Source organism: Eubacterium limosum (genome assembly GCF_000807675.2).
Taxonomy (GTDB): Bacteria; Bacillota; Clostridia; order Eubacteriales; family Eubacteriaceae; genus Eubacterium; species Eubacterium limosum.
In genome coordinates this window covers 2,472,109-2,587,451 of record NZ_CP019962.1, presented here as the reverse complement: position 1 = coordinate 2,587,451, position 115,343 = coordinate 2,472,109, and the positions used below count along the sequence as shown (strand labels likewise).

Sequence of the window (115,343 nt, the reverse complement as noted above, 5' to 3'; positions counted from 1 at the left end):
GAGAACTGCACAGGCAGTTCTCCCTTTTCTAATCCTCCATCAGCGCCCTGAGACGCCGCAGGCCACGGTGTATCCGCATTTTAACCGCCGAGGCGCTGAGCTGGCAGTCTGCCGCGATGGCCTTCTGGCTCTGGCCTTTCAGGTAATAGGCCGTGATGGCCCTGCGCTGGTCGCCGGGCAGCTGTTTAAGCGCCCAGTCCAGTTTTTCAAGCCGCCTTTTCCGGTCGTTCTCCTCGTGGTAGGCCTGGACGGGCTGGTTGGGGTCGGGCACCAGCTGCCCCAGAGGGCTGCCATTCTCGTCCGCCGGGGCGTCCAGCGATACCACCGCGCTCACCGACCGGTCAAAGCGGCCCTCCCGCCGTTTCCTGAAATAAAAATCCAGACAGCTCCGGATATAGCCCGGAAACAGGTGGTTCTTCTCCGGATCGTAGCGCCGCACGGCCTCCAGAAAGGCGGCTGTGCCGTCCTGGTAAGCGTCCTCAAATCCGCCGTCCTCAGAACAGCTGCCAGCCATCTTCAGGATAAGGGGCCGGAAGCTCTGGAGCAGCAGCTCCGCAGCACGCTTGTCCCCCCTTTTGGCCTCTGCGGCCCAGGTGTTGATCAACTCGTAATTTTGGCCCTCCAATCACAGCTCCTTTCTCAGTCCTCACGGATACTGCGCAGGGTGAGCACCAGCTCGGGGTGATGGTACTGGACTGCCTCGCAGTATTCGTTAAACGCGTCCTCTGCCTCCTCGTCGTCTCTTGCCCAGAGCTCCAGCTCCAGCGTACCGTCTGCCTGGACAGTATAGGGGCGCTTTCTTCGCAGGATTGCCCTGCCGCTGCCTAAACGGTTCATACCAGCCCTCCTTTCTTTTCTCTCAAGGCCCACTCAGCGTTAAAGCGGGCCACGTCGTTATCGGGATATTCTGCCCGGACAGCTGCCTTCTCCTCATCGGTCAGCGGGGGCAGGAGATTGAAGCCCATGATGTTATCGCTGCCGCCCCCCTGAGTAGAACCATATAGAGAAGACGGTTTATGATTTACAGTATTTATGAATGGTGCAGCCTCTGGTGCGCCCCCGGTGCGGGTCTGCGTCCACACCATGGTGCGGACGCCACTCTTTTCCGCCCTCACCCAGATCTGGGCAAGGCCCGGATCAAAGGGGATCAGGCGGTAATCACCAGCCTCCTGCCCCGTGTGCGGGGTATAGTCGATGCGGCTGTGCTTAACCAGGTGCTTGCGCTGGTGATTGATTTTGAACCGGTCTTTAAGGCCCAGGGCCTGGCCCACCACCGAGTTGGCCACCCGGAAGGTCACAGGCCAGTACCAGTGTCCGTCCTCTGCCAGAATGGCGGCCTTGTTGTTGTAATACATGAGCAGATGCCAGTAGGCCTGGAGGAGCGGGGTGAGCCGGTGCTCCCCCATCCACCGGTAAAAGGCCAGAAGCTCGGTCAGGTAGTTCATCATTCATTCTCCCTGTCTGCCGAACACAGCTGCTCCGCGAAATAGCGCTGTCCCTTCGGGGTCACCATGGGCTTCTGGTAAAGATGCCAGCGCCCATGCCTGTCCCGGATGCTGTTTTCCCGCAGGACGAGCACGCCCAGCTCCATTGCTTTCTGGGTGGGCTGGTTCCAGAAACAGGAGTGGCGGCACAGGTAGCCCTGCTCCCTCAGCCAGGCGTACAGACGGTTCTGCCCCATGCTCTTCTTGTGCCCCCGAAAAATGAGCTTGGCCATGGCCCCCACGCTGATACAGTCCTCAGACACCTGTATGGTCTGGCCGAACAGGGCGTCGGGCAGAATTCTCTGGTAATCGGTCTGGGCTTTTTTCATCTGGTATTCCATGACGTCACAGCGGCGGAACATGCGCTCAAGGTTTTGGGCCAGAATCTCGATGCCCCGGGGATCCTTTTTCAGGGCTTCCAGCTGCCCGGGGTCAATATAGGCGCCGTAGTGGAGGATGGCGGGCAGGATCACGCTGGTCACATAGTGGCGGAAACGGCGGGCCTTGTCCTGTCGGCTGGCCAGAATGAGGGCAAAGAGGCCGCTCTCGTTGATCACCAGCGTCCTGCGTCGGCGGCCGTATTTGTCAGTAACCCCGCGGCTCAGCACGTCCTCGGGCTCCACATGGCGCTTGACGGCCTGTCGGTGGTTCTGGTAGTCCATGGCGTCGCAGACGTCCTTGGCCACAAAATAGACCGTCGGCGAAAGTTCCTGATCTTCGCCCGGGCTCACCAGGGTGCGCACGCGCGCAAATTCCTCACTCTCAAAAACCTTCTGAATCAGGCGGCTTTCGGCGGTTTGGGTTCTGTTTGTATTCTGCATTGTAAAGTTCCTTTCGGAACACCGGTGTTCGTTTGTTTTTTAAGCTTGACCTTATGATACCGCATCCAAAATAATCCTGCTTTTTGCAAAACTGCCATCCAATGCCAAAAACAGGCTCTTTTAAGTAAAATAAACTTCCAAAAAGCTAAAAAAGCCCCTGAAAGGAAAATTTTGTGCTTAATTTAATCTTTTCAGAATCGCGGGCAAACGCATCAGTGATTTGAAGCATCAAAAAAACGCCTCTGGGGCGTCATTGCTTCTGAGTATGAATGATGATGTACTGACCGAACAGGGATACCAACCTTGTGGCACTGGCACGGCCAATCTTGGCCCGGGAATGGGGTGCTCTTCATTCCACGAACACTAGCGGTCAAATCTAATTAACCTATTGAGAAGAAACGAACAGCACCCAACCCGTATCGCCACGATACGGGTTGGATTTTTATAGCTTCTTCTCTATACTTCCTCTGGTGCAGGGACAGGAACCGCTTTCCGGGCTTCAGGCAGTTTCTCGGGGCGGAACAGCTTATCCACATCCACGGCACGCTTGTCAACGGCTGTGCACAGGCCCATGGTGGCCAGGGTGGCGGGCAGGCACAGGTAAATCATATCCGGCACAATGTGCACTGCCGGGAACAGCAGCCACAGCACCATAATGAGCAGATTCACTACCACAGTGGCGGTGCAGGTGCTCTTTCTCAGCAGCCTGGGACAGTAGATGGCCGACAGGAGAATAAAGCAGTAAGGCGTGTAGACCACAATAAGCTGCATCATAAAGCCCAGAATGGAGCGGATATTCAGCGCCGCAAAGGCCCCCAGCACGCCAAAAATCACAATGATGGCCTTGGACATCAGCAGCTGGGTGCGGTCGTCCATATCCGGCCTGATCTGGCGCACGATAATATCCTTGGTCGCCACGGTCGCCAGCCCCATCATGCAGGAGGTGGCTGTGGAGACATCAGCTGCCCAGAGGCCGGCAAGGGTAAATCCCGCGACCCAGGGGTTCAGGTTAGACATGAGCATGGGAAAGGCAAGGCTTGCGCTTTCCAGCTCCGGGAGCGTGGCCGCAGCCATGATCCCGATAAAGGCGCACAGGAAACCAATGGGGACGATCAGGACAGCAGCGATGATGGTTCCATACCTGGCGGCCTTCTCACTTCTGCCTGCCGCCGTGGCCTGGATCAGGCCCTGGTTGGGCGGGGACTGGATGACCATCGAGACCACCCATCCCACGATGATCACCGGGCCCACACCCTCAAACAGGCTGAACCACTGGCTGCCCTGGGGAAGGCTCAGGGTAATGTGCTCCCAGCCGCCACCGCTGTTCAGTGCCGCGATAAAGCCTGCGATCACTCCCAGATAAATCATGACTACATTGATGACATTGGTCAGCGTTGCGCCCATATAGCCCCCAAAGAGGGCAATGGCTGTAAACACCAGGGCCGAGATAATGACCCCGTTTGTCATGTTAAAGTACTGGGGCAGCAGCGCCGTCAGAATCGCGCCGCCTGCAATGGCCTGCAGGGCGTTGATACCAAAGGCTACCACCACCTGAATGACGCTGGACACAATGCCGTCAAAGCGGTTAAACAGGCGGATGAATATCTGGCTGGTGGTGCTGACGCCAGTGCGGCGCAGCTTTTTACACATGAGAAAGGCAAAAGCCAGAATTCCAATGGTCCAGGCAATATTGTACCAGACGGCTGAAAGGCCATTGGTGTAAGCACTTTCGGCGATGCCAATGGTACCAGTGCCGCCGATGGCGGTACCTGCCACCATGGCAGCTACCAAAAGGGTGGGCAGACGATTGCCTGCCAGCAGAAAGCTGCTGGAACCGCCCTTGGCCGACGACAATCTGCCGGACAGCAGGGAAATCCCAATCAGCAGGGCCATATAAACGATAATGATCGCAAAGGAAATATTCATCATGCCTTCCTCTATGCATATGAGCTGTATGCAGCACTTCTATTGAAGCTGCGGCGCGTCGGATTTTTTCTTGCTGGCGGCAAAAATAACAATGGCTGAGATAACGCTGCCGGCAATCAGGCAGACAGCCGCAATCTGCCAGTCGGCCCGGGCCGAGGTCATTCCGAAAAGACCGCGGATAAACTTCAGGATATAGGGTGACAGGAACTGGCCGATGCCTGTGCCGCAGGTGTAAACCGAGATGGCCAGGGCGGCGTATTTGGGACTGGCTGCCGACCCGGCAACCGCCATGGTAATGGCCGGGTTAAAGGTTCCGAAGCCAATGCCGAAGATCACCGCGGCCACCAGCATCACCGGGTAGCTGGGCGCCATGATCAGAATCACAAAGGCGACGCCCACACACAGTGCGCCAAAGGATGCGGCATACTGCTTCAGGAATTTGGACATGGAGCCATAAAGCATTCCAATGACAAAGGAGCCCGCTGTAAAGGTGCTGAGCACAAAGGAGGCCTGCCCGGCGTCACCGAGCTTGTCCGCGCTCATGACCATGGCCACATTGGTCATAAAGCTGAACTGCATAATGTTCAGCAGCGCACAGAGCAGTGCCAGCACATAGGTCATGGTGGTCAGCTTCTTCTCCTGGACCGTTGAGCCGTCAGCAGCTTTCTCCGCTTTCTTAACACCGGTATCCGGCAGTTTAAACCAGATTAAAACCGCGATGGGGATAACCAGGAAAAAACCGAAAAAGGAAAAGCGCCAGTTGTAGGCCGCCAAAAACCCGCCGAGGGACTGAAATACCACTCCGGCAGCAGCGCCGACAGCGCTCTTAAAGCCCATGAGCTTGTTGGCCTGCGTACCCGTAAACAAATCGGTGATAACCGCAGAGGCCATGGGAAATACCATTCCGTAGCCTGCGCCAAAGACCACACGCATGGCAATCATAAAATTCAGATCGCCCACAAAGGCAGAGGGAATCCCGCCCACAAAAATCAGAACCATGGAAATGGTAATGACCTTCTTAATACTCATGACCTGGGTCAGCTTACCGGCTACCAGGGCAAAGATTACCATCATTAAGGACGGTATGGTGGACAGCAGCTTGACTGTTTCCGGCGCAGCAGACGGAAAAGCTTTGGCAATCTCGGCCAGGGCCGGGGTGGTCATGCTGGTGGTATACATCAGCAGGGCGACAGACAGGGCGGCTATTTGCACGCCGGCACCATATTTTTTTTCACTCATTTTAAGTCTCCTCAATTCATTTCTTTTTAATTTCCGGATAAGCTTGAATTATCCATGTTTAATAATAACCGCGTTTAAATTTATTTTAATAATATATTGTTTTCGTAAATCTGTCAACTTTTATTTTCTCTTTCTTTAGTAAATTTTTTATAATTTTATTTAAATTCGCCATTTTTAGCCATTTTAAAAACTTTTATTTCGTAAATCAAAAAATATTTTTCTGAAAACCGTTGACAAATTTCCTGAAAGCGATTATACTTCTCAATAAATCAACCGCGTTTAATTTTTGAAAGTGAGGAAAATTATGACTGAAGCCATTAAGAGATTACAGGAAGAACGTACCGGACTGTTTTCAGACCTGTACCGGGGAAAAACCCCCAGACGCGTCCCCATCCGGGGCGGGCTGACCACCGAAGCCGCCATCGAGTATGCGGGCATGGATATCAAGGAAGCCCAGTGGCACTCCGAAAAAATGATCGACGTGATGCGCTACGCCGCCGAGCGGATCCCTACCGATGTGGCGCCGGTACGGCCCCATACCCTGCGCAATCCCTACAAATACCAGCTGCTGGGCGGCAAGACCATTGTCATGAACGAGGAGGGCTATGCGCAGCACCCCGAAATCTACGGTCTTGAGCCCGGGGAATACCCCCAGTTTATCGAGGACCCTTACAAATGTATGCTGGAAACCATCCTGCCCAGGCTGTACGACGGCCTGAACCAGTCCCCGGTGCAGAATGCGCTGAACCTTGCCAAGGCCTACAAGATGCACAGCGACCAGGCGGCCCAGGGGATTGCCCAGGCCGCCCAGGTCAACGAGGAATTTGGCTTTGCCATTGCCCCTCCCGGCGGCTTTACCGAAGCGCCCTATGATTTTATGGCAGATTTTATCCGATCCTTCAGCGGCACCTCCAAGGATATCCGCAGGCACCCAAGAGAGCTCCTGGCCGCCTGCGAGGCCGTTACCCCCATTATGATCAACCAGGGGCTGGGGCCAGTGCGCACCGTTGACGCCCGCTGCTTCCTGCCCCTGCACATGGCGCCGTTTCTGAATATGAAGCAGTTTGAAAAATTCTACTGGCCTACCTTTAAGAAAACAATCGAAGCCCTCACCGATGCCGGCATGGGCATAGACCTCTTCGTCGAGCAGGACTGGACGCGCTATCTGGACTTCCTGAGAGAACTGCCCGGGCGCATTGTCATGCGCTTTGAATTCGGCGATCCCAAACAAATTAAGGAAAAGCTCGGAGACCGGCACATCATCGCCGGCCTCTACCCCATCGGCCTTTTAAAGACCGAAAGCAAAGAAAAATGTATTGATAAGGCCAAGGAGCTGCTGGACATCTGCGCGCCCGGCGGCGGTTTTATCTTTGACCTGGACAAGGATATCCTGTCCATGAGCAGCGCCAACATCGACAACCTCATCGCCGTGCAGGAGTACGTCCGTGAGCATGGCGCCTACTAAAAATCAGGAGGAAATTATGGAATCACAAGCTTACTACACCACCTGGGAGGACTACGTCAGGGAACATCCCGAAGTCGCCAACGAAAACTACCACGCCGATATCATGCAGGCCTACGAGGAGGGCCTGTATAAGTTTATCATCGGCCTGTTGATTTAAGAAAAGGAGAAATGAATATGAGTGAAGCAATGAAAAAACTACAGGAAGAACGCACCCAGCTGTTTACGGATTTATACACAGGCACTATCCCCAAAAGGATTCCCATCAGCGCCGCCCTGCCCCTCGAGCTGCGGATCGAGTATGCTGGCAAGGATCTGGGACGCACCCAATGGACCCGGGAGGACATGCTCGACATCTATGAAAAATCCTTTGAGCTGACCGCCAGCGACGCCTACCCCTCCAGCTTTGCCACCTACCCGGCCCACCACCACCTGCTGGGTTCCAGATCCTTTATGATGGGCTCCAAGGGCATTATCCAGCACCCCGAAGTCTCAGCCATGCAGCCCGAGGATTATGATGATTTTATCGCCAACCCCTACGACTGTCTGATGGAAAAAATCTTCCCGCGCATTTACCCTGTGCTGGATACCGACCCGGTCAGCCGTTCACTGGCCCTGGCCAAAGCCACAAAGGCCTACTTTGAATACGCCGATTTTTACGCCGGTCTGGACGCACAGCTCATTGACAAATACGGCTTTTTTGCACCGCCTGCCGGCTCCGGCAGCGGCGGCACCACGCCCTTTGACCTTCTGTCCGACATTCTCAGAGGCTTTAAAGGCATTACCATGGACATCAAACGCTGTCCCGAAAAAATCCAGGCCGCCTGCGACGCCATTCTGCCCCTGTCCATTAAAAAAGGCACGCCGGCCAGGCCGTCCCCGCTGGGCGCCAACTTCATCGCCCTGCACATGGCTACCTACCTGCGTACCAAGGATTTTGAAAAATATTACTGGCCCACCTTTTACAAGCTGGTCCACGGCCTGGCCGAAAAGGGACAGACCTGCCTCATCTTCTGCGAGGACAACTGGATGCGCTACCTGGATTACCTCTATGAGCTGCCCCAGGGCACACGTTTCTACTTTGAGTACGGCGATCCCAAGCTCGTCAAGGAAAAGCTCGGCAAAAAACACATTATCTCGGGCTTCTACCCCATTACTTACCTTAAGACAGCCACCAAGGAGCAGTGCATCGACAAGGCCAAAGAGCTCATCGACATTCTGGCGCCAGGCGGCAACTACTTCTTCAATTTTGACAAAAGCCCCTACTCCCTGAACACCATCAACCCGGAAAACTACAAAGCCGTACTGGAATACGTCCGCGATAACGGCACCTACGAAAACGCCGGGCAGCGGGTCTGGGATAAACCCAAAGAAGACACCATCGACCACGTGCTGGCAGACATACCTGAGTTCAGGAGCAAGTACTACACCCCCTATGACACCTTTAAGGAGGACCACCCCGCCCCCAGGGCCGACCTGGACGATGTGGTGGGCCAGAAAATGCAGCAGTACGAAGACATGCTCTTCCACATGCTTATGATGATGTGCTGATAAAAAAAGCAGAGACGGCTCCAGCCGCTCTGCTTTTTTGTTTACAGTACCTTAAAATTTTTCCCGACCGAGATTTCGATCCTATCCACAATCTCCCGTGACCGCTCGATATAGCCCTCGATCACATCATTGCCGATCTTCAGGCTCTGAAGCAGCAGCCGGATTTCTGTTTCCGCCAGATACTCGGATGAGCAGTCCAAAAAGCCCTCGTTTCTGGCCACATGCAGGCCGTGCACAGCTGACAGATTTGCCAGAGCCAGCGCCTTGACATCCACCCTGCTCAGGCCAAGCTTGTGGGCTTTGTTGATATTTTCGATAAAGCCCACAGAGGCGCTCTCTGTTTTCATAAAAATATTGGAATCGCACAGCTCGTGATAAAAACGGTTAAGCCCCTTATTGCGGTTGCAGTTCCGGTTCTGGAGCCGATATTCGATGGCCGTGCGCAAAAACAGATCGCTGTCCGGGAACTGGCTGGCAATGATGTTCTGGGTCTTCACTTTCATGGCCACCATGTACTCATTATAGACCTCAAGGGCCAGGTTGTTCTTGTTGCCAAAATAGTAGGAAACCATGGCCTTATTGGCGCCGGATTCCCTGGCGATCTCCGCCAGCGTAGTTTTTACAAAACCTTTTTCATAAAAAAGCTTTTTGGCGGTCGCGTATATTTTTTCTTTTGTCTCTAAGCCTGTTTTATAATTCGCCACAGATTTTTCCCCTTTTGCAGTTTCTTACCCTATTTTAGCATAAGCGGCTTTAGTTTTGCAGGGATTTTTTAAAACAACCCGTATCGTGGCGATACGGGTTGTTTTTCTCAGCAGGCTCAGCCGCGCTGCTTTCTCCAGACAGCCAGACCCGCAAGGGCGGCCAGCGTCAATACCACTGCCGCGGCTGGTCCCGGTGAAGCTTCAAGGATACCGGTGCTGGCGTTTTTACCAGTCTTATCGGCTGCCTTTTCTCCTGCCGCCAGCTGTGGGCCGTCACTCTTCTGGTCTTCAGAACCGCCCGCAGCTTTAATGGTATACTGAAGGGTCAGCGTATCGCCCGGGGCATAGTCCTGGTCACTATCCCCCAAAAATGCCGCAGCCTTCAGTGTCATGGCTTCATTTATGGCAATGGGGCTTTCATAAAGGGGGCTTTCCCGGGTGGGTTCGCTGCCGTCAGTCGTATAGTAAATCCGCGCGTCCCCGGTAGCACAGCTCAGGCTGACTTTGGTGCCAGCCGCCACCGCGCCAGATTCAACGCTGGCGGTAACTGGGTCTGGCGCTACGGTGTAGGTGCGTGTTTCCTCTTCAGATTTTGTTTCTTCGTCTTCGCCAGCCTGTGTATAGAAGGACAGGGTGGTATTTTTGCTGATAATGATGGGCTGTGTGTACTTTTCATATTCAGCCCGGGCACCCGGTGTCAGGCTGTAATAAATATCCAGCCCCTCTGCCGCGCTCAGGGTGATGGCCGTTCCGGGCCGGACCCTGCCGGTTCCGGTACTGGCCTTGGGGCTGTCTGCCGCGCTGAATCCTGTAAATACCATATCAGCCCCCGGGTTCTCCGGTGTGATGGCATTGTCCTCTGTCTTGGCCCATACAGCCGCGCCGCCGCCGGGCAGCTCCCGGGCTGTGGTGATGGCCGAGCTGTTCTTTAGACTGATTCCATAGTATTTTGCTAGTGAATCCAGGATGATCTGTCCGTCATTCCCCAGGCTGTATAGCCCATCGGACTCCTGAAGGTACAGGGCCATGTTATAATTCTGTATCAGGGCGTTCATATCCGGCACCGCTTTTCCAGCGCCAAGATAACCAATCTTTTCCAGACCCCGCTCCAGTGATTCCCAGGTGCATTCCTTCTGTTCTCCGTCTCCAGAGCTTAAAATGGTCTTGAACACAGCGTCGCCGCCGCCTTCAAGCCCCTGGGTCTGGAAGGACAGGTATCGGCCGAAAAGGTACCACTGGCCGTAGACAGAGCTTGTCTCTTCGGCCAGACCATTGGGGACAAAGTCACCAGCGTAGATAAAGGGAACCGTATATCCATGTGCAGAAATGCCATACTCATCTGCCCCCGTCACATACATTAAAGACGTGTAAACCTGCCCAATCGTTTTGGTTCCATAACCAGCGATGGCTTTAGCGCTCTGGGAAAAAGTCTCATTGAGCCAGGTCTCGCTGTTGCCGCCAGTCTGGGCAAAGTTGATGGCGTGCTGGAGCTCATGGGCCAAAGTGCCGTAAATACTGTTCCAGAGCTCCTCATCATCTCCACCATTGTTAATGTGAACCATATCCATGTCCGCTGTTTCGCCGTTCAGGTCACTCTGTGTAAAATATCCCGCGACACCGCCGGAGATGTCCTGGCAGACAATGGCTGTCTTACCGTCATTGTCCACGTCAATGTTTTCCCAGCTTCCAAAAGCCTCCAGTATCTTATCGTGAATACTGGGGTAACCGCTGTCTCCGGTATCAAAGCGCAATGCAATGGCTTCAGCTGTTTTGGGCGTAATATTTTCTGTTTCTTCCCCAACAACACCCCAGACCGTGCAGGTACTGCCAATGTGCAGGGCTTTGATCGTAATTTCCTCCACCATCTGTTCTCCGGTTTCAGGATCTATCCCTGTCATCGCAATGATTTTCTGAGTATCCCCTACCCGATATTCTTTTTTCTCATTCTGTGAAGTTGCTGCCTCAGCCGCCGCCAGATCGGCCTGGTTAGCGTCCTCATACAGGCGCACCTCTGTCGGTGTTTCCGACAACGCGCCGTTCTCAGAAAAAGGCATGATCCCATTCTCTGCCGCCGCCAGCACAGGGGCTGCGGGCAGGCCGGTGGCCTGCTTGATTCCAAGCTCACTGTTATCGCTGATGGTCCGGTTCATGTTGGTCGCCATGACCACATTGCCCGTGTAAGGAGCTTCCCGGTCTGCTCTGGTGCTGTCTGCCGCCAAAGCCGGCGCCGTAGTGCCAAAAACCAACAGCAGGGACAACAGCATACTTATCCATTTCTTTTTCATTTTTTCCTCCATTAATATTTATTAAGTCGCTATATATTATTATAACCGATCTCGCCGCCTGAAACACGACCGTTTAAATCATCGGGAATAAAAATTGAACGGTCCTATAAAAAAAGGATACTGTATCACCAGTATCCTTCATTCACGTTCACAATGCCATTCAAAGCGTATCGCCGCGATACGGTTCGGACAAGCCTCTCAGACCGGTCCCCAGTATTTTTCTTCAAAGGCCTCCGGTGAGATGGGCCTTGAGATATAATAGCCCTGGATGCTGTCTGCGTTTAAGGCGCAGACAGCCCTCAGCTCGTCCTGCTCCTCAACGCCCTCCACACATACGGTAATGCCCACACTGTGGCACAGCTTGATAACCGATGCGATAAAGGAACGATTAAACACATTCTCATCCCTGTCGATGGCCTCGATAAACAGCCGGTCAATCTTGACAATATCCGCTGGTGACTGGGACAGCATCCCCAGCGAGGAGTAGCCTGTGCCAAAGTCGTCCATGGCGATCTGGATGCGCATGCCGCGCAGATGCCTGAAGATTTCCTTGAGGCCGCCCATATCCGTTACAAAGCAGCTCTCCGTAAGCTCAAGCACAACATGCCGGGAATCCAGCCCGTTTTCTTTCAGGGTCCTTTCCACGTGCCCGGCAAAGGATTCGTCCAGCATCTGGAGGTAGGAAATATTGACGTTCATGATAAAATCCGGCTCTCGGGCCGACCACTTTTTACAGGTTTTGACTGCCTGCTCCAGCACCCATTTGCCCACAGGCACAATGAGCCCGCTGGATTCTAAAAGCGGGATGAACTCATCCGGCGTCACCTCGCCAAAGGGCTCGCCGGACCACCGCAGCAGCGCCTCGGCGCCCGCCAGGCCCAGATCCTTTGAGTGGGCAAAGGGCTGGTAAACCAGGCGAAAACCCTCCATGCCGTTCACCACACTCAGCTGCAGCCGGCTGGTCAGCTCCATTGCCCGCAGCTTTGAGCGCATCAGCGCCGGCGTGTAAGCCGTCATGATATTTTTCCCCTTGGTCTTGGAGGCTTCAAGGGCACTGGACGCGCACTTGATCAGATCCGGGTAGTTCTGGCTGTCCCGCCCCAGCAGGGTCATGCCCGCAGACACCGTGCAAAAATATTCCCGGCCATCCAGAGTGTGTACCCGGTTGCTGTAGGCGTGCAGCCGTTTATAAACAGCCTCCAGCTCCTCCTCACCTGCACCGGGGCAGACCACGGCAAACTCGTCCCCGTCAAACCGGTACATGCTGGCGCCCGGTGGCAACAGCTGCTGGACTGTCTGAGCAAACTGCCGCAACACTCCGTCACCGAAAAGATGGCTGTTAAGGTCGTTAATCCGCATAAAATCATCCAGCCCCAGCAGCATCAGGCCGCCGGGCTTTTCTGTTTCCTTGTCCAGCAGTTCGCTGATCTCCTTCTCACATTCCCTGTAGGTAAAAAGGCCGGTGGTGTAGTCAATTTTACCCATTTTCCCAAGGTCTGTCACCACCCCCGCAAACATGGCCGGCTGGTTTTTATCGTCCTTCTGCAGAACGCCCCGGCAGAGCACCCATATATACTCGCCTTTGCGGTTGCGCACCTGGTATTCCACATGGTGAATGTCTGTATCGCCCCTCAGCATTTCATCAATGCTCTCGTTGTAGCGGGGACGGTCCTTTTCATGGACCAGCTCTCCCCACAAGGGCACCAGTCCCTTAAACTGCCGGCCGGGCAGTTCAAAGTCCCTTTCCATGTTCGGAGAAACCAGGGCCATGTCGGTATTCATGTCCACAATATAGACGTAATCATCCGTACTTCGGATGATCGCGCTGTAAAAAAGGGCAGGATCAACCGTAAATGTTTCAAAAAAATTGTCTGACTGTGCCATAATCATTTGATCCCCTCTAAAAAATGTACTGCTTCTGCAACTATTTTTCCAAGCCTGTCGGGCGTTCCCATATAACGCTCACAGGACTTTCCCCAGCCCACCTGACTTTTCTAAATCTCATTTAATCTATTATATCAGACGTGATCAAGATTCGCAATAAAAGCCTTACAATTCAAAGGGTATCGCGGCGATACGGGTTGAAACCCCACCCCATATCATTAACCACCGGAAAATCCGGTGGTATGAACCGGCCCTGAAAGGGGATTTTGCTGTGGTGCCCTTCCGGGCTCTGAAGATTTGACAACCATAGCGCTTTTACAGGCGGCCCCTCAAAGGGGCTTTTTTCTATTTGCCTATTTCACCGATTCACCCGTAAACGGGTCAGTATATTCCTTCATGCTTATTTGGTCGCTTAATTTATCTTCCGATAATTGTTGCTGTATGTACTCTTTGATTCTTTTCTCATTTTTTCCAACAGTGTCCACAGAATATCCTCTCGCCCAAAACTTGCGATTTCCGTATTTGTATTTCAAATGCGCATGTCGATCAAATATCATTAAGGTTCATTTGCTTTTTAAATATCCCATAAAGTTCGATACGCTGTATTTCGGTGGAATTTCTACTAACATATGGATATGATCCGGACATGCTTCGGCTTCAATGATTTCGATCCCTGGCTTTCTTTCGATTAAAGTTCTCAATATTTGCCCAATAACTCTTTTTAATTTGTTGTAGATTATCATTCTCTTATATTTGGGGATCATAATGATGTGATATTTGCAATGATATACTGTATGTGATAAACTATTTTTGTCTTTCATAAAGACTTACCTCCTATTTGGATTTTAAGTATGGCTGCCAAACCTTACCTTATTTTCCCCTTCATAGGAGGTTTTTTGAACCCTCGCTTTAAGCTTTTCCGGACCACTTGCATAGCAAGTGGTTTTCTTTACAATAAAAACAACCCGTATCGCCACGATACGGGTTGTTTTTTTATGTTAAATATTTTACCATTTCTGAGCCGCCCAGCCTTTACGTCCAAAATGCCTGAATGGTCTGTTATCTCAGCTTAAACCGGCCGGCAAGCCCTCTGAGCAGCTGTGACTGCGCTGATAATTCTTCACTGGCGGCAGCACTTTCTTCCGCTGTGGCAGAGTTTGACTGCACCACTTCTGAGATTTGGGCGATGCTCTCATTTATCTGGATAATTGATTCTGTCTGCATTGTAGACGCCTCTGAAATCTCATTGACCCTGCAAGCGACATTATTAACATTCTCTACTGATATCACAAGGGCTTTGGCCGTTTCATCGGCAATCAGGGTTCCTTTTTCCACTGCCGCCACCGCATTCTGAATTAACTGCGCTGTGCTCTTTGACGCTTCCGCAGACTTAGCGGCAAGATTTCGAACTTCATCGGCAACTGCACCAAATCCTTTTCCGGCTTCCCCGGCACGCGCCGCTTCAACGGCGGCATTCAAGGAAAGAATATTGGTTTGAAAGGCAATATTCTCAATTGTTTTAATGATTTTTCTGATCGCGCCGGATGTTTCATTTATATCCTTCATCGCACTGATCATATCCAGCATTTTCTGATTGCTCGCTGTCATTTCTTCCTCAACACGCCTTGCTTCCAGCCTTGCCTGCATGGCGTTATCCTCATTATTTTTTACCTGGCAGGAAACCATGGCAATTGCATCCCCCACTTCCTCGATGGAAGCCGCCTGCTCCGACGCGCCCCGGGACAGCTCCTGCGCTCCGAAGGAAACCTGCTCAGAGCCTGACGCAACCTGCTCAGCACTTTCATTGAGCCGCCTCAATGTATCATTGAGCGCTTCTGTCAATGTCATAATGCTGTGCTGCAAATCCGCAAAATTCCCCTGATATTCAGCCTTTGTATTGACTGTCAGGTTCCCCTTAGACAACTCTGCCATAACATACCCAAAGTCCTGAATATAAAATCTCAGATCATTGATGGTTGCGCGCATACTGTCTGCAAGGCGGCCCAGCTCATCGCCTGACTGATAAGATATGTCCGTATCCAGCTTGCCAGCCGAGATGTCCGCAGCTGCTTTCTCAAGCTCAGTTACAGGCTTACAGATACCATCAGCAATATAAACTCCCAGAGCAACCGCCAAAACAATACTGACCCCCGCGACCACACACACTACAGCAATGGCTGTAAACACAAAGGTATTTCCCTGCTCCACCATCGTTTTTGCATTCTTTCCTGCTGTCTCTGATATTTGTGATAAAAGATCCCCCATTTTATCAAGCAGTGGCACATATTTTTCATTTACGAGCTTTGCGGCTTCGGTCTTTTTATTTTCCCTTGTGAGTTCAAATATCTGGTCACGATAAGGAATTGCCTCTTCCAATACATTTTCAACCTGGCTTACCAGCTCAATATCTCCGCGGAATCTTTCCCGGATGATTGGAAAAGTACCTCGCATTAACGCGAGTTCCTGCTCGGCCTGCTCAATCAGCTGTTCGGTCGCCGCCTGGTCTGTCTCCAGAATCGACTGCATAATGTCTGCCCGGGCTGCCTGCATTGACCGGCGGGCCTTCCACGCCTCGACGGTCACAGTATAGTTGTTGTGATAGAAATTCGTGAGATTCGTCCCCACCTTTTGCAGCATAAACAGAGCAATAACGCTGGCAATTAACAAAAGAATGATGATTATGCCATATGAAATTAACATTCTCGCCCTGATTTTTATATTCCTAAACATATCTTCCCCCCTGTTTCTTATTGTATGGTTTTAATTGTTTCGCTCAACGCAGGATTGTAACCGCCGAGATCACAACTCATACCTATACCATAACGCTAATATATAGACATGGAAATATCCTCTGCCTGTTTTGAGTCTCTGAGGCAGCCTGATAACAAACCTTTTTACATTATGCTACATTTCTAAAAAATCATCGTTTCAGAACAGACTATCGTTTCAGATTATTTTAAAAGGAACTTAAATAATGGTTTTAAATTCAATGACCCATTAGTATTGACCACATATTGACCACATAATTTTTCTTATGTAGTATTTTTAAAAAAATTTCTGGAAATATATTTTTTAATTATACATGTTTTTATCCAAACGTGCAAGTATATCAGTATTCAAATACTAAAACTTTTATTTTTTAATAGGTTAAAGGTACAAGCAGAATCAATTTCACCCTTTTTACTATAATTATTTTCGCTTAATCTATTTTGCTTTCTTTAAATTTTTTCCTGTAATTTTAATGACTACATAAGAAAAATTATGTAATAATCAACTCAAGTCGCCCGATTTGTTTTGCATGCGTTTCACCGCTTTCTACCGTATATATTCGAGTTGTATTAACATTTGTATGCCCCAAAATATCCGCAAGACGGGACAGGTCCTTTTCCATCGAATAGTATCTTCTGGCAAATAAATGGCGCAGATTATGCGGGAAAACCTTTCCAGGTTTAACGCCTGCTCTTTTACACAAGGCTTTCATGTCCCTCCAAATATTAGAACGGTTCAGCGCTCTTCCATTTTTAGTAATAAAAACAGACCCCGTCCTTATTTTCTGTTTTCGGATATACTTTTTCAGGAGACGGCACAGCTTGTCTGTTATAAAAACCATACGCCGCTTTCCTTTACAGTTTACCTCTGCCCAACCTGTATAAACAGCCTCTACCGTAATATACTGAAGCTCTGATACACGTATCCCCGTCGCGCAAATCGTTTGGAGCAAGAGTGACAGACGCTCGTTTCCCTTCTTACTCGCTTCTTTCACCAATTTAGCATATTCACTCTGTGTCAACTCTTTCTCAGGCTTTGAAAAAACACCGCGCTGGATTTTCAAGAATCTCACTTTATATTCCGGGTAACCTGCCCAGTTTAAAAAGCTGTTTGCAGCGGCTAACATAGAATTGACACTGGAAGCAGCATACCCTACCACCAAACTTTCCTTCCAAGCCAACACCCGCTCTTTCGTAACCGCTCTGTCACCCACAAAGTAAAAGAATGCTCGCAGATCGCGCGCATATTTTTCGATGGTGTTAATGCTTCGTTCTTCCTGCCGAAGATACTCTTCAAATTCCCGAAGAATACCGGCGGATAAACAAAGTGGTGTAATATCCTGTATTAATTTCATTTAATATCCCTCATCTTTCAGTTTCTATCTCATATTGTACTCGAAAAAAGATCGGGATGGTAAATTATTTTACATCTCCCAAATCTCACGCAGCCCCGACAGCACCCTTTTGGCCCGCTCGTAGTTCAGCTCATTCTGGCTGCCGCTCTGGTAGGTTTTAATCACAAAATCACCTGCGAGATAAATACTGCCTTTGCCAGTCTGCAGGTCCATATCTTCATCAAAAAAATGGAAATTATAAAAACTGTAGGCGTCGTCATAATTTCGTCGGTTGTTTGTAAACTTGACGCTCACGCGTGTTTTTACCGGCACCATCAATGCGCCTGCACCTGCCAGATAAGGGTAGTCCTTCTCCATACTCAGCCACTCTGCCATATACTGGCGGTACATGGTTTCGCTCAGACACCGTGTCCGCATCATTCTCTTAATGTAATCCCGGGGGCCGACCCCGTCGGCCAGACAGCTGATTGCGCGCCCTTCATCCAGATAGTGGATACGGCTGTTATTGCCATAATCATCATAAACCGCTTCTATAAAAAGTATGTTCTTACTTCTCAAAGCTTTGCCAGCAGCTTCACTTGTCCTCTTCATGATTTTTCTCCCTTAAATTTTGATAATAAAAAAACAGAAAGCATTTAAGCCTTCTGTTCCAGTGGGTGACAGCAATTCCCCATTCGACAGCACGTCTATTAAATTTTAGATTTTTTCTATTTTGGGGTTTATATGGAACTTGTTTCCCCCTTATAAAATATAAAATATTTTATTTTTACTAAATTTTCTTAAGTATATCGTATACAGGAAGAATTGTCAACAAGTTTTTTTATAAAAATAATATTTATCTTTTCTTCTTTTAGTAAATTACATAAAAACAACCCGTATCGCGGCGATACGGGTTGTCCTATAATTATGCGGCAATGCCTTTTTCTTCTGCATCAGCCTTCTGGGCCACCTTGTACTCAGCCAGGCGGTCCCGCCAGACACTGCCGGCGTTCTGGATACCCAGGAGATCCGGATCAAAGACAGGTTCCAGCCCCAGTTTTTTCTGGCGCTCGTAATCCTTGAAGATTGCCAGACCCTGATTACTTAAAATCAGCACTGCAATCACATTAAGCCAGGTCATGAGTCCACAGCCGATGTCCCCCATGGTCCACACTACAGACACAGCCTGCAGACAGCCCTGAAACGCCGCCAGGATAAAGATCCCCCGGAACACATACAGGAAGGGCTTGTTGCTCTTCATCCAGGCTTTGGTTTCATGAAAAACGTACACCAGGTTGCTTTCGGCATAATAGTAATAGGCCAGGAGGGCAATGAAAGCAAAAAGCAGGATGGAGACAGCGATAAAAGGTGCTCCGAAGCCTGGAAAGATGGTGTCAATGGCCCCATGCACATAAGCGACGCCGTATTCCTTGCCGGGCATGCCCTCAAACAGGAAGCCGCCGGCCGGGCCGACCACATTGTAACAGCCCGTCAGCAGGATCATAAAAGCCGAGGTGGTGCAGACCAGGATGGTGCCCGCGTAAACGCTCAGGCAGGAGGCCAGCCCCTGTTTTACCGGGTGTGATACATCGGCAGAGCCTGCCATGATGGCCGAGGTTCCCTGCCCCGCCTCGTTGGCAAATACGCCGCGCATGACCCCCTTGGAAAGGGCCACGCCGGCCAGCGCGCCAAAAACCGGCTGGACACTGAAGGCAGACTGGACAATCATCATAAACACGCCAGGCACCTTGCTGATGTTCGCCCCGATGATGATAAAGGAGACCAGCAGATAGGCACAGGCCATAAAGGGCGAAACCTTTTCCGCGACAGCCGAGATGCGTTTCACACCGCCGAAGATACAAATTCCGACCACCACCGCCAGCACAATGGCAATGATAAGGGTATTCCAGCCAAAGGCCTGGTTCAGGCTTGAGGTAATGTTGTAGGACTGGACGCCCGGCATCAGGATGCCTGGCGCCAGAATGGTGACCAGGGCAAAGGCCTTGGCGTACCATTTTTTACCGATTCCCTTTTCGATATAGTAGGCCGGGCCGCCTCTGAACTCGCCATTGACCGTAATCTTATAAGCCTGGGCCAGGGTAGACTCGATGAGGGCGATGGCCGTTCCAAACAGCGCCACTACCCAGAGCCAGAAAATGGCGCCGGGGCCGCCCAGGGCAATGGCGGTGGCCATGCCAGCGATGTTGCCCACGCCCACACGGCCAGCGGCGGTCATGATAAAGGCGCGGAGACCGGAGACCCCCTCATCGGTGCCCTTGCCCTTGTTGTCACCCAGCAGCCGGAACATCTCCTTGATGAGCCGCAGCTGAGGAAATTTCATCCGCACCGAAAAATAGATGCCGGCGCCCAGAATCAGGATAATCAGCGGAATACTCCAGACCACATCGTTGACACTTGTTACAATACTCTCTAACATAATTTTCCCTCTCGTTTACTGGCAAAGCCGCTGTCATTTTTCCATACAGCGGCTGTCAGCTCTTCTCTACTGATTAATCCTCAAAATAGCCGGCCGGGTACAGCGGGTATCTGGAAATCAATGCCCGGGCCTGTGCCTTACAGGCGTCCAGATTCGCCCTGTTTTCAGGGTCCTTTGCGACCTTGTCCATAATCTCAGCAATTTCTTTGATGGCGTCCTCCTCCAGGCCGCGCTGGGCGGTGGAGGTCAGCCCGATTCTTACGCCGCTGCACACAAAGGGGCTTTCCTCGTCAAAGGGAATCATGTTCTTATTCACCGTAATGCCCACGTATTCCAGCGCCTGCTCAAAACTCTTTCCTGTCAGGCTTTTTGGTCTTAAATCAACCATGACGATATGGTTGTCAGTGCCGCCGCTGATGATGCGGAAGCCGTAGCTCTGAAGCTCCTCAGCCAGGGTTTTGGCGTTGCGGACAACACGTTCCATGATTTCCCTGAACGCTGGTGTGCCGATATATTTGAAGGAATAGGCCTTGGCGGCAATGGTGTTCAGATGGATGGAGCCCAGAGTCCCCGGGAATACGGATTTGTTCAGAGCCTTTTCGTATTCCTTCTTGCAGAAGACCATACCGGCGCGCGGGCCGCAGAAGGTTTTGGTGGTGGAGGAGGAGACAAAATCGCAGTGCGGGATCGGGCTTGGGATAACCTTGGCCCCGACCAGGCCCGCGATGTGAGCCATGTCGTTCATCAAAATCGCGCCGCAGTTCTTGGCGATCTTGGCCATGCGCTCATAGTCGATGAGTCTCGGGTAAGAGCTGGCGCCGGTGATTAAAAGCTTTGGCTTATAGGCCATGGCCTGATCCTCCAGAGCGTCATAGTCGATGATCTCGGTCTCCTTATCAACCCCGTAAAAGTCATATTCATAAACCTTTCGCAGGAAATTTACCGGGGAGCCATGGGTCAGATGGCCGCCCTGGTCCAGGCGCATGCTCAAGATTTTATCGCCTGGGTTCAGCACTGCGTTAAATACGCAGTAGTTAGCGGTTGATCCGGAGTAGGGCTGTAAATTAACATACTCGGCGCCGTAAAGCTCCAGCGCGCGGCGGCAGGCCAGGCTTTCAATGGCGTCCGCCTGTTCGGAGCCAGCCTGGAAGCGGTTTCCCGGCTGCCCTTCTTCAGTCTTGTTGGTGAAGACACAGCCACTCAGCTCCATAACTGGCGTGGGCGCGGTGCTCTCAGACGCGATCATTTCGATGTTGTGCTCCTGACGGTCAAGCTCTGCCTCTACGATGGAATAGACTTCCGGGTCCAGTACCCTTGTTGTTTTTAACATTTCAATACCTCACTTTGTTCTCTGTGTTTGTTTTCGATGATCTCATTCTAACACGATTACAAAGTACGATCTATGAAGAGAATTGTCGGTTTCCTGATCATTTTTATCCAGTTGATATAAAAATAGCTGTCACCATAATATTGTGACAGCTTATGTTTTTTATTTTTTCAGATAATCTGACGGCATGTGCCCGGTCTGCTCCTTGAACTTTTTATAAAAATAATTTACATTCTCATAGCCTGCCTGTTTGGCCACCTCCTGTATACTGTAGGATCCGTTCTTCAGCAGGTCGACCGCATGCTCAATCCGGATTTTATTCACATAGCTGATGAGGTTGGTATCCACATAGCGCTTAAACTGTTTGGACAGGTAGCTGGCCGTTACGTGAAACTGCTCCGACAGCAGCTGTAGCTCAATCTTATCGCTGAAATGGGTGTGGATGTACTCCAGCACCTGATTGACCAGATCATTGCCTGTAAAATTCCATCCCACAGACCGGAGCAGGGCCTGGGTAAACTGCTCGTACTCGATGGGCTTGAGGATGATGTCCCTGGCGCCCATGCGCAGGGCCCGCTGGGCATACTCGAAGGACTCGTAAGCGGTGATGACCACAATCTTTACATCCATCTGAAGGGCCTCCAGAGCTTCCATGACCTCAAAGCCGTCCATGAGGGGCATCTTGATGTCCAGAAAAACCAGATCCGGCTCCTTTTTGCGGATCATCTGCAGAGCGCTCTCTCCGTCAAGGGCAATGCCCTCAACCTGAAGCGGCAGCTTCTCCCGCTCAATAAAATGCTGTATAATCTTTGAAACGGCCTTTTCATCGTCCGCGATAACCACTTTAATCATCGTTCTCCACTTCTTTCTGATATGAGTAGGGTAATTCCAGAATAATCCATGTCCCAATGCGCTCATCGGAATACACATTCATTGAAAAATCCGGGCCGAAGCGCATTTTCAGCTTGGCGTAGATCAGCGACAGGCCATGCTCGCTGCCCGAGGGCAGGCTGTCGTTTATACGGTTCAGGGTGCCGTAATCAATGACCGCGCCGTTGTTATAAATGGAAATCAGCACCTTGCTGCCGCTGGGCTGCGCGGTGATGGACAGCCGTCTTTTCAGGTTGTTGGTGTCAAAGCCGTGGGTGAAGGCATTCTCGGCGATGGGCTGCAGAAAGTTAAAGGGCACCAGCCAGTCGTCGAGCTGGGCATTGATTTTGATGTCAACCTGAAGGCTGTCCTCGTAGCGCAGCTTCTGGAGCTTCAGGTAGGTTTTCAGGTAGGCCGCCTCATGGCTGAAGGGCACAAACTGCTCCTTGGTCTTGGTGGTGTAGCGGAACATCTTGGACAGGTCGATGATGGCATCGTACAGCTCCTCGGCGTCCTTATCCAGCGCCATGCCCGCCATGCAGTTCAGGGTGTTGAACAGGAAATGGTGGTTGATGCGCAGGTCGGTCACGATATTCTGGGCGGCCTTGAGGTTTTTCTCCAGGCGTTTGCTGTATTGCTGGGCGTCGTCAATATCCCGCTCCTTGGCCTCCAGCACCCTGCGGGCATCACTGAACACGCAGAAACTCACAATATGCTCGGCAATCCTCCTGAGCAGCATGCGGATGCTCAGGGCTGTGCTCTCCGGCGTATCGTACAGCTCCTCGGTGCGGTCGCTGGTCTTGCCCTCGCTTTTCATGGTGGACAGCAGGATATAACCGCCCTGAATCACACCGATGCACCGGTTTTCATGCACGATGGGCTGCTGGTACAGGGTCAGGCCGTAGGGGCAGACAAACTGGCGGTATTCCCAGGGCTCGCTCAGGTTTGACTGCCCCATGCCGCGGCAGGGACAGCCACTGTTGGCCAGCGGGTTGCAGTGCTCTGTGCAATAATCCGGAAAACAGCTGGTCTGCAGCACCGTCTTGCCCGCAGTGTCGTAGATGGTCAGGGGCAGGTTGAGCGGGTCGATGGACTGCTGGCGCACGCCCTCCACAGCCGCGTACAGGGTATCGTCTGACGGCGCTCCCAGGTTTACCAGGGTATCGATGGAGATCTCCTCTGCGCCGTATACGGGGTTGGAGACCAGCAGCTCCCTTATCTGCCCGTCGGTGGGGTTGTAAACCTCATGGGAGCTTCCGGCCTCCATATAGAAGATCTGCCCGGGCTCAGGCTCGATGCGCTCACCGTTGATGTAGTAAATGCCCCTGCCCTGCAGCACGTAAAGCAGCTGCTCCTGCCCGTAATGCACATGCTCGGCCAGATGTCTGCCGGGCTCGATCACCACAATGCCAATATTCATATTTTGTCTTGGGTTATTCTCTGTCTTGACATGTTTCCAGTCTATATAACCCCACTCCATTACCTGAACCGCCATACCAATCCCTCCTTTGCTGAAGATTATATCATATCTGTTCTCCCTTATTTTTGTCCTTTTCTTTAACAAATTTGCCCAATCAAAAAAAGCCGCCCGCAGGCAGCCCTTTTTTACCGCTCCATCATCTCACCGCAGGTAGTGGCGTACCTTAAGCGATGCGCCGGATTCCTCCGCGATCCGCAGGCAGGCGGTCTGGCCCTCCTCGCTCATGGTGTCGATAATGGTCATATAGACCTTGGCAAAACGCGCGGCGTTTTTCGCGAAGCGGAGCATGTGCTCAAAGGCGTCCTCTGCCTGGGGGCGGCACAGGGCGTTGTATTCCTCTGCGTCTGGCGCATTCAGGCTCACAGATACCACGTCCACCAGGCCGGCCAGCCAGGGGGTGACATCCTCACCGTACAGGGTGTCGGCCAGGCCGTTGGTGTTCAGCCGGACTGCCACGCCGTATTCCTGCTTCAGCACCCGCGCGATCGCAAGAATGTCCTTCAGGCGGCAGGTCGGCTCTCCGTAGCCGCAAAAGACGACCTCGTCATACTTTGCCATATCCCGCGCGCGGATATCGGATAGAATTTCCTCCACTGTCGGCTCCCGCTCAAGCCACAGCTCGTCCATACGGCTGGCCTCCTCCTCCCGGTTAAACCGGTGGCAGAACACGCAGCGGTTATTGCAGCGGTTGGTGGCGTTCACGTACAGTGCATTTTTATCTTTATAGGCCGTACTCTCTGTTTCATAGGTAATGACCATGTAAGCTTCACTCCTGTCTTTGATGTTAAAATTATACCATTTTACGGCTAAGGTTCCTATGATCAAATATGTCAGAACATGGATCATTTTTGACATTTTTTAACCATACCCTATAGCATGTACCCTGAATTTCGGCCGCAACGCAAAAATCAACCCGTATCGCCGCGATACGGGTTGATTGATAAAACCGCTTACTGCTGTCCGAAATCCAGACGAATATCGCCGTTGTTATTGTTGATGACAAAGCGGCTGGTACCGCTCTGGTTTTCATCCCGGACTGCCTCTTCATATTTTGCGCCGTCGACCTCAACCTTGCCCAGGCTGGTGCTCAGCTGGTAGCCGGCTGTCTCCCGGGGGATACTGGTCTTGATGTTCACGTCGCCCAGATGGGCCGTCACGTTGATCGCTCCCTCAATGGCGCCGCTCAGGCTGATCTTGCCGTTGTCGTTTTTAAACTGGCCGCCCTTGATGTTTAACCCCTCGCCGATAATATCGCCAAGGTGGTCTTCCGCGGTCAGCATGGTATAGGTGCTGTCTGTCAGGGTGATTTTTCCATTGTCGTTTTTAATGCTTCCCTCATCGGCGCGGATATTGGCCGCCTTTATTTTCCCGAGATGGTTCTCTACTGTAAAGCTTTTGGACTCAACATCACTCACGTCCAGATCACCATTGTCCAGCTTTATATACACGCTGTCTGCTTTGACAGAGGCCATGTCCACACTGCCCAGATGGTTCTGAAGCGACAGTGCCTTAAAGGCCCTGGGGCCGTTAAACTGGATCTTGCCATTATCCACCTTGGCGTCCAGAGACTGGCCTGTTTCCTTTTTGTCCAGGTAAACCTTGATTTTTGAATTGCCGTAAAGGTTGCCGACGCCCATAAAAACCACGCGGTTTTCTTCCTGGCTCTTGCTGGTGATGGTGGTGGTGTTCCCGTCCTGATGGATCTCAGGCTTTGCAGAGTCCTCATAGTAGACGGCCTCAATGGCGTTTTCATCGGCCAGGATTATTTCCAGGTCTGCCAGTGAAAAATCAATGTCAAGGTTCTCTATTTTACCGGGGATCTTCTGGTATTCCAGCTTTTTCTCCTCATATTTCATCACATGGATTCCCTTGCCGTCGATATAGGTGGAGGTCATGCCGCCGAGGAGCATGCCGACCCCAGCGAGCAAAAGTCCGCCGGCTGTCAGAATCCCGCCAATTTTCAAGAGCTTTTTCGAATCGAATTTCATGCGTTTTTCCTCCATTCCAAAATAGCTTCCGCCATCCGTTTAAAGCCATTGATGACCCAGGGGATGAGCCGGTACATGCCCACGCCCAGCAAAATGCCGAGCCCGAGGGCAAAGGCGCCGCTGCCCACATAAAACACGGTGGCTTCCGGGCTCTGGAAGATCAGAACCAGCCCGATCACCATCCAGAGAAAGCCGCCTAAAACCAGAGCCGCCGCTGTCACCACAAAGGCGAACAGGAAACTGAAAACCACGACCATCAGCACAAATACCAAAGCCGCGGCCACAATGACCAGCGGCAGGGCAATGGGGGCCGCGAAGATGGATAAGATCACAACCAGCACCACAGGCATTTTCTTTTTCTCCTGCTCATTTCCCTTCAGGGCATACTCGCTGCGCAGCTGCGCGGCCAGCTTGGCCGGCGAGCCCAGCTCTCCGATGACCCTGTCCTCATTTTCCGGTCCGGCGTCATCAAAATATTCATTATAATACACCAGGGCGTTTTCCATTTCATCCCTTGGCAGCTTTCTCAAGTGCTTTTCCAGCGCTGCCATATACTCTTCACGATTCATTCTCGCCACCTCCTATCAGAAGCGAATCTATTTTTTCCTTGTAAATATCCCACTCTTCCCGGTATTCTTCCAACTTGGCCCTTCCGCTTTCCGTAATGGCGTAATAGCGGCGATTACGCCCCTGAAAGGGCTTATCGTAGGTGGCCAGGTGCTTTTCCTTTTGCAGACGCCTGAGCACCGGGTAAAGGGTGGATTCTGAAATATCCAGCACACTCTTAACCCGCTGTGTCAGGCTGTAGCCGTAAGCGTCCTCCTCTGAGAGCACAGCCAGCACACAGGCGTCCAGAAGTGCGGAGCCTAATTGAAAAATCATCCTCGCATCTCCTTTCTTTATATCGTTAATGATATTATACAACGTATAATATCATTTTGTAAAGTATATTATTTAATTTTTATTATTACATATCTTTATTCTGTGTTCAGCAGCCCTTAACATTCAGAAAAAGCTTTTTAAAACGCTTGACAAAAAGATTTTAATCCCTGTATACTCAACGTGGAGGAATAAAAAATGAAAATAATTCTGTTCACATTTATTGCCCTGGTCATTCTGCTCACATTGACAATCATAATCGGAAAAATTATCAATACTCAAAAATACAAAATCCGCTCGGAGACAAGTGTGCAAAAATCCACCTTTGTACCCATCGGCGGAATTGAGCAGTATCTGCAAATACGCGGTCAGGATCGCGCCAATCCGGTTATCCTTGTACTTCATGGCGGCCCGGGCAGTAATATGGCCTATTACTCCTATGGCTGGCAAGCCGCTCTGGAGCAGACGTACACAATCGTCCACTGGGACCAGCGGGGCTGCGGGAACACCTATTACCGCAATCAGGCCGCCGAAAAGCCGACTCTGGATTTATTGCTTTCAGACCTGGACGAGCTGGTGGACTATATCCGGTCAGACTTTAACCAAGAAAAAATCATTCTTATGGGACATTCCTGGGGAACCTTTCTCGGCGCGATCTACTCAGGCGAGCACCCGGAAAAAACAGCCGCCTACCTGTCTGTAAGCCAGATGCTGGATTTCAGGAAATCTGAGCAGGTATCCGCTCAGGAGGCCATACGTCTGGCCGATTTTACGGGCAGAGCCCAGGATGCGCAGAAAATAAACGAGATGCTCGAGAACATTCTAGTCTGTCAGAAATTCGGTCTGCCAGAGGCTACTGTCTTCCTGAAGCTCCGGCAGCTTAAGGAAAAGTATCTGCCGCCCCAGTACAGCGGCAGGATGGGTTCACTGCGTTTGTTTTCCCCCTATATGACCTTTAGCGATTTAAAATGGATGGTCAGCTTTAAAAGGCTTATCGAGACAAACAGTGCGCTCTACAGCGCACTGCTGTCTGAGGGGCAGGTCTCATTGTATGACCGCACACTAAAATATAAGATCCCGGTGATAATGGTAGCGGGGAACCTTGACTGGACGACGCCGTACAGTATGACAGCCGATTACTACAACGCAGTCTCCGCGCCGGCTAAGGAATTGATCACCATTGAGAACACAGGGCATATTCCATTTGCTGACAGGCCCGAAGAATTTTCGGAGGCCGTATTAAAAGCGCTGGGCCGTGTGTTATAAGCCAACCAAAAAGAACCCGTATCGCCGCGATACGGGTTCTTTTTTCGGTCCTTCTAAAAAAACTTGACAGCACATTCGCCGGAGATCACTTTTTCCTGAATTTCATGGGTCTTCTCCACTGTGATGTACTGGCAGAGGAGCTTTTTAAAGCCGTAATTTTCACGGTTGACCAAAATCACCGGGGTGGTCACTTCCTCCAGGGGATAGCCGGGCAGCTCCACAACCCGCTGGTTGAGGTCAGGCTGAAAATTGTTGTACCAGCCGTCCCGCCGGTAGATAAAGCAGTCCACATTTTTCTTGACAAGCAGCTCGCTGAAGCTGGCATAAGGCGTCTGGACAAACGCCACATCCTTTCCCTCACACAGCTTCTGGGAAATGGTGTACTGGTCAATGCTGTTACAATCCACCGCCATGCGCATGCCGTCCTCAATCTCTGTTTTCTGGTCATCCAGAAAGTACAGCACATAGGGCTCGGAATAGACACAGCCGGTCAGCTCGATGGCCCTTTCCAGAAAATCATTTTCGCTCAGGTAGCGCTCTGCCGAGCTCTTGGACACAATGATAAAGTCATAAATCATCTCCTTAAGGGCTGCCAGACGCTTTTCGGAGCCTGTGACATAGGCAAAGGAGAAGGGAAAGGGGCTCTTCTCCATCTCCTCACAGATGGCTGTGGTCAGGCTTGAAAAAGAGATGGTCATGGGCACAGGCATGGTACCGGTCAGCGATCCCCAGTTGGTATAAGGGTAGAGCTTTTCATAGTCAATTCCGGTCACGAAGGTGCCCTTGACCCCGTTCTTCTGCGTTTGGATACACGCGTCCTCTTCCAGAGTGGCAATGGCTTTCTGGACAATACCGCGGGACACCTCAAAGCGCTGGGTGTACTCCGCGATGGTCGGCACCCGGTCGCCGGCCTGCATGGTGTAAAAATCCCGCGCGATGTTAATGGTGGCGAGTCCTGTTTTTTTATAAAAGGTTGGCTTCATTGGTTTTTCCTCATGCTTTCAATATCATTTTACAATAGCACGGCATCCCGCTTTTGTCAATCGCCCGCTGCCGCAAGCATGGCCCGGGCCACACCGTACAGGTCGCCCAGCACCGGATAATCCGCGTTTTTCATGATCTCAGCCTCCCGATCCTCATTGACCGCGCAAAGGCGCTTAACGCCCTTAACACCCGATAAAAACTGGACGGAGCCGGATATGCCAAAGCACAGCAGCAGCTCTGCCGAGATGGCGCTGCCGCTGAGTCCGATCTGTCTTCCCTGGGGCAGAAAGCCCCGCTCCACCAGCACTCGGGAGCACATCAGGTCCGCGTCCAGCTTTTGGGCCAGCTGTTCAAACAGCGCAAGGTCGGCCTTGTCCTTCAGGCCGCCGCCCACCGCCACCACCACGGGGCGTCTGCCCTGTTCTAAAACCGGCGCGGCGCCATCGTCCCCGGTCTGCAGCCGGGGCCGCAGCTCCCCGGGCAGCTGGCAGAGGATGATCTCGCAGTCCCCGGCCGCTTGGGGCTGCGCCCTGAACACGCCCTGGCGCACTGTGGCGATCTGGGGGCGCGCGGTTCTGGTCAGAATACTGGCCATGATGCGGCCGCCAAAGGCCGGACGGGTCTGTATCAGCTGGCCCTCGCTGTTTAGCGAAAGCTCTGTACAGTCTGCCGTCACCCCTGTCTTAAAGGCCGCCCCGATCATGGGGGCAAGGGAACGCCCCTCAAGGGTCGCTCCAAAGAGCAGGATTTCAGGCTTCAGCCTTCGTACACAGTCTGTTACAGCCGCCCTGTGCGCCTCCTGCCGAAATACGGAAACGGCCGGAAGCGTGTAAAGGTAAACCCGGCTCAGGCCGCTACTCTGCAGCGCCGCCATAAGCTCCCCGGTCAGTTCCCTGCAGATAAGCACACCAGCGGTATCATCTGCCAGCTCTGCGGCCTTTGCCGCCAGCTCCGCACATACCGGGTGCAGTCCGCCGGGGTTCTCCTGTAAATAGATTAACGCTGTCCTCACTCGTCCGCCTCCTTCACGCTTTTCCACACATCCAGCAAGAGCGCCGCACCCTGGCTGTCTGTCAGCTCCAGAACCGGATTTTTGGCCGTTGTCTCCGGCTGAAACAGGCGTACCACCCGGGTGGGTGAGCCTGAGAGCCCATAGGTTTCACTGTCCTGCTGCTCCAAATCCCCCAGAACCAGCCTTTGTATTTCCTGCCTGCCTGCTTTCAGCTTAGCCCGCAGCCCTGTCACCCGCGCTTCACAGATAGTCGGGTTGACAGCCAGCACCAGGGGCAGCCCACCGGACACCCGGCAGGTCCTTCCGGTCAGCTCCTGGCGGACCTCCAGCCAATCCTCTGAAGCGCTCACGATCTCACGCACCCAGCCAATGACCGGAATATTCAGCTGCTCCGCCAGCGAAAAGGGCACCTGGGCCGTATCGCCGTCGGTGGTCTGCTGTCCGCAGATGATCAGGTCTGCCCCGCCCAGGGCCTTAATCCCCTGGGCCAGCGTCCGGGCTGTCATGAGCACGTCGGCCCCCGCAAAGGCCCGGTCGCTCATGAGGCAGGCGTGGTCCGCAGTCATGGCCAGAGCGGTGCGCAGCGCCTGTTCAGCCGACTCCGGCCCCATGGTCAGCGCTGTTACCGCTCCGCCCAGGGCCTCTCTCAGCCGGAGGGCCGTCTCGATGGCCGGCAGGTCATAGGGATTGAGCTTATTTTCGCCGGTCCGCACCAGCACGCCCTTTTCTTTGTCCATGCTGGCTTCTGACAGCGCCGGAACCTGTTTGATACACACGATTATTTTCATTTAAAAACGCCCTCCGGGTCAAATGCTTCCTTCGCTGCTTTTATCTGGCGCTTCACCGCCTCCGGTGCAAAGCGCAGGGCCAGCTCCCGCTTCAGCAGGCCCGCGCCGTTTTCGGTGATAATCTGGCCACCGTCCGCGGCTGCCCGGGCTGCCCATTCTGCCATCAGGGCCTCGCATTCTGCTCTTTCCTCCGGTGTCTCCGGCAGAAAATTAACATGGAAACGGTTCTGTGCCGCCGTGCCGTATATCACAGCGTGTACGCCACTCTGGGCAATGCCCCCGCGGTACATTTCCAGATAGTCCTCTGCCTTTTCCGCCGGCCCCTTCAGGTCTGAGGACAGGCGGGTAAGCCCGGGCACAGCCTGGCTGAGGGAATCGGTCTTTGCGTTGGCCAGCTCTGGCACCACATGCCGCAGCTTTCTGAAGCGATCGATCTCATAGCGCTCGCTGGCTGCCCAGGTCTGTTCCTCACTGCCGCCCAGCCCTTCAAAAATATCCAGCTGCTCAAACAGCGCGCCCTCCAGGGCATCGGGATCGTCCCCGGCCAGCTCGACATAGACCGCGGCACAGGCGCCCTGGGGGAATTCCGGAAGCTCCTGCAGCGCCGCAGTGCTGTGCCGCCCCTCGGAGAGCAGGGCGAGGGCTGCCCTGTCATAGTATTCCATCACCGTCACACTGCCGCTGTTCTCAGCCTGAGCCACTGCCCGGCAGAGCGCCATAGCCGCCGGGTCTGTGGGCAGAAAATACAGCACGCCCCAGGCACAGTCCGGCTTCTTCGCAAGCTCCAGCTCAAAGGCCAGAGCCATGCCCAGCTGACCCTCGGTCCCTGCCAGAAAGTCGATCAGATCCATCTGTTTGACAGCCACCAGTCCGCCCAGCACACCGGGACTGTCAAAGGTCTCACAGCTCAGGCGGCCGCCGTCCGGCAGCGCACAGCCGCTGTCATCAAAGGCATAGCTGCCCCGGCCGATTTCCCAGACCTCACCTGTGGCTGTGAGCCACCAGAGCTTTCGGACCCAGGGCGCTGTCCTCTGCCCGTCGATCCCCATGGCGTTGCAGCCGAACAGTCCGCCGAGGGTTGCGCTCTCCTCGGTTGGGTTCGGCGGGAATACCCAGGGTTCCTTCCTTAAAAAGGCGTGGAGTTCCTCCAGCGTAACGCCTGCCCCGGCGTAAAGAACCGGCCCTTCCCTCAGCTCCAGGCCCTTCAGTCCCTGGCAGTCCACAACCAGGCCGCCCTCCGGCACTGCTCCCCCGGTCAGCCCGGTACGGGCGCCCTGGGGCGTAATACGCAGCCCGGCCCTGCGGGCATGGCTGACCGCCTCCCGGGCCTCCTCAAAGCTTCCGGGAAAGCAGACTGCGTCTGCCCTGCCGCGGATTCGGGATTCGTCCCCGAGCCACCGCTCATATTTATCCGTCATCGCCTCAATTTTCATGTCTCTGCTCCTCTGCCTGCTTTTCCCAAGCCTCTAAAACCTCCAGGGCGTCGCCCGCCAGTCCATAGTCCGCGCCTTTAAAAACCGGTGCGTCAGAGTCACTGTTGACCGCCACCAGATTTTTGACGCTCTCAAGCCCAGCCATGAAAGGCGCCGCGCCCGACACGCCCAGTGTAATGCACAGCTCAGCCCTGATCACATGGCCGGACTGTCCGATAATATCCGCCACGTCGGCCCATCCATTGATGGCGGCTGCCCGTGTGCAGCCGCAGGCGCCGCCCCAGGCCCTTGCCAGCCGCTTCAGCCGCTCGTAGTTTTCCCTGGAGCCAAGGCCCCTGCCGCCTACCAGCACCAGCTTCGCCTCCTCCAGCGGGTTCTTTTCCCTGCTGGCCTTGAGCTTTCGGTCCAGGCAGTAGCCGTAATGCTTAAGCACAGGGCTCACCTCTGTTATGGCAGCCTGTTCAGACTCTCCAACAGAGCTCTCCGATACCGGCCCGGCTTTGGAAACCGACAATACAAGCGGCCGTCCCTGGGGCCGGCAGACCGCATCGGCATGTGAATTGTAAACCGGGCGCCTTACCCAGAGGCCGTCCGCATCCCTGCCCAGTGTCCGGCAGCCTGTCAGGCAGGTCCCGCCGATCCTTGCGGCCAGCCGCGCTGCCAGCGCTCCGGACCCGGCTGTAAAAATCAGCAGCTCTGGCTGCCGCTCCCGGTACAGGGCTTCCAGATTGTCCAGCCAATTTTCAGGCAGGGCCCCGCTGCCCACCGGGCAGCGCACCGCCGTACCAATGCCGGCCACACAGCGGGCTGTCTCCGCAACGCCCTCTTTTTCATCGCCAAGATACCAGGCCTCCAGCGGCGCGCTCTCTGCCACAAGGGCGCCGGTAAAGGCGTTAATGCGCCCGGCCGTTTTCAGGATATCGTCTTCTCTTGTAAAAACACAGGCTGTCCTCATGATATCATCCCCTCAATCCATTTTTCATACACCACGCCGGCCTTCACCGCGCCGCTCTCTCCCTCGATCATGACACACTCCTTCGCGCTGCTCTCCCGGCTGAAAGCTGGCAGAACCGTATCCTCCGCGGGCAGAGCGGACCACTCCTCAATATCCCGTTTGGACGCGGCCATTTTCTCCCGCAGCGTCGCCACTCTCAGGTAGGCGTACTCCGCGTCACCCACCGAGGCCGCTACCGGACCTTTAAGCTTGAGGACTTCCAGCCCTTCCGGAGTCTCATGCTCGAGCACAAGCTGTCCGCCTTCAAGCGATGCCGCTACGGTGTCTCCGACAAAGGGAAGCCCCAGCAGCTCAGCCGACAGCGGCGGCACCATGCCGCTGTCGGCCATGCCGGCCTGTTTTCCGAAAAGCACCAGATCAAAATCCCCGCTTTTTATAAAATCGGCCAGCAGCGCCGCCACAGTCTCCGGGCAGAACTCTCTGTGCTCAAGCGGAATATTGACCACCCGGTCATAGCCCACAGCGTACAGCCCCTTCATCAGGCTCGCCAGGCCGCCGCCAACCGTTACGGCAGTGCACGCCGCCCCGGTGTCTGCTGCTGTTTCCTTAAGCCGCAGGGCCATCTCCAGCGCTGTCTCATCAAAGCAATTGATCATTTTTTTTACATAGCTGGTGTCCAGTCCCTGGGAAAGATCCCTCCAGTCCGATTCCAGAACCTGATCGAGGTCTGGTACAATTTTAAAGCATACGCAAATTTTCATTTTGTCCCCTTTGGTGTTGTCATTATTCCTGCTTTCAGGCTCCTGCCCTAAAACCAGATCAAACCGCACCCTCTCTCCGGGTCTTTCTGGCCGTCTGTTGGAGGAGGGTGCAGTTCTGAATGCATTCTATTTAATTATAACAAATTCCGGCTCAGTTTTCCTCTATTAAAAGCACGCCTTTATTTAAAATATGGTTGGGGTCCATGGCTTCCTTGAGCCGGTACATGAGTTGATAAGATGAGCCGTGCTCCCGAGGCATAAACTGGGTGCGGTACTTGCCGGAGCCATGATGGTGGGCAATGCTGCCGCCGCGCTTCAGGGTTTCGTCCAGAATGATGCCAATCAGCTTCATATAGTCGCCTTCCACGCTTTGGGCTCCCTCTGTCACGGTAAAGGCGAACTGGAAGTAGATATTGGTACCCTGCATGTAGCTGTGGGAGGAATGGCCGCCCAGGAAAACCACGTTTTCCATTTCCCGCGGCAGGCGTTCAAGCACTGCGTCGTAGATGTTGCCAATCTCTGACCAGTTGCCGGAAATTTCACAGGTATCGGCCACAACGCCCATGTCGTAGAATTTTGGCTTATCCATATCGTCACAGACATCATTGCGGTGTACGAGCCAGTTTTCCACAGGCTTGGCGCCCATATCCACAGGATCGTATTTGGATGCCAGCTCCTCAATGCCTTCACCGGTAGCCCTGGTGATGCCTGCCGGCCCCTCAGCCAGCAGGAGCAGCATACAGTGTCCCTCAGGCGCAACGCCGCCCATCTGGTCGGCGACCTCTAATGGGTCGTGCAGCCTGACAACTGCAGGCTTGTAGCCAGCCACCATAATATCGCGGATAAGAGCCAGGCCGTTTTTCATGCCCTTTATGCCATAAGCCTTCATCCAGCGGTTTTCAGGCATATATTTGAAGATTTTCACAGAAGCCTCGGTGATAAAGCCCAGGAGCCCCTCGCTGCCGATGAACAGATGGCGCAGATCCGGCCCGACTGAACGTCTCGGCACATTTTTAATCCGGACCACACTGCCGTCGGCCAGCACAGCCTCCAGGCCCACAACCAGATCCTCAATGCCGCCGTAAAGTGTGGAAAACTGGCCGATGCTGCGCGTTGCCAGCAGGCCGCCCACCTGTGCCAGAGGCAGAGACTGCGGGAAATGCCCGGTGGTGTAGCCCATCTTATTCAGGTAGCCCTCAAGGTACTCCAGAGGCGTGCCGCATTTGGCCGTCACGTACATGTCTTTCTCATTGACCTCGATGATCTCATTCATGTCTGAGCCGTCCAGGATCACGCCGTCCTGCTGAGGCTCGATGCCGCGGGTAACGCTGGAGCCGCCAGTTCTCGGCACCACGTCGATTTTTTCATCGTTCAGGTACTTCAGCACCTCGGAGACCTGTTCGGTGCTCTGGGGGCGGACCACGCAGGCCGCGCGGGGCACCCAGTATTTTTTATCGTCGCGTTCATAGCGGCGGTAGCCGATATAATCCTTGGCGGCGTCCAGAACAGCCTGCTCGCTGTCTGAGACTCTGTCCGCTCCCACAATTTTTCCCAGTTCCTGTACAAGTGCTTCTTTATTCATAATTTAACCTCTCTCCTTCATTGATCGGGAGGCGACGATATCGACCCCTGTCCCGCAAATATTCTGTTCGATCACCTGCCCGCAGGCCACCGGCGCTTTAAGCGTCCGGCTGTAAAGCACCTTCAGGCAGTCCTCCATTTTATCCCTTGGCAGCTCGCGGTCACTGATGACCGGCAGCCGCCTGTGCGTGCCGCCTTCGATGTTCACTGTTGTGGTCAGCATCCGCTCTGGACTTTTATATTCCTTTTCACCGTGGGCAACGCCCAGCTTACAGCCCGCGCCCTCCACAGTCAGTCTTCCATGATCATCGGTGACCTCCAGACGGCAGCTGTTCGGGCAAACAATGCAGATGTATTCTTTTTTAACCATGCTCACGCCTCCTTCACATCAACCACCAGCGGCGCGTCGTGTTTTGGCGTCACTGAGCAGGCCACCATCTCCGGCGGCGCTACGGTTTTCAGTTTTTTGGATACCAGTGTCTTACCGCCGTTTTCGCAGGTGAGCCGCACGCTTTTTTCCGGCTTTTTCACCCGCATAAACAGGGTGGTTTCATCGCGGCTGCCCACACGCATGCGCTGGGGCACAATGAAATTCACATTCTCTCCCGGAACGGTTTCCACCGCCTCAGCCTCAGTGTCCAGAGTGCCGTTCAGGTAAGCGGCCGCTCCCCGCGCAGCGATCTCTCCGGATTCGGACACATAATCCACCAGATCAAAGACCACCGCCACGTTGCCCGCCGCGAAAATGCCGGGGACACTGGTCATAAAGTGGTTGTCCAGCACCGGGCCCCGCGTCCTGGGGTCCATCTCGATGCCGGCTTTAACGGACAGCTCGTTTTCCGGAATCAGGCCAACGGCCAGCACCAGCAGGTCACAGGAAATAAATTCCTCTGTCCCGGGAATCACCTTCCGGTTCTCGTCCACTTTTGCCACGGTCACACCCTCAAGGCGGTCCTTGCCATGAATCCAGGTGACTGTTGTGGCAAGGTGCAGCGGGATGTCATAGTCGTCCAGACACTGGACGATGTTCCGGGTCAGCCCGCCCGGGTCCTGCATGACCTCGTAAACGCCCTTGACCTTAATATGCTCAAGGGTCATGCGCCTGGCCATAATCAGGCCGATGTCGCCGGAGCCCAGGATAACGGCTTCTTTGCCCGGCAGGTAGCCCTCCATGTTAATGTAGCGCTGAACCGAACCGGCGGTCATGACCCCGGCCGGCCGGTAGCCGTAAAGCAGCACCTGGCTGGCGGTCCGTTCCCGGCATCCCATGGCCAGGATCACAGCACCGCAGCGGATTTTCATCATGCCGTCCCGGTTGTTACAGGCGTAAACCACCTTGTCCCTTGTGATCTCCAGCACCATGGTATCCAGAAGTACTTCAATATCGCTGGCCTCCACCTCGTCGATAAAGCGCTGGGCGTAATCCGTTCCGGACAGGCGTTTCTTAAACCGGTGCAGGCCAAAGCCATCGTGGATACACTGCTGGAGGATGCCCCCCGGCTCAATATCCCGCTCGATGATCATGACCTTTCCGGCCCCCTGACGCCTGGCCTCCAGTGCTGCCGCCATACCGGCGGGGCCGCCGCCGATCACGGCAATATCTGTTTTCATCTCTTTCATAATGCTTCACCCTCTTTCTGCGCGGCGGGACGGCTTGTGTCAACGAGAATATTGGTCCCCTCGTTTCTCAGATTGATCTCAGTCCACTCGCGGCCCAGCTCTCTGGCTAAAATTTCCAGTACCCTTGGCTGGCAGAAGCCACCCTGGCAGCGGCCCATTCCCGCCCGGGTCCTGCGCTTGATAGCGTCAATGGACTGGGGAATGACCGGCGAGTGGATGGCGTCCAGAATCTCGCCCTCGGTAATGGATTCGCAGCGGCAGATAATCCGGCCATAGCGCGGGTCCTGCTCGATCAGGGCGTCCTGTTCCTCACGGCTCAGATGGCGGAAGTTCCGGCGCTTTTTATGAATGGGATTATAGCTTTGGTTTTTCTGCACCGGGCTTTTGCAGGCGGCCATATCCTCAAGGAGGATATTTTCCACCAGCTCCGCAATGGCCGGAGCCGAGGCCAGCCCCGGTGACTGGATGGCCCCCACGTTGATAAATCCGTGGGTCACGTCGGACATTTCAATGACGAAATCTTCCTTATAATCCGCCGGACGGGTGCCCGCGAAAATCCGGATAATATCACCGTAGCCAGTGCGCTCGTTCTGGTTGATGCCCATGGCGTAGCGCAGGTCCGCTTCGGTGGTGGCGTTGTCCTCCTTGTCCGGAGTCTCGGTGGCCGAGGGCCCCAGCAGGATATTCCACTCCGGCGTCCGGCACATGCCGCCGCCTTTGGATTCCGCGTTCTTCTCGCGGTGGATGCGCTCCAAAGTCGTGATCTCTGTAATCACGTCAAACTCGGGCGCTTTGTTTTTATCCAGAATGGCGATGGTGCCCTTTCTGGGGTGGATGGTGTAGGATTTATCCCCGGCCATGGCAGACATCTCGTCCGCGTAGACTCCGGCACAGTTGATCACGTACCGCGCGCGGATAATGCCCCTGGAGCTCACCACCCCTTTAGCCTCGCCGTTTTCGGTGAGAATATCGGCCACGGTACAGTTAAAGAGGAACCGCACGCCGTTGTCCGCAGCGTTCTCGGCCAGGGCGACCGCCACCTCATAGGGCTCCACCAGCCCCATGCTCGGCAGCCAGAGCGCCTCAAGGGGCTCGGTCACACCGGCGTCCGCCAGCTTGGGCTCTATTTCGAGAGCACGGGCGCCGTCTACCAGCTCCACGCCGTCCACGCCATTGAGCACTGCCACATCGTAAGCGGCCTTCAACGCCGGCCTCAGGGCTTCCTCGGTGATGACCCCCATGGAGCCGCAGCGCTGGAGCTCAAAGCCCAGCTCCTCTGCCCACCTCGTATACATCCGGTTCCCCTTCACGTTCAGCCTGGCCTTCAAGGTGCCCGGCTTAGCCGCGTGCCCGGGATGGATATTGCCGTTGTTGGCCTTGGTCGCGCCTGTGGCCACATCGTCAGACATTTCGGCCACCAGTATACTCAGCTGATATTTGGAAAGCTCCCTGGCAATGCCGCAGCCGCTGATGCCCGCGCCGATGATCAGCACATCCACGTCGTCAATAACGCCGATGGCTTCTCCCTGCTCGCAATAGGCGGTATAGTCCTTTTTAGGGATATTCATGCCCTTAACGCTCAGCTCGTTGACCACATTCCGAACACCCTCCTGCTTTGCGATCAGATGCCCGATGTCCACCACCTGATCCCAGGTGTCACACTCGCCGGTGACGGTGACGATTTTACGCGCGTCCACCGACAGGGACACAGGGATGTCCGGAAAGGCTTTTTTCACTTCTTGTTCGATTGTCTCCTGCATTTTGTCTTCCTTTCAGCTGCGACCGGTCAGCAGTCCCAGTTCAAGGTCCGCTTCACAACCTTTTTCCAGTTCTGATAGGTCTCTTTCAGCTTTTCACTGTTTTCACCAGGTACAACGACCTGTTCAATTTCCAAATATTTTTCCACGTCGGCTGGCTTCATCCACCCCAGCTGGATGGCTGCGGCTTCCGCTGCTCCCAGGGCGGTGGCTTCCACCGATTTGGGCCTTACAACTCTGGCCCCGGTAACATCCGCCATGGTCTGGAGCACAGAGCAGCTCTTGGTCACGCCGCCGGACACCTTGATCTCATCAATGCCCACGCCCATTTTGGCAGCCTCCTCCATAAACAGCACACCCGCAAAGGCGATGCCCTCCAGCATGGCCCGCACAAAGTGCTGCCTGTCAGCGCCGGGCCCGATGCCCATAAAGGCGCCCTTGGCGGTCTCGTCATTGTAGGGCGCAAAGGCCATACCGGCCAGGGCGGGAATGAAATAGACACCGTTACTGTCCTCCACCGACTCGGCCAGAGCGTCCATCTCTGAAAAATCATCGAAGAATTTCAGCTTGTTCTTTGCCCATTCCAGGCAGGTTCCCGCTGTGGAGGACTGCCCCTCCAGCAGATAAAGCCGCTCGCCGCCCATATTCCAGCTGATCATGCTGTTCAGCCCCGGCACAGTCTTGATCTCGCTGCCCACGTTGATGTCCACAAAGGTTCCGGTACCCATGGTGCACTTGATGGTGTTAGGACTCAGGCACCCCTGGCTGAACATGGCAGACTGCTGGTCGGCAAAGGCCCCGCAGATGGGGATCTCCACCCCCAGGATATCTGCGCTCATATTGCCAAAGAAGCCGGTTTCCTCGCATACCTCTGGCAGCATCTCCTCACGGAACCCAAAATAGCCGACAAAGGGCAGATTGTAGCAGCAGTGTTCATTGTCGTAGATCATGCCGGCGCTGGTCATGCTGGCCGTGGTGGCATGAACCGCCCCGTTTGTGAGCTTCCAGATGAGCCAGGTGTCCATGTTGCCGAACAGGGTCGTCTCCTTTTTCATCTCCTCAGCAAATTCCGGCGAGTCGTCACAGATTTTATCCAGAACCAGCGGCACATAAAAGCCCGGCAGTGCCTCAGCCAGCCCGGGGAAGCTTCCGCTGAAAACCGGGTCGTCCATATATTTCTGCTTCTGGTGCCGTCCCCGGTTATCAAACCACAGCACCGCGTTGTGCAGCGGCTCCCCTGTCTCTTTGTTCCACATGGTCCAGGAAGCACGCTGGGTCGTAATGCCCACACCGGCAATGTCCTCAGCCGCAACGCCGCATTTTTCCACCACTGCCCGGCAGGCCTTCACGGTCTTATCGTAAATCTCATTGGCGTCCACCTCAGCCTCGTCCGGTCCGGGATAGATCAGCTCCAGGGCTTCATAGATAAAATCCAGCATACGCATATCGCGGTCATAAATCAGCGCGCGAACCCCAGTTGTCCCCTCATCAATTACCAAAATATAATTTTTCATATTTTCCCCCAAGTTCATTTCGTTCATTTTCTCTCCAAATCTCCATAAATCAACGATATTTAATTGTACATTTTTTTGTATATTTGATGAACCCTCCCCCTACTCCGCAGTTTTTGCGCCATACCCCTTATGCCAGTCCAGCGGAGTTAATGTATATTTTTTTGTACTCTTGATGGTTTTAAGTATAGACCCGTTTTTTACGGTTGTCAATCTTTTTTTATTCCAAAATTTTGCCATTCACTGAAAACGCTTGATTTTACGCTGTTTTTTCCTCAACATTTTTTCCTGAATTTTTCCCTTTTGCTCAAAAAATCTCTGGCGCGCCGGCTTCCACCAGTAATCAACCCGTATCGTCACGATACGGGTTGAATCCCCCTTAAGCCACTGCCTTTCACCTAAGCGGGAAAAAGACGGCCTGCGGTGCTTTTCTGACAGGCAGCTCTCCCTTTTCAAAAGCCAGCCACTGCTCTTTCCAGTGTCCGGCTCTTTTTGTCGATCCTCTGCCATTCCTGGCCGTTGCCCCATCGCCTGGCCTCTTTTCCACGTCTGGATGAACGGCTTTGGCGCGCTGGCCTCCATCCAAAATCAAGCCGTATCGTCGCGATACGGCTTGAATCCCCCTTAAGCCAATGCCCTTTCACCTAAGCGGGGAAAAGATGGCCTGCGGGGCTTTCCTGACAGGCAGCTCCCCCTTTTCCAAAGCCAGCCACTGCTCTTTCCAGTGTCCGGCTCTTTTTGTCGATCCTCTGCCATTCCTGGCCGTTGCCCCATCGCCTGGCCTCTTTTCCACGTCTGGATGAACGGCTTTGGCGCGCTGGCCTCCATCCAAAAAGAACCCGTATCGTCACGATACGGGTTGAATCCCCCTTAAGCCACTGCCTTTCACCTAAGCGGGAAAAAGACGGCCCGCGGTGCTTTTCTGACAGGCAGCTCTCCCTTTTCCAAAGCCAGCCACCGCTCTTTCCAGTGTCCGGCTCCTTTTGTCGATCCTCTGCCATTCCTGGCCGTTGCCCCATCGTCTGGTCTCTTTTCCACGTCTGGATGAACGGCTTTGGCGCGCTGGCCTCCATCCACCAAAGATCCCGTATCGTCACGATATGGGCTGGTCGGTTCTCTGTATTTCATTTTCGCTCTGCCAGCAGCGAAAATCCTCCAGGCGCTCCCTCAGCCACTGTTCATTGTCCCCGTAATCCCGCGTCGGGCCGCCCTGTCCGCGCCCCGATGAATCCGCCTTTGCCAGCAGCAGCAAATCCTCCGGGCATAACGACTTCTTAAACAGCCGCCTTGTAGCTTTTTCCGATGAGTTTTGCAGGTACAGGCCGTTGGGGCGCATGTGGTACTCCACATGGTTCAGCACCAGCTGGCTCGTCTCCCGGTCCAGGCCAAAGCGATCCATGAAGCTCCGGGCCAGGGGCAGCCCTCTCTTCTCATGTCCGTAGGACACGATCTTTCCGTCCTTCTCCGCTGTGCATACCGCCTTCCCGTAGTCATGGCAGAGGGCTGCCAGCATAAAGGCAAAGGGGCAGCGTGCCTGGGTCCGAAGCCTGGCCGCCTGGTTCATCACCAGAATGGTATGGGTAAAGGCATCTCCCTCGGGGTGATATTTGGGGTTCTGGGCAACGCCCCGCAGGGCCAGCAGTTCCCTGAAATCCTCGCTGTCAAACTCAATTTCCCTGAAGTCCTCGGTGGACAGCAGCAATGTTTTCAGCCTCTCGAGCATGGGGTTCACTTCCTTTCGTGAATGATCTCTGACAAACCGTATTTTAATCCGTTATACCCGAAAATATTAAAAATCCTTAACTTTTTTATTCAGCCTCTGCTGCCTCTCCCCTGCGCAGGAACCGCAGTGTCGGCAGGACAAGCGGAATAGCGATGACAAAGGTCAGGACATCGGCGATGGGCTGGCAGATTTGAACCCCCAGCAACCCGAACGTCATGGGCAGAAGCAGGATCAGCGGCAGGAAAAACAACCCCTGGCGCGCCACTGAGAGGATGCTGGCCTGGGTGACCTTTCCGATATTCTGGAGCAGCATATTGCACAGCGTCACCCATCCCAACAGCGGAAAGGTAATACACTGCAGGCGCAGAGCCTTTGCACCGATGGCGATGACCTGGGCGTCGTCCGCCCTGAAGAGGGCGATAAGCCCGGGGGCAAAAATCTCGCCAAGGCTGGAGAGCACCACCAGCACCACCGAGGCCACCACCACACAGAACCAGAAGCCCCGGCGCACACGGTCGTAGCGTCCTGCCCCATAGTTAAAGCCGCATACGGGTTGAAAGCCCTGGCCGAAGCCCAGTACCGCCGAGGCGGCAAACTGGGTCAGCCGCGTGACGATGGACATGGCCGCAATGGCCGCGTCGCCAAAGGGGCCGGCTGCGGTGTTCAGGCAGATGGTCGCTACACTGGCGAGTCCCTGCCGGCAGAGGCTCGGCAGGCCCCCGTTTACGATGGCGCGGTACCGGGCAACGCTTGGTGAAAAATGCCGGAAGCGGATGGGCAGATTGCCCGCTGTGCGGTTACACCCCAAGAGCAGGAGCGAAAAGCTCACGAGCTGGCTGAGAATTGTCGCCAGGGCAGCGCCGCTGATACCAAGCCCGAAGCCAAAGATAAACAGCGGGTCCAGCGCAATGTTCAAAAGCCCGCCGCTGACCAGGCCGATCATGGCGTAAAAGGCGTTGCCCTGCAGCCTGAGCTGATTGTTGAGCACCAGCGCCGCGGTCATATAGGGCGCTCCGATCAGGATCAGGCGCATGTAGTCCTGGGCGTAGGGCATGATGGTTTCTGTGGCTCCCAGCAGCCTGCAGAAGGACTCCGAAAAGCAGAAGCCCAGAACCATGACTGCCGCCCCGGTCAAAAGCGCGCTGAAAAACCCTGTCGCCGCCATGCGTGAGGCCTCCTCCACCTCCCGGGCGCCCAGTTTTCTGGAAATATAATTGCCAGAACCCTGTCCAAAGAAAAAACCAATGGCCTGGATAATGGCCATCAGTGAAAACACGATGCCCACTGCCGCTGTGGCGCTGGTGCCAATGCGCCCCACAAAAAAGGTATCGCCCATATTGTAAATCGACGTGATCAGCATGCTGATAATGGTGGGAACCGCCATCCGGCAGATCAGCGGCTCCACAGGTGTCTCCGTCATTTTTTTAAATTTCCGCTGCTGTGCGTTATCCTCTTCCATATTTTTCATCTCCTGTTTTTATCTGCTCTTATTATACCATTTTCCAGAAGGATTTGTCCTGATAAAAAGCCTGCCGCTTTTACAAACGACAGGCTTGAGTGTTTTATTTTATCTTTTGAATCAGTGTTTTCACATATTCTTCCGGCACATCACTCCTCATAATGCTGGACATCACACAGGCTCCGGCAGCGCCTGCCTCCTGCACACTTCGGATATTTTCCGCCGAAATGCCGCCGATGGCATAAACCGGAATGGGCATCTCGCCGCAGATTTCGGATAAAAAGCCAAGGCCTCTGGGCGCCAGCCCCTTTTTACAGTCTGTGGCAAACACATGCCCGGCGCTCAGGTAATCCGCGCCCAGGCGCAGCGCGCTTCTGGCCTGCTCCAGGGAGTGAACCGACACGCCGATGGTTTCAAAATCCCGCCGGAGCCCGGGCTGTGCCTCCAGAACCGGCAGGGGAAGATGAATTTTCGGGTGGTTCAGCTCCTTAGCCACTGCCGCGAAGCGGTGGAGCAGAAGCTCAGCGCCGCAGCCACCGCAGTTCCTCAAAAATTCCCCGGCCAGGCCTTTGTAGGCTTCGGTCGTCAGATCCTTTTCTCTCAGTATGACCTTGCCCGCGCCCGACGCCGCGATCCGCGCCGCCTGAGCGGCAAACTCATGACCGGCCGGGCAGCAGCCCCGGTTAGTCACCGCGATGATCTCAAACATAGATATACTCGCTCATGACCGGCTGAAGGTTCTCAGACAGGATCATGCTGTAAATCTCGTCCACAGTGCGGGCGTCGTCGATCTCAAACTGCTCGTCGCCCTGGGCATCTCCAGAATGGCCGCCGATGCCCACATCCACCCCTGCCGAGATCTTGGTCGCAGCAATTTTGATAATGTTATCCCGGAACCGCGCGCATTCCCGGCTGGAAATGGTGATGCTGGCAAAGGGCATGAACAAACGGTAAGCGGTAATGATCTGCAGAAGCTGGGGCTCATGCACATCCTTTGGGTTGATCTTATCATTGTTGATGATGGGACGCAGCCGCGGGCAAGAAAAGGCAATCTCCGCATGGGGATATTTGCGCTGAAGCAGGTAGGCGTGCATACCAGTGGCAAAAGCGTCTCTGCGGAAGTCGTCAAGGCCCAGAAGCGCGGCAAAGCCCACGCCGCGGATACCGCCGCGGATGGCCCGCTCCTGAGTGTTGAACCGGTATGGGAAAATTCGCTTGTGGCCTGCCAGGTGCAGGGTCTCGTATTTATCGCTGTTATAGGTTTCCTGAAAGACGGTGACAAAATCCGCCCCGCAGTCGTGCAGATAGGTGTAATCCGCGGTATTCATCGGATAGACCTCCAGGCCCACCACCTTAAAATACTTCCGGGCGATTTTGCAGGCCTCACCAATGTACTCCACATTGGACATCTTCGGGCTCTCACCGGTCAGCAGCAGGATTTCCTCCAGGCCGGTGGCTGCAATGGTCTGCATTTCCCGCTCAATTTCCTTGGCGTTCAGCCGCGCGCGGTGGATTTTATTGCGGCAGTTAAAGCCGCAGTAAATGCAGTAATTCTCGCAATAGTTCGCAATATACAGCGGTGTAAACAGGTTGATGGAATTGCCGAAATGCCTGCGGGTCTCAAGCTGCGCGCGCTTTGCCATCTCCTCCAAATAAGGCATGGCCGCCGGTGACAGCAGGGCCGCAAAATCCTCGGGCTTCAGCGCAGCCTTATCCAGTGCCCGGCGTACATCTGCCTCGGTAAAGGCTTCATAATCAAAGGCTTCCGCCGCGGACAGCACCTGATCCATGAGCTCAGACCCAATGTCCTCCATGCCGGGGAGGTAGGTCATATGGTCGATTCGTTCTTTCATCTCGCCCTCCTATTCCTGCAAAAACCCGGTCAGGGGGGATGAGGCCGCGCTGCCGGTTTCCAATACCCGCCCAATGCCAGAGAGGTAAGCAGCTCGGCCGGCTTCGATAGCCTTTTTAAAGGCCTCTGCCATAACTGGAATATCGCCCGCAGTGGCGATGGCTGTGTTGGCCATGACCGCGGCCGCGCCCATTTCCATGGCTTCACAGGCCTGTGAAGGTTTGCCGATACCCGCATCCACAATGACAGGCAGGTCAATTTCATCGATAAGAATCTGAATGAAGTCACGGGTACAGATGCCCTTATTGGAGCCGATGGGCGCTCCCAGCGGCATGACAGCCGCGGCTCCGGCGCTTTGCATGTCCCGGGCGGCGTTGAGGTCCGGGTACATATAGGGCATGACCACAAAACCTTCCCTGGCCAGAATCTCGGTGGCCCGGGCGGTCTCGTAGTTGTCGGGCAGCAAATACCGGGTGTCATGAATGACTTCAATCTTCACAAAATCACCGCAGCCCATCTCTCGTGCCAGCCGGGCGATCCGCACTGCCTCCTCGGCGTTTCTGCCTCCAGAGGTGTTGGGCAGCAGGGTCACGCCCTCTGGAATATAGTCGAGGATATTATCCGTTCCCTCAGTATTGGCACGGCGCAGCGCCAGGGTGATGATCTCCGCTCCGGCTTTTTCCACCGCGGCGCTTACAAGCTCCAGCGAGTATTTTCCTGAGCCCAGAATAAAACGGGATGTAAAGGCGTGTCCGCCGATGATCAGTTGATCTTTATTTTCCATGTTGGTTGTCTCCTTTATACTGTTTTACAGCCTAAAATTAATCTCAATATTGTATTGGCCTGATGCCCGGCGCAGATGGCGACCCTCGGAGCCATGAGGCCGCAGCCTGCCTGGGCTGCAGTTTCCCCATCGCCGCAGAGGTAAAAATTTTCCATGATGCGGCGGGTTTTAATGCGGTTGCCGCTTCCATAGCCCGCCATGCCCGACGCGGCCACAAGGGTCTTTTCAGGGCACTGCGTAAGCAGGGTATTCACAAACATTGCCTTGGTCTCGGGATTGTCAAAGGCCTCGCAGACAATGGGGTCCTTTTTAAAAAGCGCCGGGGCGTTTTCCTCGGTTACCCGCAGCGTCTCGGCCTCCACCCGCACAAAGGGGTTGACCTCAGCGATTTCCTGTTTCAGAGCCTCGGCTTTGGCCAGTCCCAGATGGCTGATCCGGTACTGCTGCCGGTTCAGATTACTGGGCTCCACCACGTCAAAATCTACCAGATGCAGGGTACCCACACCAGTGCGCGCCAGGCTCAGGGCAATGCTCGAGCCGAGCCCGCCAAGGCCGGCCACGGCCACCCGGGCCTTCTTAACCTTTTCATACACGCCGGGTGTATGGCGGGCACAGAGCAGCTCCTCCAGGCACTCCTCTGGCGGCAGCTCTCCCTTTGTGGTGACCGCTGCTATAGCCCCGCTGTGCAAGGGCAGGTCTTCATCACTCTGGTATCCGTCCAGAATCACCACACGTTCTTCACGCTCAAGCCCCAGCTCTCTGCAGAGCCCGTGCAGGCTCTCCGCCTGTGTCTCATAGTCTTTTCCATTCAGTCTTATCCGCATCTCAGCCACCGCCCACAAAGCAGACGATCTCCATCCGGTCTCCGTCTCTGAGCTCTCTGGTATCGTAACCAGCCTTTGGCACGATTTCACCGTTCAGCTCCACGGCCACCCGGCTGCGCTCGTAGCCCGCCTGATCTAAAAAAGCGGATAAACGCAGGCCGTCTTCGCAGGGACAGTCTTTGCCATTCACTGTGATCATCTTTTTTCCTCCTTAAATTAAAAAAGCAAAAAAAGCTTCACGAAGTTCTACACCTGCGGTGGTGTACCCCTTCGTGAAGCTTTTTTTGCTCACTCTGTTTAATAAGATAGCACAGTTTTTTTTAAGTGTCAAGTTTTATACAAGCCGGGACGTAACGTTTTGTTACTTCCGGGAAGCGCCAACCCGTATCGCCGCGATACGGGTTGGCTTCTGGCATGTGACATCATCCTGCCTTCTGTCTCCGCTGCCGCCAGGCACCTGCTGTCACCACAGTGGTCAAAACCAACAGGCCCACAGCCGCGCTGCCAGCCTGCCGGGCACTGGCCGTCATCCCGGTATGTGGGTTGGCCGCCGCTGGTTCATTCTGGGCTTCGGGCTTTACAGGCTCCGGCTCTGGCTGCGGCTGTGGCTGCGGCGTCTCGTTGATGGTCAGCTTCTCCTTCACTGCTGCGGTCACAGCGACATCGCCGCTGTAATTATTGATAAACACATCGTCCGCGTCCCCGATTCGGATGCCGTGGGGGCCGTCTGGAAGAAGGTCAAAGCTCAGCACGCTGTTTTCGTCCAGAACGCCGGTCTGAACAGCGCCGCCGTCGACCTGATACTCGACGGTCTTCCCGGCCAGGCTGCCCATTTCATCGGGGCCTGACACTTTAATCGAAGCCGCGTAGGGCTTGGGCACGTAGGCGCCTGCCGTCTGGATTCTTCCCTGGGAGGCGGGCGCCAGAAAGCTGCCGCCGCCCGCTGCAGTCAGCCTGGTCAGGTGGTCGCGGAAGACTTCCTCCAGGCTCCCGCCCTCACCCACGCTGGGCAGCCCCACCAGCATGTCATAGCCGTCGCCGCCAGCGATCTCGTAATCATTGGAGCAGAGAACAATCTTCGTGGCAGTGTCATCCCGTTTCAGCGGCTCGCTGCTGCCGTCCAGGTAGATGGCGGTCACCCGGCTGCCCTCCTCGCCTGTCTTGACATCCCTTGCGGGATTTCTGGGGTCATAGGTGAAGGACATACCGCTGATCTGCGGGAAACAGCCGCCCTGCCCGGTAATCAGCCCGGTTTCCGGGTCCTGGGAGACTACCTTGCTCACCCCGTTTTCCAGAGCTTCGTACAGAATGGCCGGGGTGACCTCCTTAAAGGCCAGGGTATTGCCAAAAGGCAGCACGTTGATGCTATCGCCCACTGTTATGTCGCCCCGCCTGATGGTGGCACGCACGCCGCCGCCGTTTTCCAGAGCCACAATGGGCAGATTTTTGTAGGGGCTGTCCTTGTAGGCGTCGCTTGCCAGCAGTTCCTTTGCCCCCTCAGTCATGGCATCTGCAATGAGGTTGCCCAGATTGATCTCACCGACCCGGGCAATATTGCTGCTGCCGACCCAGCCGCCCCACAGGGCTGTCCGGGTATTGCCGATGACAGGCTTCAGCTTGCCCGCGTTGGCGGCCACCAGCTGGTCTGCCAGAGCGGTCACTGCCGGGTCTGGGCTGCAGGTCTTGAAAGCGGCCTCTGCGTCGATGAGCTTACCGGCCACGGTATTGGTGCCCTTGTCCATTGTCACGCTGATCTTCCCGATATTTTTGGAACTGCTGCCGGTCTGCTCAATCAAAATACCGCTTTGAGGCTCTGCTTTTGAATAGACAGTGTGGCTGTGTCCGTCGATGATCATATCCAGTCCGCTGTCCGGGCCGAGGGCTTCGGCCAGGCCGACGCTGCTGTTCTCTTTGCTGGTGGACGGGTCCACACCCAGATGGGCCAGGCAGATAATGACCTCTGCGCCCTGGGCTTTCAGAGCTTTAATCATCTCCCGGGCCACGGGTTCTACCGGATTAAAGGCAATGCCCTCAATGCCTTTTGGGTTGGTCTTGGTGGCGGTTTCGGGCGTGGTGACGCCAAAAATCCCAATCTTTACGCCATTTCGTTCAACGATGGTATACTGGCCGTTGTTGGTCTGGGTGCCGCCCGCGTAGGGGACGCCCTCCAGGATAGGCCGGCCGGTATCCTTATAAACCGTATTGGCAGACAGCACAGGAAAATCCGCGTTTCTCACATTTTCAAACAGAACGTCCTGTCCGTAATCAAATTCATGGTTGCCAAGGGCCATGGCGTCGTATTTTGCAGCGTTCATCAGGGTAATGACATCCGCGCCCTGGCTCAGGGCAGCCAGGGTGCCGCCCTGGGTCGCATCCCCGGCGTCCACCAGCAGGGTGTTTTCGGTTTTCTCGGTGGCTGCCCGGATACCAGCGGTCTCATCCGCTCCGATGGTGCTGGTACCGCTGCTGACCAGCGCGCCGTGCATGTCATTGGTGTGAAGGACGGTCAGGTTTTTCGGCGCGTTTTCCTCCGTCGGAATAACCGCTTCTGCGACCGCCGCGGCAGCCGCTGTGTTTTCTTCCAGGGCTTCTGTCCCCTCCTGAGCCGCCTCAGTGCCTTCTGCCACCTGGGCAAGGGCCGGTGTTACCGGCATTGCGCCGATAACAAGCAGCAGGGCCAGCAGCAGGGCTGTGACGCTCTGGCTTAGACGATGTTTTTTTCGCTCAAACATTTTTCCTCTCCTCTCTGCTTTTACAGATGTTTACTTTTATTATACTCAGCAGTCTCCCTGTTTTCAAGAAAATGCTGTACTTCTGCCAGATTCTTAAAAACGCCGTCGGCCCCCTCGTAAATATGGCGGTCCGGCTCCCGCAGGTCCTCCACAAAAAACACCGGGATACCGCCGGACCGGGCCGCCTCAAACCCGGAATAGGCGTCCTCCAGCACCAGGGACGCCTCCGGAGCTGCACCCAGGGCTGCGCAGGTCTTTAAAAATATTTCCGGGTTCGGCTTGCTCTTTTCGACCTCCTCGCCGGAGGTGATGTGGTCAAAATGATGGGGAAGCCCGGTGATCTTGAGATAGTGGTCGATCATCTCCCGGTCGCTGGAGGACGCGATGGCGGTTTTAGTCCCCTGCGCATCCAAATATTTTAACAGGCTGACCAGCCCCGGCTTAATGATCCCTGCGCCATGCTCGTTGACAAGCTGCCGCTTGATCTCATGGGAACGGTGGTGCCACCGCTCAATGGGCGCGTCGGCTCCAAAATACTGGACAAAAAGCGCGCGCACGCCTTTTTTACCCAGCCCCAGCTTCTTTCTTGTTATGTCCATGGTATAGCGAAAGCCATTTTCTTCCCCTGTCCGGGTCCATGCCTCGTGGCTCAGCCGCTCAGTGTCGAACATGAGGCCATCCATATCAAAAATAACCAGCTCTGGTTCTTTGTTTATCATGCTCACTCTCTTTTCTAATGTAATATGGCCTTATTCTATCACAAACAAACGGCACTTCAAAGCAAAAAACAAAGGGTATCGCGGCGATACCCTTTAAAAACAAAAAAAGATACAACCTGCCGGATGTTGCCGCCCGGCAGGATTGTATCTATTTATCTTAAATTAATGGGGGACCTGTGTTAGTGACGCAGTCAGACTTTAGCTTTCTGCGAATAGGTGGTATGGAGCAGCTCGTGCGCCTTGTGTCCGCCCGGTTCACCAAGGAATTCTTCATAAATCCGGATGACGGATGGGTTCTGGTGAGATTTCCGGTATTTCTTACTGGCGTCCTCACTGTAAAGGGCTTTTGCTCTCTCGGCACGGATGTCCACTTCCATTTTCCGTTTTGCGGAGATAATGGGCTGTCCGCCGCCGTTGACACAGCCGCCTGGGCAGGCCATAAGCTCGATGAAATGATAATCCTTGAATTCACCGCTCTTAATACCTTCCATAACCTTGCGGATGTTGGAGCCGCCGCTGGCAACCGCTACTTTAACGGTCAGATCAGGGGTTACTTCCACTTCTGCGGTCTTAAGACCATCGAGGCCGCGGACGGCTTCGTAGTCAATTTCCTGAATATCCTTGTCGTTTAAGACGTCGGCCACTGTACGAACCGCAGCTTCCATAACACCGCCGGTAGCGCCGAAGATAACAGCAGCGCCGGAATAATCGCCGTAATACGGGTCGAATTCTTCGTCAGGCAGTGCCGGGAAATCCAGACGGGCTTCCTTGATCATTCTGGCCAGCTCGCGGGTGGTGATGGAGATATCCACATCCTGATTGCCGTCCACGCTCAGCTCGTCACGCTGTACCTCGTATTTTTTCGCGGTACACGGCATGACGGAGACAACGACCAGATCCTTAGGATCAATGCCGTTCATTTCGGCATAGTGGCTCTTCAAGAGCGCACCCGTCATATTCTGAGGTGATTTACAACTGGAAAGATGCGGGATCATTTCCGGATAGTAGGTTTCAATCATCTTAATCCATCCTGGTGAGCAAGAGGTGATCATTGGCAGAACGCCGCCGTTTTTCACACGGTTGATCAGCTCGGTGCCTTCTTCCATGATGGTGACGTCAGCGCCGAAATCGGTGTCGAAAACGCCGTCAAAATTTAATCTTCTCAGGGCTGCTGCCAGTTTCCCGGTAACATTGGTGCCCATTGGCAGGTTAAATTCTTCGCCGAGGGCGGCTCTTACCGCCGGTGCGGACTGAACCACAACGGTTTTGGTCGGATCGCCCAGAGCGTCCCATACCCGGTTAATGTCGCTTTTTTCCTTCAGAGCGCCAACAGGGCAGTTGACAATACACTGTCCGCAGTTGATGCAGCCGACTTCGGCAATGGATTTATTGAATACCGGCTGTACCTGGGAGGTAAAGCCGCGGCCTACAGCGCCCAGAACGCCGATTTTCTGTACTTTATTACAGATCGCCAGACAGCGCTTGCACAGCACGCATTTAGATTCGTCACGCACGATGGACGGTGACAAATTGTCAATATGGTGGCCGGATTTTTCGCCTTCAAAAGGAATGTCACTGATGCCCAGATCTTTAGCCAGGCTCTGTAATTCACAGTTTTCGCTGCGGATACAGGTGGTACATTCACGGTTGTGATTGGATAAAATCAGTTCCAGGTTAACACGTCTTGCCTTTCTGGCTTTCGGTGTGTTGGTAAACACCTCAATACCAGGCGCTACCGGATAAACACAGGCGGCCTGAAGCGCTTTCGCGCCGGCTACCTCCACCATGCACATACGGCAGGCGCCGATTTCATTAACGTCCTTTAAATTACATAATGTCGGAATGTCAATGTTGTGTCTTCTGGCTGCCTCTAAAACCGTAATCCCTTCAGGAACGGTGATTTCCATATTATTTATTTTAAATGTTACATCGCTCATAGTCATTTATCCTCCGATCAGGCTTTTGCAATGGCGTTAAACGGGCAGGCTTCAATACAAGCGCCGCATTTCACGCACTTGGCCGCGTCGATAACATGCGGTTTTTTCTTTTCGCCAGTAATCGCGTCGCCCGGACACTTCTTGGCGCAGATACCGCAGCCTTTACATTTTTCTTCATCGATGACATAGTTCAGCAGGTTACGGCAGACGCCGGCCGGACATCTCTTTTCGTAGATGTGGGCTTCATATTCATCTCTGAAATATTTGATGGTGGATAATACCGGGTTCGGAGCTGTCTGGCCCAGGCCGCAGAGCGCGGAAGCCTTGATGCCTTCAGCAAGCTCTTCAAGACGTTCGATATCGCCTTCTTCACCCTGACCGTCGCAGATACGTTCGAGGATTTCAAGCATACGCTTGGTACCGATACGGCACGGCGGGCATTTGCCACAGGATTCGTCCTGGGTAAAATCGAGGAAGAAACGGGCAACGTCAACCATACAGTTGTCTTCATCCATAACAATGAGACCACCGGAGCCCATCATGGCGCCGATGCTGATGAGGTTGTCATAGTCGATGGGAATATCCAGCTCGGAGCTTGGGATACATCCGCCGGAGGGGCCGCCTGTCTGGGCTGCCTTAAAGGCCTTGCCGTTCGGGATACCGCCGCCGATTTCATAGATAACTTCTCTGAGGGTTGTCCCCATGGGGATTTCAAGAAGACCGGTGTTGTTGATCTTACCGCCAAGGGCAAATACCTTGGTTCCCTTGGATTTTTCGGTACCAACGGAAGCAAAGGATTCCGCGCCTTCTAAAATAATCGTCGGAATATTCGCATAGGTTTCAACGTTGTTCAGAACGGTTGGGCGTTCAAAAAGACCCTTGTTTGCCGGGAACGGCGGTCTTGGTCTGGGTTCGCCACGTTTACCTTCAACAGAGTTCATGAGCGCGGTTTCTTCGCCGCAGACAAAAGCGCCGGCGCCCAGGCGAATTTCCAGGTCAAAACTGAAGTCTGTGTCAAAAACATTGTCCCCTAACAGGCCATAGTCTTTTGCCTGGTCGATGGCAATCTGGAGACGCTTGACCGCGATGGGGTATTCAGCACGGACATAGACATAGCCTTTCTGTGCGCCGATGGCATAAGCGGCAATGGCCATGGCTTCAATAAGACGGTGCGGGTCGCCTTCCAGAACGGAACGGTCCATAAATGCACCCGGGTCCCCTTCATCGGCGTTACAGGCGACGAATTTAACGCCGTCCGGCGAATCGGCGTTGTAAGCAAACTGCCATTTTAAACCGGTTGGGAAACCGCCGCCCCCACGGCCGCGGAGTCCGGAAGCCTTAACTTCGTCGATAACTTCCTGAGGGGTCATTTTGAACAGTACCTTTTCAAGGGCCATGTAGCCGTCAAAAGCAATGTATTCTTCAATATCTTCAGGGTCGATAACGCCGCAGTTGGCAAGCGCGATACGTTTCTGTTTTTTATAAAAACCGAGTTCGTTGATTGAAAGCGGATGTTCGCCCTCTTTCTTTTCGGAGTAGATCAGTCTTTCCAGCGGGCGGCCTTTTACCAGGTGTTCTTCAACCAGTTCCGGAATATCACTTGGTTCGACACGGCTGTAGAAAGTGCCTTCAGGATATACGATTACGACCGGACCAAGTTCACACAGGCCAAAACAACCCGTTATGACAAGTTCAACTTCGTCCATTAATTCATGTTTGATCAGTTCTTTTTTGAATTCTTTTACCAGTGTCTGGGAGCCGGAAGATGTACAGCCAGTCCCACCACAAAGCAGAATCTGCGAGCGTTTAAAAGCCATTTACCTTCCTCCTTATGCCTGTTTGACGGGTTCGATGACTTTTCCGTCAACGATGGTCATGGTGTATTCTTCCACTACTTTGCCGTTTTTCAAATGTTCGTCCACAATGCGCTGCACTTTTTCCGGTGTCATTTTGACATAGGTAACCTTTTCACCTTCCGGATTGTAAACTTCGACAATGGGTTCAAGACGGCAAACACCAATACAGCCAGTCTGGGCAACGGTAACGTCCTTTAATCCCTGTGTTTCCACTTCTTCCATTAATTTGACCATAACAGGTCTGGCGCCGGCGGCGATCCCACAGGTTGCCATCCCAACAACCACACGGTAGCCATCTTTGCCTTTTCTCAGATTAATTTCTTCAAGTTTTTTACTTCTGATCGCTTTTAATTCTTCTAAGGATTTCTTCATTTTACTCCTCCGTAATTTCTTCGAGTCCTTCTTCAACATAGCCCCTTATCCAGTTTAAAACGTCCGGATCATTCATGAGGCTGTCTTCCCCGAGAATCTCTTTGACCTCTCTTGAGTCAAATACAAATTCGCGCTCGTTATACCTCTGTACATATACAAGCTCAGCCTCCCCAAAGGACATGAGCATGGTGATGACACTGTCGGGCATATTTCCCAGCGGCATCCGGTCGATGTGGTCATAGGCGAAGGACGCGTAAACCCGCGTTCCTACATTTTCCTCTGACTGGATCTCAAACCGGCCGTCACAGCCTTCGGCCGCGTCCTTAAACAGCGAAAGCCCAAGGCCTACACGCCTTGTGGTCCGCGTTGTTACAAAAGGGTCGGTAATGCTTGGCAGCTTATCAGCTGGTATCCCCTTACCATTATCCTCAATGATAATCTCCAGCAGATTACCGTCTACGTTTTCATTAATGGTTAACTTTACCAGACTTGCGCCCGCCCGAATAGAATTCTGTGTGATGTCCAGTATATGCAGCGATAACTCTTTCATCGTTAAGCCCTAATCAGTATTTTTCGAGAATGTCTTTAACTTCGTTTACACTTAAGCGTCCGTAAACATCTTCATTGATGCTCATAACCGGAGCCAGACCACAGGCGCCTACACAACGCGTTGCGTCAACTGAGAACTTGCCGTCCTCTGTGGTGTCGCCAACAGCCAGACCAAGGGTATCGGTAACCTTGTCCAGAATAGCCTGAGAGCCTTTTACATAGCACGCTGTCCCCAAACAAACGCCGATTTTGTACTTGCCCTTTGGCTTTAAGGTAAACTGGGAGTAAAATGTTGCTACCCCATACACTTCTGTTAAAGGAATATCGAGTTCGTCTGCAATGGTCTGCTGCAGCTCGATGGGCAGATAACCGTATTTTTCCTGTGTTTCCTGCAGAATCTGCATCAGACAGCCTGGAACGTCACGGTGTTCAGCAACGATTTCCTTTACAACATCCAAATTGTCAATAGGTACTAATTCAGCCAACTTAAATCCTCCTCTTGATTTCGCAATCCTCATTTATTGCTCAATTTTTACTATTCTATTATAGCACAGTCTTCGTTATTTACTTAACCTTTTTAAATGTAATCTTTTACCTTAAAGACTGGCTTAAGAACACGTTCAAACAAGAAAATACCAGTATATACAAGTTAAAATATTACTCTTTCCCATTTTAAACGTTAAAAAAACAGAACTGTTTTTTTCAGGCGCTTTAAAAATGGCAAATTTTTATCTTTATTCAGTTGTACCGCCCAAATATTCAATTAATGTGGATTTTCTTAAATCCGGCAGATCAATAAAATATTCACGCTCGGCCATGTCCTCCAGCTGATGGGCGTCGGAGCCGTGAATAAACTGGTATTCCCTGAAAAAACGAAATTTCTTTTTTGCTTCCTCCACAGTGGTCGCCCTGGAAAGCTCCACAGTCTTTACCGGCAGATCCGGCGGGATAAACCCCAGCGACACCATAATACTGTAGGATTTTCGATCGATATGGGCCGGTACGATAATGCCGCCCAGCGGCTTAACGATTTCCGCCAGCTCGTCGATGCCGATATCGGTTGCTGAGATCAGCAGCTTGTCCACCTCACCAATGATCTCATCCTCAGCGTCCAGAATGTACTGTGGGCCAAAATAATCCGGTTTATTGGGGATATCGGGCAGATGCTCATACAAGATGGCGTCCAGCTCCATGGCCCCCTCCAGCGTGTCAAAATACGCCAGAATATGGGCTTCCTCCTTAGTGGTTACCTCGATGCCCGGCAGCACGCACAGGCCTTCGCCCTTTGCCACTTCAAAAAGGGCGGGCAGGTTTTTAGCGGTATTATGATCTGTCAGCGCAATGTAGTCAACCTCTTTCAGCAGAGCCATGCCCACGATGTTGTTGGGGGTCATACCCAAATCGCCGCAGGGTGACAGAACAGAGTGCATATGCAGATCAATGGCAACAGTGCTCATTTTCAGATGCCTTTTTCTCCCAGGAAGGTACAGACCTGATAGGCGTTCATTTCAGTGGTAATGATCGGAATGTTTTCCTCCGTGGCCTTTGCCAGGGTATCTTTTTCAATTTCCGCGCCCTCGGGAATAATAATACAGGCCATCTCCAAAAGTGTCGCCACAGCGATGATATTCATGTGCGTCTGGATGGTCACCCACGCGCAGTTGTTGTCCGCATTGGCCATAACCCAGCTCAGCAGGTCGCCCACATAGCCACTCTCAATCTCACGGTCCAGGGATACAGTGTCGTTGGCGCAGACAAAGCGTTCGTCTGCCAGCAGTTCTTTTACGTTCATTTTTCCTCCTCGGTTTCCTCATTGTTTTCATTTTTATTCTTCATGGGATGTCCCACTTGAAGCAATTCACTGGTGAGCTTTGAAAGCTCCAGAACACGGTCCTTCAGGACGAAGACACAGTCGATCTCACGGGCATTGCCCATGACGATGTCCTCGGCCAGCGCCCGGCAGCCCGGCGCGCCGCAGGAGCCACAGTCCAGCCCCGGAAGCTTGGCCTCCAGTTCCTCGATGGCGTGCATTTTTTTGATGGCCTCCCCCATATCCTCGTCAAGAGGTTTGGGGCCGCGCGGCACCAGTTTTTCCTTCTGATGCATCATGCCGGTGTTGTACAGGTTTTTGATATAGGCTTCCTCCAGGTGCTTATGGGAATCCATACGCTCCAGCTTGGCTCTTTCCTCAATGTACATTTTGGCCACAAAATTATTCTCTACGGTCAGGCACCCGCCAACACAGCCCCCGATACAGGCAAGCCCCTCGAAAAAGTCGATGTTGTCAAGCTTGCCGTTCTCAATCTCCTCAAGCACCTTGATGACATTGGAGATCCCATCCACATGCAGTACTTTCTTGTTCTTCAGATAGCTGCTCTCCCCGCCGGACACTGCCCAGCTGAAGCCCTCAGCCGATGAATTGTGAATCCCATCCTCCACCTCGACGGTTTTCATCGCGCCCATCAGCGGCGCGTAGATATCCTTGATGGCAATGGCGCCGTCAATGGTTGAAAACAGGTCGTCGCTCGGCAGCGGATTGCTTACCTCTGTGGCCTTGGCGGCACAGGGGGTTATAAAAAAGATGCCGATATCCTCACTCTTGAGGTTTTTACTCTCAATCAAACGTTTTCGCGTAATCCTCGCGGTCAGCCCCATGGGCGCCTTCAGCCGGTTAATGTTGCCTGTCAGCTCCGGAAAACGCACCTGAATCAGCTTCGCCACCGCCGGACAGGCCGACGAAATCATCGGCTTGGGATAGTGCTTAGCTGTAAACTCATACTTGATGGCCCGGCCGATGATCTCAGCGCCAAAGGCCACCTCCACAATTTCGTCAAAGCCCAGTGATTTGAGCGCTGATAAAATGCGGTCGATGGAGTACTTCAACTTAAACTGCCCCAGCAGTGTCGGCGCCGGAATGGCGACCGTGTACTTATAATCTTTGATTTTGGAGAGCGGATCGGTTTTTGCCATTTTCGCGTGGTGCGGGCAGACCCGGATACACTCGCCGCAGTCAATGCACTTTGACTCGATGATCTTGGCCTTGCCCTCGCGCACACGGATGGCGCCGGTCGGACAGGATCTCAGACAGGTCGTGCACCCCAGGCACTTGTCTTTATCCAGATACACCGAATGCATTAATTTATCCATCAGTTTCACCTCATCCCCCAGATTTTACAATTTGAAATACATCTTTATTTTCGTTCCTTCTCCTACCTTTGAATGTATCTCAAAGTCATCTGCATTTTTTTCCATATTCGGCAGACCCATCCCTGCGCCAAAGCCCATTTCCCGGACCTTGTCACTGGCGGTTGACCATCCCTCTGTCATCGCCAGATCTACATTGGGAATTCCTGGCCCTACGTCCTCCAGACGCAGGGTTACAGCGTTTTCATCTACCTCTAAAATGATCTGCCCGCCGTCGGAATGGATGGCGATATTCATCTCGCCCTCGTATCCGGCAATGGCGATATGGCGGATCACCTTGCTGCTGATGCCGAGCTGCTGAAGGCTCCGCTTTATTTTGCGCGAAGCCTCGCCGGCTTTTTCAAAATCTCCCTTTTCTACATCAAATACCATTTCATAGCTCATTTTTCGGTATTGCCCCCTTAAGTCCGTTGTGGTATAAGATTCCGCAGGATTCAAACAGCGGATAATCGGTGGTCATGATCAGCATGTCAATATCCTCGGCCATTTCCAGCAGTTCCTCACCCGGCACCTTGCTTCTGACAAAAACAATGCTGTGCATGTTTGCCATGTCCACCGTGTTAAAAACCTGCTTGTTCACAAGCCCGGTGAGCAGTATGCCGTCCTCCTTGGCATACCGCAGCACATCGCTCATGAGGTCGCAGCCGCAGGCCACATAGACATCCTCATCCAGATGTTCTTCTCCTGTTAAAACCCGTGCGTTCAGTAGTTCTTTGACTTCCCGTAACTTCATTTTTGTTCTCCCCTCAAAAATTACTTATAATATGATACCACTGTAGCAAAACTCATTGTGGTCCAGAATCCGTTTTTCATCGCCGCTGCAGGTAAACAGCAGGACCTGCTGCCCCTTGCTGATGTTCCAGAGGAAGCGCACCGCCTCGGTTTTTCTCGCCAGATCGTACTGCACAAACGGGTCGTCCAGCACAAAGGGCAGGGATTTGTCAAATTCAAGCACATTGCCCACGCCAAAGCGCAGCGCAAAGTAAATCTGGTCAATGGTACCGCCGCTCAGCTTCTCAATATCCAGCAGATCGCCGTTTTCCGGGCTCACGACCTTTACCTGAAGCTTGTCGTCAATTTTGACTTCCTTATATTTGCGGGTGATGCTGTACAGCACATCGCCGATTTTATCATTGAGCACCGGCGCGGAATCGTAATGCGTTTCCCTGGAGAGCCGGCCGAAAATCTCAAGCGCCATGTCACAGGCTCTGAGGTCTTCCTCATATTCACTGATCTGATTTTTAAGGGTTTCGATTTTTTCCCGGGTTTCCACCGGATTGCTCACACTGCTGATGAGCATGCTGTTTTCACCCTGAAGCCTGGAAACCTCCTGGTTAAAAGCCAGCAGCGCTTCGCGGGCGCGGATCTTCTCACCATCCGGCGCCACCATGATAACAGGATTGTCATCCTCCCCGGCGTCGGGGTCAACCTTGATCATGTTGCCGCCGCCCAGCTCATCGTAAAGGCGCTTGTTGGCTGCGAGCTCTGCCCGGACCTTTTCCAGCTCGTTTTTATACTGGCAGCCCTCGTTGTAGGCTTCGATGTTTTCTACCCCCGCCTTTTCAAGCTCTTCGCTCAGTTCCGTTTCAAAGCTTGTCTGGTTGTGGGTAACCTCTTCCAGTTCTTTTTTCTTGTTCTCTACCTGGGTGAGGAACACATTCTCGTCCATGGTCAGCTTGTCAAGGCGGTTAAAAATTTCTTCGGCCTTGTCAACAAAGGCTTCGTATTCCTTCGGCGTGTTTTTGCCGTATTTCTGTAAAATGGCTTCCACAGCAGTCAGCGGCACCTCGTCGTATTCCTCCTGCTCGTCCTCTGCGGTTTCCGGCACCAGGCCGCCCGGTGATTTCATTTTATAGATCATCAGGGCCGCGCCGCCCAGTCCTAAAAACCAACCCAGAAAGTTCACAAACACCAGCACTGCGCCGGCCAGGAAGTTCCCCGGATTAATGGCGGTGACCAGTACCAGAATGGCGCCCAGCACCATGAGCAGGATGAGCATGCCGTTCGATACCCGGTTCAGGGTTGAGACCTGCACCTCAATATGCTCCTGCTCCCGCTCGATCACGCTGGGGTTTTCCAGCGCGTACTGGTACTTCTGATAATCCATCTGTACCTCGTTTCGGCTCAGCCCCTTCAGGCTGCGCTTGATGCGGTTGCACCGGCCGGTAATATCCCGGCATTTGCCCTCAAGCACTTCAATCTCCCGGAACAGGGTCTTGATGCGTTCCCCGGCACCCTCCAGATTGCTCTGTAAAATTTTAAGACGCCCATAGGTCCGGGTATCAAAGTCCTCGTATTTTTCAAGCTCTGCCAGGCGGCGGCTGAGCGCCTCGCCCTCGCTCTTGATCTCACGGACCTTTTCCCGCATGTTTTTAAGCTCCTCACGGGTCTTGGCCTGTGTTTTTTCGGACTGGTTCCGGCATTTGCTCTGGGCTGCCTCAATTTTTTTCTTATACTGCTGGATGCGCTTCTGGTTTTTCTGGATCACGTTGTAGACGCGTTCGCCTTCGTCCAGCGCCCGTTCCAGATCCTTAAGCTCCCGCACAGCCATCCCGTAGTTGGACTTGCTCTGTCCGTAGTTGCCGATGGATTTTTTCTTGTTTTCAAGATAACCCATGACACGGTTGAGCGAAACCTCCTCCTTCTGGGCGGTTCCCAGCTCAATGAGGCGGTCATTCACTTCCTTTGCCAGGTCGGCGTCGGAGGCGGAGGCCATCTGCTTGATGTTCACGGTGTTGTTGTACACCACGGAGTTGATCTTCAGATCGCCCAGCGGCAGATTCTGCCGGGTGACGTTATCGTAGGGATAAAGGGCGGTGATGTCCTCCCCGGTGACGTTGTCATAAATCTTTACCCCGTCCTGCTTTTTCAGAAAATCACGTTCAATCCGGATTTCCCGGCCGTCGTCCTGTTCCATGACCATGGCGCCGCAGTAGGTATCGCTGCCCCAGGGCTTAAAGCGCTCAAAATCCTCGGAGTAGGTCCGCTTTTTGCGGTAGGGCTTGTAGAATCCGAACAGCATTCCCTCGATGAAGTGCTGCACCGTGGATTTGCCCGCCTCGTTTTCACCATAGACCAGGTTAAACCCATCGTCTACCTCGATGACCCGGTCCTTAAATTTTCCAAAAGACGTCAGTATCAGTGTTTTTATTTTCATAGAATTACCTTTTCCTTTAAGATCCCTTCCAGACCGTAGTACAAGGCCTTTTTAGTGATGGGAGACGCTTCCTCAAGAAGCATCTCCTGTATAAATTTACCGATCATGTTGTCCCTGTTTTCCTTGAGCAGCAGATCGATGTCCAGATCGACTTCAAGCTCCTTGTCGTTCAGTTCAAAATAGTAAAAGGACGGCTGTAATTCATCCTTAAGCCAGTCCACGGAGACTTCCGGGTCCACATAGCCCTTCAGGGTGACCCGGTAGTAGTTCTTCATCCGGTTTTCCTCGGTATCGCAGGCGAGGATCTGTTCCTTGATCGTATCAAAACTCATCTCAGGCGTTACCTCAAATTCCAGGTCCACGTAGCGGCGCTTCTGGACAGGTACAAATTCACTGACACATTTGTGCGCGTCGATCTTGCCGACAATAACGCCGTGGTCACCGCTCTCGCCAAAGCTCAGCCCCTCGGGACTGCCACAGTAAGCCGCGGTTTCACTCAGATACTCAGGCTTGTGGATATGACCCAGGGCCACATAATCAAAATTGGAAAAGTTCGAGACGTCAATGGGCAGATAATCGGTCTGCCTGCTGTAGGCGTCGCCGTGGAGCATCAGAATATTGTTGCACTCCGGATTAACGGCGATCCCCCGCGGAAAGGGCAGGTCGGTATAGGCCTTTTTCACCCAGGACATACCGTAAACCTCGGTTTTAAGGTCTGGAAAATAGACGGATTCCAGCTTGCCGGTTTTAAACAGGGTCACGTTGTCTGGCCAGTCCACCAGACCGAAAAGGGACAGGCTGCTGTAGCAGTCATGGTTGCCCGCGCAGATAACCACCCGGGTGGTGGTGAGGCGTGAAAACTTTTCTGCCACCCGCTCAATTTCCATAATGTCCACTTCATCGGAGTCGAAAAGATCCCCGGCGATCAGCAGCAGGTCGATCTGGTTCTTTTCTGCGGTGTTGAGTATTTTTTCAAAGGTCTCCCAGAGGTCCAGCCGTTTATTCTTCCCGTATATGTCTCCACGCCGGTTAAAATGGAACTGGCGGCCCATGTGCAAATCACCTGTATGTATGAAAGATACCTTCATCTAAGTTGCCTCCAATGCGAATATTTGTTCTTAAATTATATCATGATACAAGGCAATTGAAAACGAAAAAGTTCAAAATCGCCCAGGTTTCCGATGTTATTCTTTACTATTATAAAATAAAGCGGCTTTAAAGGCAAATTTCAACGCTATTTCCTTAGATTGGCCTTTGACGCAACCGGCACTTTATTTTATATTTAAAAAAGTCTCCCGGTCAGGGAGACTCAGAAAAGGCTGTTGATGCTCAAAGCACCATGGTTGACGGCCGCTGTACTCTGACCCTGACGCGCCGTTTAATCATACAGGGTTCCCAGCATCATTGCCAGGGCCATGGAATTGACCTTCGCGTCGGCGGAGTCGGCTCTTGAGGTGAGCACTGCGGGCTTGGATGTTCCCATGATGACCGCGCCGCTTTGAGCGCCGGCCATATAGGTCATGGTTTTCCAGAAAATATTGCCTGCCTGCAAATTCGGCATGAGCAGGATATCCGCGTGTCCGGCCACCGGACTGATAACGCCCTTATGCTTGACAGAATGCTCGGAGATGGAAAGGTCCATGGACAGAGGACCGTCGATCACACAGCCCTTGATCTGGCCGCGATCATTCATTTTTGACAGGATCGCTGCGTCGATGCCGTCAGGCATATTATCATTGACGGTTTCCACCGCGCTCACGCAGGATACCTTGGGGTGGCGGCAGCCCAGCGCGTTTGCCAGCCGGGTGGCATTGCCAATCATCTCGATTTTATCCTTCAGGCTCGGCTCCACGATCATGCCGCAGTCTGTTGCCAGAATCATCCGGTCCAGGTGCGGCGCTTCAAAGGCGGTTACCGCGTTTAAGAGCTTGCCGGTCCGCAGCCCGTGGTCACGGTTCAGAATCGCCTGCAAATAGGTTTTGGTCTGAAGGAGGCCCTTCATCAGAATATCGGCCTCGCCGTCTCTTACCCTGGCCACTGCCAGCGCCGCGGCGCGTTTTTCATCCTTTTCGTCCACGATGGTGTTTTCACTGAGGTCACAGCCAACCTCCTTGGCATATTGCTTGATCTTATCGGCGTCGCCCACCAGAATCGCCCGGCCAAAGCCGTGGTCATTCATGATCTTTATGGTCTCCAGAACCACCTTATCACCTGCGGCTGCAACTGAAACCACCTTTTTACGCACTCTGGCCATCTCGGTCAGCCGGTCCTTTATTTCATCAAAACGGTACATTGTAAAACCTCGCTTTCATTCTATGTGTAATGTCTTTCGATGTAAAAATTGAAGAGTCATGTTATAATGTAATCTATACCCAAATTTAAGCGAAAAAGTAAAAAAAGATGCAAAAAAAATAAAACGAAGGAGCGAAAAATGCAATACCGACCATTTAAAGAACTCAACCTCTCCCAGCTGGGCTTTGGCACCATGCGTTTTCCCATTAAATACAACAACGAAAAGCTCATTGACGAAAAGGCCGCCGGCCAATGCCTTCAGGCCGCCATCGACGCAGGCGTCAATTATTTTGACACGGCCTGGCCCTACCACAAGCAGGCCAGCGAGCCCTTTCTGGGGAAATTCCTGGCTGAGACCGGACAGCGGGACAAGGTGCAGCTCGCCACCAAGCTCCCCTGCTGGCAGTGCCACGACCCGGCCGACGCCGACCGCTACCTGGATGAGCAGCTTAAGCGCCTTCAAACCGACCACATTGATTTCTATCTGCTCCACGCGCTGGATGGCTACCGCTTCAAAAAGCTTCTGGAGCTCGGTATTATCGACTTTATGGACCGGGCCAAGGCCTCCGGAAAGGTGCGCTGTCTCGGCTTCTCTTTCCACGACCTCAGCGCTGAATTTGAACCGATTTTAGACGCTTACCCCTTTGATTTTGTCCAGATTCAGCTCAATTACATGGACGAAAGCTTTCAGGCGGGACTCGCTGGCCTGAAAGCCGCCCACGCACGCGGCATGGGGGTCATGATCATGGAGCCCCTGCGCGGCGGCCAGCTGGCTGCAAAACCAGAGGGCGACCTGGCAGAACTCTGGCAGAGCTTTGACACCAGCCTCACCCCGCCGGAGCTCGGGTTTAAATATTTATACAATATGCCGGAGGTCACCTGTGTGCTCAGCGGCATGTCGGACCTCCGCCAGGTACAGGAAAACATCGCCATCGCCGGAAAATACACCGCCGGCTGCCTGACAGAGGACGAAAAGGAGATGATCCAAAAGCTCCGAAGCTTTTACAAAAGCCGTATGAAGGCAGACTGCACTGGCTGCCGCTACTGTAACGGCTGCCCGCAGATCATCCCGATCCCGTCCATTTTCAAATACTATAATGAAGCCTTTATGTACGGCGACGTGGCCGCCTCCCGGAAGAAATACCGGACCAATATCAAGAACAAGCTCAAGGCCGACCAGTGTACAGGCTGCGGCCAGTGTGAGGAGCACTGCCCCCAGAACCTTGAAATCCGGGCACTGCTCAGGGAAGCCCATGCCTTTCTGATGGCTGAGGATTAAAATGGGATTTTTATTGCTGCTCCCCTTTCTCTTCATCCGGTTTGGGCTTTTGGCCCTGCTGGGTAAAGACGCTGTGGCCCGGGCCGCCTATTTTGCGCCGCTCACAGGCAAAGAAAAAGCCGCCTACTGGATTTACCAGGCCGCTAACGCCGCCATTTTTCTTTATCTGTTCTTTCTGAAAATCAAGGCGGCTCCGGCGGCACTGTTTTACGCCGGCGCAGCTGTCTATTCCGCGGGCCTTATCCTGCTCGCTGTGTCCATCGTCAATTTTGCGTCCCCCTCGGAAAGCGGCATCAACCAGAACGGCCTTTACCGGCTGTCGCGCAACCCCATGTATGTGGCGTATTTCATCTTCTTTCTGGGCTGCGCGCTGCTCACCCAGTCCTGGCTGCTGCTTGGCTTTGTCATTATTTTTCAGGGTTCTTCCCATTTCATTATCCGTTCAGAAGAGCGCTGGTGCCTCGCGCAGTTTGGCGACGCGTACCGCCAGTATATGAAAAAAGTCCGGCGCTATCTATAATAAAAAACCAACCCGTATCGCGGCGATACGGGTTGGTTTTTTTGAGGACGTAACGTTTGGTTATGTCTTTGTTCTTTTTTATAAATGGTAATCCGTATTTTGAAACAGAATCGTCTGCCAATCCTGCCGGTCTTTTAAAACACGCAGAATTATAATCCATTCCTTTTCTATATCAACTGTAAAAAAGATATTGTAAGATTTGAAAGGCTTTAAGCGAATTTCATACCTTCGGTACTCAAAACTTACGCCACGATAACCAAAAGGAAAGGTTTTTAGCGATTCTACAGATTTGTCATAATCTTTTAAAAAATCAAAGGCCGCCTTTTTACTTTTAAAGGCCTCCATCATATACATTGCAAAATTTTCAACATCTCTGCCTGCCTCAACGGTTTCCACAATTTTATAGGTCATGGCTCTCAATTTGCTTTCGGATTTGCTGCATCAGTTCTTCATGCGGCATGGTGCGGCCATTTTCAAGATCATCGAGACCTTTATCCAGCGCCTTAAGAATTTCCTTTTCATTTTCTTTCCACTGTCTGTCCGTATCTTCAGCCAACGATGACATTTTAGCCACCTCCTGTCCTTTTTTATTCATTATATCCCATATTCCTTAAAAAACCAACCCGTATCGCGGTGATACGGGTTGGTTTGTTTGAGGACGTAACGTTTCATTACGCCCTTATTTTTTAACGGTCCACCTTTATCTGCTCTCCCATGACCACCAGGCAGAGAATCCGCTCGGCGACGGGCATACCAGTCAGGTTTGCCAGGGCTTCGGCGTAGAAATTGATCTGGAGACGGTACTGGTCGATGAGCTGTTTCCGGCTGGCTTCACCAAAGTAGCGGTCGGTCTTGTAGTCTAACAGAATCCATTTTCCGTTTTCCTCAAAGCAGCAGTCGATCATCCCCTGTACCACCAGCGGGGTATCGGCATGCTGCCAGTCCGGCAGTACCTTTCTGGGGTCATACTGGTAATTGAAAGGCACTTCCCGCCGCACGCGTTCAGCGGCCAGCATGCGCCTCCCCAGATCAGACTGGAAAAATCTGCGGATAACTTCAAGGTCGATGGTCTCAGCCAGCTCTGGCAGCAGGAGCTCCTCGGTGACGAGCCTCTGCCGCTCCTCCGTAAGCAATCCATCAAATGCCCTGGTATCTCCTGCCACAGCGCGCAGCTTATCAAGAGGCAGGCTCTGCATCATAAAATGCAGGGCGGTACCCTTTTCTGCGCCGGTAATTTCCCGGGCGTCGGCTACCATAAAGGACGGCAGCGCCACGCGTTCAGGGATTTCCGGTATTCCCAGGGCCTCGGCCTGGATTCTCAGCCGTTTGACCTCGGTGACGGTCATTTTGCCGGGCAGCTCCTGCTGTCCCTCAAAGGGATAGCGGTAGCTCAGGCGGCGGCAGACCTCCTGCCACAGGGCCTCCGAGGGCGCCTGTGCCTCCTCGATCAGCTCCTCGACCGTATCCTCCGAAACATGATGCTTCAGGCTCTGCTCAGCCGTATAAAAATAGACATCGTAGCTTGGCAGACTCAGGTGCCGCCGTTTCTCCTCCTCGGTGATTTCCACCGCGCTGTTTTTTAAAAGCGCCTGCATGATCCAGTCTAAAAGACCGCCCGCTTTTTTGAGATGGTACAGATCGCCAGAGCCTGACCAGGCGGTCAGCTTGGATTCCAGATTTTTGACCATGCCTACCACCACCAGGCTTTCACGGGCGCGGGTCATGGCGACATAGAGCAGCCGCATTTCCTCGGACAGGGTTTCCATCTCGTTTTTTTCAAGGCAGATGCTCTTGGCCAGCGTAGGCATTTTTGCCCTCAGCTCCAGATTAATGTAATCCGGGCAGATGCCTAGATCCTTGTGGAACAGGATATCCCGGTTGCGGGTACGCTTGTTGAACAGCTTGCCGGTACCAGACAGGAAAACCACTGGAAATTCCAGTCCCTTGCTCTTGTGGATGGTCATGATGCGCACCACATTCTCGCTCTCACTGAGCACACCGGGCGGCGACAGATCGTACTTGTGCTTTTTCATGCGCTCGATAAACCGGATAAAGTAGAACAGGCCGCGCAGGGTGGAACGCTTATAGTCTCCGGCGCGTTTCAGGAGCACCCGCAGATTGTTCTGCCGCTGCTCGCCGCCGGGCAGGGCGCCCACAAAATGGTAGTAGCCTGTGTCCAGGTACAACTTCCACAGAAAATCCTCGATGTCCATGACCCGCGAATCCCACTGCCAGGCGTCAAGCCTTTGGTAGAAGGCTTTCAGCTTGGCGGCCAGCGCGTCCTCACGCTCATCTTTGTATTTTTCTGCTGCGGCGTAGTAGCTTCCCTCTTTTTGAAACAGGCGGATTTCTGTACACTCTTCGGTGCCAAAATCGCCGATGGGCGAGGTCATCACGCTGAGCAGCGGCAGATCCTGATGGTGGTTGTCGATGAGATTTAAAAGGTTCATCACCACACCGATTTCCATGGACTCGTAATACTGCTCGCCGCCGTCAAAATAGGCAGGAATCCCCAGTTCTGAAAAGATTTTGGCGTAGACGTCGCCCCGTCCGGCCACTGAGCGCATCAGCACGCCGATATCACGGTACTGAAGCAGGCGGCTGCCGCCGGTTTTGGTATCGTAAAAAGGTTTTCCCACCCGGCTTTGTATCTCTCTTGCGATAAAGCGCGCTTCCATCTCCACTGCGGGCATCTCGCCTACAATGGGGTCGGTATCCTCATCGGTTTTATTTTCGATGACATGCACCTGGGTTTTGACATAGGGCCCCTCGTTATCCAGGCCTTTGTAAAGCCGCGCCCGCCCGTCATACTCGATCTCGCCCAGCGCCGGGCTCATAATGGCCTCGAACACTGTGTTGACGCCGTCCACCACGCCCTGGCAGCTTCTGAAGTTCTGGCTCAGGGTAATGAGGTCGTTGAGCGCGTCGGTTTCCTGGCTGAAGGCATGATACTTTCCGATGAAAATCGTGGGGTCGGCCAGACGGAAGCGGTAAATGCTTTGTTTGACGTCCCCGACCATAAAGTAATTATCGTCCCGGACAATCCGCTTGATGATGGCCTCCTGCATATCGTTGGTATCCTGATATTCGTCCAGAAAAACGTACGCATACTGCTCGCGCACCTCCGCCGCAATGGCCGGATTCTGTAAAATACGCAGGGTGCTCTGCTCAAGGTCGTTGAAATCCAGCAGGTTTTTTTCTGCTTTTTTAAGCTGATATTTTTTCTGGAAATCCCTTGTCAGCGCCACCAGGTCTGCCATGGGGCGTTTCATCTCCGCCAGCTGGGCAAGGGCCTCTGTGAGGTCAAGATTCAGCCGTTTCTGCAGTCCCTGAACGATGCCCTTGGCTTCGTTTCGCAGATCCTTGATGTGGTCACTGGTCTCGGCGTCGGCCTTTTTATTGCCGCTGTAGCGGGCAAAGCGGATACCGGAAAGGGCGTTTCTGAAATCGTCATAGCCCTCCTCCAGCGCGTCGATGGCAAGCCCCACAGCAAAAAAATCCTCCTGAAGCTGGGCGGCAGTTTTCTCAAACCCCTCGGTGTCCCGGCACAGGGCGTATGCCCTCTCCAGAAGCTCGTAAGCCCCCTCCATATCGGTGCGGATCAGGCTGTCCAGCTCCCGCCCCCAGGGGCTTTTCCAAAACCCTCCGGCGTCCAGCCCAAAATAAGACAGCGCGCGCGCGCACCACTTTTCAGAATCCGGCTGCGTCACGAGAAAATAGTGGAAATTTTCCACCAGACTTTTGAGCTCCCGGTCGTCCCGGTTGCCGGTAAACATATCCACCAGGCGGCTGAAGGGCGTCTCGCCATCCTCTGGTATCTCCTGATATTTTTCCTCAAAGAGATCCTCCAGGGCCTCCTGAACCATGATGGAAAGCTCCGTCTCGTTGCCCAGCTTAAATTCCGGGTCGATGCCGCCCTCCTGAAAATAATCCCTGACCAGACGGCTGCAAAAGGCATGGAGGGTGGAGATGGAGGCCGCGCCCAGGCGGCTGATCTGCGCGATGACAAAATCCGAATCCACGTCCTCCTTCTCAAGCTCCGCCATGAGGGCAGCGCTCAGCCGCTCCTTCATTTCCGCCGCCGCAGACCGGGTAAAGGTAAGCACCAGCAAAGCGTCCACACTGGTCTTTTCCTCCACCACAATGCGGCGGATACGCTCGATGAGCAGCGCGGTTTTGCCCGAACCGGCCGCCGCGGATACCAGCAGGTTTTTCTTTCTGGTCTCAATGGCTCTCAGCTGATCCTCAGTCCATCTCATTGTCTTTGCCTCCTTCCTTTATTCTCTGGATAAACTCATCCCGCGGAATGCTGGTGCGCAGCACGTCATAGGATGCCCTGCCGATGCTCTCGTCGAACTGGCAGATGCCTTTGTAAGGGCAATGCTCGCAGCCGGTTTCCTTTCCCTTTTTATAGGGACGGACCGCGATATCGCCGCCCAGTATTTTTTCGGTCATCCCGATAATCACGCGCTTCACATAGCTAAGCAGATCCTCAAACTCATCCCGGCTCAGCTTGGAGTTCCGGGATTTCAGGCTGATGACCTCAGAATCCTTATCGGCCTCTGCGTCCATGGCTTTGGTGAAACGCGGGTCATCCAGATAGATGCCGTTAAGCTTAAAGGAATCGTTGAGAGCCGCGGTCAGTGTTTCCGGGTCGAGCTTGTTTACCTGGAGCATGGGATCATCCACGTGAAAATAGAAGGTGCCGCCCGGTATCAGGTTATCACCCTCCAGAATCTCAAGCCCGGCCTCCATATAGACGGCCAGCTGAAGCGACAGGCCGTAATAGATCTCCGCCAGATTCAGGGTCTTGTTACCGGATTTATAATCGATGACCTTCACAAAGGTGTCGCCCTCGCGCTGGTAGACGTCGATGCGGTCAATGACGCCACGCACCTTGACGGTCTCCTCAAAGCTTGGCAGCTCTAAAATCTGGCTGAACTGCTGCTCGCTGTATTTAAATTCAAACTCACCGCGGCGCATATGGTCCACCAGCACGCGGACTGTGCGCTTGCTCACCCGGCGCAGCTTTCGGCCGAGATACTGGTACTGGCCTGTGCTGTTAAACACCTGATGCCTGACCTGCGGCAGGGTTTCGTCCAGAATGGCGTCCACCATGGCGTCGGTCTTTTCCTGACTCAGATCCTTAACGGAAACCTGCTCCCGCTCAGCCTCCTTATAGACCGCGTCGATGAGATGGTGAAGCACGGTGCCGATGTCCGGCGGCTCCACCTCGTACTCCTGTCTGGGCACGGGCCGCAGGCCATACGCCACATAGTGGGAGAAGGGGCACTTGCGGTAGAGTTCCAGACGCGACACGCTGGCCTGAATGGGCGGCTCAAAGAGCCGGATGGCCTGCCCCTGGCTCAGTCGGTCATCCACACCGTCGTAATCCAGAGCCTCCTGAATCTGCCGGAAAGCGGTGTGATAGCGGGCGTCTTCATCATACCATTTACCGACAGCCTGCCAGAGACGCTTTGTCTCCTCTGGCAGGACCGTGCCCTTTCCGTAGCGCAGCTCCCGCAGATGGTCGATAAGGCTGGAGATGGTGCCCCTCGGGGTCGCCACGGCTTCCCATTCCTTTGAGAGGGCGTTTTCCAGAGCGCTTGTAACAGTCAGCTTTGGAAAAACCACCTGTATCCTGGGGATGAGCGGGGATACCGGAATGGTGCTGCCCTCGGCGTCCGCCATGGCATAGGACAGGTACAGATAATCGCTGGGTGCGGCGAAAAGGGTGTAGAGCAGAAAATCCTCCTGAGCCCGTCTGAAATCACTGTTGTCCTGGAGCTCCATCTCCTGTTTTCGCAGCTGACTGCGCTCACGCTCCGACAAAAGGTTAAAGGAAGGGCTGTTTGCCGGGACGACGCCCTCATTCATGCCAAAGACCAGCAGGGCTTTCATCTCAGAATGGCGGCTACGCATCAGGTCGGTGATGTTGACCACATCCTGGCGGCTGGGGATCACGCCCACGGTGTAGGACTGGAAGCCCCCACTCAGCACCGAAATATATTCTTCCAGGGTCGTACTTTCCTCCCCCATGGTGCTGTTGATCTGGTCAAACACCTCCATGAGAATGTTCCAGATCTGGTTGTAAAGGCCCATGCTGTCAAAATCACCCCGCTCCCGCAGTGCTTCGCTCAGGCGGTCAATGGTTGCAGACGCATTGATATCCTCTAAAAAACGCACCAGGCTTCTGGTTTTATCCGCGTAGGTTCTTGATTTTCTCAGGTTTTTGCGCAGCGTCATAAAAGGGGCCATGAGCCGCTCACGGCTCGCGTTCAGCGCCTCCAGCGACACCGCCTCATTTGCGCTTGGGCGATCAAAGGGCTTCTCCCAGGCGTTTCCGCGGATGCCATACTCGATCACATAGTTCTCAAGCTCCTGGGCTTCCTCAGGCGTGATGGGCGCAAACCCGGTTTTGACAAAGGTGAAGATATCCTCGTAGGCATAGTGGCTCCGGTTCGTCTCAAGCGCTGCCAGCACAGCCTCCAGAAAGTTGCTCTCTGTGACCTTTTTCACATCGTCCATAAAAAAAGGAATGCCATATTCCGAAAAGGCCCGCTTGATGGAGCCGCCGTAGGTTTCCATATCGCCGGCGAGCACCACGATATCCTGATAGCGGAAAGCCCGCTCCCGCACCAGCTCCACGATTTTCTGAGCGCCCTTTTCCACCTCGTTCCAGATGTTTTTGCACTGAACCACCGCCATATCCCCGGGTTCCTCTTCATAAGGCCGGGGCCGCAGGGCAAAGAGATTCCGTTCCAGATAGTCAAGACCTGAAACGGCCGGCTGCACTGCCGCCTCCAGATTGACGATCTCCGCCTCAAAACCCAGATCATTTGCGATTTTCTCAATCCGCTTCAGCGTCTCGCCTGGCACATAAAAGGCCGACGCGTCCGGCGCGTTCTTATCCGGGTCCAGGGTCAGGGTGATGGTCACGCAGTCCGCCTTGGCGGCCAGAGCCTCGATGATCCGGAAATCCTGATTAGAGAAGGTGTGGAAACCATCGATCCAGATCAGGGAGCGGTCCAGATAATCGGACTTTGGAATCTGGGCGCACAGAAGCTTTGCCCGGTCATCACCGTCAATCCGCTCATCAGACAACAGATTTGCGTAGGCGCCGTAAATTTTCCGGATATCCTTCAGTTTCTGGCTGAGAATCCGCCCTTCCCCCACCTCTGTCTCAGCGGCCTCCAGATCCTCTGGCGTGATCTCACTCTGCTTGAGCTCGCTGATAAACGCGCAGATATTTTCCAAAAAGCCCAGCTTTCCCGCGCTTCTGCGGTAAACCGACAGATCCTTCTGCACCTCACGGATGCTCTTCTGCAAAAGCATCTGCTTGCCGTGCTCGTCCACAAAGGTTTTGGCAATGCCGCCCACCTCGCTGAGAATCCGGTATTCCAGACGCTTAAAGCTGAGCACATCCGCGCCCAAAAGCCCCGGCAGGCGATTATAAGCCATGAGCTCCCGCTCTGCCCCCAGGGTAAACTGCTCCGGCACCAGCAGGTACATTTTGCTCCTGCCCCGCTGCAGCCGGGCTCCGATCTCCTCATAGATATAGTCACTTTTATTGATATGCAAACGGCCTTCCCGGCCGACAATCACTCTGATTCGCACTTTGCACCTCCGCGCAGTCAATTTTACAAGTAGCCTTATTATACCATTTTAATATTAGGGATGTCCTAAAAAAATCCCGGGAGGTAACTTTTGGTTACGCCCCGGGATTGCATCAGATTTTTAATGTTTGTAAATTTCTTTTCTGTGCCCAATATTTAAAACCAGAATCGTGATCGTCTGCTCGGAAATCTCGCAGACCAGACGGTAATCGCCGATGCGGTAGCGCCATTGTCCGCTGCGGTTAGCGGTGAGGCCCTTGCCGTACTGATAGGGATCGGTGCAGCCCTCAAGATTTTTCCTCAACCAAGCTGTAATCAAAAGCGCTGTATGCTTATCAAGTTTTTTTAAACTCTTTTTTGCTTTTTCAGTTAAAACAACATGATATTTTTCAGCCAAGTCCCAGCTCTCTTTCTACTTCATCCAAGGTATAAGTCACTGGATTTTCCTTATACTCCGTCATGGCCTCATAGTAAACCTTCAAGTCGAACTCATCCTCAATTTTTTCCATGATCGCCTGACGAATCGCCTCAGAAACGGATAGATTTTTCATCTCCGCATAGCTCCGGATCAACGCTTCATCCTCTTTGTTTAATCTTAATGATACAGCCATTGCACTTCACCTCTTTTTCTTGTAATACATTGTATTACAAATGCATTGGTTTGTCAAGCTAGCTTAAAGCTTCAAAGAAAACACTGTTCTATGGTCGTTCAATGTCAAAATAAGTTGACAACGTTTAAAAAATCCGATACAATGAGAAAAAGAATTAATTAGGATTGTGCAGATGAGATAAATCCGTATTGCAGCTTTGCTCAAAAGACAGCAGGGCGTGATGCGGATTTTTTGTATTCATTTTATGGAGGAGCTAAACGTGTTAAACCTGCAAATACCCCTGCCGGCTGTTATTCCGGCCATTTCCAATACCGCCGACCTCGTCGCCTTTCTGGACAGCTACGCTGATCCCTGGGTCATGATAAAGATTGGCGATATCAATACTATGCCCAACATTGTCCGCCGTGTTCACGAAAAAGGCAAAAAAATCATTGTGCATCACGATTCCATAAACGGCCTGAGCACAGACCGCACCAGTATCCGTTACCTTGCCAATATCGGCGTTGACGCGGTCAACACAACCAGGCTTCACTGCATCAGCACCATACAAAGCGAAAAAATGCTGGCCGTTTTAGGGCTTTTTATCATTGACAGCAGTGCGGTCGCCAGCGCAGTGCGCGCCGTCAATGAAAATACACCAGACTGCGCTCTGTTAATGCCCTCCTCTCTGCCAGGCCGCATTATCAGACAGATAAAATCTGAGACTGGCTGTCCCTTGTTCGGCGGGGGACTCTGCGCCAGCAGTGAAGAGCTGAACCTGCTCTTAAAGGCTGGTCTGGAAGGCGTTACCACCAGTGAGAAATCACTGTGGCATAATCAACAAAAGGAGGACTGAAAAAATGAATAATCTGGCCATTACTAGCGGAAACATCATTACCATGGATGAACACCGCCCCTTCTGTGAGGCGGTTCTCATTGAAGATGGTAAGATTGCCGCCGCCGGCTGTTCCGAGGATATCAGGTGTCTGGCCGCAGAGCGGCATATCCCCTGTATCGACTTAAAGGGGAAAACCGCAGTCCCCGGGCTCCATGACTGCCATGTGCACGTCATGGGTACCGGGCTCAACGCCATCGGCATTGACCTGTATGACTGCGCTTCGATCGCAGACGTCCTGGATAAAATTCAGGAGGCTTCAAAGGACGGTGCTACCGGCTGGGTTTACTGCACCCGGCTCGACGAGTCCCGTCTGGCCGAAAAACGGCCGCCGACCGCAGCGGAAATTGACGCGGTTGTCCCGGACCGGGGCGTCTACATTGTGGACCGCGGACTGCACTACACGCTGGTCAATACCCTGGCCTTTAACGAAATCGGTTTTGACGGAACCGAGCACGGCCTGGTAAAGGACCCTTCCGGCCACGTTACCGGACGTCTGCACGACAAAGCCAACGGCAGAGCCCGCTCCTATTTCTATGAGAAAATGACCGATACCCAGCGGGCGGAGATGCTAAACCACACGGCCTCAGAGGCCGTCAAAAAGGGGATCACCACCATTCATGCCATGGAGGGCGGCGATATGTTTTCGGATAAGGATATTCCTGTTTTTCTTGAAAATCAAAGCCGTTTTCCCCTTGATATTCGCCTCTACTGGGATACCGAAAACGTCCAGAATATTCTGGACCACCATCTGCCTGCTGTCGGAACCGATCTTTTGCTGGACGGCTCCATCGGCTCACGGACCGCGGCCTTCATGCAGCCTTATACCGACGCGCCGGATACCTGTGGCGAAATCTATTTTACCGAGGACTTTGTGGTCAACCATATCACAAGAGCCCATCAGAACAAGCTTCAGGCCGGTTTTCACGCCATTGGCCAGCGCGCTGTGACCTTTGTGCTGGACTGCCTGGAAAAATCGCTGGCGCTGTGCCCCTGCACAGACCACCGCTTCCGCATCGAGCATTTTGGATTTCCAGACAACCGTGATATTGAGCGCGCCGCCCGGCTTGGCGTTGTGATCTCAACCCAGCCTTCCTTTACCTATCTGCGAGGCGGCCCGGGCAGCGTCTATAATCTCCGTCTCGGCGATGAACGGGAGCGCCGGGGCTACCCGCTTTCCACCTTTGTGGCGGCAGGCATTCCCGTTGGCGGTGGCTCCGATTCCGGCGTCACGCCCATGGACCCTGTCTTAGGCCTCCACGCGGCGGTCAACCAGTCCTATCCCGAAAACAGCGTGGATATACAGAGCGCGCTGCGGATGTTTACCCTTGACGCGGCCTACTGCGCTTTTGAGGAAGACCAAAAGGGCAGTATCACACCCGGAAAACTGGCGGACCTCACCGTCCTGTCGGGTAACCCTTACGCCACAGCCTCTGATAAGCTCAAAGCGCTTGAGGTATGTATGACCATTAAAAACGGAAAAATTGTTTATCAAAAATAAAGGAGACCATGATGAAAAAGTATATTTTAGGCATTGACCAGGGCACCACCGGCACACGCGCCATCATCTTTGACCAGGATGTCAATATTATTTCCTCTGCATACAGCGAGTTTACCCAGTATTTCCCACAGCCCGGCTGGGTAGAGCATGACGCCATGGAAATTTATGAGATCACCCTGAAAATGATGCGGCAGGCCATCTCAGAGGCACATCTCAAGCCCGAAAACATCGCGGGCATCGGCATTACCAACCAGCGTGAGACCACTGTATTCTGGGATAAAAACACCGGAATCCCCGCAGACCACGCCATTGTCTGGCAGGACCGGCGCACCCTTCCGATCTGCGAAGCCCTGATCGAGAAGGATGGGCCGGCCATCGAAGACCGCACCGGTGTTACCATCATCCCCAATGACTCCGCCACCAAAATCCACTGGCAGCTCAAGAATAATCCCGAAATCCGCAGGGGTGTGGACGAAGGCAGACTTATTTACGGAACCATTGATTCCTGGCTCACCTGGAAGCTGTCCGGCGGCAGGGTTCATGTCACCGACCCGTCAAACAGCGCGGTCACCCTGCTGCAAAACGCAAGAACCCTTGAGTATGATGAAGGTATCCTGAGCGAGCTGGAAATCCCACGAAGCATTCTGCCAGAAATCCGCAGCACCAGCGAAATCTATACCGCCACCGACCCAGCCCTGTTCGGCGGCGTTGAGATCCCCATCGCCGGGCTCATCGGCGACCAGCAGGGCGCAACCCTCGGCCAGGCCTGCTTTGAAAAGGGCATGGCCAAAAACACCTACGGCACCGGCTCCTTTATTCTGATGAATACCGGCGATGAGTATATTCCGCCATCGGACGGGATCTTCTCACCTGTGCTGTGGTCCATTGGCGGAAAGGTTGACTATGGGCTGGAAGGCCTGGTGGACGTCTCCGGCGCGGCCATCCAGTGGCTGCGGGACGGCCTGAACATTATCGAAGAAAGCGGCGAAGCCGAGGCCCTTGCCCGGCAGGTGGCAGACACAGCCGGCGTCTACTTTGTCCCGGCATTCGTGGGCCTGGGCGCTCCTTATTTCGATTCCTACGCCCGGGGCACCATCATCGGCATTTCCCGCGGCACCACCAAGCACCACATCGCCAGAGCCGCTCTGGAATCCATGGCTTTTCAGGTGCGGGACGCCTTTAAGGTCATGGAGCGCAAAGCCGGCATTCCGCTTAAAAAACTCCGGGCCGACGGCGGCGGCGCCAAGAGCGATTTCATGCTCCAGTTTCAGGCTGACATTCTGGGAATTCCCGTTGAACGGCCAGTCATTACAGAAACCACCTGCCTCGGCGCTGCTTACTCCGCCGGTCTGGCCGTTGGCTATTGGGACTCCATTGAAGAAATTTTCAGATTCTGGAAAATCGACCGCAGCTTTGAGCCCGCCATCTCAGAAGATGAGCGCGAAGAACGCTGCTTTAACTGGAACCGGGCCATTGAGCGCGCAGGCGGCTGGCTGAAACGCTAAATACTAAAAATGCCGGGATGTAACGAAAAGTTACGTCCCGGCATTAGTTCTCTCAAAGATAATTTTTGTCTTATCGCCGTCGAAATTCGGTTTAAACGGGCCAATGGCAATGTACTTTACGTTTTCGCCGGTCGGGCACTCAATGGTCAGCGCGCATTCCTTTTCATCGCCGTTGACGAAAAAGGTGCTGTCGCTGTAGTCCCGGCCATCCTCGCTGACCGCAGTGACATCAGCCTGGTCAAAGAAAGCCCGGGCCTGGGACAGCTCGCAGGCCATCGTGATTCTCAGGCAATCGTCATAGATAGCGCGGCCTGTTTTCTGCCCTTCCACTGCCATCATGTCACTGAACCTGACAGCGCCGCCGGTGCTGAAGGTATAGGTCTCATGGGTGTCTGCAGGCGCGGCGTTAAATTGCTCCGCAGTCCTCTCCAGATCACTCAGTGTTGTATCACCACCGCCGCAGCCGCCTAGAATAACAATGAAAAGCAGCGCAAGGACGGCCAGAAGGCCCTGTCTTTTCCGCATGATTTTCCCTCCTTCATCTGTTTTTTTCATTCTATAATAGGAAAGCACCCAAATCAATACAGCTGTTTTGATTTTACCATAATAGCCACTTATTTACGGTTTTATGCAGAGCGTGGGAGGTTTTCGGGTGTTCAGCACTCAGCACCCGTGTCGCTTCAGCCACTCAAGTTCCACCTCCCGGGCTTCCCGTATGCGGCTCCTTATGGTTTCGTCACTGTAGGGCACCGCGATGACCGCGCCGCCGTGGTAGGCGATCTCATGGTCAAAACACCCGCTTTTTGGTTCTTTCATTGATTGAAAACCGGTTGACAAACAAAGGTCCCTCTGTCCGCTCAAAGACCATGAACGACAGACTGGGCCTGATGACAATCGGCAGCATAATTTTAGTCTCATTTTCAGGGACTAGAACTTCCTGAGCCATCCGCTTGCAATGCGGGACACTTACCATCAGGTGGGTTAGGATTGTTTCATAAAAGCTTTCCAGGTGGCCGTCAAAGAGCCGCTGTCCGCCGTCCGTAAAAGTGACGCACACCCGGCTGGCCGGATAGCCCTCCACCTCCTCGTAGCAGGCAATCGGTCTTTCCAGAATGGCCGCACGCGCTTCATAGCTTGGTTCTCGCTTCATTTTCTTTACTCCTTTGCATTGTTAAAGTATTGACGATAAAAAAAGAACATACGATTATATCGCATGTTCTTTTTTTATTTTACAGATTGATAAACCCAGTCTTTTTACGGACCTTCATGAGAGTTTTATAGGCGATCTTTGAGGCTCTCTCGGCGTTTTGCTTCATGACGCTTTCCAGATAGCCCTTGTCGGCCAGCAGGCGTTTGTATTCCTCCTGGATGGGGCGCAGGGTTTCTGCCACGCTCTCGCCGACAGCAAGCTTGAAGTCGCCGTAGCCCTTGCCCTCAAACTCTTTCTGGATTGCTTCAAGGCTGCGGCCCGTGGTGCAGTTATAGATTTCCATGAGGTTGGAGACACCGGGCTTGTTTTCCCGGTCGTGGCGGACTTCGGTATCAGAATCGGTGACGGCGCGCTTAAACTTACGGATAATGGTGTCGGTATCGTCTAACAGCGAGACAAAGCCGTTGATATTCTCATCGGATTTGGACATCTTTTTGCTCGGCTCCTGCAGGCTCATGATACGCGCACCGGTTTCACCAAAATAGGGCTCTGGCAGCTTAAAGGTGGGGCTGAACTGCTGGTTGAAGCGGGAAGCGATGTCTCTCGCCAGCTCGACATGCTGTTTCTGGTCGTTGCCGACAGGGACCAGATCGGACTGGTATAACAAAATGTCGGCCGCCATGAGAACCGGGTAGTCGAACAGCCCAACGCGGATGTTATTGCCCTGTTTTTTGGATTTATCCTTGTACTGGGTCATACGGCTCAGCTCACCCATGTAGCTGAAGCAATTGAGTATCCAGGTCAGCTCGGTGTGGGCCGGCACATGGGACTGCACGTAAAGGATCGATTTATCCGGATCAATGCCCACGGCCATCAAAATGGCCAGGGATTCATAGGTACGGCGCCTTAAATCCGCCGGAACCTGCGGCACTGTGATGGCGTGCAGGTCAACCACACAGTACAGGCAGTCGTAGGCCTCCTGCATGGGCACCCAGTTTTTCATGGCGCCAAAATAATTGCCGATGGTAAAGGTTCCTGAGGGCTGTATGCCGCTGTATACAATTTTTTTTTCGGATGTTTCCATAGATGCTCCTCCTAATTGATTCAAAAGTTTTATTCGTCAATATCCAGCTGTTCCAGAGTCAGCTCGCTGCAGCTAAGGCCCAGCTGTTCGATCATATTCTCAAAGATCGTATAGTCTCTCTTCCCGCCGGTGGCGCAGATACGAGTCACACCGTCGTACGGACTTTCATTAAAGGCATTGTTCTTCTTCAGATATTCCTTCAGCAGGGTGATCTGCTTGTCAGCCGGATCAATGATGCTGAGGCAGGGGTACATTTCCTCAATGGTTTTGCGGACAATGGGGAAATGGGTGCAGCCCAGAAGCAGCGCGCTGACGCGCTCCCTTTCAAAAATGGGGTCGATGGCTTCTTTGATATTCTGGCGAAGCAACACCAGCTCGCCCGGGTGGTTATTGATCACATTGGCAAGGGTACGGGTCCCCTGGGTAATGTAGCGGAGCGCCTGCGTGTGGCTGGACAGAATATACTCATAGGTACCGTTTTTGACGGTGGCGGTGGTGGCGATGAGCCCAACCGCTCCTTCCTTCTGGCAGTCGATGGTGGCCAGGCACCCAGCCTCCACAATGCTGAATAAGGGCACATTTGCGGTGAGGCTGCCGATGAGTGAGGAAATGGTATTGCAGGCCAAAAGAATGGCCTTAACGCCCATATTCTCCAGAAAACGGATATCACTGTTGCCAAAGGTGATGATTTCCTCATTTTCCCGTTCTCCGTAGGGCATACGTTTGGCATCGCCCAGATAGACGATGTTTTCTCTGGGCAACTGCCGCTGCAGCTCCCGGAGGACGGTAAAACCGCCGATTCCTGAGTCGATTAAACCAATCGGACTGCTGTTTCCCATAAGCTTATCCCTTCAATTTAAGTATTAATCACGAAAGATAATGGTGCCATCCTCATGCATTTCATCGACAATGGCCAGTGATTCCAGCCGGATACCGGACTCACGGATTTCTTTTCCACCGTTCTGAAAGCCTTTTTCAATGGCGATGCCCACCCCCATCAGCTGGGCGCCGGACTGTTTTACAATTTCCTCCAGCGCTTCTACGGCTTTGCCGTTGGCCAGGAAGTCATCGATGATCAGAACCTTATCTTCGGGATTCAGATATTTTTTTGAAACCATGATCTGGTAGGTCTGCTGCTTGGTAAAGGAGTAAACCTCACTGGTATAGATATCCTTATCCAGATTTAAGGACGCGTTTTTCTTGCCGAACACCACAGGACAGTAGTCAAAATATTTGGCTGCCACTGCGGCAATGGCGATACCGGAGGTTTCGATGGTCAAAATTTTTGTGACTTCGACATTCTCAAAGCGGCGCGCGAATTCCTCTCCCATGGCTTCAAAAAGCCGGATATCCAGCTGATGATTGAGGAATGAATCCACCTTCAATATATCTTTTCCAAGCGCATGTCCATCGTTCAAAATTTTATTCTTTAATAATTCCATTTACCCTTTTCTCTTTCTCGATTAACAAATCTTTTTTACATATTTATATATTATATCAATGACATGTACACATTGTCAAAAAAACTCTTATTTCATAGATTTTATGTTTTCAACCAACTGTAAAAGTGGATAATTGATAGTTATGGTACAAATTTGCCATTGGCAAATTTGAATTTTAATCAAAACCACATTGTGGTTTTGTTCCTAAACTATCAACTATCCACTATCAATTATCAACTAAAAAAAGCAGCGCATATTTCAGCGCTGCCTGTAAATTCTAAATTTTAATTCAATAGGATCACAGATTCTTCGGAAATCTTATCATCCTTACCGGATGATTTCCTCATCATCTGCGTTAGCTTCGTTGCCAGTCGCACGCTCACGCTTTGCTCCTTACCAATTTCTTGCAGAAATTGGACTCAGCTTACAAATTTTTCAGAAACCCCTATTTTATTTTGGTTTCTTTCTTCAAAATTTGTATTTGCTTCGTTGCCAGTCGCACGCTCGCGCTTTGCTCCTTACCAATTTCTTGCAGAAATTGGACTCAGCGTCATTTCTTCTCCTTCGCGGCCTGGGCTTCGGCTACGACTTTTTCGGAGATCATGGCCGGGGCTTCTTCGTAGCGGACATATTCCATTTCAAATTCGCCTCTGGCCTGGGTCATGGAGCGCAGCTCGGTGGCATATTTGAACAATTCTGCCAGCGGTGCTTCCGCGGTGATAACCTGTTTTCCGCCGTCGATGGGTTCCATGCCCATGATACGGCCACGTTTTTTATTGAGGTCGCCCATGATATCGCCCATGTATTCTTCCGGAACGGTGATGGTCAGCTTATAGATGGGTTCGAGCAGAACCGGTGAGGCTTCCTTCATCCCCTTGCGGTATGCCAGAGTAGCTGCCATCTTAAAGGACATTTCATCAGAGTCGACAGCATGGTAGGAACCATCGTACAGGGTGGCCTTCACGCCGGTTACCGGATAGCCGGCCAATACGCCTTCCACCATACAGTCATGCAGGCCCTTTTCGACATGTGGAATAAAGTTTCTCGGTACAGCGCCGCCGACTACCTTGTCGATAAAGACAAAATCATCATTCGGGGTATCGCCCGGTTCAAAGGTGACCCATACGTCACCGAACTGGCCGCTACCGCCGGACTGTTTCTTGTGACGGCCCTGGGCGCTGGCAGATTTACGAATGGTTTCACGGTATGGCACCTTCATCGGTTCAAGGTTTACGCCGACGCCAAATTTCTGCTGTAATTTATTGGAGATAACTTCCAGGTGCATTTCGCCGAGGCCTGAAAGTAGTGTCTGTTTGGTTTCGTTATTGCGGTTAAAGCTCATGGTCGGATCTTCCTCGATCAGACGGTGGAGGCCAGTGGACAGCTTGTCGATGTCCGCTTTGGTTTTTGGTTCAATGGCCATTGAGATAACCGGTTTCGGGAATTCGATCTTGTCGTATACGATCGGGTCCTTGGGATCGCACAGGGTATCACCGGTGACGGTAACGCCCAGCTTGGAGAAAGCGCCGATGTCGCCTGCCAGCAGGGCTTCAATTTCGATCTGCTTGTTGCCGCGCAGCACATAGATGTGATTGGTCTTTTCCTTTGCTTCCTTGGTAGCGTTATAAACCTCGGTAGTAGCCTCGAGCACACCGGACATCACCTTAAAGATGGACAGCTTACCGACAAACGGGTCAACGATGGTCTTAAAGACCAGTGCTGAGAAGCTTTCGCTTGCGCCGCAGGCACGTTCGACTTCTTTTCCGTCTCTTGGGTCCTTGCCCATAACAGGCTTGGCGTCCTTTGGTGACGGCAGATAGGCAATGATCATATTTTCCAGGGTTTCTACGCCGATATTCTGTACTGCGGAGGTACACAGAACCGGGATCAGGTCGCCATCCAGTACACCGGTGCGGATGCCATGGTGGATTTCATCTTCGGTCAGCTCTTCACCGTCAAAGTATTTTTCCATCAGCTCTTCACTGGTCTGGGCAACGGATTCCATGATCATTTCACGGAAAGGTTCCAGTTCTTCCTTCATATCTTCCGGTACTTCTACGTCAAAGCAGCGGTTGTCTTTTCTTTCGCTTCCTGTCATATCAACAATGTTGACGACGCCGCGCATGTCCTCGCCTTCGCCCATGGGTAATTCAAAAGGAATGACCTTATTGCCAAAGGCTTCCTTCAGGTTATCCATAACCTTGGCAAAGGTCGCGTTTTCGCGGTCCATTTTGTTGACCACAATGAAAGCGGGTACGTCAACCTTTGACAAAAGCTCAATGGCTTTTTCTGTACCTACCTGTACGCCGGCTAAAGCATCGACTACGATAACAACCGCATCTGCGACTCTCAGTGCTGCGTAGGCGTCCCCGATAAAATCAAAATAACCGGGTACATCGATGATGTTAATCTTGTGTCCACCATATTCTACTGGAATAATGGATGAAGAAATTGAGAACATTCTTCTCTTTTCTTCCGGATCAAAATCGGATAAGGTGTTTCCTTCATCAACTCTGCCCATTCGGTCAATGGCACCTGCATTAAATGCCATTGCTTCTGTCAATGTTGTCTTGCCGCTTCCTCCATGTCCTAATAAAAGGATATTTCTGATGTTTTTGGTTGGATACGTTTTCATGCTTCTTCCCCCTTGCTAGATTCTTAAATGATTGCATTTTCTCGAAATCATTATTTTAAAAGGTTATTTTTCCCGAAAATGCGTTTGGTTTGTTGCATGTTACTATTTTATAATATTTTGCAGAAATTATCCACTAAAACTTGTAAAGAATTACAAAAAAATTTTAAAGGGGATCGAAATCCCCTTTCTGCCTTGTTTTTCTTAAGATTACAGGTTAGCTCTCAGCTTCTCCATAACCTTCTTTTCCAGACGGGATACCGTCATCTGTGATTTGCCAATAATGGCGGCCACCTCCTTCTGGGTTTTTCCGTTATAATAACGCTCTTCGATGATCATCCGCTCGACTGGGTTCAGGCTTTCCAGGCGCTGGCGGAGGTCCTCGACATTTCCAATGTTTTCAATCCGTTCATCTTCTTCACCGATCAAGTCTAAGAGCGTTGCTTCCTGTCCGTCTGCATTGCTTTCAAATTCTGTTGATAAGGATTTTGGATAAAAGACATTATTGCCTTCCATCGCTTCGATCACAGCTTCCTCGGTCACTTCCAGGTAGTCGGCTATCTCAGAGATTGTCGGTGTCTTCATGAGCTTATGCTCCAGGGTTGTCTTCGCCCGGTTAATCTCGCGGTTGAGCTCCTGAATCCTTCTCGGAACCCGGATGATCCACTGTTTGTCACGATAATATTTTTTAATTTCGCCGATGATGGTTGGTGATGCAAAGGTGTCAAATTCAAAGCCCCTGTCAGGGTCGTAGCGTTCGACCGCGTACATCAGGCCCAGACAGGCAACCTGATAAATATCTTCCACATCGTTGCTGCGGTAAGCGTATTTTTTGACCAGTAATTTAGGAATATACAGGAAATTCTCGATGAGGCGATCACGAATTTCCTTATCGCCTGTTTTCTTATATTCGATAAACAGCTTTTTTGATTCCTGTTTTGTCATTTGATTTGGATATTCCATCTTACGTCCTCAGGTATTTCACCATCGTGATACTGGTACCCATTCCTTTATTACTGACGATTTCTACCTCATCCATCAACGATTTAATAATAAACAGGCCAAAGCCGCCGGCCTGGTTGCCGGGCAGTTCCGGCTCACTGACGCTTTCAGGTTCATATCCCTCACCACGGTCTTCGACACGAATGGTAAGCTTGTCCTGATCAAGCTGATAATACAGATCATAGCACTGCTCGCTCGAGCAGCCATGACGCAGGGCGTTCGTGCAGGCCTCGGAAACGGCAACCTTCAGGTCCTCTACCACATCAATCGAAAAGCCAACGATATTTCCGACTGATGCAACCGTCAGGCGCGCAAGGCTGACAAACTGCGGAAGACTCGGCAGGCTAATGTGAACTGTTTCTCCCTGCAAACTTCTGCATGTACTGCAACTCATATCACTCATTGCTATTTTTCCTCCACAATACTAAAAATTTGATCGACACCGGTCAGCTGCAGCAGCTTAACAACATTTTTCTGAGGATTGATCAGCGTCATGTTCAGATCTCTGCTCATACTGCCTTTGCGCAGCTCAATCAGGATACCGATTCCTGTGCTGTCAATGTAAGACAGGTCCGTTAAATCCAGAAAAATGTCTTTTGTATTTGCTTCAATCAATTTTTCGATGGGTTCCTTAAACTGCGTGGCAGTATAGATATCAACTTCTCCTGTAACACGTACACCTTCCCGGCCGTTTTCTAATTCACTTATTTCAAACATTATATCCTCCTCAACGAACATAGTTGAGCTGTTAAACAGCTCCTAATATGCGCTCATTCAACATCACTAAGATTATTATACCCAAATTTCTCACCTTTTAAACTCAAAAATCAAAAATAATTCTTTTTTTAACAGAAAAAGATCAATCTAAAAGCACAGGCTGCAGTACATCGATCCATTTTAACAGAAAAACCTTAAAGTAACTTCAGGGCAGCAAAAAAATACCCAGGACATAACCAGACGTTACGTCCCGGGTATTGGGAAGCGCCTTACGCTTCCGAAAGCCACTTTCCGCTCGATTCATAGAGAGCGTTCACCATTTCCGGCCGGTCGATCCCCGGCAGGTCATCGTAAAACGCCATGCCCGATTTTTCAAAGAAATAGCACAGAGCAGCATAAGACGGTCGATAGCCTTCCGGGTCAAAATCAAGGGGCTGAGGCGTACCAATGCAGTAAGCCGGCTCCACGGTGTCCTTCTCATAAATGCCGGTCAACGATAAGATAAGCCAGCAGTCCCTCTCCCTTACCAGCCGGTAATGCAGCCGCGCGTAAGAGGTCAGGTCATACCACTGCCCCTGCAGCTTCTGGCGCATCTGTATACTGGTGATACATTCCGCCACGGCTCTGTCGCCATTGCAGCGGACTACCATATGATTGATTTTATGCGGCGCAAAACTTTTCATTTTTTCAGAAGCTTCAATAAAGCCCTGTCCGCTGCCCTTATACCAGGAAATACACACAGTTGATTCGGGGTGGAAGCATTTCTTCATCTCTGTCCACAGACTCTGATCCCGGCAGAACCGCTCAAAGGTGACCAGCTCCTTTACCAGAAACAGATCTTTTTGCAGACTGTCATCCACATCATATAATCTTTTAAACATAAATTTTACCTCATTTTGCTTTCTTTATAGTTTTTTGTAGATTAATTCCTAAATAATTCTATTTTCATCTCTGTTTTTATGCTATACTTTTGAGGGAGGGCGATAACTATGGCAATTAAACGAAAAGGAAATCTCACAAAGGAAAAGATCCTGCATTTTGCTAAGGATGCATTTTATCAGAACGGCTATCACGCCACACAGCTAAAATCCATTGCGGCACTGGCGGATCTGAGCCTCGGCAACTTAAACTACTACTTCAAAAAGAAGGACGACCTTGTCGAGGAAATCTATCGGCAATTTTTTACAGATATTTACCATTTTATTAAAAAAAGCGCAGTGACAAACCCGCTGGAACAGTTCTGCCTCTTTCAGTTTATGGTTTATACCATTGTTCTTACCGATGAACACAACAAGCGCTTTTACTGCGAAATCATCCAGGATAAGTCAAATTACCGGGTGATGCACGGGCTCATGCGTGAAAAATACCACGAAATGCTGGGCGCCCTTGGCCGCAGCCCCGAGCCCCTCGACTTTGAAATCATCCTTCTGGCGGAGTTTGGGACACGGCGCGAAATCTTTTTAAACTTTTTTGCTGGCAACCTGCATCTGACCCTTGATCAGCTTGTCTATTACCTGATCCGGAACACCTGTAAAAACCTGGAGGTTCCCCCCGCCGTTTTTGAAAACCTGATGACCTTTTCCCATCATTTTATAGCCGAAAGGGATTTTTCCCACCTGAAATTCCTTGCATAAATAAAACGCCTGCACTGTTCACAGGCGTTTTTTCATTCACTCCACTGCCCTACATCAGTGACAGAAACAAGACAAATCCTGCCAACAGCCCATCCTTTGCTGCATCATCCGGCAAAAAATCAAGCATTGGCTTTAACGCTTCCACGCCGTCCGGATATTTGGTATAGTCCATCTCTTCTATATTTTCTTTATGATCAGCCATTTTTTCTCTCCTTTATTGATATTGGTGCACAAACTCACTGACAGCCAGCAGATTTTCACGGTTACAGTCCTTTGGATGTGATGTGAACTTATTGGTGCACAGCACCAGACCGCCATCCCTTCCAACTTCATCAATCACGCGTTTAGCGTAATCAATGCATTCCTGTTTTGTTCCTCTGGCGATGAGGGACACCGGCAGACCTCCCCACAGACACAGGTTTGGCAGGCGTTTCCGCGTCTCAAAAATATCATCCATCTCAACATAAAAGCAAAAATGCCCCTTTGGCAGCTCCTGCAGGTATTCGGCCACATGCTTGAAGGATCCCTCACTCAAAACAAACATTGTATTGTCCGTCTCGACGATTTTATCGGCCAGTTCCTTAAACTGCGGCCAGAAGAATTTTTCAAACTGCTTTGGATTGATCATGTTATCGCTCAGCATGATGGTAAACGCGGTAAAGGCGCTTGTCTTTGTGTCTGCGTGGGTGATGCCGTCAATTAAATTTTTGACAAAAACATTGTGGTAGACCTCGTTAAAGGCCAGCACTTTTTCAGGTATTTTGCGAAGATCCCGCGACAGGCCCTTCATACCTCTCAAAAAATTATACAGCGCTTCAAAGGCTGGGTAAATTCTGGCGCCGTGTACGCTGTCCAGAATGGGTGGTACGCCGCATTCCTCTGCCAGGCGCTTGTTGGTCTTTCCCATGGCCTGATCATAGGCGAGAAATTCTCCGAGAGTCCTCTGAATGGTCTCGAGGGGCATCCCTTCTTTAAAGTAAGTGTACTTCCTCGGAATAATATTTTCCCACAGTGTTTTTAAAGGGTTTTGTACAAATGCATCATAGTCATCCTCATGAAAATGCGTCTGTTCCTTCAGCATCAGTGTGTTGTTCACATCGTCAATGCCATACTCAAAGTTCCCCAGACTCCTTGTCATAATCAGAGGATTGCGGTCTCCAATATCCAGCAGCGTGTCAAACTGGTAGCGCCTTTGAAAATCAATGTTAGCGTCTTCAATTTTCTGTTGATCCATCAGGGCATCACTCAGAGTGTATCCAAGATCATAATACCGCCAAAAGGCATCGTTTGTGACAAAAGGAACTCTTTTAGGACGCTTTTTCATCCGTACCGCGTCATCGAATATCTCGATTCTTTCCTGAAAAGCTTTTGTTTGATCCATTTTTTCCACCTTCTCCATTGTATTTTATTTGAATTATACAATCTTTTCCTAAAAAAATCAATACTTTTTAGGAATTTAAGAATTAATTCATATTTTTACCTATATTCCACGTAAACTAAAAAAGAAACTAAAGGCATCAAACCTTCAGTTTCTCAGGGACAGGCTCCTTAAATTCTAAACCGCCGAACCTTACACGCGCGCAGCCCAGCCACTGTGCTTACACTTACAGGGACTGCACATTTTTCTGAGCGCCCCAGAAGTAAATAATGCTGATCATAAGATCAACAAGGCAGCCGACCACCACTGCCAGGCCGCCGCTGATATAAATGATGAGCGAAGCGACCGCTAAAACAAGCAGCACCACGCCCATGACACGCAGCGCCTTGGCCTTTCCGGCGTTGTCGCAGTTTTTAACTGCCATGATGCCGAAAATAAGGTTAAAAGCAGCGGTAACCACCAGGATAGCACCGCCTAAAACAGCGGTTGTTCCGGCAGCCGCCAGACTGCTGTCACCGCCCGCACTGGTGCTTAAAGCCGCGATCCCGCCGCCAGCAAAGGCAAAACAGGCCAGCAGAAGCTGCGCGATACCAAAAATAACTAAAATAATACCCGAAAATTTTAAATATTTTTTTCCTTCCAAAATAACATCTCCTTTGCAATTATAACTTTATTATAGCAATTCAATTCTTTTTCTTCAACGTAAATAACAGTAATGTTCTTTCCACAATGGTAAAGATAAAATATCTCCTGACTAGCGTGTAAAACGGCCTTTTCTCTACCAAAATCGTTCTGTTTTTACTGAAATCGTCTCTTTTTACCGAAATGAATATTATTTTACCGTTATGCGGGTTGAACTCAATTCAGGGCTAACGTATACTTTTTATAGAGAACGGAGTAAACCAAAACAAATGAACCGATCTGATAACTTAGAAGTACTCATAAGGGAAACTGAAAATATTTTAAAAAAACGGCTGAACCCTCAGGGTGCCCGCAATACCTACCGCACCTATCGGCTCCACTGCGTCAGCTTTATTAAATGGATTGCTGAAAATCACGAATGTACCACACTGGCAGAGGCGAGAGCTTACGTAGCGCCGTGGCTACAAAGCCGGGCAAAGCTCAGTAAAAACACCCGCATGGTGGACGCCAGCGCACTGGCAAAACTCTACGGCGAGGCGCGGCAATGTTTTTTACTGGATTCACCCTATATCCAGAGCCCAAGCCCCAATACACTGCGCCTATTCTGCATGTCCACCGGGCTGGTCGGTCATGAGCTCGTCCATCTGAAAAAGAACTGTCTGGTGCGTTTTAATCACCAGTACTTCATCCGGCTGGAAATGCCGGGTGAACTCCGCATGGTGCCGGTTGTCGATAACCGCGAAGCGGTCACCCGCATCATTGACGGATGCAGCACAGAGCCGCTGTGGACAGCTCTGCCGGACCGCTTTGACTACGAGGCAGCGCGGAACCATTACATTGTGAGGCTTTACAAAAGGCTGGCGCGGCCTGTACACAGTCTGGTAGAGAATGAGCAGTACCGTCTTCACAGCACAGCGGACATCCTTGACAAACGCGCTCTGTTCGGGGTGGCCCAGTCAACCGGAATTTATGACTACCGGGCTCTGGCTCGAAAAATAGGCCGCCTGCCAGAACTGAACAGAACAAAATCATAAGAGGTATTTATGTACTTATTTTATAATGTCGCCCTTCCCTTTGCCGTTATGGCAGGCCTGGGCTTTAGTGTGTTTAACAAAAAGCTGCGGCTGTCCGACAAAAGAGAAATCCTGCTGACAGCGGCAGCAGTGACCATCAGTGTTATTCTGGATAAGGCTGTGACCATCCTCCATGCGACTGTGCTGCTCTCAGAACCCTTTCTGATCGCACTGATCTTTATTTACTACCATCTGGTTTTTCATCCATCCGTTTATGAAACGGCCTTTGCCTTTTTCGTCCTTGAGAGCTATGTGCATATTGTTTCTTTTTTCAGCAATATCCTTGCAGGCGCACTGCCCGCATCCCTCACAGCCGTCAGTGCCAGCAGCCGCTTTCTTTTATGCTACGCGTTTGTGCTGGCAGTGACCCTGCCGCTCATGATTTTCTTTGTGAAGCGGTTTATCAAGCGGCTCATTGAGGCCGCCTCTGGTATGCCCGCTGTATTCTGGAACTATCTCTGGGGCGTTCCCTTTGCTTTCTACCTCGTCACAACCATGAAGGTTTTCCAGAGACAGGCCTTTCCGGAAGAGCTCACACAGCTCAGCATTCTGGTTTCCATCGCCTGGGTCATCGGCATCTTTGCGGTCAATATCCTGGTCATCCGGATGGCCCTTGAAATCCTCCAGCTGACAAGGGATCACGCGCAGCTTGAGCTGGCGTCCCGCCTTGTGGAAAAGGAAAAAGACCAGTACCGGCGTATAAAAAAGGATATTGAGGCCACCTCTAAGCTTCGCCATGACATGCGCCACCACCTGATAGGGCTGGAGGGCTATCTTGAAAAGAACGATGCCGACGGCGCGCTGGGATACCTGAGAAAGATCACGAGCGAGGCGGCGCCGGATGAGAGTGTCATCCTCTGTGATAACTGCGCCATCAATGCCATCGCCTGCCATTTTTTTGAGCGCGCAAGACTGTGCGGCGCCGAGGTTTCCAGCACTCTGTTGATTCCAGACGCTCTGCCCGATTCCGAAAATGATTTGTGCGTTGTCCTCGGCAACCTGATCGAAAACGCCGTTGAAGCCTGTGAGCGCCAGCAAAGCGGCACGCGTTTTGTCCATGTTACTGCCAGCTTTACAAGCAAGAGGGATTTCTGTATAATGGTTGAGAACAGCTTTGACCACGAAATCCAATACGATAAAAACGGAAACTGCCTTTCCTCCAAGCGCATCACAAACGCCACTCCGGAGGGTGGCATCGGGCTTTTATCCATTGAAAGCATCGTAAAAAAATATAACGGCACACTCCGCAGGGAAATAGAAAAGGACACCTACATGGTTCTGATTCTGCTGGAACTGGAAGATGGCCAGCAGCCCTCGGGCGAGAGCTTATGATACGGCAGCTTAAAACAACGGGAGGAGGCAGCAATTTGAATATTGCCATTATTGACGATTTAAAAGAGGACGGTCTGCTTCTCTGCGATTATTTGAAGCAGTACTGTGACGAAAACGAAACGCTTGCAAATATTAAAAACTTTGAAAAAGCTAGTGATTTTCTGGCCTGTTTTATCCCACAGGTTTACGACCTGATCTTTGTGGATATTTATATGGAGGGCATGAACGGCATTGAGCTGGCCCAAAAAATACGGGAGACCGACAGGGACTGCATCCTGATTTTCTCAACCACAAGCACCGAGCACACCCACGCGCTGGCGGGCTACAAGGTACGTGCAGCCGACTACCTCATCAAGCCCTATGATTATAACACTTTCTTTGAAACCATGCAGCGCTGCGGCGCCTTTATCCTTGAGAAAAACCATTTTATTGAGGTGAAGCAAAGCCGCAGAATCATCAAAATTCTGATCCGCAACATTCTTTATACCGATTACTCCAATCATTATATCTACATCTATACCAAAACAGGAACCGTCAAAACCTACATGCCTTTTAAGACCTTTTCTGAAATGCTCCTGCCCTACCCCAATTTTATCTGCTGTTACCGCAACTGCATGGTCAATCTGGATGAGGTCGATTTTATGGAGGAGCGGGATTTTATCATGAGCAACGGCGAAAGAATTGCGATCTCCAAGTCGGCGTACCAGGAGATCGTGGAGAATTACCGGAACTATCAGTTTAAAAAAATAAACCGTCTTAAAAGATAAAAAACCCCGGGCTGTACCAAAACGTTACATCCCGGGGTTCTCTTTTTATTTCATCAAACTTTTTTAATCTTTTTTTCCTTCTTATTCGCCACGCGTGCCTCACCTTTGCTGATGACCTGCATCACCTTGGCGATTTTGGCAAAAGCGCCGACTAACGGGTCCACCACATCTGATTTCAGATGGCTGACAGAATCCTCTACGCCGCCCAGCATATCGTTGGCTTTGTTCGTCATGTCATCGGCATTCTGCGTAATGCTGTCCACATTGTCCATAATGTTATGGATCTGTGCGCGGTTTTCGTCCATCAGCTTGGCTGTGGTTTCCAGGGTCGAACCCAGGTTTTTAAAAACCTTAATGAGATAAACCGTTCCAAACACAAAGGCAATGGCAATAATCAGGACTGCCAGCTCCCAGATACTAAAACTCAGTGTCATCATTTAACGGATACCAGTCCTAGTTCTTTACAACGTCTTTGGCAGCGTCTTTAACACTGTCGATGGCGTCAGAAGCCTTGTCCGCTGCGTCAGCGGCTACATCCTTAGCATCGTCCGCCGCATCCTTAGCCGCATCGACGGTGTCTTTGGCGGCATCGGCAACCGCTTCGCCGTCTTCCTTCTGAAGGGCTTCCAGTTCTTCGTTTAATTCTTCGATATCCTGGTTCACTTCATCCTGGATTTCCTGGATTTTATTTTCAATCTGGTTTTTGTACTGGTTTACCTTATCGGTTACAGAATCGGTCATGTCCTGCAGCTGTTCCTTCAGGTTTTCACCATATTCCACAGCCTGGTCATAAGCGTCACCAAAAGTGTCCTGTGCACCGTCTTTAATCTTACGGCGTGTTTCTTCGCCGGAGCTTGGGGCAAGCAGAATACCTAAAGCACCACCAATGATTGTTCCGACGAACAATCCGCCTACAAAATAACCTTTGTTACAACTCATATTCTTTGTCCTCCTGATTTTAAATCGTTTTTATCAATAATATAATAATACCCCAAAAAGCTTAAATTGAACAGCCCTTTGAGGTATTATTGAAAATTTCTTTACTTTTTTTAATTACTTTTCACCAAAATTGCTGTGCACCAACTCGACCAGCGCGTCCAGGGCTTCCTGTTCGTCCTCGCCGTCGGCTTCGATGGTGACCGTGGTGCCCTGCGCGATGCCGCCGGACATAATCCCCATAATGCTCTTGGCATTTAAGCGCGCATCACCCTTGACCACTTCAATTTTTGATTTGTACTTACCAGCGGTCTGTACAAACATGGATGCCGGTCTTGCATGCAGGCCGGTAGCATTGGTAATGGTTATAACCTTACTTACCATTTTTTAACTCACCTACTTATTAAACGATTTTAATTCCTAATTCTGCGATTTTTGCCTGAACCATTTCCTTGACTTCTTCGCCGGTTTCCAGGTTCAGGGCTTTCTCTGCAATGGCCTTTGCGTCTTCATAGCTGACACTGCGGATAATCTTCTTAACCTGCGGAATGGAGGAGGCGCTCATGGAGAACTCGTCCATGCCCAGTCCCAGAAGGATCAGCGTTGCCATCGGGTCGCCGGCCATTTCGCCGCACATACCGGTAAACAGACCATCACGGGCGTGGGAAGCGTCGATCACAGTCTTGACCAGGCGCAGGATCGCCGGATGCAGCGGATTGTACAGGTAGGAAACCTCCTGATTCATACGGTCTACCGCAAGGGTATACTGGCAAAGGTCATTAGTACCGATGCTGAAGAAATCCACTTCCCTGGCGATGATGTCTGAGGTCACCGCTGCCGACGGGATTTCAATCATGACGCCGACGCGGATATTTTTGTCATAAGCCTGTCCTTTTTCGTCCAGCTCCTTCATACATTCTGCCAGAATGCCTTTAGCCTGGCGCACTTCGGATACGCCGGAGATCATCGGGAACATGATCAGCGCATTTCCAAAGGCAGAGGCTCTCAGAATCGCTCTCAGCTGCGTCTTGAACATATCCACCTCGCGGAAGCATAATCGGATGGCGCGGAAGCCCAGGAACGGGTTCATTTCCTCTTCCAGAGGCAGATATGGCAGCTTTTTGTCCCCGCCAATATCCAGTGTACGGATGATGACCGGATCGCCGTTAAAGGATTCGACCACAGCCTTATAAGCCTCATACTGTTTTTCTTCATCCGGCATGGTATCGCTGTTCATGTATAAGAACTCCGTACGGTACAGGCCGACACCGCGTCCGCCATTTTTGTGCACGCCGTCGGTATCGTTCGGAGAGCCGATATTGCCGACCAGCTCTACCTTGTGTCCGTCGGTGGTCACGGCTTCCAGCTCCTTAAGCTCAGCCAGTTCCTTAATGTACGCCTGATAGTCTTCCTGCTGTTTTTGATAAGCGGCCAGCTCGTCGTCGGTCGGATTGATCACCGCCTGTCCCTTTAAGCCGTCGACCACAACGACATCGCCGTTCTTAACAGCGGCGGTAATGTCGCCCAGGCCCAGAACAGCTGGGATTTCCAGGCTTCTCGCCATGATGGCGGTGTGGGAGGTGCGGCTGCCGATGTTGGTGGCAAAGCCCTTGACCCGTGCCTTATCCATCTGAGCGGTATCGGACGGCGCCAGATCATCGGCTACGATGATGGTGTCTTCATCCAGGCAGGAGATATCCACATTTTCAACGCCCATAACATTGTTGAGCACGCGGGTTCCGACATCGCGGATATCTGCGGCGCGGGCGCTGAAATAAGGATCGTCCATCATGTCAAACATTTCAAAAAAGCGGTCCGTGACGGTTTTAACCGCAAACTCAGCATTGACGCCGTTTGTGTTAATCTCAGCCGTGATACTGTCCACAAATTCAGGGTCATCCAGAACCATGGCGTGGGCTTCAAAGATTTCCGCTTCTTCCTCACCTAGGTCATGGGCTGCTTTTTCTTTGATTTTTAAAATCTGTTCCTTACTTTTTCCAAGGGCATCCTGAAGGCGGGCAACCTCAGCCGCTGGATCGTCAACCTTTTTCTCAGTGACTTCCACTTCAACCTTGTCATATACAAATGCCTTTGCAATGGCAATACCAGGGGACGCAATAATTCCTTCTTTTAACATGAAAATATCCTCCACTTTCTATAAAGATTCTCTAAATCGTATTTCTACCTTCAAATGCTTTTATCAGTGTGATTTCGTCAATGTATTCCACATCGGCACCGATGGGAATGCCCTTGGCCAGGCGGGTAACCTTAACGCCCAGGGGACTGATGAGGTTGCCCAGGTACATGGCTGTCGCCTCACCTTCCGGGGTGGGGTTTGTGGCCATGATGACTTCCTCAATATCATTTTCACCAATGCGCAGAAGCAGCTCCTTTGCCTTGATGTCCTGCGGGCCAATGCCCTCAAGAGGCGAGATAACGCCGTGCAGCACATGGTAAAGGCCGTTGTACTCTCTGGTCTTTTCAATGGCGAAAATATCCTTTGTGCTCTGCACCACGCAGATCACCTTGCGGTTCCGGTTGGGGTCTGCGCACACATCACAGCGGTCACCATCGGTGATGCTGAAGCACTCCGGACACAGTTTGATTTTATCTTTTACGTTTAACAAGGCGTTTGACAGACCTTCAATCTCTTCTGCCGAAGCATCAATCAGATGAAAGGCCAGTCGCTGAGCGGTTTTTTCTCCAATCCCCGGAAGCTTTCCAAGTTCAGTAACTAATCTCTCAATGGCCTTTGGATAAAAACCCATAGTTCACCTCATATTCTGCTGTTTAAGCTTAAAATAACCCTGGAATGCCGCCGGTGAGTTTGCCCATCTGGCTTTCAGTCATTTCTTCTACCTTTGACAGCGCTTCGTTGCAGGCTGCCATGATCAGGTCTTCCAGCATTTCAACATCGTCTTCATCTATAACATCAGGATCTATTTTTACAGATGTAATCATCTTCTTCCCTGAAACAGTCACTTTGACAGCGCCGCCGCCTGCGGTGGCTTCCACTTCTTTCTCTTCCAGCTCTGCCTGAGCTTTCAACATTTCGTCCTGCATTTTCTGGATTTGTTTCATCATATTATTCTTGTTTCCCGGCATGCCTCCTGGCATTCCTCCGGGCATTCTTCTACCACGACCCATTTTTACCTCCTAAAAATTTTTATCGTTTTAGACCAAAATATTATATCATTAAATTTTAATATTTCCATATAAATTTTTACATTTAATAAAAGCAGAAAGATATTTTACATAATTTCTAAATCGTGCCTATCCTTTTACCTCAACGACCTCCACGCTGTCGTTGTTGATGATGGATTTTGTCTTTTCAAGGATCGACATCTCATCATAGTTTTTTTCCACAAGCTCCAGCTCCAGCACGTACTGGTCCCCTCCCAGCTCGCACAGCGTCTTCTTCACAAACTCAAACATGACCGGCAGCTTTAACATGCCCATTGCCGCCTGGCCATCCTTGTCCGCGGTAAACCGGAGCACCAGCTTTTTATCCCCCTTGTGCGCCAGCTTACAGCACATCAGCGGCCTGACCAGCATCTGCTTCTGCTTCTGGCAGCTCCGCACAAGCCCCGTGTACAGGTTATCGGTATTGACACTGCCCTCGGCGGTTTTCACCGCTGCCGAAGGCGATGGCGCCTGCTCTGCCGCCATGTCCACGCCGGAAACAGGCGGTGCCGCCTGCTCCTTTGCGGCTGGGACAGCTGCCGGTTCCCGGACGGCTGCCCGTGCGGCCGCCTGCATTTCCTGAGCGCGGCTTTTTACCGCGTTATCCGCATGCTGGGGCGCTGCCTGCGCCGGTCTCGGCGGCATTCCCTGGACCGCGCCTGCCTGCCGCCCCTGCTGACCCGCCGATCTTTCCGGCTGCTCCTGCGCCACGGTTTTTACCAGGCTGTCCGGATCGCAGAGCTTCAGAAGCGCCATCTCCACAATGACAGCGGCCAGTCCGCTGTAGCGCAGCTTATTCTTTTCCTCAATGAGGAAATCAATCATGCTGTAAAAACGCTGGTCAGGCACATCCTGCCCCACAGCAGCCAAAGACTGGCAGGCGCTCTCGGTAATGCCCAGTATCTCCTGGCTGGCAGTACCGGTTGTTTTGACAATGAGCACCTTGCGCAGGTAGTCAATCAGCTGGTCAAACACCAGCCCGCTGTCGCGGCCGGCTTCGCGCATTGCCTTAAATTTTAGGAGCACACCGCCCTTGTCGCCGGCCAGCATCTCCTGCACCAGCCCGGCAATCTGATCCTCATCCACCATGCCCATAAATGCCAGCACATCCTCATAGGTGATGGTTTTATCTGCCTCTCGGATATCAATGACCTGATCCAGCAGGCTCAGCGCGTCACGCATGGAGCTGTCTCCCCGGTAAGCAATAAAATCAATGGCCTCCCGGTCCATGGACACGCCGATGTCCTCCAGAATGTGCGCAATCTGCCCGGCGATCAGCTCCTTGGAAATCGGCTTGATGTCAAAGCGCTGGCACCTGGACAAGATTGTCATCGGGAGCTTGTTGGGCTCCGTGGTGGCTAAAATAAAGACGATGTGCTCCGGCGGCTCCTCAAGGGTTTTTAACAGCGCGTTAAAGGCTTCCTTTGTGAGCATGTGCACTTCATCAATGATGTATACCTTATACTTACCCATTGTGGGTGGATATTTCACCTTCTCACGGATTTCCCGTATTTCATCAACCCCGCGGTTAGACGCACCGTCAATTTCGATGATGTCCATCACGCCCGGCTTTTCGATGTTCAGGCAGGTATCACAGACGTTGCAGGGATTGCCGTCCTCGTTGTGTTCACAGTTGATAGCCCGGGCAAATATCTTGGCGATGGATGTCTTACCCGTTCCCCGGATTCCAGAGAACAAATAGGCATGCCCCACACGGCCCGATAATATTTGATTTTTTAAAATGCGCGTAACGTATTCCTGTCCCACAACACTGTCGAAATCCCGCGGGCGGTACCGTCTGTATAACGCTAAATATGCCATGATCTTCTCCTCTGTTTTTTCTTAACCTTATTATAATATAACGCGTGTTTTTTGTATAGGCCTTCCCTTTACTTGTCCGAATTTATCATGTATAATATTAAATAATAACTGTATAAATATACGTGAAGGGAAATGCTATGGAACACTCAAAAAAAATAAAACTTCTGGCAAAATGCGCCCTGTTCGGCGCTGCCATTATCTGGGGGAGCTCCTTCTTTGTGGTTAAAAATACCGTGGATATTTTTACACCCCACATGCTGCTGGGCTTCCGCTTTACCATCGGCTGTATTCTGCTGGCGGTTATTTTCCGCAAAAAGCTTAAGCTTCTGAACAAGGGCTATTTTATAAGCGGCGCCGTCATCGGCTTCTGCCTCTTTGCCGCCTACAGCCTCCAGACCATCGGCATCACCGATACCACCCCTGGGAAAAATGCCTTTTTAACCGCGATTTACTGTATTATCGTGCCCTTTTTATTCTGGGCAGTGGATAAATCCAAGCCGGATATTTACAACTACCTGGCCGCCATTATCTGCATTGTGGGCATTGGCCTTGTCTCTCTGACCGAGGGCTTTACCATTGGTTTTGGCGATGCCTTTACCCTGCTGGGCGGGCTGTGCTTTGCGGCCCACATGGTCGCCGTTGCCAAGCTGGGCCGTGACCGTGACCCCATCCTCATCACCATCCTGCAGTTTGGCTACGCGGCCATCTTTGCCTGGATCGTCGGCTTTGCCACCGAGTCCCTGCCCGCAGTGTGGACCCTCGACAGCGTCCTCGGCCTCCTGTTTCTGGCTTTTTTTGCCACCGCGGTGGCTCTGCTGCTCCAGAACGTCGGGCAGAAATACACCCATCCCTCTGCTGCCGCCATCATCCTGAGCCTGGAATCCGTTTTCGGCGTTTTGTTCTCCGTCATCTTTTACGGCGAAGCCCTGACGCCCAAGCTGCTCATCGGCTTTGTCCTGATTTTCATTGCCATCATCGTCTCAGAAACCAAGCTCTCCTTCCTGCGCAAAAAGGCACCGCTGGAGGAGATTCCCGAAAAGACCTGCGAATGATTTACAGGCTTCAAACTGTAAACAAAATTGAAAGGAAGCGGCGATTTCAATGGAGAATTGAGAATGGAAAATGGAGAATGAAAGAACCCTTTTACTTACGTAAAAGCGATTAAAAGAGCGGCCTTTGGCCGCGAATCCAATCAAAATGCCCAGCATTTTGTTCCTGTAATTCTCCATTCTCAATTCTACATTCCCCATTAACAGGCCTCTTATTAACGCTTTACCTCTTTATGATAACCTTTATCTACACTTTGAAAGCCCTGCGATTAATTTTGCAGGCTTTTTATTTTCACTTTTTTGGGTATAAATACTACATTCTATCAGTATCCAGAAAGGAAAATATCCATGTACAATTTATTGGTTGGCGGCGCAGCCGGTGACGGTATTGACACCATGGTCGCTGTGCTCGAAAAAGTTTTGAAAAAGTCCGGCTATTTTGTCTTTTCGGCCCGTGATTTCATGTCACGTATCCGAGGAGGCCACAATTTCACCTTAGTCCGCTTTGGCCCAGAGCCCATCACCTCACATTCCCTTAAGGTAAACGGCATTGTTGCCATGGACGAGGAAACCATTTCCAGACACCAGGACGAGCTGGTGGACGGCGGCTTTATCCTGTGCGACATCGGCCTGAAAACCGAGCATCCCCACGCATTAAAAATTGATATGCGAAAAAAAGCTAGCGAACTCGGCAATCCGAAGGTTGCCGGCGTCATTGCCATGGGCGCAGTGCTCAGACTCTTTGGTGAAACCTTAGAATCCGCCGAATCCGTTTTGGAGGATTCCATCAAGCCCGCATTTCTGGAAATGAACCGCCAGGGGCTTCTGTTCGGCTATGACAGCGTAGAAGCGCGCTACCAGCACCTGCCCTCAAGTTACAGCGATTACCTGCTGCTGAGCGGCAACGACGCCATCTCCCTGGGCGCTCTGGCCGCAGGCCTCCGGTTCTATTCTGCTTATCCCATGTCCCCCTCCACCTCTATTCTCAACTATCTCGCCGATACCAGTGCTATGACCGGCGTGGTGGTGGAACAGGCAGAGGATGAGATCGCGGCCGTAAACATGGCCATCGGCGCCTCCTACGCCGGCGCGCGCGCCATGACTGCCTCCGTGGGCGGCGGCTTCGCGTTAATGACTGAGGCTGTCGGCTTCTGCGGCATTGCCGAAATCCCATTGGTCATCGGCGATATTCAGCGCCCCGGTCCTGCCACCGGGCTGCCAACCCGCACCGAGCAGGCCGATCTGCGCTTCGCCATTGCCGCTGGCGCCGGCGATTTTCCTCACATGGTCATTGCCGTCAAAAATCAGGAGGACGCCTTTTACCAGACCGTACGCGCCTTTAACCTGGCCGAAAAGTACCAGATGCCTGTGATTTTATTGAGCGACCAGTATCTGGCCGACGCCACAGCCACCATCCTCCCCTTTGATCTGAACGCGCTTGAAATAGAGTCTGTGGGCGCCACCCTGACCGGCGCGCCCGAGGATTACCGCCGTTACCAGATCACCGAAAGCGGTATCTCACCGCGGCTCATCCCCGGCAGAACCAAAGCCATTGTCACCACCGACAGTGACGAGCACGACGAAATGGGCTATATCACCGAATCCGCCGAAATGCGCGACGCCATGGTCGAAAAACGCGCCCGAAAAATGGCCGCCCTGCGCTATGAGCTCGAGGAGCCCGACTTCCTGGGCGATAAGGATTTTAAGACCCTGCTCATCGGTTTTGGCTCAATGTGGGGGCCGCTTAAGGAAGCCGTGGAAATCCTCAACGAAAAAACACCTTCCGGCTACGGCGCCCTGGTTTTCGGCGATGTTTTCCCGCTGCCGCTGCAGGTGCTGCGCGGCTTTGCCGAACAGGCAGAAACCATCATCAACGTGGAACAGAACGCCACTGGCCAGCTGGCTGCCCTTCTCCGAGAAAAGGCCCTGCTGCGCTGTGACGCTTCCGTATTAAAATACGACGGCCGTCAGCTCTCCGGCGAAGAGATTGCCGACGCTGTCATGAAGGGAGAAAACAAATGAGTACCTATATCAAGCACGAAACCGCCTGGTGCCCCGGCTGCGGCAACTTTATGATTCTCGACACCTTAAAAAGTGTCCTGGAAGACCTGGAGCTGCCCAATGACCAGGTGCTCCTGGCTGCCGGCATCGGCCAGGCCGCCAAGACCCCACAGTACCTGAATGCCAATTCTTTCTGCGGGCTGCACGGCCGCTCCCTTCCCGCAGCGCAGGCGGCAAAAATGGCCAATGACGATCTGACCATCATCATCGACACTGGCGACGGCGACTCCTATGGCGAGGGCGGCAACCACTTCCTCCACGCCATCCGCCGAAATGTGGATATCACCCACTTTGTCCATGACAACCGCATTTACGGCCTGACCAAAGGGCAGATTTCCCCCACCACAGACGCCTGTACCGAACACAGCGTCAACAAAGTATGCAACCTGAACACTCCCTTTAACCCGCTGGCCATTGCCCTGACCGCAGGCGCCACCTTTGTGGCCCGCAGCTTCAGCGGCAATAAAGAGCATCTGGCCGAAATGATGAAGCGCGCCATCCACCACAAGGGCTACGCCCTTTTAGACATTCTCCAGCCCTGTGTCAGCTTCAATAAGGTCAATACCTTTAAATATTATAAAGAACATGTGGATATCCTGGACGAAAACCACCCCACAGACGACCGCATGGCCGCCCTGGAGCTGGCTCTGACCAACAGCGAGCGGATTCCCATCGGTGTTTTCTATGAAAACAACCACCCTGCCTTTGCCGAAACCCACTCCGTGCTGTCTGCAGGGCCTGCACTGGTGGACAGAGAGACAAATTTAGAAGGGATCGCCGCGCTGATGAACGCGTTTGTGTGATCATAAAAACCCCGGGACGTAACGAAAAGTGACGTCCCGGTTTTTTATGCACGGTGGCGCTTAAGCCATTCGATCTCCACCATCCGTGCTTCGCACATCCGGCTCCTGATAGTTTCATCGCTGTAGGGAACCCTGACCACCACGCCGTCATGGTAGGCAATTTGATGGTTAAAATCTTCTACGGCCAAAAAGCGCTCCCGGACTGAAAACCAGTTAACATACAGAGGCCCCTCCCTGCGTTCAAAAACCATAAACGACAGACAGGGTTTTATAACAATCGGCAGCATAATCCTGTTTTCATCCCCACTCGACAGTACCTCCCGCGCCATTTCACGGCAATGAGGCACGCTGATCATCAGATGCTTTAAAATCATTTCATAAAAGTGCTCCAGACGCCCGTTAAAAAGAACCTGCTCGCCATCTGTGAAGGTAACGCGCACCTTGTTATCCGGATAATCCAGCACCTCCTCGTAACAGGCAATCCGCCTTTCCAGAATGGCCGCGCGTTCTTCATAGGTGCACTCTTTTTTCATACTCTTTACTCCTTTGCATTGTTAAAGTATTGACGATAAAAAAAGAAACTGAAAGCGCGAAGCCTTCAGTTTCTGGGTGGAATGACTTTAGTATCCCAGTAAGTATATTGTTATTCAAAATTACTGATTTCCTTCACTGCATAGCGTAGTATCTGTAGCCCGTCAGACGCATTGACGACATTGTCTTTTGTGACATCAGCACAAACAAACGAATTTCCCTGTAAAATGATTTCTTTCACAGAATGACGAAGGTCAAGAAGTGCATCGCTGGCATTAATCATTCCATCGTCATTCACGTCACCGCGGCTCCTTACAACATTGATCTTAATCTCTGCAGCACCATTAGAAACCTGTGCTTTTACAACCGCACTTCCATCAGAAACAGCAGTTACCTGACCATCTGCTGAAACAGTTACCACCTCTTCATTACTGCTTATCCATTTTATAGGCTTATCGGCTGTCCACGCCGTCAATCCATAGGTTTCACCAATCTGAAGATCTAAAGATTCTTTTGATAAAGACACACCATAACTTGAATAAAAAATATTTTCGTTCTTTGGTCTTTCAACAGAATTCATTTCGATTTTTTCCCATTGTTCTTGATTACCATGGTAAAGAACCTTGCACTCCGTTAAATCAATAGCCGATTTTTGGATTGATTTTGGCAGTTCAATTAACGTTAAGCTCCAAAAAGCCGCTGTTTCAATGGTTGTGATACCTTCTGGAATGGTAACTTCCTTAATATTCGTTTGCGCAAATGCCCTGACTGGTAGAACCTTAAGATTTTTTGATAAAGTTACTTTTTCCAGTGTTTCACACAAGTCAAATGCTGATATACCTAAATGGATAACAGAATCCGGCAATTCCACAATCTTTAAAGCTCTACAGTAATAAAATGCATGATCACCAATAGACTGCACAGCACCCAAATTGATTTTTTCGATGCTTTCTGACGATGCAAAAGCCCAATTTCCAATTGTTTTGATACTATTAGGTAAAATCACCTCATTCATTTCATTATGACCATAAAAAGAACTATCTCCTAATTCTGTCACAATTTTTCCATCAATTTGTTCCGGAATCTCAACTTTTTTATAAAATCCATCATAACCTGTAATAGTTAATGTTCCATCAGGCTTCTCTTTATAGATGAAAGGCTCAGTTACCTGAGCTATTAAATAATATCTAGGCGTATGTGCATAATAACCCACATCGACAATATAAGCATCCCCATCAATTAAAACATACGAATTCATATGGCCAGACCCTGCCCCTGGATCCTGATTGGCACGGTAACGAATTTCTGCCGGTATTTTCAGTATCTCACACATTGTATTAACCGTCTGTGTACTTGCCCAACAATCACCGCCTTCTCCAGAAACGATCATACCTTCCATGGAACTGTAATTCGCACTATAGTCGTAACTGGCCACAAATTTACAGATTTCCTCTACTTTTTCATAAGTGCTCATTGACGGATTAATATTATCTTTTAAATATTGGTTGATAACATCATTTGTATAGATTTCACCATAATCTTTGACAGTTACTTGAATCGACAATTTCTGATCATTATAATAACCATAAAGCTCAATGGTCTGATTAAAATTATATTCATTATGTATTGTTCCATCTGTATAATGCCACGCTATCTGCCCTGGATTGACTACACCACGATCATCAACAAAAGCAACCTCATCGTCTTCCGAATACCACTTTATTTTACTGTCCTCACCATTAATTTTTATCTGGAAACTCTGCGGATATTCTTTGGGTATCGAAAGGTATTTCTGCGCCCATTCGTCTATCGCATAAAGCGTTACATTATCACAGTTCAGTACAGCCTGTTCAGCAGCTTTCTCACCTTGTCCTACAAAAACTTCAACATCCTGTAAAGCTTGAGCCTTTGTCTCAGCGGCTTCAGTTGCTTTTTCAAGCGCCGCAGAGGGGACCGCTTCCGGTAATTCTTCTATAAAAACATCTTCCGGTTCAGTCACACTCTGTTGCATTGCTTTTTCCGAAACCGCAGTACCCTGCGCAAAGACTCCAGTCGGCATCAACAAAAGGCACATTAGAAGCGCTATGCATTGTATCGTCTTTTTTCCTTTTATTTTATGATAAATTCTTTTTTTCATTACTTTATCCTTTCAAGGCGTACTATTTTAGCACGCCTTCAAAATTTAAGTACATTTTATTCAAAAGCAGTGATTTCTTTTACAGAATATCGCAAAATTTGCAATGCATCAGAAGCATTGACGACATTATCTTTTGTAACATCAGCGCGGATAAACTGATCTCCTGACAGTACAATTTCTTTAACTGCATGGCGCAAAGCCAATAAAGCATCCGATGCGTTTATACTACCGTCCTGATTAATGTCCCCCAGCATGCCATTTTCCTCCGAAACATTGATAAAACAAAACGCTTTTTTATTTCCATCTTCTGTTGTCACTGTAATGACAGCATCCCCTACACCTACGGCCATCACATTTCCATTATTTACGGTCACTATATTTGAATCGGTGCTTTCCCATTTTAATGTTTTATTCGATGCGTTTTCAGGCAATATTGATGCTTTTAACATTAAAGTCTCACCAACATGAAGACTCACATCTTTTGGTTCAAGCGTCACAGACTCTATCGGTATTATAGCGCCATCTTTTACCGTTATCGTACAGTTAGCCACTTGATCATTAGATACCACTGTTATTACTGTACTTCCTGGCTTCAGACCCTTTACCAGCCCATTTTGATCAACATCCGCAACCTGAGTATCACTGTTAAGCCAAGTTACTTCACTTAGTGATGTCTCTGGAATTTTTATAGCTTTTAATTGTATGGTTTGACCAGAGGCGATTAACGCTTCTTTTTTAGAAAGCTCAATCGAACGGGTCTTAGGTGCAAGTACCAACTCATCCGCGCCATTATTATCCATTCGATTTTCAAGAGAGTCTGTTAAGATTTCCACATGGAGTTGTTTACCATCATTTTCATTATTATGTTTTATACAGGATTCGTCAATATGGAATGTTACTTCTTTTTCCTGGCCCGGTTCCATACTTTCAAGTTCAATTGATCCAAGCTTTTCTCCCATCACCCCATCCTGATAGACTTCTGCTCGTACATTTTTTAATGTTTCATAACCGATGTTCATTACAGTTGCATATAATGTCGGCCCTTCTCCGTATGCGTTTATATAATATGAATTTGTAATGGTTGCGTCTCCATAACCTATTGTCGCCTCTGCTATATTATTGTTTAAGTTATTGTCAACGATATTCTTAGGTGTTATTGAAGCGGTTATCTCATGACATTTTAAATCTTCAGGCAGAGGATAATTTATATCAATATAATCAGTTTCTCCTGTAGATAATTTCAAATTGTACTCAAACTCGCTAATTTTTTTACCATCTTTATCAATTAAGCAGACATTTACATCATCATTAAAATCTTCAGTACTTTCATTCTTCACCTCTGCTGTAAGCTTAACATCCTGGCCTGGAGCAATGTTTTTGCTATCATATGTCATAAATTGTGAAGCAACTAAATCGTACCGATTTTCTTCTTGTTGAATAATAAAATCGGTAATTCCAAACGGATCTTCTTTTTCACCTTCAGTCTGAAAGTTGATTTGGTTCATTGCAACTACTGGTTTTTGACTTTCATCAAAGACTGCATCAAAGGAACGTATTCCTTTTTTATCATCTGTTAACTGCATTGCCGGTTCAAATCCATTTTCATTTTCATAGGCAATAAAAATTTCTTCTGCATAGGAATCTTGATCGACTTTATCTGTCGTTAAGACAGCCCGTTGTCCATTAAGATTAATAATCCGATAATCCCCTGTGCAGGTAATGTCCGTCAATATCTTTTCTTTTTCATCATATAGTTTGCCATTTTCTAACCAGTAAAAACGGTCACCGCTATACTGTAAACCAGCTACATCTGCGCCATCTGTTGAAATCTGTACTGCCGATTGATTCGCAGTCACTTCATAAACAGCGCTGTCACCGTTTGTCGTATAATCGCCATCTTTATCTTTCGAATAAAGCATCCGGCCATCTTCACAGGCGAGACCAGTCAGTCCTTTCACGTTATCTTGAATGACCTGCGGTTCTTCCCAGACACCATTTAGCATTTCCTGACGGTAAATTGTTTCCGTACCTGTCATCATAAACGGATCATTTCCACTGTTTAAGACAGAGTAAACAACCGGATTATTATTTTCTTCTGTTATTTGAAGCATCAAAGGCATTTTTCCTGAATTTGAATATACAGGCGAGCTAAAAGTATTTCCATCAAACTCAGCGGTTGAAATCTGTACATTCTTTGCCATGTCTTCTAATGTCGTATTATCGCTAAATTCTTTTGTCGCATTAATCCATGCAAGACGAACTTTACCATTCTTGACATAAACGGTCGGCGAAAAATCGGCACGGCCTGTTTCACAAACCGCTTCTGCCTCACTCCACACACCGTTCGTATTGATTGTGTACATTAATGTTGTCCGGTTCATGTCTGACTTTTTACCATTATCACCGATCCAGAAAGCCATCACTCTCCCATCATCCAATGTTATCAGTCTGGGCTCTCCATTTGGATAAACGCTTTTTTGTTCATATACGTTAGCCGCTAAACTTCTTTTTTGAACAGCCGCATGTGGTTGATTTAAGTAATCTCTGGGAATCGATTTTAACTGATTTTTTTCATTGTTTAAACTATTAAATCGGAAACCACCACCGCCGCTACCATTGTAATCTGGTCTTTTTTTATTAGGATAAAGTGTCCATTGCATAAATGTCCGTTCATCACCTGTCTCAAAAAAGAAAGCATATATTTTAAAATAGACCGAAGCCGATATATTGGCACCAAAAATTTCTTCTAAATCATACTTTGACATCGTTGTATCAATTTTAGCCGTCCCCGTCACTGCCCCTTTTATTCCTACTTCTGCGCCAGCTATCTTCTCAATCCCAGCGCCTACACCTGCCAAAGGAATACAACTTAGTTCACTATCAAAATATGTGTCTATGCTAATATGATCTCCTTTATTGACGAGAACCCATTCTGTTTCACTTTTCACTTTTCCCTTAAGTTCCCATTTAAAGTAGAAAACTGGTGTAGACAGTGGAATACTTCCCCCTATTTTAGCGCTTCCTTCTATGATTCGGCCTCCTTCTACAGGCTTCATAATCCCCGAAGCATAGCTATATTCGATATATCCAATTACCTTTGCATCTAACGAAAATCCAATTTTACTTTTATTATTTTTTAGTATTTTATTTCTTAAAATGCTATTATTCCAATTCGCAATACCATTATTAGCGCCATATTGCTTAATAAAATTGACGTAATCATTATAATCTTTTTTCCAATCAAAGTCTTTAAATTCTTTAGGATCTATGCCTAATAAACATTTTACCGTTTTTTTCTCACGATCAATTTCTTTTACCACTTCTCCAAAAGGAATATCTATTTTGATATCTGTAGAAAAGAGATAAAACTCCTCGCCAAAAAATTCAATGGAAGGCCCATTCAGGGTGTCCGACTCTACCTTTATGTCTTCTGGCAGTATTAAATCCGGGATTCCATCTGCATTTTTCATAAGGATTCTATTTATTTTTCCTGCCTCTACTTCAGTGGCCGGTATAATCTTTGTCTCGAACCCTTCTTTTTCAAAACTTATTTCTCCCTCAATGGAATCTCCAAAATTCAAAACCGAGTAGCCTTGATCATCGGTTGCCTCTGCGATGCTTTCATTGTTTAACTTTATGGAAACATCTGGAATCGGCCGTTCTGTATCTTCATCAATGATGAGCACACCCGTTGTGCTAAAAGCAGTCACTTCATTTTCCGCATGCGCGGGTACAAAAATTTGTTGTGGGGTTGTTTGAAAATACTCATACAGATAAGGATTACCCAGTGCATTGTCTCGATTACTTCCCCAGGTCCAGATTGTCCCATCTTCTTTAATCGCCCCACTGTGGCTGCTGCTTCGGTTCACTTGTCTTACATTATCTAAAACAACACCTGGCGTACTTTTCATCTCTGTTGTTCCATCGCCTGCTTGGCCAACATTGTTGTTTCCCCATGTTAGTAAATCGCCTGAATTATTAACTGCACAGCCATTTCCAATGGTCTTTACGTCATCCAGAATCTTTTCAGGTTCCGTACGGCTCACTGTGGTTCCATCCCCCAGTTCCCCTCTACTATTCTCGCCCCAGGTCCAGAGACTTCCGTCCGTTTTTAACGCTGTGACATACTTATCTCCCAGGCAAATATCTTCGACGCTATTTAGAGCAACCTGTGGTGTTGGAGATATTAACTCCCCATTTTGCAAGGTATATCCCAACTGCCCACTCACATTATTTCCCCAGGTCCACAAACTGCTATCATTTTTTACCACCGCAACATTTTCTCCCTCGATGCTGACTGCACTAACTCCCTGCATTAATTCTCGTGGGGTATTCCAAACTTTTAAAATCGCATCCATCGCACGGTCACCGTCGCCAAGCTGAAAGCTCCCGTTGCCTCCCCATATTAACAGAGTCCCACCTTCCGTAATGGCTGCACCGTTTAAAAGACCCATACTGATCGACTTAATACCGCTTTCGATTATCATACTTGGGGTTGGGTTTGACGTTTCCTCTTTTCCGTTGCCCAGACAGCCCCCTTTATTAAATCCCCAAGTCCATACGCTGCCGTCTGTCTTAACGGCAGCTCCAAAGTATCGGCCAAAATCCGCTTGTTTAACATTTTCCATGACCAAAACTGGCTTTTTCCGACTTTCATAATTACCGGTTCCCAATTGACCATAATTATTACTTCCCCATGTCCATAGATTACCTTTTTCATCAATATAACCGCTGCAGTCTTCTCCGGTAATAATCTGGGTCTGGTTTATTGATGCTAACTGTTCGATCTGTAGATTATCCTCTTCTACCAATTTCTCCGTTTGATGATCTGACAATTCTTCCGAAAAAACATTTGTTGGCAACGTTAAAAAACAGAATACCAGAATCGTCAGAAAAGCCACTGACTGTTTAAACTTTTTCATTTCTTTTCTCCATTCACTTTACTCATTATCGCGCGTGTACTCATTTTTATCTACGTTCTTTACGTACTTTATTTAAAATCTGAGATTTCCTTGACTGCATACCGCAAAATTTGCAGTGCGTCAGATGCGTTAATTGACTGGTCAAAAGTGACATCTCCGCGAGTAAACGCATCACCCTCCAGCGTGATTTCTTTAACGGCGTGGCGCAAGTTTAAAAGCGCGTCCGATGCGTTAATCGCTTTATCGACGTTGACATCTCCTAAAGGATAAACTGGATTTTCTGTTTGGACAGTGGTTGTTGGGTTTTCATTTTCCGTCTCAATTAGAAAATATTTGCTGAAATGGCCAATCTGATATTCAACGTAACCATCCGTGCAGATGGTTGTTTTTAAAGTCTCTGGTCCTTTTTCGCCAAAATAAACAAAGGTCAGTTTTTTAGGATTATCAACATAGGCTGGTATTTGCAGCCGGATGGTGACCGGCTTATTAAAATCTGTAATTTTGCTCCTATTTTCATGAACCATTGAAAGTTCGTAGAAATGACATATTTTAGCATTGGGATAAGCACTTAAAATTGCGGCTTTATCGGCTTCATCGGGAGTCACATTGTCAATTTGCACGTGATATCCATCAGGCACGGCATCTTTAGGATAGATGACTTCTAAATAAATATTCTGTTCATAAAGATGTTCGACGCGGCCATCGGAGATCGTTATCGTAAAAGGATCGGTTACGGCGTCATTCAGTCGTAATCTGCAGATTGTCTGATCTGGTTTTAATGGAGTAAGTAAAAATGATGAACTGAGCACGAATGTCTTAAATACTGCTAACTCGGATCTTCCATCTCAAAGGATAGCTCATAAGATGATGATCCTTCCTTATACTCTGGCAACACCCCATCGGATATCTGTCGTAAAAGGAATATTCCTGATAACGGTCGGATTCCAGATAATAAGTGATATTTGACACTTTAACAAATGACAGCCTATCCGCATCAGAAACCTTGCTTCCTGCAAGTTCTAAATATTTAAGCCCTTTATTTTTGAAAAAATGAACATCGCTGACATTTGTCCCACCTAAGCTGACTTCTTTTAAATTTTCTAAAGAGGACATAGGTGAAACATCAGATATTGGCGTATTGTTAAGCCCAACACGTGTTAAATTGGTAAGCTTCGATAATACCGATATGTCTGAAACAGAGGCGTTTGATAATCCTATCACCTCGAGTCCGGCTATTCCAGCTATTCCGCTGATGTCTGTTAGCTGCTTATTGTTATACGCGTCCAGTTCTCTGATTTGTGTTACCTTCTTAAAACCATCTAAATTTTTAATTTTTGTATTGCCAAGGTCAACCTTTCCACTGGAGTCCCCTTTAAAGGTCAATGGAAATTCTACTGATTCAAGATCCGCCATGCCATAAAAAGCCGTTGATGATACGTATTCAATTCCTTCTGAGAAAACAATGCTACGGATCGGCTGTTCTAATTTGGGTTCCCCATTAGCCGTGAAACTTAAAATATGTACAGGATCACCATTAAACGTAGCGGGCACAATAATATTTCCGCCCATACCATCATAGTGAAAAACTGTGGCACGCCCATTATTTACTTGAAAGATAAACCCATAAACGGTCACCTGGCAGTTAATTTTCTGTCCGTCGTTTTCTGCGATGGCGGTAATATTGGCGGTTCCTTCATGCTTTCCGTAAACCTCACCTGTATCGCTCACACTTGCCACTTCTGGCTGATCACTCGACCACGTAACCATGACGTCCTGTCCTTCGGCATTGGTGACTTTAAGTCTTTCTGAGCGTTCCAACGAAATATCCAGGGTTTCATGGTTTATTTTCAATTCAGAGCTATTTAATTTTTCCAGTGATTTAATATCATTGGAAGTCTCTGAAGCCTGATTTTTTATCTCCCCCTTTGCAAAAATGCCCACAGGAACAGCGGCAAGACACACAAGCACCAATAAGATTAGTAAAATCGTTTCCTTTATCCTTTTCATTTCGTTTCCTCTCTAATCAAAGCTTTCGATTTCCTTCACCGAGTACCGCAGTATCTGCAGTGCATCCGACGCGTTGACCATTCCGTCTTTCGTCACATCTGCCCGTGTAAACGGCTCGTTTTCCAAAATTATTTCCTTTACCGAGTGACGCAAGGTTAAAAGCGCGTCCGATGCGTTAATCGCTTTGTCGGCGTTGACGTCTCCAAAGGTAAAAATATTTGATGAAACGGTCACTTCAAAAGGTGCGCTGAATCCTCTGTATTCAACATTAACTTTTTGTGTTCCCGTTGTATATTTTTCATAATCGCTGATATGAACTTCCGGGTCGGTTAAAGGAACATTTTGGATGCGCTCATCTTCAAAATATAAACTGAAGCTTCCTCCCGCCAGATTTAGATCCTCACCAATTTTGTAAGATGTTTTTAACGGTGCGTCAACAATGCATGTCGTACCCATTGGAATACTGACTAAAGGGATATCAAAACTTGTGCCTACTCCTTTGTATGTAATATTGATCTTGCAGATTTTTTGAGAGAAGTCACAGTTCTTTTGAATTTTTACACTTTTATCACTCATATCAATTTCCATAATTTGACCATTTGCATCGGTGACTAGCAGCTTTTCATTTTCAAGTTGGATATTGTCGCGTCCACTATCTTCACGATAATAATATGTCTTTTTCAATGCATTCGATTCTTTTACAGCAATACTCTGTATCGCTTCAATCGTCGGCTGCATTTCAATTTCAAATTCGGTTTTTTGATTTTGATAGGCAACTGTTATCCTCTGTTTTCCCAGTTTATTTTTATCATAACCGCTGCAAATATCTGTGGTAATGGGTATTTCTTCAGAACTTCCATCTTTATACCGCGCGACTAATGCTCCTCCCTCTGTCTGCAGATAATCCCCGACATAATAAATCTGTTTCTTTGGCTTTGATAAAAGCTCCAGCTTCTCTATCTCGCCGCCATTTATTACCTTCACCGTCGCCTCTATTCCGATATATCCGCCTAAAACGGCAGTTACATCGCTTGTTCCCACTAATTTTCCTGTTATAAAACCTTGTTCATCAATCTCAGCGATCTGAGGATCCAGCGTTGAATATCCAACCTCGGTATACTTTTCGGTATGATTTTCAGGATAATAAATAAAATCAAACTTCTTCTTTTGACCAGTTTCAACAACGATAATGTTGTCTTTTGCTTTTACATCATCACAATAAATTTGTTTCGACAAAACAAATTCACCCTTTTCATTCTTTTTACTGGTTAAAAAATGATTCCAACTTTTTTGAAAAGTTACATTTTCTTCTTCTAATGCCGGTGCTTTCAAAAATACAAAGTCTTTCTCCTGCCAAGGCTCCTCAGAGCTTTCGTTCCATAAAACATGAAAATCACCTTCGATGATATCTCCCAACAAATTAAAGTTTAACAATGCGCTATTGACCTGTTCTTCTGGACGGCAGGTCAAATATATTTGATTGTACTGATTTGTTTTATTGTACCAATTTCCAAAAGTCAGATTTGGATCAATATGATCATTTTTGTCACCGGTTATTGACTCCATAGTGGAGGCATTAGTATCAAGGCTAACCATTGAGGTGAGATAAGCATCTTTTGAGATATGCACAGAACCAACTTCAATATTATTCACCTCATTATAAAGAACTGTTGCATTACTGTGTCTTATCTCTTCATCCTGTGAATTTCTTACCGCTCCTGTCTCAATTTGGCCGATTCTCCCGATAATATTTAAAAACTGCAATTGCGATACTTCCATCAATTTGATTTTACTGATACCAATTCGTCCATAGTTAAACGAACCGCCAGAATTCTTTTCATTTTGAGGTTGATCCTGACTATGATCCTGTCTGTCCCCTTCGATTATAATGGTAGATTCACTTTTTTCATCAAAACTAACCCAGAAAAAAGTAGTTCCAAATCGTACCCATGTCGGCTCGCCTTTTAATCTCATGGTACATTGATCCAAAGTAATATGACGCCTGTTATACTGTACAAAAGCCGGTTCAACTGTTAAATTTTTAAATGTGATATTTTTACTAAAAGTAAAATCTTTTGTCAGATATAAAGTTGAAGTGTGATAGACTTTCTCGTCGCCAATTGAAAAACCATCATAAAACAGTGATCCTTCAATCTGTACATTATCATACGCAGGCATATTTTCCGGAAACATCGCATACTCTGTTAACACTTTCAAAGTATAATCCGCCTGGCCATCTGTTAGCATCGCATAAGCCTCTGTAAAAGACTTAAATTTACCAACAGATTCGCCATTTTTGTACGCTTCCGCCATTTCCGGCTGCTCTGCCAAAGCGATATAAATGGTGTGATGCTCTGCGTCAGCTCTGATAGTTACATCACCGCCGCCGATACACTGTCCTTCGGAATTTTTAACTTCCTGAAGATAATAATCTAATGCATTTTTTTCAATATCCATATCATAGTACATTCCAAGCATATTAAACGTGTTCTGGAAATTACTGCTGTCTGTCTTTATCGCAATGACATTTCTGTCTGAATCCGACACCATTTTTGCAGCTTCCACATAATGGTTAAGGATCGCTTCTAAATCATCTGTTGTTCCATCTTCAGCGTAGGCGTTCATTTTTCGATAATAAGTATAGGCGTCATTCTCAGACGCTTTTGGTAATTCATAAAGAAAATCGATTCCTATTCCAGTTGGTTGTTCCGCTGTGTGTATCGCTTCAAACTGCGCTACTGGTGCGTTAAAATATTCATACATCACCCCTCCCGGAAAAGCAGGCTGATCGTCAAAAGTAGTATCGATATAATAGTATTGACCATCGTCAAGCTTTACCATATTCCAGGCGTGGTCTTCTCCAGCAAATCCGGTAACATACACGTTTTCAATACCAAAATGATTCATAATTAATTGAAAAGCACGGGCATATCCTTCACAAACAGCCGATTTATTTTCAAAAACCCCCATAATATTGTGTGCCCAAACAGCGGTCTTCGGATCTCCAGCTTCATTATACGCATAGTCAATATCCTTAATGATTTTGTCATGAACCGCGAGAATTTTATCATAATTTGTTGCCATTCCAACGGTCAACGCTTCATACTCTGAAATAGCATTTTGGATGACTGCATCACATTTATTTCTTTCCTCTGATAAAACATACTCATCATAAACGGATAAAAGTAAATTAGGATTATTATCACTATATATAATAGTCAAACTATTCGTAAGCCAATAATATTCCGGATGATCATAGGTGAAAACTTTATAGGTTTCGACCACTTCCGTCTCCGATAAACCAAGAGCAGACAGGTCAATACTTGCAAATACATTTTTATTTTCAAATTTATTCTCAATATTTACATTGCTTTTTTCAAAGTCAGCTGCTGCATTTTGGATTTCTGAATACAATGCTTTTCTAGCCGCACTATTTGACCGTTTGTCCAAATCTTGATAGCCCCATCTCTCTTCCTGCCTTGATACAGCTCTGTTTTCGAAACTCAAGTTTGATGAATAATTGAAGTTTTCTATTGCTTTTTTCGCGTCTTCAGATGCTTGTACACT

Annotated in this window: 104 protein-coding genes and 1 pseudogene (1 of these 105 running past the window's edge); 16 read left to right on the top strand and 89 right to left on the bottom strand. The window is 50.8% G+C overall.

The window, feature by feature from the left end; all coding sequences use genetic code 11:
* Nucleotides 1-28 precede the first annotated feature (28 nt).
* The 6 genes from B2M23_RS12135 to B2M23_RS12110 all read right to left on the bottom strand — a co-directional run bounded on the left by B2M23_RS12135 (nucleotide 29) and on the right by B2M23_RS12110 (nucleotide 5,470).
* Nucleotides 29-625: a sigma-70 family RNA polymerase sigma factor gene (locus tag B2M23_RS12135; protein ID WP_038352152.1), complete on the bottom strand. Its 597-nt coding sequence runs from the start codon at nucleotides 623-625 to the stop codon at nucleotides 29-31.
* Nucleotides 626-639: 14 nt separating this feature from the next.
* Nucleotides 640-837: a hypothetical protein gene (locus B2M23_RS12130; protein WP_038352153.1), complete on the bottom strand. Its 198-nt coding sequence runs from the start codon at nucleotides 835-837 to the stop codon at nucleotides 640-642.
* Entirely contained in the window at nucleotides 834-1,448 is a 615-nt protein-coding gene (locus B2M23_RS12125; protein ID WP_341455922.1) for a restriction endonuclease subunit S, read from the bottom strand. Before B2M23_RS12125 ends, B2M23_RS12130 begins: the two co-directional genes overlap by 4 nt.
* Nucleotides 1,445-2,305, bottom strand: a complete 861-nt coding sequence (locus B2M23_RS12120; protein WP_038352155.1) for a phage antirepressor KilAC domain-containing protein — start codon at nucleotides 2,303-2,305, stop codon at nucleotides 1,445-1,447. The genes B2M23_RS12125 and B2M23_RS12120 overlap by 4 nt, the downstream gene beginning before the upstream one ends.
* 456 nt (nucleotides 2,306-2,761) lie before the next feature.
* Complete coding sequence (locus B2M23_RS12115; protein ID WP_081571209.1) at nucleotides 2,762-4,234, bottom strand: sodium:solute symporter family protein; 1,473 nt, start codon at nucleotides 4,232-4,234, stop codon at nucleotides 2,762-2,764.
* A gap of 36 nt (nucleotides 4,235-4,270) precedes the next feature.
* A complete protein-coding gene (locus tag B2M23_RS12110) occupies nucleotides 4,271-5,470 on the bottom strand; it encodes an MFS transporter (RefSeq protein WP_038352156.1) in 1,200 nt (399 codons plus the stop codon).
* A gap of 304 nt (nucleotides 5,471-5,774) precedes the next feature.
* On the opposite strand from B2M23_RS12110, the gene B2M23_RS12105 reads away from it, so the two are divergent.
* From B2M23_RS12105 to B2M23_RS12100, 3 genes are read left to right on the top strand one after another with little or no spacing between them, the layout of a single operon-like run.
* Nucleotides 5,775-6,935 carry a uroporphyrinogen decarboxylase family protein gene (locus B2M23_RS12105; protein ID WP_038352157.1) on the top strand — a complete coding sequence of 387 codons (1,161 nt, stop codon included), beginning with the start codon at nucleotides 5,775-5,777 and terminating at the stop codon, nucleotides 6,933-6,935.
* Nucleotides 6,936-6,951: 16 nt separating this feature from the next.
* Nucleotides 6,952-7,092, top strand: coding sequence for a hypothetical protein (locus B2M23_RS21240; RefSeq protein ID WP_167617891.1), 141 nt, complete (start codon nucleotides 6,952-6,954; stop codon nucleotides 7,090-7,092).
* A gap of 17 nt (nucleotides 7,093-7,109) precedes the next feature.
* Entirely contained in the window at nucleotides 7,110-8,483 is a 1,374-nt protein-coding gene (locus B2M23_RS12100) for a uroporphyrinogen decarboxylase/cobalamine-independent methonine synthase family protein (RefSeq protein ID WP_052237218.1), read from the top strand.
* 41 nt (nucleotides 8,484-8,524) lie between these two features.
* On the opposite strand, the gene B2M23_RS12095 is transcribed toward B2M23_RS12100, so the two are convergent.
* The 15 genes and pseudogenes from B2M23_RS12095 to B2M23_RS12025 form a co-directional block, all read right to left on the bottom strand.
* Entirely contained in the window at nucleotides 8,525-9,187 is a 663-nt protein-coding gene (locus B2M23_RS12095; RefSeq protein ID WP_038352159.1) for a TetR/AcrR family transcriptional regulator, read from the bottom strand.
* Between the two features lie 116 nt (nucleotides 9,188-9,303).
* On the bottom strand, nucleotides 9,304-11,472 hold the full coding sequence (locus B2M23_RS21450) for a chitobiase/beta-hexosaminidase C-terminal domain-containing protein (RefSeq protein ID WP_038352160.1): 2,169 nt from the start codon (nucleotides 11,470-11,472) through the stop codon (nucleotides 9,304-9,306).
* A gap of 198 nt (nucleotides 11,473-11,670) precedes the next feature.
* On the bottom strand, nucleotides 11,671-13,362 hold the full coding sequence (locus tag B2M23_RS12085) for a bifunctional diguanylate cyclase/phosphodiesterase (protein ID WP_052237219.1): 1,692 nt from the start codon (nucleotides 13,360-13,362) through the stop codon (nucleotides 11,671-11,673).
* 347 nt (nucleotides 13,363-13,709) lie between these two features.
* Nucleotides 13,710-14,177 (bottom strand): annotated as a pseudogene (gene tnpA / locus B2M23_RS12080) (IS200/IS605 family transposase).
* A 238-nt stretch (nucleotides 14,178-14,415) separates the two neighbouring features.
* On the bottom strand, nucleotides 14,416-16,086 hold the full coding sequence (locus tag B2M23_RS12075) for a methyl-accepting chemotaxis protein (RefSeq protein WP_038352161.1): 1,671 nt from the start codon (nucleotides 16,084-16,086) through the stop codon (nucleotides 14,416-14,418).
* Between the two features lie 529 nt (nucleotides 16,087-16,615).
* A complete protein-coding gene (locus B2M23_RS12070; RefSeq protein ID WP_038352162.1) occupies nucleotides 16,616-17,479 on the bottom strand; it encodes a tyrosine-type recombinase/integrase in 864 nt (287 codons plus the stop codon).
* Between the two features lie 69 nt (nucleotides 17,480-17,548).
* Nucleotides 17,549-18,070, bottom strand: coding sequence for a hypothetical protein (locus B2M23_RS12065; RefSeq protein WP_038352163.1), 522 nt, complete (start codon nucleotides 18,068-18,070; stop codon nucleotides 17,549-17,551).
* A 313-nt stretch (nucleotides 18,071-18,383) separates the two neighbouring features.
* On the bottom strand, nucleotides 18,384-19,895 hold the full coding sequence (locus tag B2M23_RS12060) for an alanine/glycine:cation symporter family protein (protein ID WP_038352164.1): 1,512 nt from the start codon (nucleotides 19,893-19,895) through the stop codon (nucleotides 18,384-18,386).
* Nucleotides 19,896-19,968: 73 nt separating this feature from the next.
* Nucleotides 19,969-21,225 carry a serine hydroxymethyltransferase gene (locus B2M23_RS12055; RefSeq protein WP_038352165.1) on the bottom strand — a complete coding sequence of 419 codons (1,257 nt, stop codon included), beginning with the start codon at nucleotides 21,223-21,225 and terminating at the stop codon, nucleotides 19,969-19,971.
* Between the two features lie 159 nt (nucleotides 21,226-21,384).
* Nucleotides 21,385-22,074: a response regulator transcription factor gene (locus tag B2M23_RS12050; protein WP_038352166.1), complete on the bottom strand. Its 690-nt coding sequence runs from the start codon at nucleotides 22,072-22,074 to the stop codon at nucleotides 21,385-21,387.
* Nucleotides 22,067-23,587, bottom strand: coding sequence for a histidine kinase (locus B2M23_RS12045; RefSeq protein WP_038352167.1), 1,521 nt, complete (start codon nucleotides 23,585-23,587; stop codon nucleotides 22,067-22,069). Before B2M23_RS12045 ends, B2M23_RS12050 begins: the two co-directional genes overlap by 8 nt.
* 126 nt (nucleotides 23,588-23,713) lie before the next feature.
* Nucleotides 23,714-24,427, bottom strand: coding sequence for a TatD family nuclease-associated radical SAM protein (locus B2M23_RS12040; RefSeq protein WP_242945795.1), 714 nt, complete (start codon nucleotides 24,425-24,427; stop codon nucleotides 23,714-23,716).
* A gap of 95 nt (nucleotides 24,428-24,522) precedes the next feature.
* Complete coding sequence (locus B2M23_RS12035) at nucleotides 24,523-25,560, bottom strand: DUF4097 family beta strand repeat-containing protein (protein WP_038352168.1); 1,038 nt, start codon at nucleotides 25,558-25,560, stop codon at nucleotides 24,523-24,525.
* Entirely contained in the window at nucleotides 25,557-26,129 is a 573-nt protein-coding gene (locus B2M23_RS12030) for a DUF1700 domain-containing protein (RefSeq protein ID WP_052237221.1), read from the bottom strand. The genes B2M23_RS12035 and B2M23_RS12030 overlap by 4 nt, the downstream gene beginning before the upstream one ends.
* Nucleotides 26,119-26,442: a PadR family transcriptional regulator gene (locus B2M23_RS12025; protein ID WP_038352169.1), complete on the bottom strand. Its 324-nt coding sequence runs from the start codon at nucleotides 26,440-26,442 to the stop codon at nucleotides 26,119-26,121. The genes B2M23_RS12030 and B2M23_RS12025 overlap by 11 nt, the downstream gene beginning before the upstream one ends.
* Before the next feature lie 195 nt (nucleotides 26,443-26,637).
* Between B2M23_RS12025 and B2M23_RS12020 the strand changes: the two genes are divergently transcribed.
* Nucleotides 26,638-27,705 carry an alpha/beta fold hydrolase gene (locus B2M23_RS12020; RefSeq protein WP_038352170.1) on the top strand — a complete coding sequence of 356 codons (1,068 nt, stop codon included), beginning with the start codon at nucleotides 26,638-26,640 and terminating at the stop codon, nucleotides 27,703-27,705.
* 53 nt (nucleotides 27,706-27,758) lie between these two features.
* Here B2M23_RS12020 and B2M23_RS12015 read toward each other — a convergent pair whose 3' ends face one another.
* From B2M23_RS12015 to B2M23_RS11845, 35 genes are all read right to left on the bottom strand, one after another.
* Entirely contained in the window at nucleotides 27,759-28,688 is a 930-nt protein-coding gene (locus B2M23_RS12015) for a YhfZ family protein (protein WP_038352171.1), read from the bottom strand.
* Between the two features lie 56 nt (nucleotides 28,689-28,744).
* Nucleotides 28,745-29,701, bottom strand: a complete 957-nt coding sequence (locus B2M23_RS12010; protein WP_052237222.1) for an electron transfer flavoprotein subunit alpha/FixB family protein — start codon at nucleotides 29,699-29,701, stop codon at nucleotides 28,745-28,747.
* Nucleotides 29,698-30,489: an electron transfer flavoprotein subunit beta/FixA family protein gene (locus B2M23_RS12005; RefSeq protein ID WP_038352172.1), complete on the bottom strand. Its 792-nt coding sequence runs from the start codon at nucleotides 30,487-30,489 to the stop codon at nucleotides 29,698-29,700. The genes B2M23_RS12010 and B2M23_RS12005 overlap by 4 nt, the downstream gene beginning before the upstream one ends.
* Nucleotides 30,486-31,922 carry an FAD-binding oxidoreductase gene (locus B2M23_RS12000; RefSeq protein ID WP_038352173.1) on the bottom strand — a complete coding sequence of 479 codons (1,437 nt, stop codon included), beginning with the start codon at nucleotides 31,920-31,922 and terminating at the stop codon, nucleotides 30,486-30,488. The genes B2M23_RS12005 and B2M23_RS12000 overlap by 4 nt, the downstream gene beginning before the upstream one ends.
* Entirely contained in the window at nucleotides 31,912-32,877 is a 966-nt protein-coding gene (locus tag B2M23_RS11995; RefSeq protein ID WP_052237223.1) for an electron transfer flavoprotein subunit alpha/FixB family protein, read from the bottom strand. The genes B2M23_RS12000 and B2M23_RS11995 overlap by 11 nt, the downstream gene beginning before the upstream one ends.
* On the bottom strand, nucleotides 32,874-33,638 hold the full coding sequence (locus tag B2M23_RS11990) for an electron transfer flavoprotein subunit beta/FixA family protein (RefSeq protein ID WP_146209096.1): 765 nt from the start codon (nucleotides 33,636-33,638) through the stop codon (nucleotides 32,874-32,876). The genes B2M23_RS11995 and B2M23_RS11990 overlap by 4 nt, the downstream gene beginning before the upstream one ends.
* A gap of 151 nt (nucleotides 33,639-33,789) precedes the next feature.
* Nucleotides 33,790-35,220, bottom strand: a complete 1,431-nt coding sequence (locus B2M23_RS11985; RefSeq protein WP_038352175.1) for an FAD-binding oxidoreductase — start codon at nucleotides 35,218-35,220, stop codon at nucleotides 33,790-33,792.
* 3 nt (nucleotides 35,221-35,223) lie between these two features.
* The gene (locus tag B2M23_RS11980; protein ID WP_038352176.1) at nucleotides 35,224-35,589 is read right to left on the bottom strand and encodes a DUF1667 domain-containing protein; all 366 of its coding nucleotides are present in this window, start codon (nucleotides 35,587-35,589) and stop codon (nucleotides 35,224-35,226) included.
* 2 nt (nucleotides 35,590-35,591) lie between these two features.
* Nucleotides 35,592-36,839: an NAD(P)/FAD-dependent oxidoreductase gene (locus B2M23_RS11975; protein WP_038352177.1), complete on the bottom strand. Its 1,248-nt coding sequence runs from the start codon at nucleotides 36,837-36,839 to the stop codon at nucleotides 35,592-35,594.
* The gene (locus B2M23_RS11970; RefSeq protein WP_038352178.1) at nucleotides 36,836-38,599 is read right to left on the bottom strand and encodes an FAD-dependent oxidoreductase; all 1,764 of its coding nucleotides are present in this window, start codon (nucleotides 38,597-38,599) and stop codon (nucleotides 36,836-36,838) included. Before B2M23_RS11970 ends, B2M23_RS11975 begins: the two co-directional genes overlap by 4 nt.
* A gap of 26 nt (nucleotides 38,600-38,625) precedes the next feature.
* Nucleotides 38,626-40,137: an FGGY family carbohydrate kinase gene (locus B2M23_RS11965; RefSeq protein ID WP_052237224.1), complete on the bottom strand. Its 1,512-nt coding sequence runs from the start codon at nucleotides 40,135-40,137 to the stop codon at nucleotides 38,626-38,628.
* 210 nt (nucleotides 40,138-40,347) lie between these two features.
* A complete protein-coding gene (locus tag B2M23_RS11960) occupies nucleotides 40,348-40,635 on the bottom strand; it encodes a hypothetical protein (protein ID WP_038352179.1) in 288 nt (95 codons plus the stop codon).
* 116 nt (nucleotides 40,636-40,751) lie between these two features.
* Complete coding sequence (locus tag B2M23_RS11955; protein WP_038352180.1) at nucleotides 40,752-41,126, bottom strand: hypothetical protein; 375 nt, start codon at nucleotides 41,124-41,126, stop codon at nucleotides 40,752-40,754.
* A 74-nt stretch (nucleotides 41,127-41,200) separates the two neighbouring features.
* The gene (locus tag B2M23_RS11950) at nucleotides 41,201-41,830 is read right to left on the bottom strand and encodes an HD domain-containing protein (protein WP_052237225.1); all 630 of its coding nucleotides are present in this window, start codon (nucleotides 41,828-41,830) and stop codon (nucleotides 41,201-41,203) included.
* An 85-nt stretch (nucleotides 41,831-41,915) separates the two neighbouring features.
* Nucleotides 41,916-43,289, bottom strand: coding sequence for an MATE family efflux transporter (locus tag B2M23_RS11945; protein WP_038352181.1), 1,374 nt, complete (start codon nucleotides 43,287-43,289; stop codon nucleotides 41,916-41,918).
* Between the two features lie 103 nt (nucleotides 43,290-43,392).
* Nucleotides 43,393-43,998 carry a thiamine phosphate synthase gene (locus B2M23_RS11940; RefSeq protein ID WP_038352182.1) on the bottom strand — a complete coding sequence of 202 codons (606 nt, stop codon included), beginning with the start codon at nucleotides 43,996-43,998 and terminating at the stop codon, nucleotides 43,393-43,395.
* Nucleotides 43,991-45,142 carry a 2-iminoacetate synthase ThiH gene (thiH, locus tag B2M23_RS11935; protein ID WP_038352183.1) on the bottom strand — a complete coding sequence of 384 codons (1,152 nt, stop codon included), beginning with the start codon at nucleotides 45,140-45,142 and terminating at the stop codon, nucleotides 43,991-43,993. Before thiH ends, B2M23_RS11940 begins: the two co-directional genes overlap by 8 nt.
* 9 nt (nucleotides 45,143-45,151) lie before the next feature.
* Entirely contained in the window at nucleotides 45,152-45,925 is a 774-nt protein-coding gene (locus B2M23_RS11930; protein WP_038352184.1) for a thiazole synthase, read from the bottom strand.
* Nucleotides 45,926-45,939: 14 nt separating this feature from the next.
* Nucleotides 45,940-46,749 (bottom strand): sulfur carrier protein ThiS adenylyltransferase ThiF, encoded by an 810-nt coding sequence (gene thiF, locus B2M23_RS11925; protein ID WP_038352185.1) that lies wholly within the window; start codon nucleotides 46,747-46,749, stop codon nucleotides 45,940-45,942.
* A gap of 1 nt (nucleotide 46,750) precedes the next feature.
* Nucleotides 46,751-46,948, bottom strand: a complete 198-nt coding sequence (thiS, locus tag B2M23_RS11920; RefSeq protein WP_038352186.1) for a sulfur carrier protein ThiS — start codon at nucleotides 46,946-46,948, stop codon at nucleotides 46,751-46,753.
* Nucleotides 46,949-47,171: 223 nt separating this feature from the next.
* Nucleotides 47,172-49,481, bottom strand: coding sequence for a bifunctional metallophosphatase/5'-nucleotidase (locus B2M23_RS11915; protein WP_052237226.1), 2,310 nt, complete (start codon nucleotides 49,479-49,481; stop codon nucleotides 47,172-47,174).
* A 20-nt stretch (nucleotides 49,482-49,501) separates the two neighbouring features.
* Nucleotides 49,502-50,200 carry an HAD family hydrolase gene (locus B2M23_RS11910; protein ID WP_052237227.1) on the bottom strand — a complete coding sequence of 233 codons (699 nt, stop codon included), beginning with the start codon at nucleotides 50,198-50,200 and terminating at the stop codon, nucleotides 49,502-49,504.
* 191 nt (nucleotides 50,201-50,391) lie between these two features.
* Nucleotides 50,392-52,137, bottom strand: a complete 1,746-nt coding sequence (locus B2M23_RS11905; RefSeq protein ID WP_249883019.1) for an NADH-dependent [FeFe] hydrogenase, group A6 — start codon at nucleotides 52,135-52,137, stop codon at nucleotides 50,392-50,394.
* Between the two features lie 17 nt (nucleotides 52,138-52,154).
* Entirely contained in the window at nucleotides 52,155-53,954 is a 1,800-nt protein-coding gene (locus tag B2M23_RS11900; RefSeq protein WP_013379182.1) for an NADH-ubiquinone oxidoreductase-F iron-sulfur binding region domain-containing protein, read from the bottom strand.
* Nucleotides 53,955-53,966: 12 nt separating this feature from the next.
* Complete coding sequence (locus B2M23_RS11895) at nucleotides 53,967-54,365, bottom strand: (2Fe-2S) ferredoxin domain-containing protein (RefSeq protein ID WP_038352188.1); 399 nt, start codon at nucleotides 54,363-54,365, stop codon at nucleotides 53,967-53,969.
* 1 nt (nucleotide 54,366) lies between these two features.
* Nucleotides 54,367-54,915 (bottom strand): ATP-binding protein, encoded by a 549-nt coding sequence (locus B2M23_RS11890; protein ID WP_038352189.1) that lies wholly within the window; start codon nucleotides 54,913-54,915, stop codon nucleotides 54,367-54,369.
* Between the two features lie 13 nt (nucleotides 54,916-54,928).
* A complete protein-coding gene (gene nuoE, locus B2M23_RS11885) occupies nucleotides 54,929-55,399 on the bottom strand; it encodes an NADH-quinone oxidoreductase subunit NuoE (protein WP_013379179.1) in 471 nt (156 codons plus the stop codon).
* A 249-nt stretch (nucleotides 55,400-55,648) separates the two neighbouring features.
* On the bottom strand, nucleotides 55,649-56,371 hold the full coding sequence (locus B2M23_RS11880) for a PHP domain-containing protein (RefSeq protein ID WP_038352190.1): 723 nt from the start codon (nucleotides 56,369-56,371) through the stop codon (nucleotides 55,649-55,651).
* Between the two features lie 2 nt (nucleotides 56,372-56,373).
* Entirely contained in the window at nucleotides 56,374-56,706 is a 333-nt protein-coding gene (locus B2M23_RS11875; protein ID WP_038352191.1) for a DRTGG domain-containing protein, read from the bottom strand.
* Nucleotides 56,703-58,061: a [Fe-Fe] hydrogenase large subunit C-terminal domain-containing protein gene (locus tag B2M23_RS11870; protein WP_038352192.1), complete on the bottom strand. Its 1,359-nt coding sequence runs from the start codon at nucleotides 58,059-58,061 to the stop codon at nucleotides 56,703-56,705. The genes B2M23_RS11875 and B2M23_RS11870 overlap by 4 nt, the downstream gene beginning before the upstream one ends.
* Nucleotides 58,062-58,085: 24 nt before the next feature.
* Nucleotides 58,086-58,502, bottom strand: a complete 417-nt coding sequence (locus B2M23_RS11865; protein WP_013379175.1) for an ATP-binding protein — start codon at nucleotides 58,500-58,502, stop codon at nucleotides 58,086-58,088.
* Nucleotides 58,492-58,851 carry a hypothetical protein gene (locus B2M23_RS11860; protein ID WP_013379174.1) on the bottom strand — a complete coding sequence of 120 codons (360 nt, stop codon included), beginning with the start codon at nucleotides 58,849-58,851 and terminating at the stop codon, nucleotides 58,492-58,494. Before B2M23_RS11860 ends, B2M23_RS11865 begins: the two co-directional genes overlap by 11 nt.
* Nucleotides 58,852-58,875: 24 nt before the next feature.
* On the bottom strand, nucleotides 58,876-61,275 hold the full coding sequence (locus B2M23_RS11855; RefSeq protein ID WP_038352193.1) for an ATP-binding protein: 2,400 nt from the start codon (nucleotides 61,273-61,275) through the stop codon (nucleotides 58,876-58,878).
* Entirely contained in the window at nucleotides 61,272-62,363 is a 1,092-nt protein-coding gene (locus B2M23_RS11850; RefSeq protein WP_038352194.1) for a metallophosphoesterase family protein, read from the bottom strand. The genes B2M23_RS11855 and B2M23_RS11850 overlap by 4 nt, the downstream gene beginning before the upstream one ends.
* Before the next feature lie 290 nt (nucleotides 62,364-62,653).
* Nucleotides 62,654-63,568, bottom strand: coding sequence for a bifunctional enoyl-CoA hydratase/phosphate acetyltransferase (locus tag B2M23_RS11845; RefSeq protein WP_038352195.1), 915 nt, complete (start codon nucleotides 63,566-63,568; stop codon nucleotides 62,654-62,656).
* Nucleotides 63,569-63,706: 138 nt separating this feature from the next.
* Between B2M23_RS11845 and B2M23_RS11840 the strand changes: the two genes are divergently transcribed.
* Nucleotides 63,707-64,846 carry an aldo/keto reductase gene (locus tag B2M23_RS11840; RefSeq protein WP_038352196.1) on the top strand — a complete coding sequence of 380 codons (1,140 nt, stop codon included), beginning with the start codon at nucleotides 63,707-63,709 and terminating at the stop codon, nucleotides 64,844-64,846.
* 1 nt (nucleotide 64,847) lies between these two features.
* Complete coding sequence (locus B2M23_RS11835; protein ID WP_038352197.1) at nucleotides 64,848-65,366, top strand: methyltransferase family protein; 519 nt, start codon at nucleotides 64,848-64,850, stop codon at nucleotides 65,364-65,366.
* A gap of 78 nt (nucleotides 65,367-65,444) precedes the next feature.
* Here B2M23_RS11835 and B2M23_RS11830 read toward each other — a convergent pair whose 3' ends face one another.
* The 6 genes from B2M23_RS11830 to relB form a co-directional block, all read right to left on the bottom strand.
* Nucleotides 65,445-65,762 (bottom strand): type II toxin-antitoxin system RelE/ParE family toxin, encoded by a 318-nt coding sequence (locus B2M23_RS11830; RefSeq protein ID WP_242945794.1) that lies wholly within the window; start codon nucleotides 65,760-65,762, stop codon nucleotides 65,445-65,447.
* Between the two features lie 4 nt (nucleotides 65,763-65,766).
* On the bottom strand, nucleotides 65,767-65,931 hold the full coding sequence (locus B2M23_RS21235; protein ID WP_167617888.1) for a hypothetical protein: 165 nt from the start codon (nucleotides 65,929-65,931) through the stop codon (nucleotides 65,767-65,769).
* Nucleotides 65,932-66,052: 121 nt separating this feature from the next.
* The gene (gene addA, locus B2M23_RS11825; protein WP_038352199.1) at nucleotides 66,053-69,625 is read right to left on the bottom strand and encodes a helicase-exonuclease AddAB subunit AddA; all 3,573 of its coding nucleotides are present in this window, start codon (nucleotides 69,623-69,625) and stop codon (nucleotides 66,053-66,055) included.
* Nucleotides 69,612-72,983: a PD-(D/E)XK nuclease family protein gene (locus tag B2M23_RS11820; protein ID WP_038352200.1), complete on the bottom strand. Its 3,372-nt coding sequence runs from the start codon at nucleotides 72,981-72,983 to the stop codon at nucleotides 69,612-69,614. The genes addA and B2M23_RS11820 overlap by 14 nt, the downstream gene beginning before the upstream one ends.
* A gap of 120 nt (nucleotides 72,984-73,103) precedes the next feature.
* Nucleotides 73,104-73,379, bottom strand: coding sequence for a type II toxin-antitoxin system RelE family toxin (locus B2M23_RS11815; RefSeq protein ID WP_038352201.1), 276 nt, complete (start codon nucleotides 73,377-73,379; stop codon nucleotides 73,104-73,106).
* Nucleotides 73,372-73,593: a type II toxin-antitoxin system RelB family antitoxin gene (gene relB / locus B2M23_RS11810; RefSeq protein WP_038352202.1), complete on the bottom strand. Its 222-nt coding sequence runs from the start codon at nucleotides 73,591-73,593 to the stop codon at nucleotides 73,372-73,374. Before relB ends, B2M23_RS11815 begins: the two co-directional genes overlap by 8 nt.
* 259 nt (nucleotides 73,594-73,852) lie before the next feature.
* Here relB and B2M23_RS11805 point away from each other — a divergent pair, with 259 nt between their 5' ends.
* From B2M23_RS11805 to glpK, 3 genes are read left to right on the top strand one after another with little or no spacing between them, the layout of a single operon-like run.
* On the top strand, nucleotides 73,853-74,428 hold the full coding sequence (locus B2M23_RS11805; protein ID WP_167617886.1) for a glycerol-3-phosphate responsive antiterminator: 576 nt from the start codon (nucleotides 73,853-73,855) through the stop codon (nucleotides 74,426-74,428).
* Nucleotides 74,429-74,432: 4 nt separating this feature from the next.
* Nucleotides 74,433-75,968 carry an amidohydrolase gene (locus B2M23_RS11800; RefSeq protein ID WP_038352204.1) on the top strand — a complete coding sequence of 512 codons (1,536 nt, stop codon included), beginning with the start codon at nucleotides 74,433-74,435 and terminating at the stop codon, nucleotides 75,966-75,968.
* Between the two features lie 11 nt (nucleotides 75,969-75,979).
* Nucleotides 75,980-77,473 carry a glycerol kinase GlpK gene (glpK, locus tag B2M23_RS11795; RefSeq protein WP_038352205.1) on the top strand — a complete coding sequence of 498 codons (1,494 nt, stop codon included), beginning with the start codon at nucleotides 75,980-75,982 and terminating at the stop codon, nucleotides 77,471-77,473.
* A 30-nt stretch (nucleotides 77,474-77,503) separates the two neighbouring features.
* On the opposite strand, the gene B2M23_RS11790 is transcribed toward glpK, so the two are convergent.
* From B2M23_RS11790 to B2M23_RS11745, 11 genes are all read right to left on the bottom strand, one after another.
* Nucleotides 77,504-77,998 carry a hypothetical protein gene (locus tag B2M23_RS11790; protein WP_038352206.1) on the bottom strand — a complete coding sequence of 165 codons (495 nt, stop codon included), beginning with the start codon at nucleotides 77,996-77,998 and terminating at the stop codon, nucleotides 77,504-77,506.
* A 138-nt stretch (nucleotides 77,999-78,136) separates the two neighbouring features.
* Nucleotides 78,137-78,289 carry a hypothetical protein gene (locus B2M23_RS21230; protein ID WP_167617884.1) on the bottom strand — a complete coding sequence of 51 codons (153 nt, stop codon included), beginning with the start codon at nucleotides 78,287-78,289 and terminating at the stop codon, nucleotides 78,137-78,139.
* Nucleotides 78,261-78,623 carry a hypothetical protein gene (locus tag B2M23_RS11785; RefSeq protein WP_038352207.1) on the bottom strand — a complete coding sequence of 121 codons (363 nt, stop codon included), beginning with the start codon at nucleotides 78,621-78,623 and terminating at the stop codon, nucleotides 78,261-78,263. The genes B2M23_RS21230 and B2M23_RS11785 overlap by 29 nt, the downstream gene beginning before the upstream one ends.
* A gap of 79 nt (nucleotides 78,624-78,702) precedes the next feature.
* The gene (gene trpS / locus B2M23_RS11780; RefSeq protein WP_038352208.1) at nucleotides 78,703-79,707 is read right to left on the bottom strand and encodes a tryptophan--tRNA ligase; all 1,005 of its coding nucleotides are present in this window, start codon (nucleotides 79,705-79,707) and stop codon (nucleotides 78,703-78,705) included.
* A gap of 29 nt (nucleotides 79,708-79,736) precedes the next feature.
* On the bottom strand, nucleotides 79,737-80,546 hold the full coding sequence (murI, locus tag B2M23_RS11775) for a glutamate racemase (protein WP_038352209.1): 810 nt from the start codon (nucleotides 80,544-80,546) through the stop codon (nucleotides 79,737-79,739).
* Between the two features lie 24 nt (nucleotides 80,547-80,570).
* The gene (locus tag B2M23_RS11770; protein WP_038352210.1) at nucleotides 80,571-81,149 is read right to left on the bottom strand and encodes a xanthine phosphoribosyltransferase; all 579 of its coding nucleotides are present in this window, start codon (nucleotides 81,147-81,149) and stop codon (nucleotides 80,571-80,573) included.
* Nucleotides 81,150-81,699: 550 nt separating this feature from the next.
* Nucleotides 81,700-83,784, bottom strand: a complete 2,085-nt coding sequence (gene fusA, locus B2M23_RS11765; protein ID WP_038352211.1) for an elongation factor G — start codon at nucleotides 83,782-83,784, stop codon at nucleotides 81,700-81,702.
* Nucleotides 83,785-83,991: 207 nt separating this feature from the next.
* Nucleotides 83,992-84,744: a SigB/SigF/SigG family RNA polymerase sigma factor gene (locus tag B2M23_RS11760; RefSeq protein ID WP_013379147.1), complete on the bottom strand. Its 753-nt coding sequence runs from the start codon at nucleotides 84,742-84,744 to the stop codon at nucleotides 83,992-83,994.
* 1 nt (nucleotide 84,745) lies between these two features.
* Nucleotides 84,746-85,186 carry an ATP-binding protein gene (locus B2M23_RS11755; RefSeq protein WP_038352212.1) on the bottom strand — a complete coding sequence of 147 codons (441 nt, stop codon included), beginning with the start codon at nucleotides 85,184-85,186 and terminating at the stop codon, nucleotides 84,746-84,748.
* A gap of 2 nt (nucleotides 85,187-85,188) precedes the next feature.
* Nucleotides 85,189-85,500 carry an STAS domain-containing protein gene (locus B2M23_RS11750; protein ID WP_013379145.1) on the bottom strand — a complete coding sequence of 104 codons (312 nt, stop codon included), beginning with the start codon at nucleotides 85,498-85,500 and terminating at the stop codon, nucleotides 85,189-85,191.
* Nucleotides 85,501-85,769: 269 nt separating this feature from the next.
* A complete protein-coding gene (locus B2M23_RS11745; RefSeq protein WP_038352213.1) occupies nucleotides 85,770-86,381 on the bottom strand; it encodes a nuclear transport factor 2 family protein in 612 nt (203 codons plus the stop codon).
* A 108-nt stretch (nucleotides 86,382-86,489) separates the two neighbouring features.
* Between B2M23_RS11745 and B2M23_RS11740 the strand changes: the two genes are divergently transcribed.
* On the top strand, nucleotides 86,490-87,134 hold the full coding sequence (locus tag B2M23_RS11740; protein WP_038352214.1) for a TetR/AcrR family transcriptional regulator: 645 nt from the start codon (nucleotides 86,490-86,492) through the stop codon (nucleotides 87,132-87,134).
* Nucleotides 87,135-87,183: 49 nt separating this feature from the next.
* On the opposite strand, the gene B2M23_RS21225 is transcribed toward B2M23_RS11740, so the two are convergent.
* The 3 genes from B2M23_RS21225 to B2M23_RS11730 form a co-directional block, all read right to left on the bottom strand.
* Nucleotides 87,184-87,336 (bottom strand): hypothetical protein, encoded by a 153-nt coding sequence (locus B2M23_RS21225; protein WP_167617882.1) that lies wholly within the window; start codon nucleotides 87,334-87,336, stop codon nucleotides 87,184-87,186.
* Nucleotides 87,337-87,348: 12 nt separating this feature from the next.
* Nucleotides 87,349-88,515, bottom strand: a complete 1,167-nt coding sequence (locus B2M23_RS11735; protein ID WP_227206463.1) for a uroporphyrinogen decarboxylase family protein — start codon at nucleotides 88,513-88,515, stop codon at nucleotides 87,349-87,351.
* Nucleotides 88,516-88,738: 223 nt separating this feature from the next.
* Nucleotides 88,739-89,155 carry a hypothetical protein gene (locus tag B2M23_RS11730; RefSeq protein ID WP_038352216.1) on the bottom strand — a complete coding sequence of 139 codons (417 nt, stop codon included), beginning with the start codon at nucleotides 89,153-89,155 and terminating at the stop codon, nucleotides 88,739-88,741.
* 268 nt (nucleotides 89,156-89,423) lie between these two features.
* Between B2M23_RS11730 and B2M23_RS11725 the strand changes: the two genes are divergently transcribed.
* From B2M23_RS11725 to B2M23_RS11715, 3 genes are read left to right on the top strand one after another with little or no spacing between them, the layout of a single operon-like run.
* Nucleotides 89,424-90,188, top strand: a complete 765-nt coding sequence (locus B2M23_RS11725) for a hypothetical protein (RefSeq protein ID WP_038352217.1) — start codon at nucleotides 89,424-89,426, stop codon at nucleotides 90,186-90,188.
* Between the two features lie 9 nt (nucleotides 90,189-90,197).
* Complete coding sequence (locus B2M23_RS11720) at nucleotides 90,198-91,559, top strand: sensor histidine kinase (protein ID WP_038352218.1); 1,362 nt, start codon at nucleotides 90,198-90,200, stop codon at nucleotides 91,557-91,559.
* 35 nt (nucleotides 91,560-91,594) lie between these two features.
* Nucleotides 91,595-92,326, top strand: coding sequence for a LytR/AlgR family response regulator transcription factor (locus B2M23_RS11715; RefSeq protein ID WP_038352219.1), 732 nt, complete (start codon nucleotides 91,595-91,597; stop codon nucleotides 92,324-92,326).
* Between the two features lie 53 nt (nucleotides 92,327-92,379).
* Here B2M23_RS11715 and B2M23_RS11710 read toward each other — a convergent pair whose 3' ends face one another.
* The 7 genes from B2M23_RS11710 to dnaX all read right to left on the bottom strand — a co-directional run bounded on the left by B2M23_RS11710 (nucleotide 92,380) and on the right by dnaX (nucleotide 98,266).
* Nucleotides 92,380-92,763, bottom strand: a complete 384-nt coding sequence (locus tag B2M23_RS11710; RefSeq protein WP_038352220.1) for a DUF948 domain-containing protein — start codon at nucleotides 92,761-92,763, stop codon at nucleotides 92,380-92,382.
* Nucleotides 92,764-92,779: 16 nt separating this feature from the next.
* A complete protein-coding gene (locus B2M23_RS11705; RefSeq protein ID WP_038352221.1) occupies nucleotides 92,780-93,265 on the bottom strand; it encodes a YtxH domain-containing protein in 486 nt (161 codons plus the stop codon).
* Between the two features lie 114 nt (nucleotides 93,266-93,379).
* The gene (locus B2M23_RS11700) at nucleotides 93,380-93,646 is read right to left on the bottom strand and encodes an HPr family phosphocarrier protein (RefSeq protein WP_038352222.1); all 267 of its coding nucleotides are present in this window, start codon (nucleotides 93,644-93,646) and stop codon (nucleotides 93,380-93,382) included.
* Nucleotides 93,647-93,665: 19 nt separating this feature from the next.
* Nucleotides 93,666-95,399: a phosphoenolpyruvate--protein phosphotransferase gene (gene ptsP / locus B2M23_RS11695; RefSeq protein WP_038352223.1), complete on the bottom strand. Its 1,734-nt coding sequence runs from the start codon at nucleotides 95,397-95,399 to the stop codon at nucleotides 93,666-93,668.
* 31 nt (nucleotides 95,400-95,430) lie between these two features.
* The gene (gene recR, locus B2M23_RS11690) at nucleotides 95,431-96,030 is read right to left on the bottom strand and encodes a recombination mediator RecR (RefSeq protein WP_038352224.1); all 600 of its coding nucleotides are present in this window, start codon (nucleotides 96,028-96,030) and stop codon (nucleotides 95,431-95,433) included.
* Nucleotides 96,031-96,058: 28 nt separating this feature from the next.
* On the bottom strand, nucleotides 96,059-96,391 hold the full coding sequence (locus B2M23_RS11685) for a YbaB/EbfC family nucleoid-associated protein (RefSeq protein WP_425284044.1): 333 nt from the start codon (nucleotides 96,389-96,391) through the stop codon (nucleotides 96,059-96,061).
* Nucleotides 96,392-96,535: 144 nt separating this feature from the next.
* Nucleotides 96,536-98,266: a DNA polymerase III subunit gamma/tau gene (gene dnaX, locus B2M23_RS11680; RefSeq protein WP_038352226.1), complete on the bottom strand. Its 1,731-nt coding sequence runs from the start codon at nucleotides 98,264-98,266 to the stop codon at nucleotides 96,536-96,538.
* A gap of 137 nt (nucleotides 98,267-98,403) precedes the next feature.
* Here dnaX and B2M23_RS11675 point away from each other — a divergent pair, with 137 nt between their 5' ends.
* The 3 genes from B2M23_RS11675 (at nucleotide 98,404) to B2M23_RS11665 (ending at nucleotide 102,179) form a co-directional block, all read left to right on the top strand.
* Nucleotides 98,404-99,318, top strand: a complete 915-nt coding sequence (locus B2M23_RS11675; RefSeq protein WP_038352227.1) for a DMT family transporter — start codon at nucleotides 98,404-98,406, stop codon at nucleotides 99,316-99,318.
* 345 nt (nucleotides 99,319-99,663) lie between these two features.
* On the top strand, nucleotides 99,664-101,337 hold the full coding sequence (locus tag B2M23_RS11670) for a 2-oxoacid:acceptor oxidoreductase subunit alpha (protein WP_038352228.1): 1,674 nt from the start codon (nucleotides 99,664-99,666) through the stop codon (nucleotides 101,335-101,337).
* Nucleotides 101,334-102,179, top strand: coding sequence for a 2-oxoacid:ferredoxin oxidoreductase subunit beta (locus B2M23_RS11665; RefSeq protein ID WP_038352229.1), 846 nt, complete (start codon nucleotides 101,334-101,336; stop codon nucleotides 102,177-102,179). The genes B2M23_RS11670 and B2M23_RS11665 overlap by 4 nt, the downstream gene beginning before the upstream one ends.
* A 44-nt stretch (nucleotides 102,180-102,223) precedes the next feature.
* Here B2M23_RS11665 and B2M23_RS11660 read toward each other — a convergent pair whose 3' ends face one another.
* The 6 genes from B2M23_RS11660 to B2M23_RS11635 form a co-directional block, all read right to left on the bottom strand.
* A complete protein-coding gene (locus B2M23_RS11660) occupies nucleotides 102,224-102,712 on the bottom strand; it encodes a hypothetical protein (RefSeq protein ID WP_038352230.1) in 489 nt (162 codons plus the stop codon).
* A gap of 110 nt (nucleotides 102,713-102,822) precedes the next feature.
* On the bottom strand, nucleotides 102,823-104,847 hold the full coding sequence (locus B2M23_RS11655) for a leucine-rich repeat protein (RefSeq protein WP_038352231.1): 2,025 nt from the start codon (nucleotides 104,845-104,847) through the stop codon (nucleotides 102,823-102,825).
* Nucleotides 104,848-104,903: 56 nt separating this feature from the next.
* Entirely contained in the window at nucleotides 104,904-109,769 is a 4,866-nt protein-coding gene (locus tag B2M23_RS11650) for an Ig-like domain-containing protein (RefSeq protein ID WP_038352232.1), read from the bottom strand.
* A gap of 68 nt (nucleotides 109,770-109,837) precedes the next feature.
* On the bottom strand, nucleotides 109,838-110,578 hold the full coding sequence (locus tag B2M23_RS11645) for a dockerin type I repeat-containing protein (RefSeq protein WP_081571206.1): 741 nt from the start codon (nucleotides 110,576-110,578) through the stop codon (nucleotides 109,838-109,840).
* 7 nt (nucleotides 110,579-110,585) lie between these two features.
* On the bottom strand, nucleotides 110,586-111,776 hold the full coding sequence (locus B2M23_RS11640; RefSeq protein ID WP_038352234.1) for an Ig-like domain-containing protein: 1,191 nt from the start codon (nucleotides 111,774-111,776) through the stop codon (nucleotides 110,586-110,588).
* A 12-nt stretch (nucleotides 111,777-111,788) separates the two neighbouring features.
* A protein-coding gene (locus B2M23_RS11635; RefSeq protein ID WP_081571205.1) for a bacterial Ig-like domain-containing protein crosses the window boundary here: on the bottom strand, nucleotides 111,789-115,343 show its 3' portion. The gene runs 249 nt beyond the window's last position; 3,555 of the gene's 3,804 nt are visible here — the last part of the coding sequence; its start codon lies off the right edge, out of view — the gene reads right to left on this strand; it ends in the stop codon at nucleotides 111,789-111,791.

Coding starts and splice junctions, on each gene's coding strand:
- B2M23_RS12130 (WP_038352153.1), bottom strand. CDS start 837: ATGAACCGTTTAGGCAGCGGCAGGGCAATCCTGCGAAGAAAGCGCCCC.
- B2M23_RS12125 (WP_341455922.1), bottom strand. CDS start 1,448: ATGATGAACTACCTGACCGAGCTTCTGGCCTTTTACCGGTGGATGGGG.
- B2M23_RS12120 (WP_038352155.1), bottom strand. CDS start 2,305: ATGCAGAATACAAACAGAACCCAAACCGCCGAAAGCCGCCTGATTCAG.
- B2M23_RS12115 (WP_081571209.1), bottom strand. CDS start 4,234: ATGATGAATATTTCCTTTGCGATCATTATCGTTTATATGGCCCTGCTG.
- B2M23_RS12110 (WP_038352156.1), bottom strand. CDS start 5,470: ATGAGTGAAAAAAAATATGGTGCCGGCGTGCAAATAGCCGCCCTGTCT.
- B2M23_RS12105 (WP_038352157.1), top strand. CDS start 5,775: ATGACTGAAGCCATTAAGAGATTACAGGAAGAACGTACCGGACTGTTT.
- B2M23_RS21240 (WP_167617891.1), top strand. CDS start 6,952: ATGGAATCACAAGCTTACTACACCACCTGGGAGGACTACGTCAGGGAA.
- B2M23_RS12100 (WP_052237218.1), top strand. CDS start 7,110: ATGAGTGAAGCAATGAAAAAACTACAGGAAGAACGCACCCAGCTGTTT.
- B2M23_RS21450 (WP_038352160.1), bottom strand. CDS start 11,472: ATGAAAAAGAAATGGATAAGTATGCTGTTGTCCCTGCTGTTGGTTTTT.
- B2M23_RS12085 (WP_052237219.1), bottom strand. CDS start 13,362: ATGATTATGGCACAGTCAGACAATTTTTTTGAAACATTTACGGTTGAT.
- B2M23_RS12075 (WP_038352161.1), bottom strand. CDS start 16,086: ATGTTTAGGAATATAAAAATCAGGGCGAGAATGTTAATTTCATATGGC.
- B2M23_RS12070 (WP_038352162.1), bottom strand. CDS start 17,479: ATGAAATTAATACAGGATATTACACCACTTTGTTTATCCGCCGGTATT.
- B2M23_RS12065 (WP_038352163.1), bottom strand. CDS start 18,070: ATGAAGAGGACAAGTGAAGCTGCTGGCAAAGCTTTGAGAAGTAAGAAC.
- B2M23_RS12060 (WP_038352164.1), bottom strand. CDS start 19,895: ATGTTAGAGAGTATTGTAACAAGTGTCAACGATGTGGTCTGGAGTATT.
- B2M23_RS12055 (WP_038352165.1), bottom strand. CDS start 21,225: ATGTTAAAAACAACAAGGGTACTGGACCCGGAAGTCTATTCCATCGTA.
- B2M23_RS12050 (WP_038352166.1), bottom strand. CDS start 22,074: ATGATTAAAGTGGTTATCGCGGACGATGAAAAGGCCGTTTCAAAGATT.
- B2M23_RS12045 (WP_038352167.1), bottom strand. CDS start 23,587: ATGGCGGTTCAGGTAATGGAGTGGGGTTATATAGACTGGAAACATGTC.
- B2M23_RS12040 (WP_242945795.1), bottom strand. CDS start 24,427: ATGTCAAAAATGATCCATGTTCTGACATATTTGATCATAGGAACCTTA.
- B2M23_RS12035 (WP_038352168.1), bottom strand. CDS start 25,560: ATGAAATTCGATTCGAAAAAGCTCTTGAAAATTGGCGGGATTCTGACA.
- B2M23_RS12030 (WP_052237221.1), bottom strand. CDS start 26,129: ATGAATCGTGAAGAGTATATGGCAGCGCTGGAAAAGCACTTGAGAAAG.
- B2M23_RS12025 (WP_038352169.1), bottom strand. CDS start 26,442: ATGATTTTTCAATTAGGCTCCGCACTTCTGGACGCCTGTGTGCTGGCT.
- B2M23_RS12020 (WP_038352170.1), top strand. CDS start 26,638: ATGAAAATAATTCTGTTCACATTTATTGCCCTGGTCATTCTGCTCACA.
- B2M23_RS12015 (WP_038352171.1), bottom strand. CDS start 28,688: ATGAAGCCAACCTTTTATAAAAAAACAGGACTCGCCACCATTAACATC.
- B2M23_RS12005 (WP_038352172.1), bottom strand. CDS start 30,489: ATGAAAATAATCGTGTGTATCAAACAGGTTCCGGCGCTGTCAGAAGCC.
- B2M23_RS12000 (WP_038352173.1), bottom strand. CDS start 31,922: ATGAAAATTGAGGCGATGACGGATAAATATGAGCGGTGGCTCGGGGAC.
- B2M23_RS11995 (WP_052237223.1), bottom strand. CDS start 32,877: ATGAGGACAGCCTGTGTTTTTACAAGAGAAGACGATATCCTGAAAACG.
- B2M23_RS11990 (WP_146209096.1), bottom strand. CDS start 33,638: ATGAAAATTTGCGTATGCTTTAAAATTGTACCAGACCTCGATCAGGTT.
- B2M23_RS11985 (WP_038352175.1), bottom strand. CDS start 35,220: ATGAATAAAGAAGCACTTGTACAGGAACTGGGAAAAATTGTGGGAGCG.
- B2M23_RS11980 (WP_038352176.1), bottom strand. CDS start 35,589: ATGGTTAAAAAAGAATACATCTGCATTGTTTGCCCGAACAGCTGCCGT.
- B2M23_RS11975 (WP_038352177.1), bottom strand. CDS start 36,839: ATGAAAGAGATGAAAACAGATATTGCCGTGATCGGCGGCGGCCCCGCC.
- B2M23_RS11970 (WP_038352178.1), bottom strand. CDS start 38,599: ATGCAGGAGACAATCGAACAAGAAGTGAAAAAAGCCTTTCCGGACATC.
- B2M23_RS11965 (WP_052237224.1), bottom strand. CDS start 40,137: ATGAACGAAATGAACTTGGGGGAAAATATGAAAAATTATATTTTGGTA.
- B2M23_RS11960 (WP_038352179.1), bottom strand. CDS start 40,635: ATGGGGCAACGGCCAGGAATGGCAGAGGATCGACAAAAAGAGCCGGAC.
- B2M23_RS11955 (WP_038352180.1), bottom strand. CDS start 41,126: ATGGGGCAACGGCCAGGAATGGCAGAGGATCGACAAAAGGAGCCGGAC.
- B2M23_RS11950 (WP_052237225.1), bottom strand. CDS start 41,830: ATGCTCGAGAGGCTGAAAACATTGCTGCTGTCCACCGAGGACTTCAGG.
- B2M23_RS11945 (WP_038352181.1), bottom strand. CDS start 43,289: ATGGAAGAGGATAACGCACAGCAGCGGAAATTTAAAAAAATGACGGAG.
- B2M23_RS11940 (WP_038352182.1), bottom strand. CDS start 43,998: ATGTTTGAGATCATCGCGGTGACTAACCGGGGCTGCTGCCCGGCCGGT.
- thiH (WP_038352183.1), bottom strand. CDS start 45,142: ATGAAAGAACGAATCGACCATATGACCTACCTCCCCGGCATGGAGGAC.
- B2M23_RS11930 (WP_038352184.1), bottom strand. CDS start 45,925: ATGGAAAATAAAGATCAACTGATCATCGGCGGACACGCCTTTACATCC.
- thiF (WP_038352185.1), bottom strand. CDS start 46,749: ATGCGGATAAGACTGAATGGAAAAGACTATGAGACACAGGCGGAGAGC.
- thiS (WP_038352186.1), bottom strand. CDS start 46,948: ATGATCACAGTGAATGGCAAAGACTGTCCCTGCGAAGACGGCCTGCGT.
- B2M23_RS11915 (WP_052237226.1), bottom strand. CDS start 49,481: ATGTTTGAGCGAAAAAAACATCGTCTAAGCCAGAGCGTCACAGCCCTG.
- B2M23_RS11910 (WP_052237227.1), bottom strand. CDS start 50,200: ATGATAAACAAAGAACCAGAGCTGGTTATTTTTGATATGGATGGCCTC.
- B2M23_RS11905 (WP_249883019.1), bottom strand. CDS start 52,137: ATGAGCGATGTAACATTTAAAATAAATAATATGGAAATCACCGTTCCT.
- B2M23_RS11900 (WP_013379182.1), bottom strand. CDS start 53,954: ATGGCTTTTAAACGCTCGCAGATTCTGCTTTGTGGTGGGACTGGCTGT.
- B2M23_RS11895 (WP_038352188.1), bottom strand. CDS start 54,365: ATGAAGAAATCCTTAGAAGAATTAAAAGCGATCAGAAGTAAAAAACTT.
- B2M23_RS11890 (WP_038352189.1), bottom strand. CDS start 54,915: ATGAAAGAGTTATCGCTGCATATACTGGACATCACACAGAATTCTATT.
- B2M23_RS11880 (WP_038352190.1), bottom strand. CDS start 56,371: ATGAGCACTGTTGCCATTGATCTGCATATGCACTCTGTTCTGTCACCC.
- B2M23_RS11875 (WP_038352191.1), bottom strand. CDS start 56,706: ATGAACGTAAAAGAACTGCTGGCAGACGAACGCTTTGTCTGCGCCAAC.
- B2M23_RS11870 (WP_038352192.1), bottom strand. CDS start 58,061: ATGGATAAATTAATGCATTCGGTGTATCTGGATAAAGACAAGTGCCTG.
- B2M23_RS11865 (WP_013379175.1), bottom strand. CDS start 58,502: ATGAGCTATGAAATGGTATTTGATGTAGAAAAGGGAGATTTTGAAAAA.
- B2M23_RS11860 (WP_013379174.1), bottom strand. CDS start 58,851: ATGAAGTTACGGGAAGTCAAAGAACTACTGAACGCACGGGTTTTAACA.
- B2M23_RS11855 (WP_038352193.1), bottom strand. CDS start 61,275: ATGAAAATAAAAACACTGATACTGACGTCTTTTGGAAAATTTAAGGAC.
- B2M23_RS11850 (WP_038352194.1), bottom strand. CDS start 62,363: ATGAAGGTATCTTTCATACATACAGGTGATTTGCACATGGGCCGCCAG.
- B2M23_RS11845 (WP_038352195.1), bottom strand. CDS start 63,568: ATGTACCGTTTTGATGAAATAAAGGACCGGCTGACCGAGATGGCCAGA.
- B2M23_RS11840 (WP_038352196.1), top strand. CDS start 63,707: ATGCAATACCGACCATTTAAAGAACTCAACCTCTCCCAGCTGGGCTTT.
- B2M23_RS11835 (WP_038352197.1), top strand. CDS start 64,848: ATGGGATTTTTATTGCTGCTCCCCTTTCTCTTCATCCGGTTTGGGCTT.
- B2M23_RS21235 (WP_167617888.1), bottom strand. CDS start 65,931: ATGTCATCGTTGGCTGAAGATACGGACAGACAGTGGAAAGAAAATGAA.
- addA (WP_038352199.1), bottom strand. CDS start 69,625: ATGAGATGGACTGAGGATCAGCTGAGAGCCATTGAGACCAGAAAGAAA.
- relB (WP_038352202.1), bottom strand. CDS start 73,593: ATGGCTGTATCATTAAGATTAAACAAAGAGGATGAAGCGTTGATCCGG.
- B2M23_RS11800 (WP_038352204.1), top strand. CDS start 74,433: ATGAATAATCTGGCCATTACTAGCGGAAACATCATTACCATGGATGAA.
- glpK (WP_038352205.1), top strand. CDS start 75,980: ATGAAAAAGTATATTTTAGGCATTGACCAGGGCACCACCGGCACACGC.
- B2M23_RS11790 (WP_038352206.1), bottom strand. CDS start 77,998: ATGCGGAAAAGACAGGGCCTTCTGGCCGTCCTTGCGCTGCTTTTCATT.
- B2M23_RS21230 (WP_167617884.1), bottom strand. CDS start 78,289: ATGAAAGAACCAAAAAGCGGGTGTTTTGACCATGAGATCGCCTACCAC.
- B2M23_RS11785 (WP_038352207.1), bottom strand. CDS start 78,623: ATGAAGCGAGAACCAAGCTATGAAGCGCGTGCGGCCATTCTGGAAAGA.
- trpS (WP_038352208.1), bottom strand. CDS start 79,707: ATGGAAACATCCGAAAAAAAAATTGTATACAGCGGCATACAGCCCTCA.
- murI (WP_038352209.1), bottom strand. CDS start 80,546: ATGGGAAACAGCAGTCCGATTGGTTTAATCGACTCAGGAATCGGCGGT.
- B2M23_RS11770 (WP_038352210.1), bottom strand. CDS start 81,149: ATGGAATTATTAAAGAATAAAATTTTGAACGATGGACATGCGCTTGGA.
- fusA (WP_038352211.1), bottom strand. CDS start 83,784: ATGAAAACGTATCCAACCAAAAACATCAGAAATATCCTTTTATTAGGA.
- B2M23_RS11760 (WP_013379147.1), bottom strand. CDS start 84,744: ATGGAATATCCAAATCAAATGACAAAACAGGAATCAAAAAAGCTGTTT.
- B2M23_RS11755 (WP_038352212.1), bottom strand. CDS start 85,186: ATGAGTGATATGAGTTGCAGTACATGCAGAAGTTTGCAGGGAGAAACA.
- B2M23_RS11750 (WP_013379145.1), bottom strand. CDS start 85,500: ATGTTTGAAATAAGTGAATTAGAAAACGGCCGGGAAGGTGTACGTGTT.
- B2M23_RS11745 (WP_038352213.1), bottom strand. CDS start 86,381: ATGTTTAAAAGATTATATGATGTGGATGACAGTCTGCAAAAAGATCTG.
- B2M23_RS11740 (WP_038352214.1), top strand. CDS start 86,490: ATGGCAATTAAACGAAAAGGAAATCTCACAAAGGAAAAGATCCTGCAT.
- B2M23_RS21225 (WP_167617882.1), bottom strand. CDS start 87,336: ATGGCTGATCATAAAGAAAATATAGAAGAGATGGACTATACCAAATAT.
- B2M23_RS11735 (WP_227206463.1), bottom strand. CDS start 88,515: ATGGATCAAACAAAAGCTTTTCAGGAAAGAATCGAGATATTCGATGAC.
- B2M23_RS11725 (WP_038352217.1), top strand. CDS start 89,424: ATGAACCGATCTGATAACTTAGAAGTACTCATAAGGGAAACTGAAAAT.
- B2M23_RS11720 (WP_038352218.1), top strand. CDS start 90,198: ATGTACTTATTTTATAATGTCGCCCTTCCCTTTGCCGTTATGGCAGGC.
- B2M23_RS11710 (WP_038352220.1), bottom strand. CDS start 92,763: ATGATGACACTGAGTTTTAGTATCTGGGAGCTGGCAGTCCTGATTATT.
- B2M23_RS11705 (WP_038352221.1), bottom strand. CDS start 93,265: ATGAGTTGTAACAAAGGTTATTTTGTAGGCGGATTGTTCGTCGGAACA.
- B2M23_RS11700 (WP_038352222.1), bottom strand. CDS start 93,646: ATGGTAAGTAAGGTTATAACCATTACCAATGCTACCGGCCTGCATGCA.
- ptsP (WP_038352223.1), bottom strand. CDS start 95,399: ATGTTAAAAGAAGGAATTATTGCGTCCCCTGGTATTGCCATTGCAAAG.
- recR (WP_038352224.1), bottom strand. CDS start 96,030: ATGGGTTTTTATCCAAAGGCCATTGAGAGATTAGTTACTGAACTTGGA.
- B2M23_RS11685 (WP_425284044.1), bottom strand. CDS start 96,391: ATGCCCGGAGGAATGCCAGGAGGCATGCCGGGAAACAAGAATAATATG.
- dnaX (WP_038352226.1), bottom strand. CDS start 98,266: ATGGCATATTTAGCGTTATACAGACGGTACCGCCCGCGGGATTTCGAC.
- B2M23_RS11675 (WP_038352227.1), top strand. CDS start 98,404: ATGGAACACTCAAAAAAAATAAAACTTCTGGCAAAATGCGCCCTGTTC.
- B2M23_RS11670 (WP_038352228.1), top strand. CDS start 99,664: ATGTACAATTTATTGGTTGGCGGCGCAGCCGGTGACGGTATTGACACC.
- B2M23_RS11665 (WP_038352229.1), top strand. CDS start 101,334: ATGAGTACCTATATCAAGCACGAAACCGCCTGGTGCCCCGGCTGCGGC.
- B2M23_RS11660 (WP_038352230.1), bottom strand. CDS start 102,712: ATGAAAAAAGAGTGCACCTATGAAGAACGCGCGGCCATTCTGGAAAGG.
- B2M23_RS11655 (WP_038352231.1), bottom strand. CDS start 104,847: ATGAAAAAAAGAATTTATCATAAAATAAAAGGAAAAAAGACGATACAA.
- B2M23_RS11650 (WP_038352232.1), bottom strand. CDS start 109,769: ATGAAAAAGTTTAAACAGTCAGTGGCTTTTCTGACGATTCTGGTATTC.
- B2M23_RS11640 (WP_038352234.1), bottom strand. CDS start 111,776: ATGAAAAGGATAAAGGAAACGATTTTACTAATCTTATTGGTGCTTGTG.